This window comes from Mycolicibacterium sp. XJ1819, from assembly GCF_053483675.1.
The window spans coordinates 172,301-254,999 of the sequence record NZ_JBEFST010000004.1; the positions used below are offsets into that span (position 1 = coordinate 172,301).

General features: G+C 67.7%; 78 protein-coding genes. 45 read left to right on the plus strand and 33 right to left on the minus strand.

What is annotated here, in order from left to right:
* The first annotated feature begins 25 nt into the window (after positions 1-25).
* Positions 26-760: a transcriptional regulator gene (locus ABQE89_RS06045; protein WP_448415123.1), complete on the plus strand. Its 735-nt coding sequence runs from the start codon at positions 26-28 to the stop codon at positions 758-760.
* Between the two features lie 10 nt (positions 761-770).
* Here the strand turns inward: ABQE89_RS06045 and ABQE89_RS06050 are convergent, their stop codons facing one another.
* Complete coding sequence (locus ABQE89_RS06050) at positions 771-2,186, minus strand: MinD/ParA family ATP-binding protein (RefSeq protein ID WP_448415125.1); 1,416 nt, start codon at positions 2,184-2,186, stop codon at positions 771-773.
* Between the two features lie 538 nt (positions 2,187-2,724).
* On the opposite strand from ABQE89_RS06050, the gene ABQE89_RS06055 reads away from it, so the two are divergent.
* From ABQE89_RS06055 to eccD, 14 genes are all read left to right on the plus strand, one after another.
* Entirely contained in the window at positions 2,725-3,351 is a 627-nt protein-coding gene (locus ABQE89_RS06055) for an EspA/EspE family type VII secretion system effector (protein WP_448415127.1), read from the plus strand.
* Positions 3,338-3,658, plus strand: a complete 321-nt coding sequence (locus ABQE89_RS06060; protein ID WP_448415128.1) for a type VII secretion target — start codon at positions 3,338-3,340, stop codon at positions 3,656-3,658. The genes ABQE89_RS06055 and ABQE89_RS06060 overlap by 14 nt, the downstream gene beginning before the upstream one ends.
* 2 nt (positions 3,659-3,660) lie before the next feature.
* Positions 3,661-4,506 carry an ESX secretion-associated protein EspG gene (locus ABQE89_RS06065; RefSeq protein WP_448415130.1) on the plus strand — a complete coding sequence of 282 codons (846 nt, stop codon included), beginning with the start codon at positions 3,661-3,663 and terminating at the stop codon, positions 4,504-4,506.
* A 31-nt stretch (positions 4,507-4,537) separates the two neighbouring features.
* On the plus strand, positions 4,538-4,978 hold the full coding sequence (locus tag ABQE89_RS06070; protein ID WP_448415282.1) for a YbaB/EbfC family DNA-binding protein: 441 nt from the start codon (positions 4,538-4,540) through the stop codon (positions 4,976-4,978).
* Positions 4,971-6,692: a type VII secretion AAA-ATPase EccA gene (eccA, locus tag ABQE89_RS06075; RefSeq protein WP_448415132.1), complete on the plus strand. Its 1,722-nt coding sequence runs from the start codon at positions 4,971-4,973 to the stop codon at positions 6,690-6,692. Before ABQE89_RS06070 ends, eccA begins: the two co-directional genes overlap by 8 nt.
* Before the next feature lie 3 nt (positions 6,693-6,695).
* Entirely contained in the window at positions 6,696-8,168 is a 1,473-nt protein-coding gene (eccB, locus tag ABQE89_RS06080) for a type VII secretion protein EccB (protein ID WP_448415134.1), read from the plus strand.
* Positions 8,165-10,396: a type VII secretion protein EccCa gene (eccCa, locus tag ABQE89_RS06085; RefSeq protein WP_448415136.1), complete on the plus strand. Its 2,232-nt coding sequence runs from the start codon at positions 8,165-8,167 to the stop codon at positions 10,394-10,396. The genes eccB and eccCa overlap by 4 nt, the downstream gene beginning before the upstream one ends.
* Complete coding sequence (gene eccCb, locus ABQE89_RS06090) at positions 10,393-12,174, plus strand: type VII secretion protein EccCb (protein ID WP_448415138.1); 1,782 nt, start codon at positions 10,393-10,395, stop codon at positions 12,172-12,174. The genes eccCa and eccCb overlap by 4 nt, the downstream gene beginning before the upstream one ends.
* Before the next feature lie 145 nt (positions 12,175-12,319).
* The gene (locus ABQE89_RS06095; protein ID WP_448415140.1) at positions 12,320-12,613 is read left to right on the plus strand and encodes a PE domain-containing protein; all 294 of its coding nucleotides are present in this window, start codon (positions 12,320-12,322) and stop codon (positions 12,611-12,613) included.
* Positions 12,614-12,646: 33 nt separating this feature from the next.
* A complete protein-coding gene (locus ABQE89_RS06100) occupies positions 12,647-13,939 on the plus strand; it encodes a PPE family protein (RefSeq protein ID WP_448415141.1) in 1,293 nt (430 codons plus the stop codon).
* Between the two features lie 91 nt (positions 13,940-14,030).
* Positions 14,031-14,333, plus strand: a complete 303-nt coding sequence (locus ABQE89_RS06105) for a WXG100 family type VII secretion target (RefSeq protein WP_448415143.1) — start codon at positions 14,031-14,033, stop codon at positions 14,331-14,333.
* A gap of 31 nt (positions 14,334-14,364) precedes the next feature.
* Positions 14,365-14,652, plus strand: a complete 288-nt coding sequence (locus ABQE89_RS06110) for a WXG100 family type VII secretion target (protein ID WP_448415145.1) — start codon at positions 14,365-14,367, stop codon at positions 14,650-14,652.
* Positions 14,653-14,739: 87 nt separating this feature from the next.
* A complete protein-coding gene (locus ABQE89_RS06115) occupies positions 14,740-16,137 on the plus strand; it encodes a MinD/ParA family ATP-binding protein (protein ID WP_448415147.1) in 1,398 nt (465 codons plus the stop codon).
* Entirely contained in the window at positions 16,134-17,663 is a 1,530-nt protein-coding gene (gene eccD, locus ABQE89_RS06120; protein ID WP_448415149.1) for a type VII secretion integral membrane protein EccD, read from the plus strand. The genes ABQE89_RS06115 and eccD overlap by 4 nt, the downstream gene beginning before the upstream one ends.
* 12 nt (positions 17,664-17,675) lie before the next feature.
* On the opposite strand, the gene ABQE89_RS06125 is transcribed toward eccD, so the two are convergent.
* Complete coding sequence (locus tag ABQE89_RS06125; protein ID WP_448415151.1) at positions 17,676-18,653, minus strand: hypothetical protein; 978 nt, start codon at positions 18,651-18,653, stop codon at positions 17,676-17,678.
* A gap of 127 nt (positions 18,654-18,780) precedes the next feature.
* Positions 18,781-19,569 carry an EspK C-terminal domain-containing protein gene (locus ABQE89_RS06130; RefSeq protein WP_448415153.1) on the minus strand — a complete coding sequence of 263 codons (789 nt, stop codon included), beginning with the start codon at positions 19,567-19,569 and terminating at the stop codon, positions 18,781-18,783.
* 55 nt (positions 19,570-19,624) lie between these two features.
* Between ABQE89_RS06130 and ABQE89_RS06135 the strand changes: the two genes are divergently transcribed.
* Positions 19,625-19,885: a hypothetical protein gene (locus ABQE89_RS06135; RefSeq protein ID WP_448415155.1), complete on the plus strand. Its 261-nt coding sequence runs from the start codon at positions 19,625-19,627 to the stop codon at positions 19,883-19,885.
* A 1,093-nt stretch (positions 19,886-20,978) separates the two neighbouring features.
* On the opposite strand, the gene ABQE89_RS06140 is transcribed toward ABQE89_RS06135, so the two are convergent.
* On the minus strand, positions 20,979-22,076 hold the full coding sequence (locus ABQE89_RS06140) for an ESX-1 system-associated protein (protein WP_448415157.1): 1,098 nt from the start codon (positions 22,074-22,076) through the stop codon (positions 20,979-20,981).
* Complete coding sequence (locus ABQE89_RS06145) at positions 22,073-22,867, minus strand: hypothetical protein (protein WP_448415159.1); 795 nt, start codon at positions 22,865-22,867, stop codon at positions 22,073-22,075. Before ABQE89_RS06145 ends, ABQE89_RS06140 begins: the two co-directional genes overlap by 4 nt.
* Before the next feature lie 598 nt (positions 22,868-23,465).
* On the opposite strand from ABQE89_RS06145, the gene ABQE89_RS06150 reads away from it, so the two are divergent.
* Both ABQE89_RS06150 and ABQE89_RS06155 read left to right on the plus strand, forming a co-directional pair.
* Positions 23,466-23,915: a Fur family transcriptional regulator gene (locus ABQE89_RS06150; protein ID WP_448415161.1), complete on the plus strand. Its 450-nt coding sequence runs from the start codon at positions 23,466-23,468 to the stop codon at positions 23,913-23,915.
* The gene (locus ABQE89_RS06155; RefSeq protein WP_448415163.1) at positions 23,912-24,538 is read left to right on the plus strand and encodes a heme-binding beta-barrel domain-containing protein; all 627 of its coding nucleotides are present in this window, start codon (positions 23,912-23,914) and stop codon (positions 24,536-24,538) included. Before ABQE89_RS06150 ends, ABQE89_RS06155 begins: the two co-directional genes overlap by 4 nt.
* A gap of 11 nt (positions 24,539-24,549) precedes the next feature.
* Here ABQE89_RS06155 and ABQE89_RS06160 read toward each other — a convergent pair whose 3' ends face one another.
* Complete coding sequence (locus ABQE89_RS06160; RefSeq protein WP_448415165.1) at positions 24,550-26,214, minus strand: hypothetical protein; 1,665 nt, start codon at positions 26,212-26,214, stop codon at positions 24,550-24,552.
* Positions 26,215-26,433: 219 nt separating this feature from the next.
* Here ABQE89_RS06160 and ABQE89_RS06165 point away from each other — a divergent pair, with 219 nt between their 5' ends.
* The 4 genes from ABQE89_RS06165 (at position 26,434) to ABQE89_RS06180 (ending at position 29,959) form a co-directional block, all read left to right on the plus strand.
* Entirely contained in the window at positions 26,434-27,285 is an 852-nt protein-coding gene (locus tag ABQE89_RS06165) for an acyl-CoA thioesterase (RefSeq protein WP_448415167.1), read from the plus strand.
* A 239-nt stretch (positions 27,286-27,524) separates the two neighbouring features.
* A complete protein-coding gene (locus tag ABQE89_RS06170; RefSeq protein WP_448415169.1) occupies positions 27,525-28,916 on the plus strand; it encodes an alanine/glycine:cation symporter family protein in 1,392 nt (463 codons plus the stop codon).
* A 12-nt stretch (positions 28,917-28,928) separates the two neighbouring features.
* Complete coding sequence (locus tag ABQE89_RS06175; protein ID WP_448415171.1) at positions 28,929-29,588, plus strand: class I SAM-dependent methyltransferase; 660 nt, start codon at positions 28,929-28,931, stop codon at positions 29,586-29,588.
* 101 nt (positions 29,589-29,689) lie between these two features.
* Positions 29,690-29,959, plus strand: a complete 270-nt coding sequence (locus ABQE89_RS06180) for a DUF732 domain-containing protein (protein ID WP_448415173.1) — start codon at positions 29,690-29,692, stop codon at positions 29,957-29,959.
* A gap of 3 nt (positions 29,960-29,962) precedes the next feature.
* Here the strand turns inward: ABQE89_RS06180 and ABQE89_RS06185 are convergent, their stop codons facing one another.
* Positions 29,963-30,994, minus strand: a complete 1,032-nt coding sequence (locus tag ABQE89_RS06185) for a fused (3R)-hydroxyacyl-ACP dehydratase subunits HadA/HadB (protein ID WP_448415175.1) — start codon at positions 30,992-30,994, stop codon at positions 29,963-29,965.
* Between the two features lie 86 nt (positions 30,995-31,080).
* A complete protein-coding gene (locus tag ABQE89_RS06190; RefSeq protein ID WP_448415177.1) occupies positions 31,081-32,457 on the minus strand; it encodes an HNH endonuclease signature motif containing protein in 1,377 nt (458 codons plus the stop codon).
* A gap of 184 nt (positions 32,458-32,641) precedes the next feature.
* Here ABQE89_RS06190 and ABQE89_RS06195 point away from each other — a divergent pair, with 184 nt between their 5' ends.
* Positions 32,642-33,019, plus strand: coding sequence for a hypothetical protein (locus tag ABQE89_RS06195; protein WP_448415179.1), 378 nt, complete (start codon positions 32,642-32,644; stop codon positions 33,017-33,019).
* A 90-nt stretch (positions 33,020-33,109) separates the two neighbouring features.
* A complete protein-coding gene (locus ABQE89_RS06200) occupies positions 33,110-33,928 on the plus strand; it encodes a formate/nitrite transporter family protein (RefSeq protein WP_448415180.1) in 819 nt (272 codons plus the stop codon).
* A 3-nt stretch (positions 33,929-33,931) separates the two neighbouring features.
* Here ABQE89_RS06200 and ABQE89_RS06205 read toward each other — a convergent pair whose 3' ends face one another.
* Genes ABQE89_RS06205 through ABQE89_RS06220 form a run of 4 tightly spaced genes read right to left on the minus strand, consistent with a single transcriptional unit; the run spans position 33,932 to position 39,729 of the window.
* On the minus strand, positions 33,932-36,472 hold the full coding sequence (locus ABQE89_RS06205) for a DEAD/DEAH box helicase (protein ID WP_448415182.1): 2,541 nt from the start codon (positions 36,470-36,472) through the stop codon (positions 33,932-33,934).
* On the minus strand, positions 36,469-37,662 hold the full coding sequence (locus ABQE89_RS06210) for a DUF1214 domain-containing protein (protein ID WP_448415184.1): 1,194 nt from the start codon (positions 37,660-37,662) through the stop codon (positions 36,469-36,471). The genes ABQE89_RS06205 and ABQE89_RS06210 overlap by 4 nt, the downstream gene beginning before the upstream one ends.
* A gap of 4 nt (positions 37,663-37,666) precedes the next feature.
* A complete protein-coding gene (locus tag ABQE89_RS06215; RefSeq protein WP_448415186.1) occupies positions 37,667-38,806 on the minus strand; it encodes a sulfotransferase family protein in 1,140 nt (379 codons plus the stop codon).
* A gap of 5 nt (positions 38,807-38,811) precedes the next feature.
* Positions 38,812-39,729 carry an NAD-dependent epimerase/dehydratase family protein gene (locus tag ABQE89_RS06220; RefSeq protein ID WP_448415188.1) on the minus strand — a complete coding sequence of 306 codons (918 nt, stop codon included), beginning with the start codon at positions 39,727-39,729 and terminating at the stop codon, positions 38,812-38,814.
* 141 nt (positions 39,730-39,870) lie between these two features.
* On the opposite strand from ABQE89_RS06220, the gene ABQE89_RS06225 reads away from it, so the two are divergent.
* The 12 genes from ABQE89_RS06225 to glsA all read left to right on the plus strand — a co-directional run bounded on the left by ABQE89_RS06225 (position 39,871) and on the right by glsA (position 52,943).
* Complete coding sequence (locus tag ABQE89_RS06225) at positions 39,871-40,800, plus strand: acyl-CoA thioesterase (protein WP_448415190.1); 930 nt, start codon at positions 39,871-39,873, stop codon at positions 40,798-40,800.
* A 14-nt stretch (positions 40,801-40,814) separates the two neighbouring features.
* Complete coding sequence (locus ABQE89_RS06230; protein ID WP_448415192.1) at positions 40,815-41,426, plus strand: VOC family protein; 612 nt, start codon at positions 40,815-40,817, stop codon at positions 41,424-41,426.
* 37 nt (positions 41,427-41,463) lie between these two features.
* Positions 41,464-42,468 carry a glycoside hydrolase family 6 protein gene (locus tag ABQE89_RS06235; protein WP_448415194.1) on the plus strand — a complete coding sequence of 335 codons (1,005 nt, stop codon included), beginning with the start codon at positions 41,464-41,466 and terminating at the stop codon, positions 42,466-42,468.
* Positions 42,469-42,516: 48 nt separating this feature from the next.
* On the plus strand, positions 42,517-43,080 hold the full coding sequence (locus ABQE89_RS06240; RefSeq protein WP_448415196.1) for a COG4315 family predicted lipoprotein: 564 nt from the start codon (positions 42,517-42,519) through the stop codon (positions 43,078-43,080).
* 60 nt (positions 43,081-43,140) lie between these two features.
* Positions 43,141-43,971 carry an LLM class F420-dependent oxidoreductase gene (locus ABQE89_RS06245; protein WP_448415198.1) on the plus strand — a complete coding sequence of 277 codons (831 nt, stop codon included), beginning with the start codon at positions 43,141-43,143 and terminating at the stop codon, positions 43,969-43,971.
* A 67-nt stretch (positions 43,972-44,038) separates the two neighbouring features.
* The gene (locus ABQE89_RS06250) at positions 44,039-45,229 is read left to right on the plus strand and encodes an acyl-CoA dehydrogenase family protein (protein ID WP_448415200.1); all 1,191 of its coding nucleotides are present in this window, start codon (positions 44,039-44,041) and stop codon (positions 45,227-45,229) included.
* Positions 45,222-46,376 carry an acyl-CoA dehydrogenase family protein gene (locus ABQE89_RS06255; RefSeq protein ID WP_448415202.1) on the plus strand — a complete coding sequence of 385 codons (1,155 nt, stop codon included), beginning with the start codon at positions 45,222-45,224 and terminating at the stop codon, positions 46,374-46,376. Before ABQE89_RS06250 ends, ABQE89_RS06255 begins: the two co-directional genes overlap by 8 nt.
* A gap of 81 nt (positions 46,377-46,457) precedes the next feature.
* On the plus strand, positions 46,458-47,447 hold the full coding sequence (locus tag ABQE89_RS06260) for a LacI family DNA-binding transcriptional regulator (RefSeq protein WP_448415204.1): 990 nt from the start codon (positions 46,458-46,460) through the stop codon (positions 47,445-47,447).
* A gap of 178 nt (positions 47,448-47,625) precedes the next feature.
* Entirely contained in the window at positions 47,626-48,861 is a 1,236-nt protein-coding gene (locus tag ABQE89_RS06265) for a YlbE family protein (RefSeq protein WP_448415206.1), read from the plus strand.
* Between the two features lie 64 nt (positions 48,862-48,925).
* Positions 48,926-50,491 (plus strand): purine-cytosine permease family protein, encoded by a 1,566-nt coding sequence (locus tag ABQE89_RS06270; RefSeq protein ID WP_448415208.1) that lies wholly within the window; start codon positions 48,926-48,928, stop codon positions 50,489-50,491.
* Between the two features lie 60 nt (positions 50,492-50,551).
* Positions 50,552-51,922, plus strand: a complete 1,371-nt coding sequence (locus tag ABQE89_RS06275; RefSeq protein WP_448415210.1) for a glutamine synthetase family protein — start codon at positions 50,552-50,554, stop codon at positions 51,920-51,922.
* Positions 51,923-52,025: 103 nt separating this feature from the next.
* Positions 52,026-52,943, plus strand: coding sequence for a glutaminase A (gene glsA / locus ABQE89_RS06280; RefSeq protein ID WP_448415212.1), 918 nt, complete (start codon positions 52,026-52,028; stop codon positions 52,941-52,943).
* Here the strand turns inward: glsA and ABQE89_RS06285 are convergent.
* The 5 genes from ABQE89_RS06285 to ABQE89_RS06305 form a co-directional block, all read right to left on the minus strand.
* Positions 52,856-53,713: a TspO/MBR family protein gene (locus ABQE89_RS06285; protein ID WP_448415214.1), complete on the minus strand. Its 858-nt coding sequence runs from the start codon at positions 53,711-53,713 to the stop codon at positions 52,856-52,858. The genes glsA and ABQE89_RS06285 overlap by 88 nt on opposite strands.
* Positions 53,714-53,791: 78 nt before the next feature.
* Positions 53,792-56,095: a Tex family protein gene (locus ABQE89_RS06290; RefSeq protein ID WP_448415284.1), complete on the minus strand. Its 2,304-nt coding sequence runs from the start codon at positions 56,093-56,095 to the stop codon at positions 53,792-53,794.
* 48 nt (positions 56,096-56,143) lie between these two features.
* Entirely contained in the window at positions 56,144-57,373 is a 1,230-nt protein-coding gene (locus ABQE89_RS06295) for an oxygenase MpaB family protein (RefSeq protein WP_448415216.1), read from the minus strand.
* 40 nt (positions 57,374-57,413) lie between these two features.
* Positions 57,414-58,187, minus strand: a complete 774-nt coding sequence (locus ABQE89_RS06300) for a sulfite exporter TauE/SafE family protein (protein ID WP_448415218.1) — start codon at positions 58,185-58,187, stop codon at positions 57,414-57,416.
* A gap of 211 nt (positions 58,188-58,398) precedes the next feature.
* Positions 58,399-59,778, minus strand: a complete 1,380-nt coding sequence (locus ABQE89_RS06305; RefSeq protein WP_448415220.1) for an MBL fold metallo-hydrolase — start codon at positions 59,776-59,778, stop codon at positions 58,399-58,401.
* A gap of 132 nt (positions 59,779-59,910) precedes the next feature.
* On the opposite strand from ABQE89_RS06305, the gene ABQE89_RS06310 reads away from it, so the two are divergent.
* Positions 59,911-60,180: a metal-sensitive transcriptional regulator gene (locus ABQE89_RS06310; RefSeq protein WP_448415222.1), complete on the plus strand. Its 270-nt coding sequence runs from the start codon at positions 59,911-59,913 to the stop codon at positions 60,178-60,180.
* A gap of 2 nt (positions 60,181-60,182) precedes the next feature.
* On the opposite strand, the gene ABQE89_RS06315 is transcribed toward ABQE89_RS06310, so the two are convergent.
* Both ABQE89_RS06315 and ABQE89_RS06320 read right to left on the minus strand, forming a co-directional pair.
* Entirely contained in the window at positions 60,183-61,277 is a 1,095-nt protein-coding gene (locus tag ABQE89_RS06315) for an oxidoreductase (protein ID WP_448415224.1), read from the minus strand.
* 28 nt (positions 61,278-61,305) lie between these two features.
* A complete protein-coding gene (locus tag ABQE89_RS06320; protein WP_448415226.1) occupies positions 61,306-62,466 on the minus strand; it encodes a site-2 protease family protein in 1,161 nt (386 codons plus the stop codon).
* An 83-nt stretch (positions 62,467-62,549) separates the two neighbouring features.
* Between ABQE89_RS06320 and ABQE89_RS06325 the strand changes: the two genes are divergently transcribed.
* Positions 62,550-63,980 (plus strand): FadR/GntR family transcriptional regulator, encoded by a 1,431-nt coding sequence (locus ABQE89_RS06325; protein WP_448415228.1) that lies wholly within the window; start codon positions 62,550-62,552, stop codon positions 63,978-63,980.
* A 7-nt stretch (positions 63,981-63,987) separates the two neighbouring features.
* Here ABQE89_RS06325 and ABQE89_RS06330 read toward each other — a convergent pair whose 3' ends face one another.
* From ABQE89_RS06330 to ABQE89_RS06345, 4 genes are read right to left on the minus strand one after another with little or no spacing between them, the layout of a single operon-like run.
* Positions 63,988-65,220: a CaiB/BaiF CoA transferase family protein gene (locus ABQE89_RS06330; RefSeq protein ID WP_448415230.1), complete on the minus strand. Its 1,233-nt coding sequence runs from the start codon at positions 65,218-65,220 to the stop codon at positions 63,988-63,990.
* A 38-nt stretch (positions 65,221-65,258) separates the two neighbouring features.
* A complete protein-coding gene (locus ABQE89_RS06335; RefSeq protein WP_448415232.1) occupies positions 65,259-65,681 on the minus strand; it encodes an HAD family hydrolase in 423 nt (140 codons plus the stop codon).
* Positions 65,678-66,829 (minus strand): acyl-CoA dehydrogenase family protein, encoded by a 1,152-nt coding sequence (locus tag ABQE89_RS06340; protein WP_448415234.1) that lies wholly within the window; start codon positions 66,827-66,829, stop codon positions 65,678-65,680. The genes ABQE89_RS06335 and ABQE89_RS06340 overlap by 4 nt, the downstream gene beginning before the upstream one ends.
* A 23-nt stretch (positions 66,830-66,852) precedes the next feature.
* Positions 66,853-68,022, minus strand: coding sequence for an acyl-CoA dehydrogenase family protein (locus ABQE89_RS06345; RefSeq protein WP_448415236.1), 1,170 nt, complete (start codon positions 68,020-68,022; stop codon positions 66,853-66,855).
* Between the two features lie 89 nt (positions 68,023-68,111).
* Between ABQE89_RS06345 and ABQE89_RS06350 the strand changes: the two genes are divergently transcribed.
* The 5 genes from ABQE89_RS06350 (at position 68,112) to ABQE89_RS06370 (ending at position 72,976) form a co-directional block, all read left to right on the plus strand.
* On the plus strand, positions 68,112-69,689 hold the full coding sequence (locus ABQE89_RS06350) for an FMN-binding glutamate synthase family protein (protein ID WP_448415238.1): 1,578 nt from the start codon (positions 68,112-68,114) through the stop codon (positions 69,687-69,689).
* 42 nt (positions 69,690-69,731) lie between these two features.
* A complete protein-coding gene (locus ABQE89_RS06355; protein ID WP_448415240.1) occupies positions 69,732-70,913 on the plus strand; it encodes a phosphotransferase in 1,182 nt (393 codons plus the stop codon).
* A gap of 20 nt (positions 70,914-70,933) precedes the next feature.
* On the plus strand, positions 70,934-71,308 hold the full coding sequence (locus ABQE89_RS06360) for a hypothetical protein (RefSeq protein ID WP_448415242.1): 375 nt from the start codon (positions 70,934-70,936) through the stop codon (positions 71,306-71,308).
* Positions 71,309-71,396: 88 nt separating this feature from the next.
* Entirely contained in the window at positions 71,397-71,804 is a 408-nt protein-coding gene (locus tag ABQE89_RS06365) for a YciI family protein (protein WP_448415244.1), read from the plus strand.
* Entirely contained in the window at positions 71,804-72,976 is a 1,173-nt protein-coding gene (locus ABQE89_RS06370; RefSeq protein WP_448415246.1) for an RNA polymerase sigma factor, read from the plus strand. The genes ABQE89_RS06365 and ABQE89_RS06370 overlap by 1 nt, the downstream gene beginning before the upstream one ends.
* Positions 72,977-72,987: 11 nt before the next feature.
* On the opposite strand, the gene ABQE89_RS06375 is transcribed toward ABQE89_RS06370, so the two are convergent.
* The 3 genes from ABQE89_RS06375 to ABQE89_RS06385 form a co-directional block, all read right to left on the minus strand.
* Complete coding sequence (locus tag ABQE89_RS06375; RefSeq protein WP_448415248.1) at positions 72,988-74,457, minus strand: amidase; 1,470 nt, start codon at positions 74,455-74,457, stop codon at positions 72,988-72,990.
* Between the two features lie 10 nt (positions 74,458-74,467).
* Entirely contained in the window at positions 74,468-74,905 is a 438-nt protein-coding gene (locus tag ABQE89_RS06380) for a hypothetical protein (RefSeq protein ID WP_448415250.1), read from the minus strand.
* 130 nt (positions 74,906-75,035) lie between these two features.
* A complete protein-coding gene (locus tag ABQE89_RS06385) occupies positions 75,036-75,956 on the minus strand; it encodes a PaaI family thioesterase (RefSeq protein WP_448415286.1) in 921 nt (306 codons plus the stop codon).
* A gap of 76 nt (positions 75,957-76,032) precedes the next feature.
* Here ABQE89_RS06385 and ABQE89_RS06390 point away from each other — a divergent pair, with 76 nt between their 5' ends.
* Positions 76,033-77,400, plus strand: coding sequence for a WS/DGAT/MGAT family O-acyltransferase (locus ABQE89_RS06390; protein ID WP_448415252.1), 1,368 nt, complete (start codon positions 76,033-76,035; stop codon positions 77,398-77,400).
* Positions 77,401-77,415: 15 nt separating this feature from the next.
* On the opposite strand, the gene ABQE89_RS06395 is transcribed toward ABQE89_RS06390, so the two are convergent.
* The 7 genes from ABQE89_RS06395 to ABQE89_RS06425 all read right to left on the minus strand — a co-directional run bounded on the left by ABQE89_RS06395 (position 77,416) and on the right by ABQE89_RS06425 (position 81,880).
* Positions 77,416-77,748 carry a VOC family protein gene (locus ABQE89_RS06395; protein ID WP_448415288.1) on the minus strand — a complete coding sequence of 111 codons (333 nt, stop codon included), beginning with the start codon at positions 77,746-77,748 and terminating at the stop codon, positions 77,416-77,418.
* Positions 77,749-77,784: 36 nt separating this feature from the next.
* The gene (locus ABQE89_RS06400) at positions 77,785-78,621 is read right to left on the minus strand and encodes a class I SAM-dependent methyltransferase (protein ID WP_448415254.1); all 837 of its coding nucleotides are present in this window, start codon (positions 78,619-78,621) and stop codon (positions 77,785-77,787) included.
* A gap of 20 nt (positions 78,622-78,641) precedes the next feature.
* Positions 78,642-78,896, minus strand: coding sequence for a cytochrome C oxidase subunit IV family protein (locus ABQE89_RS06405; protein ID WP_448415290.1), 255 nt, complete (start codon positions 78,894-78,896; stop codon positions 78,642-78,644).
* Between the two features lie 53 nt (positions 78,897-78,949).
* On the minus strand, positions 78,950-79,537 hold the full coding sequence (locus ABQE89_RS06410; RefSeq protein WP_448415256.1) for a cytochrome c oxidase subunit 3: 588 nt from the start codon (positions 79,535-79,537) through the stop codon (positions 78,950-78,952).
* Positions 79,534-80,283: a hypothetical protein gene (locus ABQE89_RS06415; RefSeq protein WP_448415258.1), complete on the minus strand. Its 750-nt coding sequence runs from the start codon at positions 80,281-80,283 to the stop codon at positions 79,534-79,536. The genes ABQE89_RS06410 and ABQE89_RS06415 overlap by 4 nt, the downstream gene beginning before the upstream one ends.
* Positions 80,280-81,023, minus strand: coding sequence for a hypothetical protein (locus tag ABQE89_RS06420; RefSeq protein ID WP_448415260.1), 744 nt, complete (start codon positions 81,021-81,023; stop codon positions 80,280-80,282). The genes ABQE89_RS06415 and ABQE89_RS06420 overlap by 4 nt, the downstream gene beginning before the upstream one ends.
* Before the next feature lie 287 nt (positions 81,024-81,310).
* Positions 81,311-81,880 (minus strand): PaaI family thioesterase, encoded by a 570-nt coding sequence (locus tag ABQE89_RS06425; RefSeq protein ID WP_448415262.1) that lies wholly within the window; start codon positions 81,878-81,880, stop codon positions 81,311-81,313.
* 172 nt (positions 81,881-82,052) lie between these two features.
* Here ABQE89_RS06425 and ABQE89_RS06430 point away from each other — a divergent pair.
* Positions 82,053-82,699: PadR family transcriptional regulator (locus tag ABQE89_RS06430; RefSeq protein WP_448415292.1), on the plus strand; the 647-nt coding region annotated here is incomplete at its 3' end.

Below are 82,699 nucleotides of genomic sequence, written 5' to 3' on the forward strand. Positions count from 1 at the left end.
GTCGCGCAGCGAGGTCATCGTCGATATGTCCATCCCGGAACCTGCCGGTCGACAGCCCGAGGCGCCGGACCCGGGAATGGTGCGCGCGGGTGCCGCGGCCGCTGCCAGGCGCCGCGAACTCAACATCAGCCAGCGCAGCCTGGCCGCCGACGGCGTGATCAACGCGGGCGCGCTGATCTCATTCGAGAAGGGGCGTTCGTGGCCGCGCGAACGCACCCGGGCAAAGCTCGAGGAGGTGCTGCGCTGGCCGCCGGGCACGATCTCCCGGTTGCGGTACGGCGAACCGGTCGCCGACCAGAACCAGCACGCGACCCCGACGGCGGCGGGCAATGAGGCGAACCTGATCGCCCAGGCGGTGCTGACCGCGGTGAGCACCGTGGACCTGGCGATCGAGGCGCTGCCGCTCGACGCCGATCCCGACTTCGCCCCGCGCGCGATGAAGGTGCTCGCCGACCTACGTCAACTCGAGGGGGTGGCTGCGCAGGCGGCCCGGATCAGCAAGGTGTCCCCGCCGCTGATCAAGGCGTTGAGCGCCGTGCGCAGTCGCTACGACCAGGTCATGCGCCGCGCCGCCGGTACCCCACACGCCACGCTGGGCCAGCGGATCTACGCCGCGCGTCGCGGAGCCAACCTCACGATCTCCGAAACCGCCCAAGCCGCAGGCGTTTCCGATGACGACATCGTGCGCGCGGAGTCCGAGGAGCCGATACCGGCCGCGGCGGTCACGGCCCTGGAGTCGCTGATCGAGCAGTTGGCCTGAGCGCGAAACTTCAATAGCGTTCGCGGCCGCGGTCGTCCTGGGACGGGAAGTGTTCGGCAAGGGCGGCGGCGATCTCGACGAAGCGGCGCCGTGTCGCCGGTGACATTTCCGAGGTGCCGTCGATGACGCCGCCGGGCCGTAGGTGCCCGTCGAACGGCACCTCGACGACCGTCTGGCCCTGACTGGAGAACTGTTGGGCGAGAATGGATCGTGTGCGTTTGTCGGCGTGACCGTCGGAGTCGTTGAGCACGATGACTGTGCGTTGCAACAGGCTGGTCAGTCCGCGCGCGGCCAACCAGTCCATCGTCTGGCCCGCCGCCGCGGCGCCATCCACCCAGGGTGAGGACACCACGATCAGGGCGTCCAGATCGCGAAGCACCTCCTGGGTGACCGGGCTGTCCATGGTGGAACTGCAGTCGATGATCGAGATGGTGAAGTGCCGGTCCAACCGCGAGGTGGCTTCCCGGTAGATCGCCGGGTCCAACACCCGACGGCGGGCCGGGGTCGCCTCACCGGCGAGCACGAACAGTCCCGCGGAGTTATTGCCCACCCGGCTGCGGATGTCGGCGAAGGTTTCCAGGTGCTGGTCGGAGGCCAACTCCCAGTAGGAGCCCTGGGCCTTGGGGTCGACGCGGCTGCCCAGTTTGCCGAAGGCGGTGTCGGCATCGATCGCGACCACGCGGTCTTCCTGCCGAAGTTCGGCGAACACCGACCCGACGCTGGCCGACACGGTCGTCTTGCCGACGCCGCCCTTGCCCATCACGCCGATCTTGTAGTGCCCGCGCAGCACGGCCTTGATCTTCGCTTCCAGTTGAGCCTGGCGGATCTCATCAGGTCCCTGACCGAGATTGACCAGCCCGAAGGTGGCCCGGTACAGGGCGAAGCGCCAGCCGCGAGTGGGCGGCAGCTTGCGAGCCGGCACAAGGTCGTCGGCGCGAATCCGGTCCGCGTAGGACCCGCTCGGGGCGGGGGCCGTAACTCGGGGATCGGGGGCGTAGCCGGGGCCCCGCCACTGTTGACCGGGCGGCGGCGCCTGGGGCGGTCCCGCCGGGCGCGGCGGCACCGACGGCCTGCTGGGCTGCTGCGGACCCCAGGACGGTCCGTCGGAACGACCGACGCTGGGCAGCGGGCCGGTTTCGCGCGGAGTGCCCGGTGGCGGCCCGTAGCGCGGAGCCGGCGGGCGAAAGCCTGCGCGGTCGGGGTCGCGGAACTGAGGGGCCGGGCCGGGGTCGGGCGGCTGCGCCGGATCGTCGGCGGAATCCGGGGCGGGGTGGTCGGTGTGCGCGGGGTCGTCTCCGGCGGGCCGTGCCGACGCGGGCGGCGTCGGAGGCGAAGTGTCCTGGTCGGCGGCCGCCGGTTCGTAATCGGCGTCCTCGGGGCCCGTCCAGCCGAGTCTTCTCCGCAATGCGTCATCGCGGTCGGTCACAGCGCATCTCCCTTTAGAACATGTCGGGTCGCGGGTTTCGGCTTCACCCAAGTATCGACTACCCGTACAAGTCGTGCCGCCGCCCTCACCTGTCGCCACCCGTCAGCAAACTACATTTGGGCAAGCGCGTACCACGGAAGTTCCCCTGCGGGCTAGCGTCACCGGGGGTTTCAAACCAATGACGCCGAGTCGGTCCACCCGCAGCGCTAAGTCCCCACCGAAAGCGCTCCCGTCAATCCAATCACACGAACAACATTTGCCACAGATAGCTAAACAGATAAACAAACAGCCATTTCCCACTTTTCAGGGATTGCTCAGCTAAGGGTTGGCGCGGCGTCATCCCGTCCGGAAGTCCCCACAAATTCGTGTCATCAGCACGTGGTGGCCGCTGGTACTGTGTGATCCGGCAAAAGGTTCCCGCGACGGGTCCAGGCGCTGAATTCGGGGGCGTCGCGGCAAATCATCGGCAAGCGGGCAAACAGGAAACCGATCGGTGCGCTCACCGAGGTTTCTCGGGGCTAGCGGGATTGGACCGGAATTGGACGACGCGCGAACGGCCCGGCAGGCGCTCGACGGTACGGGTTCGGTGCTGTTGAACTGCGGGCAGGCGGTGATCGGTGCGATGAAGCGCACCACCGGCGACGGCGACCCGGATACCGGTGCGCTCTTCAGCCACGCGCACTCGCGATTCAACAGGGTCGGTCAGGCGCTGCGGACCGCCCGTCCCGATGACAGCTGGGTGGGCCGGGGAGCGAGTACCTATGCCGATCAGAACGCCAGGCAACAACTGCGCGCCGAGACCATGGCCCGGGCCGACCGCGAAGTGCACCGGGTGCTCTACCGGCAGGCCACCCAGATCGCGGAGCGCCGGCGCCTGCTCACCGATCAGTCGAACTGGTTGACCGACACCGGCCGGACCCTCGGTCCGCTGCAGCTCATGCCGCGCTACGGCGAGGCGGCGAGACTGGCCGTCGAGGTCAATGCGCTGCAACGCGCCCTCGGCGAAAGCACCGACCAGATGAGCCGGTTGTGGTCGGAGGTGCGCACCAATGCCGGCGAACTACGGCAAGCGGTGGGCCGATACGCCGGGGTGGCCGATGGTGCCGGCCCCGACCGCGCCGAATCCGCCGGAGGACAGGGCGGGGGCGCCGATGCCCGGCGATGACCTGCGCGTCACGACCGTCCACCTCGGTCAACTCGCCGCCCAGCACGCCAGCGCGGCCGCCGAGACCCGCGCGGCGACCCACGCCGTGGACGGTGTGGACGCGGCGTTGCGCATCACCCACGGTGCCATCGCGGCGGCGGCAACGGGTGCGGTCGAGGCGGTGCTCGCCGCGCGCCGCAGCGCGGGCACCAGGATGGCCGCGATCTCGGATGGCCTCAGCGAGAAGCTGACGGACGCCGCCACGCGCTATGACCGCATCGACGACGCGATGGGCGGTGCGCTCGACATTCAGATGAGGACGGAATAGCTATGGGTGGACCACAATCCGTACCTCGCGAGACGACACACATCGACGACGTCGTCGGTGTCGAGGTCACCATCGACGGGATGCTCGTCGTGGCCGACCGTCTTGGGCTGATGGAGTTTCCGCCAGCGCTCGGTATCCGGCTGAACATCCCGCAACCCGACCTGCGCGAGATCGTATGGGACCAAGTGGGTCGCGACCTGGCCGCTCAGGGCGTGCTCGACGTGTTCGGCGAACCGCATCCGGAAGTCGCAGCAATGGTCGACATCCTCAGCCGCGCGGACCGCACCCTGGAAGCCCGTTGGTGGCGTCGCGATGTGGGTGGCAAGATGATCCGCTTCGTGGTGTGCCGCAAGGGGGATCGTCATGTCATTGCCGCTCGTGACGGTGACATGCTGGTGCTGCAGCGGGTGGCGCCGCGGATCGGACTGGCGGCCATGGTGACGACGGTGCTCGGGTCCGAGCCGCCGGCCGATGTGGAGCCGCTGACCGGGATAGCGAGCAAACTGGCGCAATGCCGTAACGCAAACCAGCTGGCGCAGTACGGTATCGGGCCTGCGTCGGCGCGAACGTACGCCGAGATCATCGCCGACCCCGCCGGGTGGGTGGAGATCACGGCCATCGAGCGTCATCCCGGCGGCACCTTCACCCGGGCCGATGTGGCGGCCGGGGTGCTCGACTCGCCGCAGGGCCGGGTCGTGTCGATCCCTCGACGGGTCAGCGGCGAGTTGTACGGCAGCTTCCTTCCGGGCAGCACCGACAACCTGCAGCGCGCTCTCGAGGGATTGCTCGAGTTCCTGCCCGCCGGCAACTGGTTCGACCACAGCAGCGCCGAAACCAGCCGGGAGTGACGGGAATTGCGTGCAGTGGACAAGGCCAGACATCGTGGGTGATGCCTACCCGACGGGCTTCGAGGGCGAGCGCGACGACCTGGTCGCCGCGCTCGACTTCTCCGCTCCCGGTGTGGCCGCTGACGATGACGAACCGTCCGAACCGGTGTACACGGTGACCAACCCGCCGGGGACCGTTTCGGTGACGGCCTTCATGGACGGTCGCCTCAAGCAGATCGAACTGTCGCCGAAAGTGGCCGAGATGACTGAGCGCGATCTCGCCGACGAGATCGTGGTGATAGCCGCACTGGCCACTCAGGACGCCAAGTCCGCCCAGTACGCGTTCATGCTCGAGGGGATGCGGCAGCAGGGCCACGACGACGTCGCCACGCGCGACTTCCTCCGCCGCGATCTGGACCTCCCGACGCCGGAGGAGGCCCAGGCCGCGCGGGCGCACATTTTCGCAACCAGATATGAGAGTGACCATGACTGAGCACCTCGCCAGCCTCTTCGGCAGCGCGGTCGGGATGCTGGCCGGCTCGCAGGCCCGCGCCTACGAACTCTTCACCGACATCACTACGCACGACGAATCCGCTTGCGACGCTTGGGTAGGCCGGATCAGGTGCGGCGACACCGATCGAGTGACATTGTTCCGGGCCTGGTATTCGCGGGCCAACTTCGGCCTGCTCGCGGGTGCCGCGGAGATCTCGATGAACTCGTTGAACGCCAGGGTGCCGATCGGCGGGCAGTTCGGCGACATCACCTATCCGATCAACTCCCCGCTGGCCATCACGATGGGCTTTGCGGTGCACGAGGCCTCGATCGGTAACTACGCCGATGCGATGGAAGCGCTGGAGGACGTGCCGTCGACGGGTGCAGAGCACCTGGTCTCCTGGGTGAAGGCGGTGATCTACGGCGCCGCCGAGCGGTGGACCGACGTCATCGACGAGGTCAGGAGCGCGGCGGCCTGGCCCGACAAGTTCTTGGCCGGCGCCGCGGGCGTGGCGCACGGAGTGGCCGCGGCCAACCTGGGCCTGTTCACCGAGGCCGAACGGCGCCTCAGTGAATCGAACTCGTCGCCGGCCGGCGAGGCGTGTGCACCCGCCATCGCGTGGTTCTTGGCGATGACTCGGCGTGGTCAGGGCAACGAGGAGGCGGCGGTGGCCCTGCTGGAGTGGCTGCAGGCCACCCACCCGGCACCGAAAGTAGCTGAGGCACTGAAAGATCGGACCTATCGGCTGGTCACCACGACGCCGGAGGCGATCGCCGCGCGCAGGGATCCGTGGGATCCGGCCAGCGCAGAGGCCGACAACAGCGGTCGTGAGCTCCTGCTCGCCGAGGCGCAGGCCGAACTGGACCGCCAGATCGGGCTGACCCGGGTCAAGGAGCAGATCGAGGCCTACCGCGCCGCCACGCAGATGGCCAAAATCCGCGCAGCACGGGGCATGAAGGTGGCCCAGACCTCCAAGCACATGATCTTCGCGGGTCCGCCGGGCACCGGTAAGACGACGATCGCGCGGGTGGTCGCCAACATCCTCGCCGGCCTCGGCGTGATCACCGAACCCAAACTCGTCGAGTCCTCGCGCAAGGACTTCGTCGCCGAGTACGAGGGTCAGTCGGCGGTCAAGACCAGTCGCACCATCGACCGCGCTCTCGGCGGGGTGCTGTTCATCGACGAGGCCTACACCCTGGTGCAGGAACGCGACGGCCGGGCCGACCCGTTCGGCACCGAGGCCCTCGACACGCTGCTGGCCCGCATGGAAAACGACCGCGACCGCCTGGTGGTGATCATCGCGGGCTACAGCGCCGACATCGACCGGCTGCTCGAATCCAACGACGGGTTGCGGTCGCGGTTCGCCACCCGCATCGAATTCGACTCCTACACCCCCGACGAAATCCTCGACATCACGAAAGTGATTGCACAGGCGAATGATTCGGCTCTGGACGAGGACGCCGCCAAGAGAGTGCTGGAGGCCGCGATGCTTCTGAACGAACGGTCGCTGAACGGTAAGCCAGCTCTGGACATCGCGGGCAACGGTCGGTATGCGCGCCAACTCGTCGAGGCAGGTGAACAGAACCGCGATATGCGGCTGTCGCGCTCGCTGGACATCGACAGCCTCGGTGTCGAGCAGTTGAGTGAGATCAACGGTGATGACATGGCCGCGGCGATCACAGCGGTTCACGGCCGCTTGAACATCGCGGAGTAGCCGATGGCAAGTTTCCGGCTCACCACCAAGGTGCAGGTCAGCGGATGGCGCTTCCTGCTGCGTCGCGTCGAACACGCGGTCGTCCGCCGTGACACCCGGATGTTCGACGATCCGTTGCAGTTCTACAGCCGCTCGGTGTCCACCGGTGTCATCATCGCGGTGCTGATCTGCCTCGGCGCGGGGCTGATGGCCTATTTCAAACCACTCGGAAAGCGCGGTAGCGACACGCTTCTCGTCGACCGCAGCACCAACCAGCTCTACGTCATGCTGCCCGGCGACGGTCAACTGCGGCCGGTGTACAACCTGACCTCGGCTCGGCTGGTGCTGGGCAACGCGGGCAACCCCTCAGCGGTGAAGTCCGACGAGCTCAACCGGATGCCCAAGGGACAGCCCATCGGCATCCCGGGAGCGCCGTATGCGACCCCGGTCGGGGGCGCCAGTTCGACGTGGACGCTGTGCGACACCGTCACCAAACCCGAGAGCGTGACGCCGGCCGTCGAGACGTCGGTGCTCATCCGGCCGCTGCAGACCGACGCGTCGGTCGGTCCGATGCGGGCCGATCAGGGTGTGCTGGTGTCCCACGACCGCAACACCTGGTTGGTCACCGAGTCGGGTCGCCATGACATCGACCTGGCCGACCGCGCGGTCACCTCCGCGGTGGGAATCCCGGTCACCGCCAGGGCCACCCCGATTTCGGAGGGGCTGTTCAACGCGCTGCCCAACGCCGGACCGTGGCGGTTGCCGCTGGTGCCGCGCACCGGTGAACCCAATACGTTCGGCCTACCGCCCAACCTGGTGATCGGCGCGGTGTTCAAGGCGCTGACCGAGGACGGCGAACAGCATTTTGTGGTGCTTCCCGACGGGGTGGCGCGGGTCAACGACACCACCGCCGCGGCGTTACGGGCCACCAACTCCTTCGGGCTGATCTCCCCTCCGCTGGTGGAATCCAGTGTGGTGGCCCGCATTCCCGAACAGGTCTTCGTCTCCCCGCTACCGGACCGACCGCTGGAGATGCTGGCACGCGAGAACGCCCCGACGCTGTGCTGGGCCTGGCAACGTGAAGCCGGCGACCAGGCCCCCAAGACCACCGTGATCACCGGACGCCATCTGCCTATCACCGCGTCGGCGATGAACACCGGTGTCGATCAGATCGGCGGCGATGCAACGGTTTTCATCGACGGGGGCAAGTACATCCGGTTGCAGTCGCCGGATCCGCGCTACGGCGAGAGCCTGTACTACATCGATCCGCAGGGTGTGCGCTACGGGGTGGCCGACGAGGACACCGGCGGCACGCTGGGGTTGTCCGCACCTCAGACCGCGCCATGGCAGGTGGTGAGCCTGCTGGTGGACGGCCCGGTGCTGTCCAAGCAGGCCGCACTGATCGAACACGACACTCTGCCCGCCGACCCCAACCCCCGCAGGGTCGGCGATGATTCGACCCAGCCGGCCGCCGCCGGCACAGGAGGTGGCGGATGACCACCAAGAAATTCACCCCCGTCATCAAGCGTGGTCCACGTCTGACACCGGGCGAAATCAACGTCGCCCCACCGGATGACCTCGGCGTCGACATTCCGCCGTCGGGCATTCAGAAGGCGCTGCCGTGGGTGATGGGCGGCGGCATGATCGGGATGATCGTGATCATGATCTTCACCGGCATCCGGCAGTTGTCGCCGTACATGCTGATGATGCCGCTGATGATGGTGATGGCCACGGTCGGGTTCATGGCCGGCGGCGGTCCGGGCGGAAAGCGCGTTCCGGAGATCAACGCCGATCGCAAGGAGTACCTGCGGTATCTGGCGGGCCTGCGCACGCGGGTGACGTCCTCGGCGGCCGCGCAGGTCACATTCTTCAACTACCACGCCCCGCATCCCGAGGATCTGCTGTCGATCATCGGCACCAACCGGCAGTGGTCGCGCACCGTGACCGCTGACTTCTATGCGGCCACTCGAATCGGGATCGGTGCCGAACCCGCCGTCGACCGACTGCTCAAGCCCAGTGTGGGAGGCGAACTCGCAGGGCCGCAGGGTGCCCCACAGCCCCACCTCGAACCGGTCAGCCACATGTGGGTCACCAAGTTCCTGCGCACCCACGGGCTGATCCATGATTGCCCGAAGCTGGTGCAGCTGCGTACTTTTCCGACGATCGCGGTCGGTGGGGATCCGGCGGGTGCGGCCGGACTGCTGACGGCGATGATCTGTCACCTGGCGGTGTTTCACCCACCGGACCTGTTGCAGATCCGGGTGCTGACCGACAATCCGGAAGACCCGGACTGGGCGTGGCTCAAGTGGCTGCCGCATGTGCAGCATCAGAGCGACACCGATGCGGCGGGGCCGACGCGCATGCTGTTCACCCGACCCGACGGTCTGAGTGATCTGACCGCCCGCGGCCCGCACACCCCCGACGCCACGCCCAGCGGCCCTTACGTCGTCGTCGTCGACCTGTCCGGCGGCCGGGCGGGATTCCCGGTCGACGGTCGCGCCGGTGTCACCGTGATCACCCTCGGAAATCATCGGGGCTCGGCCTACCGGATCCGGGTGGATGCCGACGGCACAGCCGATGACCGGTTGCCCAATCAGACGTTCCGCCTGGTGACTTCGGCGGCCGATCGGATGACCCCGCAACAGGCCAACCGCGTCGCACGCAAGCTCGCCGGGTGGTCGATCACCGGTACGATCATCGACAAGAGCGTGCGCGTGCACAAGAAGGTCGCCACCGAATGGCACCAACTCGTCGGCGCGCAGACTATCGAAGAGGTCACCCCCAGCCGGTGGCGGATGTTCAGCGACACCGACCGTGACCGGTTGCGCATCCCGTTCGGCCATGAACTCAAGACCGGCGACATCATGTACCTCGATATCAAGGAGGGCGCGGAGTTCGGCGCAGGACCGCACGGGATGCTCATCGGCACAACCGGTTCCGGTAAGTCGGAGTTCCTACGCACGCTGATCCTGTCGCTGGCCGCCACCCACCACCCCGATCAGGTCAACCTGCTGCTCACCGACTTCAAGGGCGGCTCGACGTTCCTCGGTATGGAGAAGCTTCCGCACACCGCCGCGGTGGTGACGAACATGGAAGAGGAGGCCGAGCTGGTCAGCCGGATGGGCGAGGTACTCAGCGGCGAACTGGACCGCAGGCAGTCGATCCTGCGTCAGGCCGGTATGCAGGTCGGCGCGGCAGGCGCCCTCTCCGGCGTCGCCGAATACGAGAAGCACCGCGAGCGCGGCGCCGACCTGGCGCCGTTGCCAACCCTTTTCGTCGTCGTCGACGAGTTCGCCGAACTGCTGCAGAACCACCCGGACTTCATCGCTCTGTTCGACCGCATCTGCCGGGTGGGCCGGTCACTGCGGGTGCATCTGCTGCTGGCCACGCAGTCGCTGAACACCGGTGGGGTGCGCATCGACAAACTGGAACCCAACCTCACCTATCGCATCGCACTGCGTACCACCAGTTCGGCGGAGTCGAAGGCGGTGATCGGAACGCCTGAGGCGCAATACATCACGAATAAGGAAAGCGGTGTGGGCTTTCTTCGTGTCGGTATGGAGGATCCGGTCAAGTTCCACAGTGTCTACACCGGCGTCCCGTATGTGCCGCCGTCGCAGGAGCAGGACGACGGGGACGTCAAGCCGCGCACCCAGGCCCACAGCCCGCTACGGATCCGGCCGTTCACCGCGGCGCCCATCTTCGACACGGCGGCCAACTCATGAGCGTCGAAGCCGACCAGCGGGTGCTGCGCGAGGTGGTTCTCGACCAGTTGACCACCGGGGAGATCCGCGCGTACCGGATGTGGTTGCCGCCGTTGTCCGATCCGACACCGGTCGACAAGCTCATCGAACGCGACGAGCAGCGCAAGCCGCTGCGGTTCGGCCTGGGCATCATGGACGAACCGCGGCGGCACCGCCAGGAGGTCTGGGGGATCGACGTGTCGTCGGCCAGCGGCAACATCGCCGTCGGCGGCGCTCCGCAGACCGGTAAGTCGACGTTCCTGCAGACGCTGATCCTGTCGGCGGCGGCTTCACACACGCCGCGACAGGTGCAGTTCTACTGTGTCGACCTCGGCGGCGGTGGCCTGATGTACCTGGAGGACCTGCCGCACGTCGGCGGCGTCGCGACCCGCTCGGAGCCCGACCGGGTCAACCGGGTGGTCGCCGAGATGAAAGCTGTACTGCGGCAACGGGAAGCCATGTTCAAGCAGTACCGGGTCGGCTCGATGGCGGCGTATCGGCAGATGCGCGAGGACGCCAACCACGCCCTGGCGGCCGATCCGTTCGGCGACGTGTTCCTGGTGATCGACGGGTGGCCGGCGTTCGTCGCCGAATTCCCGGATCTGGAGCCGGTGGTCCAGGATCTCGCCGGCCAGGGGCTGCAATTCGGTGTGCACACGGTGATCTCGACGCCGCGCTGGACCGAGCTGAAGTCGCGGGTGCGCGACTATCTGGGCACCAAGATCGAGTTCCGGCTCGGCGACGTCAACGAGACGCAGATCGATCGAATCACCCGTGAGATTCCGGCCAACCGGCCGGGGCGCGCGGTGTCGATGGAAAAGCACCACCTGATGATGGGGGTGCCCCGCCTCGACGGAGTGCACAGCGCCGACGATCTGGTGGCGGCGATGTCGGCGGCGGTCAAGTCCATCGCCTCAGCGAGCACCGATCGCGCCCCCCAGGTGCGCGTCCTGCCGGAGCGGATCTACCTGCACGACCTCGACCCGAATCCGCCCGGGACCGACGCCGACTACCGCACACGGTGGACGGTCCCGATCGGCATCCGCGAGTCGGATCTATCGGTGGCCTACAACCACATGCACAGCACACCGCACCTGCTGATCTTCGGGGCGCCGAAGTCGGGTAAGACCCGCATCGCGCACGCGGTGGCGCAGGCCATCTGTTCGCGCAACAGCCCCGCGCAGGTGCGCTTCATGCTGGCCGACTATCGGTCGGGACTGCTCGACGCCGTACCGGACAGCCATCTGCTCGACGCTGGCGCGGTCAATCGCAACAACGCGACCCTCGAGGAGGCGATCAAGGCGTTGGCGATCAACCTCAAGAAGCGGTTGCCGCCGTCGGATCTCACCACGGCCCAGTTGCGGGCCCGGTCCTGGTGGAGCGGACCCGACGTGGTGCTGCTCGTCGACGACTGGCACATGATCGTGGCCGCCAGCGGGGTGGTGCCACCGATGGCGCCGCTGTTTCCCCTGCTGCCGGCCGCCGCCGACATCGGCCTGCACGTCATCGTGACCTGCCAGATGAGCCAGGCGCACCGCGCGACCATGGACAAGTTCGTCGGCGCCGCCTACGGGGCCGGGTCGCCCACGCTGTTCCTGTCCGGGGAGAAACAGGAATTTCCCTCCAGCGAGATCAAGCTCAAACGGCGCCCACCCGGCCAGGCATTTCTGGTCTCGCCGGATGGAAAGGAGGTCATTCAGGCGGCATATGTGGATCCCCCGGACGAAGAAGTGTCTTTAGCACCCCCGGGGGCCGGTTAAGATATATCAAGCATGCTCAGCAAACCTCGGAGCGGAATGTCAGCAAAGGGTCGGGGAGTAGATTCGGCGCGCCCGGGCAACCGTCGGCAGGTGTAGTGACAAATCAATAAGCTGCAAAATCAATCCAGGCAAGGAGATCTCGCAAATGCAGCCAATGGAGCACAACCCGGCAGCCGTCGGAATCGGAGCACAGGTGGTCGCAAACGGCGCGCGCGGACTGGCCGCCGGTAGCGCCGCCTCAGCCGCGGTGACGGCCCTGGTGCCCGCGGGCGCGGACGAAGTGTCGGCGCAGGCCGCCGTGGCGTTCGCCGCCGAGGGTGCCGAGACGCTCGCGATGAACGCATTTGCCCAGGAAGAGATGACTCGCACGGGGGCGTCCTACATGGAGATCGCTGGTATCTACGCCGCCGTCGACGGCGCGAACGCGGCCAACTTCTAACCGCCGCACGACCAGGCAAGGACACCACAGACGATGTTCTGGCATGGAATGCCGCCAGAGCTCAACACTGCGCGGCTGATGGCCGGTGCCGGTCCGGCGCCGATGCTGCAGGCTGCCGCGGGGTGGGAAACTCTGGCGATATTCCTGGAGACCCAGGCCGACGAATTGGCCGCAAGCCTGGCCTCTCTGATGTCCGCGTGGAACGGTTCAGCAAGCGAGCGTGCCGTTGCCGCAACTATGCCAATGGTCCTCTGGCTAAGAACTGTTTCGGCTCAAGCGCAGAAGCGGGCGTTGCAGGCGACCGCCCAGGCAAACTCATACAGCCTGGCAATGGCGACCACACCGCCGTTGCCGGAAATCGAGCAGAACCACATCACCCACGCCGTGTTGGAAGCCACCAATTTCCTTGGCGTCAACACGGTCCCGATCGGTGTCAACGAGTTCGACTATTTCGTCCGGATGTGGAATCAGGCCGCCGGCGCGATGGATCTGTATCAGGCCGAGACGGCGATGAATATCGTGTTCGAGCCGATCATGCCGATGAAGCCGATCGTCATCCCCGGCGTGGGGGAGAGCGCCGTCGGCGCGGCGCTCGGTCAGGCGGCAGCCATGGCCCCCGCCGCCGCGGCGCGCAACGTCGCGATCGCCCATGTCGGCGCGCAGGCCACCGTCGAGTCGGGGGCCCTGCTAACCGGCCGTGCGGTATCTCAGGCCAACCAGATGGCGGTGCACGCCGAAGGTCAGGCTGAGCGGACCCAGAACGCCCACCAACTCGGCCGTCAGGACCAGATGCAGCAAGGCATGCAGGTGGGCATGCAGATGGCCTCGCAGTTGGGTTCGACGCTTGGTCAGCTGCCGCAGCAGGCCGGCCAGATGGTGATGCAGCCGATGCAGCAATTGACCCAACCGCTGCAGCAGGTGACATCGATGTTCAGTCAGATGGGTGGACTGGGCGGCAGCGACAAGGCCCAGATGGGCCTGATGGGCGCCAGCCCGCTGTCCAACCACCCGTTGGCAGGCGGATCCGGCGCGGGAGCCGGCGCCGGCCTGGTGCGGGCCGCCTCGTTGCCGGGAGCCGGAGGCACTGCGCCACGAACACCGCTGATGGCCAACCTTATTGGTGATACCAAGCCGGTGGCGGCGGCTCCGGGGGCAGCTGCGGGCGCAGGCGCCGCGGGCCTGGCACCGGTGGGCGGCGCCGGGGGCGGTATGGGCCCCATGGGCGCGATGGGCCAACGCGGCACCAGCGGCGGATCCAGGCCGGGGTTGACGGCGCCCTCCGTCCTGCCTCAAGACCTTGGCGAAGACGAAGACGACGACTGGTAGTCGCAACAAACTTCCCGGTCACACGGCCGGAAAGACTCGCCATCGAAGAGATAAGTGGTGAGGACACAGGAAAAAAGAAAGAGAATCCAGCATGGCACAGATGAATACCGATGCCGCTGTCCTCGCCAAAGAGGCAGCGAACTTCGAACGGATCTCCGGTGAGCTCAAGGGCGTCATCTCGCACGTCGAGGGCACCGCGGGAACGCTGGCCGGTCAGATGGTCGGCCAGGCCGGCACCGCGGCGCAGGCGGCGCTGGCGCGCTTCCACGAGGCCGCGGCGCGGCAAATTCAAGAGCTGAACGACATTTCGGCCAACATCCACACCTCGGGTGTCCAGTACACCGCGACCGACGAAGACCAAGCCGGCATCGTCGCGTCCGCAATGGGCATCTGACCTCAATCACTGACCGAAACGGAGCACAGACATGACTGAACAGGTATGGAACTTCGCCGGTATCGAAGGCGGCGTGAGCGAGATCCAGGGTGCCGTGAGCACCACCGCGGGCCTACTCGACGAGGGAAAGGGATCGCTGGCCGCGCTCGCCTCGGTGTGGGGCGGTAGCGGTTCGGAGGCCTATCAGGCCGTGCAGATGCGCTGGGACAGCACCTCTGCCGAGCTCAATCAGGCGCTGCAGAACCTCGCGGCGACGATCGGCGAAGCCGGTGCCACGATGGCCCAAACCGAAGCCGGCGTAACCGGGATGTTCGCATAACACCGCGGTGCACGTGGGTGGGCGGGAACGCTCTCGGCGACTCGCCCCCCGCGTGCGTCTTGGCGTTATTGAGTTTGAGAGGTACCCATGTCGGCCGACTATGACCGGCTCTTCCACTCCGCGGGTGACGCGGTGCAGACAGCCGACGACGACGCGGCGCATCGCCACATCACCAAGGAGTCGGCTGCGCCGATGCCAACGAGCGGACCGGGCCGCAGCGAGGTGACGCCGCCGGCGATGCCCGTCACCCCAAGCCAGACACAGACGGCGCCGACCCCGCCGCCGCGGCAGACCGAGGTGACGACGCAGATGCCCGCGGCACGCTCGGCCCCTCCGCAGCCACAAGCCAACGGGATGATGCGGACACCGCAGTCCACCGGCCCCACCGGCGCTCGGTTCGAGCAGCCCCGGCCGGGGCCCGCCGCGCCGCCACGGCCCGCGCCGGCGCCCGCGCCGACGCAGCACTTCGCCGATACGCAGTCCGACAACGACACCTGGCGTGCCGGCCAATCCACGAGCCAACCGGCACCGACGTCGGCGGCCACCATCGGCAACCACCGCGCCATCGACGCGCTTTCGCACGTGGGAGTGAAGTCGGCGGTCAAGATGCCCTCGCAGCGCGGCTGGCGGCATCTGCTCTACGTGCTCACCCGGATCAACCTCGGGTTGTCGCCCGACGAGCTCTACGAGATGGAACTGCACACCCGTATCCGCCGAAATGCGAGGGATTCCTACCAGATCGGCATATTCGGGCTCAAGGGTGGCGTCGGTAAGACCGCAGTGACGGTGGCGCTGGGCTCGGCGTTGAGCAAGGTGCGCGGCGATCGGATCCTGGCCGTCGACGCCGATCCCGACGCGGGCAACCTCGCCGATCGCGCGGGCCGGCAGTCCGCCGCCACCGTCGCGGATCTGCTCGCCGACAAGGAATTGGCCCGGTACAACGACATTCGTGCTTACACGAGCATGAACAGCGCCAATCTCGAGGTGCTGTCATCGGAGGATTACAGCGGTGCGCGCCGCGAATTCAGTGACGAGGACTGGAAGCGCGCGACGGGCATCGTGTCGCGCTACTACAACCTCGTGCTGGCCGACTGCGGAGCGGGGCTGTTCCAGCCGGCCGCCCGCGGCGTGCTGTCGACGGTGTCGGGGTTGGTCATCGTGGCCAGCGCATCGATCGACGGGGCGCGGCAGGCCGCGGTGACCATGGACTGGTTGCGGCAGAACGGATATCAGGATCTGCTCGGCCGGTCATGCGTGGTGATCAACCACGTGGTGCCCGGTAAGCCGAACATCGATGTCGACGATCTGGTGCAGCAGTTCGAGCGGCACGTGCCTCCCGGCCGCGTCATCGTGCTGCCGTTCGACAAGCACATCGCTGCCGGCACGGAGATCGAACTGGATCTGCTGGGCCGAACCTTCCAGCGACGAATCGTCGAGTTGGCCGCGGCGCTGTCCGACGACTTCGACAGGCTCGAGCGGCGTTGACCTCCACCGCCACCGCCGCATCGACGTCCAGCGTGACGCCGGGACGACCGTCGACCACGCGGGTGACGATCCTCACCGGCCGGCGGATGACCGATCTGGTATTGCCGGCAGCGGCACCGATCGAGACCTACATCGACGAGACGGTGTCGGTGCTGGCCGAACTTCTCGAGGACACTCCGAAAGACGTGCTGGCCGGTTTCGACTTCGCCGCCCAAGGGGTTTGGGCGTTCGCCCGGCCCGGGGCGCCACCGCTGAAGTTCGACGAGTCGTTGGACGAGGCCGGGGTGGTCGACGGCTCGTTGCTGACGTTGGTGTCGGTGAGCCGCACGGAGCGGTACCGGCCGTTGGTCGAGGATGTCATCGACGCGATCGCGGTGCTAGACGAGTCGCCGGAGTTCGATCGCTCGGCATTGAATCGGTTTGTCGGACTGGCTGTTCCGGTGATCACGTCCGTCGTTACTCTGATGGCATTGGTCGCGTGGTCGCGTACCGGCCACGATTGGTGGTGGGTGCTGGCGCTCGGCGTGCTCGGCTTGGGACTGCTCGGTGGCAGCGCGGTGGCGACCAATCGATATCAGAACTTGGACCTCGCCGAAAGCCTGCTGGGAGCGTCGATTCCGGCGTTGGCCGGCGCTGCGGCGCTGGCGGTGCCGTTACCCAGGGGCTTCGACTCACTGGGTGCCCCGCAAGCAGCTGCAGCCGCCGCCGTGGTGCTGTTGTTGACCCTCGCCACGCGAGGCGGTCCACGCCGGCGCGCCGAGCTGGCGTCGTTCTTCGCGGTGACCTCGATAGCGGCGACCGCCGCCGCAGTGGCCTTCGGCTACGGCTGGCAATACTGGGTACCGGTGGGTGCCATCGCATTCGGTCTGATCGTGGTGACCAACGCGGCCAAACTCACGGTGGCGGTGGCCCGGATCGCGCTGCCGCCGATTCCCGCGCCCGGCGAGAGTGTGAGCAGCGAGGAACTTCTCGACCCCATCGCCACCTCTGACATGGCCGGCGAGGAATCACCCACCTGGCAGGCCATCATCGCCTCGGTACCGGACTCCGCGGCACGTCTGCATGAGCGCAGCGAACTGGCTAAGCGGTTGTTGATCGGATTCGTCAGCGCCGGAGCACTGGTTCTGACCGCGGGTGCGATCACCGTTGTGGTGCAAGGGCATTTCTTTGTGCACAGCATGATCGTGGCGGGATTGGTGACGATGATCTGCGGGTTCCGCTCGCGACTGTATGCCGAGCGGTGGTGTGCGTGGGCCCTACTGGCCGCCGCGGTGGCGGTGCCGACCGGGGTGATGGTGAAGCTGTCGCTGTGGTATCCCGAGGCGGCCTGGCTGGTGCTGGCCGTATACGCCGTCGCGGGGTTCGTGGCGCTGACGGTGGTTGGCGCGACACGCGAAGTGCGCAGGGTTTCGCCGGTCGTCAAGCGCATCCTGGAATTGCTCGACGGCGCGACGATCGCAGCGGTCATCCCGATGCTGCTGTGGATCGCCAGCGTGTACGACGTGCTGCGCAACCTGCGGTTCTAAGCCGGCGGCGGTTCAGGCGGTGGGCCTGTGGGGAGTCTCGCCCGAGCCAGTCCGGAAGGACTTCTCGAACTCCGACAGCGCTTCGCCGAAGCCTTTCTCGGTGAGATAGCTCGCCAGAGTGGAGTAGTACGCCTGCAACTCCTGGGACCCGAAATCGCGCTCAACGTCGTCAGGAGTCATCAGACGGCCGTTGCGGACGTACTGACTGACCGTTCCGGGGTTGGGGTCAGCGCGCACGAGCGCGGTCGCAATGCGGACCGTCAGGTCGTTGAGCGCATCGGCGAGGACGGGCGGGGAGATCCCGGTGGTGCGCGCCTGTTGCGCCGCGCCGGCGACGGCGCCCAACATCGAACCGGCCGCAGCGAGGTCGGACACGGAGTCCTGGCTGCCGGGCGGCGCCGTCGCCGCGGCATCTTCGAGACTGCCCGCCGCGCTGTTGGCGGACTCGACGATGGTGCCGGCTGCCTCGGTGCCGGCGACCAAGACAGTCAGCACGTTACGCAGTGCAGTCGGATTCGCAGTGACCCCGTCACGGAACGAGGCGAACTCCGGGTCCGTGCCGTCGACCATGCGGCTCAAGAATGGCCCGAGGGCCGCCGCGAAGCTCCGGAATAGCAGCGGATTCAGTTGTGCAGCTGGGACTTTCGTCAGACCCAGAAATCCGGCGCGCACCGACATCAGGTCGTTGTGCTCTGCGAGCAGGAAGTCGGTGAGAGCCGCCGCTGCCTGGCTGGCCCGTGACGCGGCGTCGCCGTCGGTGGACGCAGCGTCTCGTCCGATCCAGGTGAAGCGCGCGCCCGCGGCAGCACCGTCGTCTTCCCAGGGGTAGGTGGCGATCTGCGTCAGGAAGTCTGTCGCGGAATCACCCGTGAGCATCCGATGGACCTCCGTTGGGTTCTCGGCGGGCAGCGCCGGGGGCGGACTGCCGCAGCCCGGCGCGACGGACAGCGTCAACAAGAGGGCGCAGCACAGCGCGAGGAATCGGGTCACTACGGTGGGTCGCCCTTCGGGGCAGAGGCGTCGGTGTCGGTCATGGTGTCCGCAACTGTCATGGTCGGCAGGTTCGACGCTACCGAGTCGGCGGCAGGTGTGTCGCCGACGAGCGAAATGCGGCAGATCAGACGGTCGCTTCGGCGGAGATGGCGTCCCTGTTGAGCACGCTGAGGTGTTGCCAGTAGATCCAGTCGGCGATCGCGGCGCGCTGCTCGGCGGACTCGGCTGCGGTGTGGGCGCGGTGCAGGGCCAACTCTTGGGCGTGATCGGCGTAGGCGACGAAGGCCTGCAGTTGGACGGTGGCGCGGTCCGGCACGTTGCTCAACAGTGGACGAAAGACCTCGAACCACAGTTGTTGGCGGCGGTCCTCCGGTGGCGTCGCGTCGGCGGGTGGCGGGGGCAGCAGTTCGGACAGACCCGGCCCGCTCACGTCGCCCAGTTTCATCGCGGCGTCGGGGGCGATGACCTGCAGACGGTGCTTGCCCTCCATACGGCCGTCGTCGGGGATGTCGTCGGGCCGAAGGATGAGCTTGGGCGCGCCGGGGTCGAATCCCCGAAATTGCTCCTCGGTAGCGATGACCGCGCGCAACTCCACGTTGTGATGTTGTGCCCAACCATGAAGCGCGAGAATCGGATACGTCGCCCAGGTGCCGCGGACAGTGACGGGAATCGTCTCCTCGGCGGAGGCCATCTTCACGTGTTCGGGCAGGTTGACCCCCTCGGGGATGTACCCCAACCCATAGTTGTTGGCGACGACGATAGCGCCGTCCTTGGCCAGCCCGGTGATCCAGTAGAAACCGACGTCGGTGGTGCTGGCGTTGAGTGCGGCGGCAATTCGCTGAGCCAGGGTCGCGGGGTCGTTGCCGGCAGTGCGGCGACGGCGCAGCGCGCCGGCTGTGGAAGCGGCCGCCACGGCCTCACGTTCGGCGCGAGCAGCCGAAACAGGTACCGGCGCGGGAGCACCGACAGTGCTGGCGCCGGCGGCCGCGGTTGATGCCGGTGCCACACCGGGCCCGATGGGACCCGCGGCGGCCACCGGCGCAGCAGGCGGTGGAGTAGGTGGCGGACCCAACTGCACCGGCGGCGCGGACGGAGAAGGTGTGGCCGGGGGTGGCGGCGTGACGGGCGCGGCGCTGCCAGCGCCGGACGGACCGGCGGCCGACGGCGTGTGCGCCGGCGGAGGCGCCGCCGCAGGAGGGTCGGGCATGGCCGGCGGGGGGACGGGCTGAGGCGCCGGGGACGCCATCGGGACAGCGGGCTGTTGCGGCTGTACGGGGTTTTGGGCGGCGGCTTTGGTCGCTGCTTCCGCCATCGAGCGATGAAACTCGTTCAGCTGCGACTGGGCGTCCGACGTTGCCATGGGACTGGCAGAGCTCGAGGCGGCGGGCGCGGAGGTCGAGGGAACGGACGGACTCGACAGGGGGCTCGACGTGATACCGCCGTTACCGCCACCGACGCGTGGGGCCGATGGCGCAGCGGGAGTGCCCGGCACGCCCGGCGTCACGGGTATGCCCGGTCCTGCAGCCGGGGGCGGAGCGGAGGGTGGATTGGCGTCGGCGGCGGGCGGAGGACTCGGGGCCTCTGTCACAGCTCGGGCGGGTCCTTGACCGTCAGTGTTATTACCCGATACAAGGGGGTCGGTGTCCATGGGCGACTTAGGGGCGAGCGGCAATTCAGTTGAAGCCGGGGCTGCACCTGCGCCGTCAGTGTTGTTGCCGGGGACAACAACAGGATCTCCCGGTGCGGGCGGTACTTCGTCAATCACCGGCGCCTTCGGCATATCTCCCATTGGAGAAGTGAGCAGGTTGATGGTGCCGTCGGCTGAGCCGCCTATCGGAACGCCAGAGACCCCCGATGCTGCTGAGGCGACAACTTCAACGTTTTCGCCACGAGTAGCATCTATAACGGATTGAATGGCGGATTCTTTTTCGGAGTCGGAGCCGTCAGCACTATTAATGATGTCGATAAGCATGTGTGCTCTCTCGACGTTGGTGACGATCGTGTCTTTGGTACTAGCCACTGCGGCTGAGCAATCGGCGAACAATCTGACGGAAGCCGCGAGACCTTCCTCTAGCTTTTCGAGGTTCGCGATGCGAAGGCCGAGTGAATCCCGTGCAGCGCTAGCACCGCCTCCCCGCCAGATTGCAACGCCATTGAACATCTGAGTGCGTTCTTCTCTAGCTGCGTCGACTTGTGCGGACACTGCCCTGAGGACGTCGTTCAATACGCTGGCGCAGGCACGTAGCGTGTCTTCATCAGTGTCCGGCCACGCTGGGTGCGCAGTCATCCCGTAGGGATCTGGAGGCCTCGCGATGCCCATTGCTAGTTCCCAGCAGCCTTACAAGCTTCGTAGATAACAGAGGTGGTTCTTGCGGCGGTTCTAGCAAGAAATGAATCAGAAGGTCTGTAGGTTGGCAGAGCTTGCACATAGGCCCGACGATATTGCGCAGAAAAGATGGCAAAATCTTGCAAGGTTTGGTTCGCGCTGGCGAGACCGAGGTGTTCGAGGTTGGTCGCGAGTTGCGACATGACTGGTGCAACTCTTTCTGCGACTTCTTTCTGATCCTGTGTCCAATTACTGGCAGGGATATTCGCATCGACTCCTTGCCACGCCATTGTGTCGGTATCGAATTGACGTAACAGACGGAACAATTCTGGGCACGACGGATCACGGCCTAGCAGGAAACGCGATGGGTCACTCGGATTGGAAGGGGCTCGGAGCTCAGATGGTGGTGGCGGAGCCTTTACCAACGGCGCCCGGGCTTGCGCCGAACCCCATTCGATGGAAGCACAAACAAAAGCCAACGTGCTTGACGTCGACACGACAACCCCTGCCAAATGGTTGTCAATTGGCGAGTACACCGGGATGGCATCGCTGTACGCGCGTGCAAACGCGATAAATTGCTGATACAGCTCACGTAGTACGCGATGGGGAGTTATCTTTACCAACTCACCTACGCGGGTCGCGGTCTCGCGCATTGCGAGCCCGACCTCCTCATAATGGGACCGCTGCTCCCGTGTCCAATCTTCGGCTGGTATGGCAGGATCGCGCCTATCCCAACCTTTTCGCTGCACTTCAGCGAGCGTCTGATTGATGGGCCTCCACGCGGCACACGTCGGATCCTCGGTGATGATGTTCGCGGGGCCTTTATCGTCGGCGCTCGCTAAACCGTAGGTCTCGCCAGGGGGATTGCTGCCGTCTCCGTCGGTGTCGTCGTTCTTTGTCACCGAAACCGTCACCGCCGCAGTCACTCCGATGACGGCCACCAACGCGACCGCTCCCAACGCCCACTTCCAGCCGTTGCCGCGCTTCTTCGGCGGAAGAACGGGATTCCATTGCGGCTGTGGCGACCACGGCTGCTGCGGGTTGTTGGGCGGGGGCGGAGGATACGGCGAACCGCCGGGCGGCTGAAAGCTCACAGCACGATCTCCGACGTCGATTCAGCCGGCCTCGTCGGTGCCGGCTTCGGTGCGGGTGAGGGCTCCTGCACAGGCTCTTGGGACTGCGACTCGGGCACCCTCTCACCACCGGACGTCGCCGGACCTGCCTCATCCGCACGCGGCGCGGCCTCGTCCTCGGTCGGCGCCTCCTCCTCGAGTTGCTTGGTCTCCTCGGCCTTGCCGTCGAGCGCATCATCGCCCGCCATCTCCGACAACTGACCGGACTGCTGCACCGCGCTCTGGACGCCCTGCATCATCGCCTGCGGGATGGCCGCCGCCATGCCGGCCAGCTGCATCGGGATCTGCGCGGCCTGCTGCGCCAGTTGCATCGGCATCTGCATCATCTGGCCCAATTGCCCGGCCTCTTGTCCGACACCGGCCGCCGGTGCCATGCCCGGTTGCGTCGGCACCCCAGCCGCCGACCCGACGCCGGCCGCGCCGGGCCCACCGCCCTCGCCACCACGGGCGTCGTCGACCAGGCCGAAACGCCTGCGGATCTCTTCGGCGAGTTGCCGGTCGGTGACGTCATAGATGCCGGCGGCGTTCATCACGTTCTGGGCGTAGCGGATCAACTCTTCTTTGGTAATCGGCAGCTGCGCGATCACCGGGTCGACGATTTCTGCGATCTTGGTCGCGATGGCCGTCGACAATGGATCGGCTCCGGTCGGCGAGAACACCGTCGGCGGCGGCGGAATGGCACCCGCGATCGTCTGCAGTCGCCCCCCGGCTTCTCGGACGAGGCCGGCGTCAACCCGCAACGGTTCCATCATCCGCCTCTCCGCACCGCAATAGCCTCACGCGTCAAGAAAAAATGCTACCCGAACAGCCATGGCACCTATCGCACGAAATTCGGCACCCGCAGCGGTCATCAATCGAGCCTCCACCTGCGGAAATACCGGTGTTCTGAGCAGCTGTCTACACGTCACAGAGTTGCCCGACCGCGAGTAGTAAGCCGACAGACTGAACAGCCCGGCAGCCATTCAGCTCGCCACCAGTGACCTGGTCGGGGTGGGCCCTGCGCAGCGTCGAGGGCCCGGAGTCTCTCGCTGCCGCGGTTTCGGCTGCTGCCGGCGCTCGGCCGGTGGATCGGCTCGACGCGTCGGGTCACCTCCGACGTCCCGAGGCCGACAACCGAAGTGCCGTCATGCTGGCTCTCCCAGACGAAGGCCGTCGATTGGTCAAGAAGGTCGAAGCACACCGGCGCCGTGAGCTCGACACGCCTTGGCGCGCGTGGGACCAGCAGATCCACGGATCCCGCACTGACACAAAGCTGCTCGGATAAACGCTTGGTTTGCTAACCGCAAGACTTGTCTTGCGCAAGACAAATGGACGGGGTAATCTGGACGGGCTCCAGAATCGAGGAAATCCATGCAGAGCGTCGAGAACAAGCTCCGCGCCGCCGGCCTCCGGGTGACCCGCCCGCGCCTCGCCGTTCTTGCCGAACTCGAGCACCAACCCCACGCCGATGTCGAGACAATCGCCACCGGGGCGCGGGCCCGCTTGGGCACGGTGTCCACGCAGGCGATCTATGACGTCGTGCACGCGCTCACCAGGGTGGGGCTGTTGCGTCGCGTGGAACCGGCGGGTATGCGGACCCTCTTCGAACTCGAGACCGGCGACAATCACCACCATCTGGTCTGCCGGGGTTGCGCGGCGATCGTCGACATCCCCTGTGCGACGGGCAAAGCACCATGTCTGAAGGCCAGCGATGACCAGAACTTCCACATCGACGAGGCCGAGGTGACGTTTTGGGGCCTCTGCCCGGAATGCCGAGCTGTGTCAACGGAAACCACCAATCGAACGGAGCATCACCGATGACCAACGCACAAACTCTCGACCGCACCGCCCTCCGCGGCCCGCAGAAGCTCGGTCCGCTGACCCCGTTGATCGGCGAGTGGGAGGGCGACGGCGGTGTCGACCTGAGCTACCACAACAACGACGACGTGACGGGTGAGACGACCTACTTCGAAAAGGCCGTCTTCAAGCCGATCCCGCTCCAGGAGAACGGCCAACAGGTGCTCTGGGGACTCAACTACTCGATGACGGCCTGGCGGCACGGCGAAGAGGCGATGGATCCGTTCCACGACGAGATCGGCTTCCTGCTCTGGGACAAGGCACACGGTCAGGTGATTCGCAATGTCGTGTTCGGTCGGGGCATCGCGATCCTCGCCGGCAGTGACGCCGCCGTCGGCGCCCGCACCCTGCATTTCAATGCGACGCCCGGTGATCCCTGCTACGGAGTGCTACAGAACCGCTATCTGCTCGACCGCGCTGAGATCAAGGGGTTCACAAGCAGTTTCACCTTCAACGACGACGGCACATTCAGCTACAAATCCGATCTGCTGCTGCGGTTGACCGCGATCGGCGGGGAGATGCACCACACAGACGAGAACACCTTGCACCGCGTCAAGCGCTACCACCCGGGCGTCGAGTACGCCTGACGCGGCCGTGACTAGCGGTGCGGTAGCACGGTGACCGTGCGCTCGGCGGTGATGTCGGGTCGTCCGTCCTGGCGCACCGTGACGGTCACCGTGTAGGTACCGGGGCTCTTGATCTTCAAGTAGGTGCCCGGGTTGTACGAGTCGCATCCGGAGCTGTTCTTGGTTTCCGAAGCGCCCGGACCGGAGATCCGCACCGAAGAAGTGCAGCCCGACCGCACCTGATCGGCTCCGGCGAACGACTTCCAGAACACCTCGAGGTTCTTTCCGCCGGCGTTGTCGGCCACATACCTGTCGCCCTCTACCCGGTCGTAGGCCCACGTCGTCACCTCGACCCGGTCGATCATCGCGCTGGCTTCCCCGGCGGGCTCGGGCTCGGCCGGCCCCGGTGCGGGGGAGGTATCGGCAGTACTGCGGAGCCGGAAATCCTTTACCGAGTCCCGGGCGGCCTGCTGCAGTCCAGTGGCGATGAAATCCCACAGCTGCTGGGGCAGTTCGATCAGCAACGCGACCACGACGCTGAGCTGATGCAGCGCCGTCATGCGGGCCTGGTCCCCGCCCTGCGCCTTGGCCAAGGCGATTACGCACTGACTGATGTCGCCGATCATGCCGTTCAATTGCGCGGTGCTCACGTTGCCGTCGATACCGGGGGCGTTGACCGCGGTGGCGAAGCAATCCCAGGCCTGCGGGATGCCTTCGAACCGCTTCAGGTCGACGCCGAACATCGAGATGCCGGTCAGCAGGCTCTTGGCCAGAATGCCCTGGGGCTGCGGAGTCAACCGGACATCGCCCTGGGTGACGCCCCGGTTCAGGGTCAGCCGTCCGCTGGATCGCCCGGCCAGGACACCCTTGCTGCCGGGCGTCCACCCGGCCGCGATCGATCCCGCCGCGTCACCCATGTTCAGCGCCTGCCCGACCACCCAGTTGCCGCCGATGTCGTCGGGTGCCACCAGAATCGCGTAGAAGGCACCGGTGGCGTTGTCGAAATCGATTGCGACCGCGCCGTTGTCGTCGGCCAAGCATCCGGCGACCGCACCCGGGCTGACCGCTGTCAGCACGTAGTCAGTGCTGTCGAGGGTCAGCTCGCTGCGCTCGCGGCACGGCGACCGGGTGTTTCCGCGCAGTTCCTCAAAGGTCCGGCCGATGCCGTCCTCGATCGCCTTGAAGACGTTGAACAGACTCACCCAGAAGTTGCTCAGGTGAGTGACTTCCGTGGTGACCGTCTTCGTGGCCGGATCCCACGTCGTGGCGAACATGTCCCGTTCACCGGTTGTCGCCGACACCGATTCCACAACGGGCACGACGGTGTCCGTCATTTCGGCGACGACATCGGGTCGCTCGGACAGATCGAACTGCACCCGAATCGGAGCCGAGGGCTGGGCGCTGCCGCCGTCGAGTTCGATGCTGACCGGGCTCGCCGCGACCACCAGCGCGTCGGCTTGCGACGACTCGACGTCGGCCGGGGTGATCGTGAGGTCGCGTCCGTCGTCTTCAGGTGCGAGAGTCGCCTGGATCTTCACACCGTCGATCACGGCGTCGACCTGGTTGCCCGCCGAGGTCCGGTCCGACGTCGTGGTCGGCCCGGTGGCGACGTCGTCCTTGTTGCCGTCGGCGAAGCCACACGACGCAACCAGCAGCGCAGCAACCGAAAGGACTGCCACCAGCTCGCGGCGACCCATCGGCTTCCCTTCCCGCCCGGGCCCGGCCGAGCGGAATCGAGACTAGGGCACGACAGGTTCCTCGTCAGTCGAAACAGCGAACACCCGAGCCGTCCTCGACGGGCACGGTGAGCACGGGCAGCGGGGCGAAGATGACGACGGCCTCATCGGATGCATCGGCTGGGGTCTTCTTGTCGGCCACCGGAGAGGGATGCCCACCCGGGGCGGCATGATGCCACGGTGACCTTCCGATCGCCGACCTTGGCCGACATCATCGCCACCCTGGAGGTGGAGCGACGCGACGACCATCGATTCGTCGCGACGCAACTGGACAATCCCGCCCACCACATCATCGGCGGGCACATCGCCGGCCAGGCGTTGATGGCGGCCAGCCTGACCGCCCCCGGTCGCAGGCCGCACAGCCTGCACGTCTACTACGTGCGCGCCGGCGATGCGCGTTACCCCGTCGAACTACGCGTCGACCCCGCGCGAGACGGCGGCACCCTGTCGACGCGGCAGGTGACGGCCACCCAAGACGGCCAGATCCTGCTCGAAGCGCTGGTGTCGCTGAGCGAACCCTTCGACTCGCTGGACTACCAGGTGCCCATGCCCGAGGTGGCCGACCCGGATTCCCTGACACCCGTCCAGGAGCAATTGGCCGGTTACGCCGAGGAATTGGACGGCCACTGGGTGCGCCCGCAACCGTTCGACCTGCGCTACGTTGACGCGCCACCACGCGTCGCGCTCGACCTGCCCGAACCGTCTCCGCGGCTGCGCATGTGGTGGCGCCCCGCCCAGCCTGTGCCGGCCGACGAGGTATTGCACAGCTGTCTTCTGGCGTACCTGTCGGGCACCACGATGGTCGAGGCGGCGCTGGCCATGCGACGTGCCACCCCGATCGGCACCTTCAATGCGCTGATCGACCACGCCCTGTGGTTCCACCGGCCGGTGGACCTGTCGGATTGGGTGCTTTCCGACCAGTTCTCACCCAGCGGGATCGCCGGCCGGGGGCTCACCACGTCGACGATGTACAACCGGTCGGGGCAACTCGTCTGCCTCGCCACCCAGGAACTCTATTTCGGTCGCACCTAGCCCTGTGCGTCGTCCTCGGCGTCCGGCAGACCGTCCGGCGGAGGAGTCGAGTACGCGGGATTCGCGGCCGGCACGTCTATCTTTGCCGGATCCTGTTGTCCCGCAGTGTCGTTCGAATCGGGTGACGTCATGGAACCCCTTCGATGTCGGGTGTCGCTGCGCGAGGGGTACCCGCTGGCGCCGATGCGAACCATCTGTAGCTTTGACGCGTCCGATACTGATGCGATTGCGGCGGTGCGATGACGACTTTCGACAACTTCCTCGGCGATGCCAGCAGCTTCATCTGGGGCCCGTGGCTACTGATCCCGTTACTCCTGCTGACCGGCCTGTACCTGAGTGTGCTGCTGCGCGGAATCCAGGTGCGTCGGTTCCGGCTCGCGTTCTGGCTGGCCTTCGTCAAGCGACGGGACCTGGGCGCCGAAGGCGACATCTCGCATTACCAGGCGCTGTCGACAGCGCTGGCCGCGACCGTCGGCGTCGGCAACATCGCCGGCGTCGCCACCGCGATCGCCCTCGGCGGCCCGGGGGCGGTGTTCTGGATGTGGTTCACCGGCATGGTCGGGATGGCGACCAAGTACAGCGAGGCCTTCCTCGGCGTCCGGTTCCGCCGTACCGACGCCGCCGGTGAGCAATCGGGCGGTCCCATGCACTACCTGCGGGGCGGCATCAAAGGCCGGCTGGGCGTCTTCCTCGGCGGATTCTTCGCGGTCGCCGGCGCGCTGGCCGCCTTCGGCATCGGCAACATGACCCAGGCCAACACCGTCGCGGCCAACGTCAGCGAAGAGTGGGGCGTGTCGGCACCCATCACAGGGATGGTCATCGTGGTCCTGGCTGCGGCGGTCATCCTGGGCGGGATCAAGAGCATCGGTCGGGTCACCAGCTTGTTCGTCCCGGTGATGATCGTCATCTACATCGTGGGGGCGGCAGCCCTGCTTGCCTTCAACATCGGTGAGGTGCCCGGCGCCCTCGGCCTCATCTTCACCGACGCCTTCACGGGCACCTCGGCAACGGGAGGCTTCGCGGGAGCGGCCGTGGCGGCGGCGATCCGGTACGGCGTCGCGCGTGGCATCTTCTCCAACGAGTCGGGGCTGGGAACAGGCGGCATCGCCGCGGCCGCGGCGAAAACCACCCATCCGGTCCGGCAGGCGCTCGTCTCGATGACCCAGACATTCATCGACACCCTCGTGGTGGTGAGCTTCACCGCGCTGACCATCGTCGTCACCGGCGTGTGGAAGGAGGCGGGCCCCGACGAGGCCGCCAGCTTCACCGCGCGCGCATTCGCCGAGGGTCTGCCGGGGACGTGGGGCAGCGTCATCGTCACGCTCAGCGTGATCTTCTTCGCGTTCTCGACGCTGCTCGGTTGGTCCTACTACGGCGAGCGATGCGTCGAGTACCTTTTCGGACGAAAGGTCGTGGTCCCGTACCGGATCGTGTTCATCATCGTGATCTACGTCGGCGCCACCACGGCCCTTCAGACGGTGTGGACCTTCTCCGACGTCATGAACGGTCTGATGGCTCTGCCCAACCTGATCGGTCTGATCATCCTGTCGCCGTTGGTCTACCGCGAGACCCGCGCCTACTTCCGTGGCGGGCAGTACGCGGAGGACATGCAGGCGCGTAGCCGGGTGTGAGAAAGGGACGCAATGACTGAACCGCACATGGACTGGGACGACGCCTACCAGCAAGACACCCCGCCACCGTGGAGCATCGGCGCTCCGCAGCCCGAACTGGCGGCGGTGATCGAGCAGGGCAAGGTGCGAAGCGAGGTCCTCGACGCCGGTTGTGGGCATGCCGCGCTGTCGCTGGCGCTGGCCGCGCGCGGCTTTCGCGTCGTCGGTCTGGATGCCAGCCCGACCGCCGTCGCCGCCGCCACCGCGTCGGCGGAAAAGCGCGGCCTGGACTCGGCCACGTTCGCCCACGCGGACATCACCGACTTCGGTGGCTACGACGGCCGGTTCAACACCGTGATGGACAGCGGGTGCCTGCATTCCCTGCCCGTCGAGCGCAGGCAGGCCTATGTCGAGGCGGTGCATCGCGCGGCGGCACCCGGCGCCGCGCTGTTCATCTTGGCTTTCGCCGAACGCCCTTTCGGCGACGATCGGCCCGGCCCCAACGGCTTCACCGCCGACGACCTGCGCGACACCGTCGCCACCCGGTGGGCCGTCGACGGTGTGCGGCCGGCGACGTTGTACGGAAAGGACTTACAAGTCTCCGACGACACGGCTGCGCTGCCGGACGTGCAGCGCACCGCGGACGGTCTGCTGATCATGCCGGGATTTCTGCTCAGTGCCCATAAGGCCTGATCAAATTTGTTTGCTGAAATCGACTTCAGCGAACGCCGTCGGGCCTACCATCGAATTCCGGCGAACGGACCGGTCCGACGATGGCCCGAAGTTATCTGTGGATGAGTGTGGGGGCAGCGACAGCGGCCCTCACGGTAGGCCTTGCCGCCCCCGCCGCGGCGACAGACGACGAATACCTGCAGGAACTGCAGGATCGGTACACGTTCCTGACGGCCGATCAGTTGCTCTCGGAGGGCCATCGGGTGTGTGCGGCCACCAGCACCGGTGTGCTGGCCGCGGACGCCGTTGACATGGTTCGAGAGGACCTCGACGTGTCGATCGGCGTGGCGATGGACGTCGTCAGCGGTGCGATCCTCGACATGTGCGGTTGACGGTCAGCGGAAGCGGATGTTCATGGTCGCCAGACCGAAGATCTTCTTACCGGCGGACTTGGCCGCCACCACGACGACACCGGAGCGCGTCTCCGGATCCAGCGACTTGATCCGTCCGCTGAACTCGATGTCGGCGCCCTCCTTCGCCGACACGATCGCCGGCGCCGACAGTCGCACCGCGTAGCGGGTGACCGCGCCGGGGTCTCCCGACCAGGCCGAGACGAATCCAGCACCCAATCCCATGGTGAGCATGCCGTGGGCGATCACATCGGGCAGCCCCGCGAGCTTGGCGATGTCCTCGTCCCAGTGAATCGGGTTCGCGTCGCCGGCCACGCCGGCGTAGTTCACCAGGTCGCCGCGCGCGAGCCGGGTGTGGTGCACGGGAAGCTCGTCGCCGACCGCCACATCGTCGAAGGACGGCGTGCCCGGCGTGCGGGTCATGCCACCGTCGGCGATCCGGATCTCGCCCTCGGGGCGCAGCGTCTTCTGGTAGTCGGAGTCCAGCGTGCTCACGCCGGAGAAGTCGACGTCGTGCATCATCGCGTTCTGCACCGCCGTCTTGACTTCCGGGTTGAGATCCTCGGCGGTGACGCCGACGACGGTGGTGTGCAGGGTGTGCACCCGCTCCCCGGCGGAGTCGGTGAACGTGTTGGTCACGGTGATCATGTCCCGGCCGGCGATCCTGCGCACCGAGGTCAGTTCGACGTCGACGTGCAGTTCGTCGCCGGCCACGATCGGGCGGTGCTGCTCGAAGACCTCTTCGGTCTGCAGGTAGGTGTCGTATCCGACGACCACCTGCTCGAACATCTGGCGGTTGCAGGACATGCCCGGGGCCGACGTGAACGTCAGCGGCGCCACGACGTCGGAGTAGCCCAGTTCAGCGGCCGCGGCGACGTCCCAGTGGGCGGGGTGATAGTCCTGCACCGCGCGGGCGTACTCACGCAGCTTTTCGCGCCCGACCAGGTAGGTGCCGTCCATCTGGTAGTAGTGGCCGACCCGCGCTTCGAGCGCCGGCGATTCAGGTGCTGCGGTCATGAACTGCTCAACTCTTCTATCGGCTTGTTCGCTGAAGCCGACCAAAGCACCCTAACGCTGCTCCACATCCGCCATCCGGCGGACGGCTACCCGTCGGGCGGGTCGGGGTCGCCGCGGAGGAGTTCTTCGGGGTGGTGGATGTGGTTGACGGTGGGCGCGGTGGTGCCGTCGGTCCAGGCGAGTCGGCCGGTGGGGGTGACGATGGTTTGGTAGTGGCCGTCGGTGGCCAGGGTGTGGTCGGGGCCGCAGGCGAAGAACAGTTTGTCGGCGTCGGTGGCGCCGCCGGCGGCCCAGTCGGGGCTGTGGTGCACTTCGGCGTGATAGCCCGGTGCGGCACAGCCCGGGCGGGTGCAGCCGCCGTCGCGGGCGTAGCAGATGATGCGCTGATCGGCGGTGGCGACACGTTTCTGCCGGCCCAGATACAGCGGTCGGTCGCTGTGGTCGTCGAACACGGCCAGGTAGTGCATCGCGCCGGTGGCCATCCGGATCAGATCGCGCATCGGCAGCGCGGTGTGCCCGCCGGTGCGCGCCGGCGCCGGCATCGGCAGATCCGGGTTGGCCACGGCGTGGGCGGCTTGGTTGAGCTCGGCCAGCGTGGTGCGCACGATCACCGTGACCGCATGGCCCCGATGAGCTCCCAAGCCTCCGGAGGCGATGCCGGCTTTGAGCCCGAGTTTGAGCCCGTCGTGGCAGCGTTGGGCCGCCGAGCGTTCATCGCGTTGCTCGACCGGGGTGCCGTCGGGTCGGTGCCGGCCCGGGCGTACCGCGGCGGTGCACGCTTCGACGTAGCTGCGGGTTTCGGGGTCGATCCAGCCCGACAGCCGCGACATGCCGTCGCGGCCCTGCGGACCCAACCGCATCCCGCGCCGGCGCGCGCGGTCTTTCTCGTCGTAGTCGCCGTCGGGGTTGAAGATCTCGTCGACCTTGCGACCTGCGGCCCGCACGATGCCGGCGTCGCTCTTGCGTGCTTCGCGCACCAGGCTGGCTTCCACCTCGGCGCGCTCGACGGCCCCGACACACGACGGCAACCGGTCCATCGCCGCGGTGATCACCTGCAGATGATCCCGGCCCACCACCCCACGCTCGACCGCCTCGGCCAGCAACGGCAACTGCGCGGGCAGCGCCGGGCCCGACAGTTGGCGCCGGGGCAGGATCCGTGCGGCGGTCTTGGCCCGCGCCTTGACCTCATCGGGGGTCACCCGCAGCCGCGCGGCGACCCGCTGCACCCACCCCGGCCGCGCCCCGGCCTCATCGGGTGGATCGGCCAGTTGGCCGAACACCCGATACATCAACCCTCGATTGGTGCGTTCCTGAGTTTCCAGGCGCTCGGCCATCACCATCCGAAACTCGGTACCGACCTCGTCGCTGGACAGTTCACGCATCGCGGCCTGGGCGGCATCGACCTCGTCGAGCAACACCGCCAACCGCTCGCGTGCCGCCTCACCAGCAACGAAACCACCCATGAGCCCAAGCTATCGAACCCCTGTACCGAAAACCCCTGCCACAAGCGCGAATACAGCCAACCTGTGGATCAATTCGCGCTTGGGGACAACTCGTCCGAAATGTCAGACCGCCGTGCTACTGGCCTGTCAGAGACGCGCTGGCGATAACGTGGTGGATGACCGACGAACGAGAAGGGACATCGACTTGGCTGCCATCCGCACCCCGTTGATCGCAACATTCGCCGGGCTGGCCACCGCCGGTCTGCTGTTCGGCGCCGGCAGCGCCGCGGCGGGACCGCACGGGAAACTGCTCAACACCACCTGCAGCTTCGCCCAGTTCCAGGCGGCCGCCCAGCAGCATGCCCCGGACCTCGCCGCGAACCCGGAACGCATGGGCAAGTTCGAGAAGATCATCAACCTGTCTGTCGAGGAACGGCACGCAAAGTTCGCGCAGATGCGCGAGAACAAGCCGGAGATCAGCCCGGAGAAGCGCGCCAAGATCGACGAATGGAAGAACTCTCCTGAAGGACAGGCGAAGATCGCCGCCATGAGGACCGTGCTGGACACCTGCCACCAGTTCTGATCCGGGAAGGCTCGATGCTTGCGGCGGCGCCGCGGCGGGTACTCGCGAATGCCCAGCGAGGGCCATTGCCGACCGAGCCCGAGGATCCACGTGAGCAAGACCAGCCAGCGCGAGCTAGGGGAGTCGAACAGTCCCATCGAGGACGAACTGGAGGGCGCCTTCCAGAGGATGGTCGGGGAGGGTACTCAGCGCCTGCACCGCAGCTGGCGCGAAGTGCTGGTCACGGGCTTTTTCGGCGGTACCGAGGTGGCGGTCGGCGTGCTCGCCTACCTGTCGGTGCTGGCGGCCACCCACAACCACCTGATCGCCGGACTGGCCTTCTCGATCGGCTTCCTGGCGCTGCTGCTCGGCCGTAGCGAGCTGTTCACCGAGGGGTTTCTGGTACCGGTCACCACGGTGGCCGCCAAACGTGCCAGCGTGGGTCAGCTGCTCAAGCTGTGGAGCGGAACGCTGATCGCCAACCTCGCCGGAGGCTGGGTGATCATGTGGCTGATCATGACGGCCTACCCGAAGCTGCACGCGCAGACGATCGAGTCGGCCACACACTTCGCCACCGCGCCGCTGTCCGCCGAGACGGTGGCACGGGCGCTTCTCGGCGGGATGACCATCACGCTGATGACGCGCATGCAGCACGGCACCGATTCGACGTTCGGGAAGGTCGCCGCGGCCGTCGCCGGCGGGTTCCTGCTCGCCGGGCTGCAGATGTTCCATTCCATCCTCGATTCGCTGCTGATCTTCGGAGCCCTGATCACGGGGCAGGCACCGTTCGGCTACCTCGACTGGCTCGGCTGGTTCGGCTACACCGCGGTCGGCAACGTGGTCGGTGGTCTGGTGCTCGTGACGCTTCTGAGGGTGCTGCGCAGCAAGGACCGCATCCAGGAGGAACGGCAGGACGCGGAGGCGTCGTAGCCGCTAGTCGAGTCGGCCCGCCTCGGCCACGCGCAGCACCGCGACGCCCTCCTCGTCGGAGGCCGCGAGGTCCACCTCGACGGTGAAACCCCAATCGTGGTCGCCGGCGGGGTCGTCCAGGATCTGCCGCACCCGCCAGATGTCCTCTTCGCGCTCGATGATCAGCATGGCCGGACCGCGGGCGTCGGCGCCGGTGCCGACGTCGTCGTGCTCGTCGAAGTAGTCGTCGCCGACCTCAGCCCAGCGCTGGGCCGGCCAGCCCGAACCGCGATCGAGTTCCCCGAGTTCGTCCCAGCGTCGACGGGCGAACAACTCCACCCGCCGGAACAGCGCGTTGCGCACCATCGCGGTGAATGCGCGTTCGTTACCGGTCAGCGGTCGCGGCCGGGCGGGCACCGCGACGGGGGCATCGTGGGCCTGGTCGGGACTGGTCAGCTGTTCCCACTCGTCGAGCAGGCTCGAGTCCACTTGGCGGACAAGCTCTCCGAGCCACTCGACGATATCGGTGAGTTCCTCGGTCCTGGCCGCTGCGGGAACCCCGGAGCGCAGCGCCTTGTATGCGTCGGACAGATAGCGCAGCACCGCGCCCTCCGAGCGCGTCAGGCCGTACTCGCTGACGTACTCGCGAAACGTCATCGCGCGTTCCCACATCTCGCGCACCACGGATTTCGGCGACAGCCGGGCGTCGGCCGCCCACGGGTTGCTCTGCAAGTACACCTCGAAGGTGTGCTCGAGCAACTCGGCGAGCGGTTTGGGGTAGGTGACCTCGTCAAGCAGTTCGATGCGTTCGTCGTATTCGATGCCCTCGGCCTTCATCGCGGCCACCGCCTCGCCCCGGGCCTTCTTCAGCTGCGCCGCCAGGATCTGGCGGGGGTCCTCCAGCGTCGCCTCGATCACCGAGACCACGTCCAGCGCAAACGTCTGCGACTCCCGGTCGAGGACGTCGACGGCCGCCAGCGCGAATGTCGACAGCGGTTGATACAACGCGAAATCCGGTGGCAGATCGACCGTCAGCCGGTACCGGCGACCGTCGGCTTCGGGCTCGTCGAGGCGCTCCACCACTCCGGCCTGCAGCAGCGACCGCGCGATGCCGACGGCCTCGCGGATGAGTTGCAGTTGGCGTTTGCGCGGTTCGTGGTTGTCGGTGAGCAGTCGCCGCATCGCGTCGAACGGGTCCCCGGCACGGTCCACGACATCGAGGATCATCGCCGTCGACACCCGCATATTGCTGGCCAACGGCTCGGGAGATGCCTCGATCAGGCGGTTCATCGTCGACTCGCTCCACGGCACGATGCCCTCGGGAACCTTGCGGCGCACCAGCTTTCGGCGCTTCTTCGGGTCGTTGGCGACCTTGGCGAACTGTTTGAGGTTCTCCACCTCGTGGTCGGGTGCCTGCACGACGACGGTGCCCGCCGTGTCGTAGCCGGCACGTCCGGCCCGGCCCGCGATCTGGTGGAACTCGCGGGCATTGAGCAGGCGGGTGCGCACACCGTCGTACTTGGACAGCGCCGAGAACACCACCGTGCGGATCGGCACGTTGATGCCGACGCCTAGGGTGTCGGTACCGCAGATGACCTTGAGCAGACCGGCCTGCGCCAACTGCTCGACCAGCCGCCGGTACTTGGGCAGCATCCCGGCGTGGTGCACGCCGATCCCGTGTCGCACCAACCGCGACAATGTCGAACCGAAGGCCGTGGAGAACCGGAACGCGCCGATGTGCTCGGCGATCGTGGCCTTCTCCTCCTTGGTGCTGACGTTGACGCTCATCAGGGCCTGCGCGCGTTCCAGTGCCGAGGCCTGGGTGAAATGCACGACGTAGATCGGGGCCTGCCGGGTGTCGAGCAGGTCGCCGATCGTCTCGTGCATCGGTGTGGTCGCATACGAGTAGAACAGCGGCACCGGGCGCTGGGCCTCGGCCACCAGCGCGGTGGGTCGGCCGGTGCGACGGGTGAGGTCCGCACGCAGGAAGGTGACGTCGCCGAGCGTGGCCGACATCAGCAGGAACTGGGCGTGCGGCAGTTCCAGCAGCGGCACCTGCCACGCCCAGCCGCGGTCTGGGTCGCCGTAGAAGTGGAACTCGTCGGCCACCACCAAGCCGATGTCGGCCGAAGCGCCCTGCCGCAGTGCGATGTTGGCCAGCACCTCTGCGGTGCAGGTGATGATCGGCGCGTCGGCGTTGACCGCGGCGTCGCCGGTGAGCATGCCGACGTTGTCGGCGCCGAACACGTCGCAGAGCGCGAAGAACTTCTCGCTGACCAGCGCCTTGATCGGCGCCGTGTAGTAGCTGCGCCGGCCATCGGCGGACGCCAGCGCCGCGTAGACCGCCCCGGTGGCCACCAGGGACTTCCCGGAACCGGTCGGCGTCGCCAAGATGACGTTGGCGCCGCTGACCAACCCGATCAGCGCCTCCTCCTGCGCGGGGTACAGGGTGGTGCCGTTGGCTTCGGCCCAGGCCGCGAAGGACGCGAACAGCTCGTCAGGGTCGGAGCCCTTGGCCCGCAACGACAACAGGTCGTCCGGGCCGTCGAGCAGGGGCGCTGTCACCAGATGCGCCGCAACTGCGCGCCCGTCCGTCGATGCCGCAACTGCTCTGCGCGCTGGTCGGCGGTGAGCACCGGGGTTCCGGTGGGCAGGTGCCGCAGCACCTCGCCGACCGGCACCTTGGTCACCGTGGCCTCGGGGAACTGGTCGGCGCGGTAGAACCGGGCCTGCAGGATGCCCCACGGCCAGTGCGCCTTGTCGAGCCAATTGTGCACTCCCGGATCGCGTCTGGACACCACACCGCGAAACCATCCGTCGGGGTCGACGCGGGCCTGCACGTCGTTGAGGCTCGATTGCCGGTTCACCCAGTCCACGGTCGCGAACCGGTCATCGGCCACCAGGATCTGCCAGTAATGGCAGTCGGCGGGCACGGGGAACTCGACGATCAGCGCCTCGTCGTCGGCGATCTCGTAGATGCCGTCGTAGTAGGCCTGCTTGGTGGCCAGCCCGCCGCCCTGCTGAATCCACTGCGACCGCAGCAGAACATTGATTCCGTGGTGTTCCCGGTAGTACCGGACGAGTTCCATGTCGAAGTCGATCATGCCCTTGATCCAGTCGCCCATCTCGGAGAAGCGTCGGGCGATCTCGGCGGGTGTCATGTCTTCACCGGCGTCGTCGAGTCGGTTGATGGCGACCTGCGCGTCGAGTTCGGTGTTCCAGTCGCAGGCGCACTTTCGCATCAGCAGCTTGCCGACGGCGGGGTTCAGCTGCCACCAGTCGCCGTCGTATCCCGCGGGCCGTTCGGCGCTGAGGATCACCCGGAACGAACCGTCCGCACCGAGGGTCAGGTCGTCGAGGTCGCGGGTGATCGCGTCGAACCTCATCAGGTTCTCGACGCTCTTGAGGCTGGTCATCATCCCCGGCGCCTGCTGGGTGATCTCGACGAACCGCACCGTGCCGCGCCTGCCGACGAGTTCGTACACCCCGGCGCCGTCGATCTCGGCGCTCAGGTAGACGTAGTCGGGGTTCGGCCCGCCCTGGTTGCAGGCGAAATTCCACAGCGGCATGAAGACCGGCCGGCGGGTGTCGGTGTAGACGTGACACAGATATCCGCACGCCAGGATCGACAGCGCGAGCTTGTTCATGTCCTGCACCTCGGCCTCGGATGCACCGTCGGGGCGCCAGGTGGCCAGCAGGTGGTCGGCGACGCCCTTGAGCGCCTCCATCTGATCGTCCCAGGTGGGTAGGGTCATGCGGCTATCCCTCCAGCGCCACGTCGAAGCGGCTGATGTAGAAGTCATAGTCGGAACGGATCTGTGCTGCGGTCAGACCGAACTGCTCGGGGGTGTAGCGGTGGATTCCCTTGGCGCCCACGGCGTTGTCGGCCTGCCAGTCGAGGATGGTCTGTTCGACCCCGGGGATCAGGTCCAGGCCGAGCCAGTCGTAGACCCGCCGGATGACGCCCTTCGGGTCGGCGACCAGGTCGCGGTGCGCGACGTCGAGGAACCGGTCCTCGCCGATGCGGGCGCGTTGCGCGATCGCCTGCTCCATGCCTTCGCGCAGGTGCTCGCTGACCTCTTGACCCAGCGCCTGCAGGTCACGTTGGCCCGCGGTGGGCGGGAAGATCGTGGACACCAGGCTGGTGTAGGACGGCACCACCTTGGCCGGGTCACGGTGGGTCATCACGAACCGCGCCTCGGGATACGCCTGTGACAGCGCCTCCAGATGAAACTTGTGGTGCGGGGCCTTGAACAACCACAACTGCGGGGGCCGTTGCGAGCCGAGCAGTTTGACCACCCGCCGGTGGTATCGGTAGGCCTCGGTCAAATTCGCCTGGCGCCACCACTTTCGGTAACCGGCCACGGGCAGCGTCATCTGCTGGCCGTGAAAGGCCATGCCGAGGACTTCGGTGTCCTCCATCGTCGCGTCGATCTCGAAGATGTGCATGACGGCCTGCGCGACGGGGCGGTGCTCGTGCTGACGCAGGAAGGCCCGGCGCCGCGGATCGTCCGCCTCGCGGCCGGCGACCGGCGGTGGCACAGGTTGCTGCTGCTCCCATCCGCGCAGACAACGGAATTGCGGATCCAGCGACAGCAAGTCGGCCAGCGCGGTCGTGCCGGTGCGGGGCAGGCCGTTGATGTCGACAGGGCCCTCGATGGCGACGTCCTCGACCTCGGGATGCCGCGCGTACCAAGCTTCCACCTGCAGGCGATTGACCAGTCGGCGCCGCAGGTCTCCGACGACGGCGGCGTCGGTGTCCGGGTGCAGATCGCCGTCGGTCTCGAGGCTGTGCAGCAGAACCTGCAGGCCGTCACGGAAGTCTCCCGGACCGAAATCGGCGTGACCGCATTGCGTTACGGCTTCCTGCAGCAGTTGGTCAGCCGAGGGGTAGCGCACCGAACTCACCGCTCCTGTACTCGATCGGGGTAGTGATGGGCGGCCATGGCGCGAAATCCGGTGCGCCAGTCCACTCGGCACGGGCCGGTGAGCGAGATGCGTCTGGCGGGATCGCCGACGGACCCGATCGACGCGCCGGGCACGGTCTGGACGCGCAGGTCGGCTGGCACGCCGAGCAACTCGGCGAAGTAGGCCGACCACTGCTGAACCGTCACCGCGACATCACCCGCGAAATTCACGATCGTCGCGGGTGTCGCCGCCGCGTTCAGCAGCGCCTCGATCTGGAGGTTGATGTCGTCGTAGTGGATCGGGCTGTAGGGCAGAGGATCCCATCGGGCGACGACGGGCTGTCCTTCGGCGATGGCCCGCAGGTGCCAGAACGGAAGGCCGCCGCGGTTCCCGTAGGCACTGCCCATCCGCGCGATCGTGACCGGCAGGCCGAATTCGCGTGAGCAGTAGCGCGCCACCGCCTCTTCGGCGATCTTCACGATGGAATACGGCCGCGGGGTGGGCAGTCCGGCGTCTCCGATCGGGTCGTCTTCGCAAAACGGGTGCCACGGGTCGGGGTGCGGGCGGTAGACGGTGATGGTCGACATCACCAGCGCGGCTTTGGCGGTGCGGCAGTGCGACAGCAGCAGGCCGGTGCCTTCGGCGTTGACCCGCAATGCCTGTTCGTAGTCCTCGCTGAAGTCGGCCGCGATGTGCAGCAGGTAGGTGAAATCGGTGGGCAGGCCGCCGAAGTCGGGGTCGCCGAGGTCGACGACGCGGGTGGTGACGCCCAACGCCTCGACTTCGTCGCGGGTGCCCGGATCGGAGAACCGGGCGATACCCCACACGTCGTTGTGTGGTACGAGCGTCTCGGCGATGCCGCAGGCGATGCGCCCGGCAGGCCCGGTGATGAGGATCTTCTCACCACTGAGCATGAACCGACTCCCTTCACCGCTGCGAGACCAGAGTGCCCCATGCTCACACCGATCCGCCGCCGGGTGGCTGTTTCGGTGTCTAAAGTCGCCTGAGCGGGGGTCTACGCGCCGAGGAAGGCCGCGCCGGGTGATGCTGTGAGGATGTCCTCTGCCGACGCCACCACCCACGAGAGCTTCACCGGGCCGTTCCGCGACTCCGGAACGACGCTGGAAATCGCCACACTCGGCGCACTCGACCGCCTGCAGGCCGCGCTGGACCTCGAACCGGCGGGCGTCGACCGATTCCGGGCGGGCAACGAGGCCGACCGGTTCGGCCGGATCTTCGGGGGCCAGTTGCTCGCCCAGGCGATGACGGCGGCGGCCGCGACCGTCGCCGACCACATCCCGCATTCCATCCACGCGTCCTTTGTGCGCGCCGGCGCCTCCGATGTCGCGGTGGACATCGCCGTCGACCGCATCCGTGACGGACGGTCGATGTCCACCCGGCAGGTCACGGTGGGACAGGGTGGGCGCACGATCCTGACCGCGACGGTGTCGTTCGAGGACAGTCCGGAGGGGCCGGCCGACGCCGAGCCGACGCCCGACCCGGAGTCGCTTCCGCTGTTGCAGCACTGGGCTGGGCAGGCCCCGCCGCAGCTGGCCCACGCCGCACGCACCTGGATCGACACCCCGCCGCCGCTGGAGATGCGCATCGCCGAAGCGCCCACCTTCTTCGGCGGCGCCCAGGCGCCGGGTGAACGCAGCCACTGGATGCGGCTGCCACGCGATGTCGGCGACGAGCCGGGCATGCACCGGTCGCTGCTGACCTACGCCAGTGACTACCTGCTGCTGGACATGGCCCTGCGCAGTCACCCCGACCCGGTCAGCTACGGCACGCACATGGGCATGACCCTCGACCACGCCGTCTGGCTGCATCGGCCCGTGCGGTTCGACGGCTGGCATCGCTACACCCAGCGGACCGTGGCCACCGGCGGTCACCGCGCGCTGGTGCTCGGGAGCATCGCCGATGCGGCCGGACGCGTGGTGGCCAGCACGGCCCAGGATGTGCTGGTTCGCCCGATGACCACCTGACCCCGGAGAACCTCGTGAGACAGCCCACCCATCCACTCTTCGAACATCGTTGGCCCGAAGGGGAATTCCGGCTCTTCCAACTGGGGTTCGTCGTCTCCGATCTGATGAGCGCCGCAGCGCGCTGGGTGCAGGTGTTCGGCGTGGGGCCGTTTCACGTCATGCCCCGTTCACAGAGCACCTGCCGCTACCGGGGCGTCGACGCCGTCATCGACATCCACATCGCGGTCGCCCAGGCCGGACCGGTGCAGATCGAGCTCATCCAGGACTACACGCCGGGTGACTCGGTGTTCGGTGAGATGGCGAAGCGGCAGCGCGGCAACGCATTCGGGCTGCACCAGGTATCGACGCTCACGCAGAGCTACGACGCCAAGGTGGCGCAGTATCTCGACAGGAACTACCAGTTGGCCTGCGAGATGACGACTCCCGGCCAGCGGGTGGCCTTCATCGACACGTTCGACGAGTTCGGCTTCTTCACCGAGATCGTCGAGGAGAAACCCAGCTTTCAGACCAACCTCGCGAAGATCGCGCAGACCTGCGAACGCTGGGACGGCACCGACCCCATCCGCATCCTGCGCCGCGACGGCTACCGCGTCCCCGAGGACCAGCACGGTGAAGCCGACCGGTGAGTGGCGCCAACCGCGGCGACCCGCTAATTTTCCCGGAGTGAAATACTCCGCTGCGCGCGCAGCCTTCCGCTGGATCACACCCAGGCTGACCGTGGCGGTGGTCGCCGTCGCCGGTCTGGTCGCCGGCCCCGTCACCGCGGTCCCCGATCTCCAGGTGCGGCTGGCCAGCGAGGCGAACCCGCTGGCAGGCGCGCCGTTCTACGTCAATCCCGCGTCGGTGGCGATGCGCGCCGCGCAGAAGGCCGATCCGCCCAGTCCGGAATTGAGCCTCGTCGCCAACACGCCACAGGCGTACTGGATCACCCCCGGCCCCTCGGCAGCCACGGTGGCGAAGTACACCGGCGACGCGGCGGCGGCGGGCGCCATCCCGGTTCTCTCCATCTACGGCATCCCGCACCGCGACTGCGGCCACTTCGCCGCGGGAGGGATGGGTTCGGGCGCGCAGTATCGCGAGTGGATCGACGGAATCGCCGCCGGCGTGGGCGGTGCGCGAGCGGCGATCATCGTCGAACCCGACGCGCTGGCGATGGCCGACTGTCTTTCGGCCGATCAGCGTCAGGAACGCTTCGAGCTGATCCGCTACGCCGTCGACGCGCTGACCAGCAATCCGGCCGCGGCCGTCTATGTCGACGCCGGGCACCTGCGCTGGCACAGCCCCGAAGAGATGGCCTCCCGGCTCAACCAGGCCGGTGTGGACCGCGCACGTGGGTTCGCCGTCAACACCGCGAACTTCTTCACCACCGAGGACGAAATCGGCTATGGCGAAGCCATTGCGGGGCTCACCAACGGTTCGCACTACGTGATCGACACGTCGCGCAACGGCAACGGCCCGGCGCCCGAATCGCGCCTGGACTGGTGCAACCCGCCGGGTCGGGCGCTTGGGGTTGCGCCTACCACGGCCACCGCCGGCCCGCACGCCGACGCCTACCTGTGGATCAAACGTCCCGGCGAATCCGACGGCACCTGCGACAAGGGCGACCCGCCCGCGGGCACCTTCGTCAATCAGTACGCCATCGATCTGGCGCGCAACGCGGGGCGCTAGAAAGGCCTCACCGAGTGCGGTGGTGGCCGCTGTGGAAAAATTTTGACCATGCCCCTATCACGACTGGTGTCCGCATGTGTACTCGTCGCGGTCAGCGGCGTCGTGCTGACCGGTTGTTCGGCGTTGTCGAACAAGAAGGCGCACAGTGCCGAGGCGTCGAGCTCACCGACCACGGTGACCACACTTCGAACCGAGGCACGCAGCCCGGCGCCCAACCCGCCGCCGTCGACCACCGAGGTACCGCCCACCCGCGAGGTGTCGCTGGCCATCGATGACCGTTTCGAACTCGGTGAGATCATCATCGACAGCACCGGACGCACCCTGTATGCGTTTTCCCAGGACTCCGTCAACGAGCCCACCTGCTATGACGCCTGCGCCGACACCTGGCTGCCGGTGCTCGCGAAGGGCGATCCGGCGGGCACCATCGGCATCGACGTGGCATCGGTGGACGCTGTCCCGCGCCGCGACGGTGGTGATCAGGTGACGTACAAGGGAATTCCGCTCTATCGATACGCCGGTGACCACACCGACCGGGACGCCAACGGGCAGGGCCTGGACATGTTCGGCGGGGTGTGGCACGTGCTGACCAAGGACGGCCAGCCGCTGGCCTGAAGGGAATAGCCTGGACCACACGGGCGTTGTCGCGCCTGAGGACGGCAGTGAGGTGCGGGCATGGAATTCGGTATTTCGACCTTCGTCAACGACGACACCATCGACACGGTCTCCCTGGCACGCGCGATCGAAGAGCGCGGCTTCACCGCACTGGCGGTCGCCGAGCACACCCACATCCCCGCGAGCAGACAGTCGCCCTACCCGATGGGCGGTGACCTGCCCAGCATCTACTACCGCACGCTGGACCCGTTCGTCACGCTGGCCGCCGCGGCGGCCGTCACCTCCCGCGTCGAGCTGATCACCGGCATCGCCCTGCTGATCCAGCGCGATCCGATCATCACCGCCAAAGAGGCCGCCAGCATCGACCTGATCTCGGGCGGGCGGTTCACGTTCGGCGTCGGCGCGGGTTGGAACCTCGAGGAGATGCGCCACCACGGCACCGACCCGAAGACGCGCGGCGCACTGCTCGACGAGCGCATCGAAGCCGTCAAGGCGCTGTGGACCACCGAACCCGCCGAGTACCACGGCCGCTTCGTCGATTTCGATGCGTCCTATCTGCGGCCCAAGCCGGTGCAGAAACCGCACCCGCCCATCCTGATCGGCGGGGATTCCGACGCCACCGTCAAGCGCGTGATCCGTCACCGGGCCGGCTGGATCTCCAACCCCCTGCCGGTGAAGCGGCTGACCAAGCGCATCGAGCAGATGCGTGGCGGCGCAGACCACGACGTGCCGCTGACCACGTTCGGCACCCCGATCGATGCGGACTACTGGCAGGCCATGGAACAGCTGGGGTACCGGCAGGCGAACCTGCTGCTGCCGACGAAACCGCGTGACGAATCGCTACGCCTGCTCGACGAGTACGCCGAGGCGGTCGCCAAGTACCGCGGCTGAGCGTGCGCTCGGGTCGGTTAGAGGTCCCGCTGTTTCTCGACAGGTGTCGACTTTCTATCGTGGCTGAATGAGCAATGACGCTGATGCCGAGCGGGTCGGTGAACTGGCGCGCGGAGTCGTCGCCGACCACGACCCCAAGAGCGTGCCCGTCGAGGAATTCCTGGGCGCCTGCTACGACGCCGGCTTGTCGTGGGTGCACTTCCCGGAAGGCCTCGGTGGCCTGGGAGTCTCTCGCGGTCTGCAGGCCGTCGCCGACCGCATCCTGCAGGGCGCGGGCGGCCCGGTGCCGCTGGGACTCAATCCGATGGGCTACGGCATGGCCGCGCCCACGATCCGCGAGCACGCCCTGACCGACGACGTCAAGCGGCAGTGGCTGCGGCCGCTGGCCACCACCGAGGATCTGTGGTGTCAGTTGTTCTCCGAACCGGGCGCCGGGTCCGACCTGGCCGGTCTGGCCACCTCTGCGGTGCGCGACGGGCACGACTGGGTGATCAACGGCCAGAAGGTGTGGACCAGCCTGGCGCACCGGGCGCGGTGGGGGCTGCTGCTCGCCCGCACCGACCCGGATGTGCCCAAACACAAGGGGCTGACGTACTTCGTCATCGACATGCACGGCGCAGGAGTCGAGACCCGGCCGCTGCGCCAGATGACCGGCCAGGCCGAGTTCAACGAGGTGTACTTCGTCGACGCCCGCATCCCGGACAAGCACCGCCTCGGTGATGTCGGCAACGGCTGGAGCGTGGCGATGACCACGCTGATGAACGAACGCACCGCCCTGGGCGGCAGCGGCAGTCGACGCGGGGCGGGCACCATCGCCGACGCCACCGGGCTGTGGGCGTCGCGGCCGCAGCGTCAGACCGCGGTGCTGCGGGACCGGTTGACGCAGTTGTGGTTGCGTTCGGAGGCGCAGCGGCTGACGGCCGAACGGTCCCGCGCCACCGCCACGGTCGGTGGTCCCGGGCCGGAGGGATCGATCGGCAAGCTCGTCGGCGCGGAACTCAACCAGGACATCTATCAGTGGTGCATGGATTTCCTTGGGCCCGAGGGACTTCTGTACCACGGATACGAGCTGGGCGCCGCGGGCGAGCGGGACCGGCAGGGCGTCATCCAGCAGCGGTTCCTGCGCAGCCGCGCCAACACCATCGAAGGCGGCACCTCCGAGGTGATGCGCAACATCCTCGGCGAACGCATCCTCGGGCTGCCGGGCGATTTGCGGGCCGACGCGGGCATGCCGTGGAAGGAGGTTCCCCGTGGCTGAGTACAGGTTCACCGACGAACAGAACCAATTGCGGGACGCGGTGCGGAACTTCAGCGCCGAGCACTTCTCCGAAGACAAAGTCCGCGCGTCGATGGAGTCCGACCCGCCGTTCGATCCGAAGGTCTGGGCGCGGCTGGGTGCCGAACTGGGCGTGCTGGGGTTGTCGGTGCCCGAGGCCGACGGCGGCGTCGGCGGCACCCTGGTCGATCAGGCCGTCGCGATCGAGGAACTCGGCGCGCGGCTGGCGTGCGGACCGCTGTTCGGCACCGTGTACCTGGCGATTCCGGCGCTGGTCGCCGCCTCCTCCGGTGCCGTGCGCGACGAGTTGCTCGGCGACCTCGTCGACGGTCGGCGCAGTGCGGCGGTGGCGGTGGTGGACCGGGCGGGCGTCTTCGACGCGGATGCGACGACGGTGACCGCATCGGGTGGCGCGTTGTCCGGCACGGTCACCGCGGTGGTCGACGGCGGCGCTGCCGACGTCCTGCTGGTCGCTGCGCGCGGATCCGACGGTGTGGCCCTGTACGCGGTCGACGCCACGGCCGCCGGGGTGCAGCGCACACCGCTGGCCACGCTCGACCTCACCCGCCCGGCGGCGAACGTCACGTTCTCCGAGGCGCCCGCGCGCCGGATCGCAGGCCCGGACGGCTCCGCGCGAATCCTCGACCACGCACTGCAGGTCGGCGCGGCATTGCTGGCCGTCGAACAGGTCGGCGCCGCACAGCATCTGCTCGACCTGTCGGTGGAGTACGCCAAATCGCGGCTGCAGTTCGGCAGGCCGATCGGATCGTTTCAGGCGGTCAAGCACCGCCTGGCGAATCTGCTGGTCGACGTCGAACATGCGAGATCCACGGCCTATCACGCGATTTGGGCGTTGACCGACGGCTCCGACGATCCGGCGTTGGCGACCAGCATCGCGCAGGCGGTGTGCTCGGCGGCCCTGACCCACGTCGCCAACGACACCATCCAGGTGCACGGCGGCATCGGGTTCACCTGGGAGCACCAGGCCCACCTGTACTACAAGCGCGCCGCCACGGACGCCGCACTGCTCGGCAGCGCCGAGGAGCACCGCGACCGGGTCGCGGCCATGGTGCTCGACGGCGCCGAGGCCGACGCCGTGCCGCGGGTGGCCGACGGCCTGCAGGGCTGACCCGACGCGGCCCGGCCGCGATCCCTGCTGTCGCCCACCGGCGTTCGTTATCGTGGACGTTCCGAGGTGGTGAGGTGGTCGGTGGTAAGCATCAGGGACGTGGCCGCGGCCGCGGGGGTGTCACCGACCACGGTCTCGCACGCCCTGAACAACCGCGGCCGCATCGCCGAGGAAACCCGCCTGAAGGTCCTCGAAGTGGCCGGCCAGCTGGGCTATCAGGCCAATGCCCACGCCCAACAGCTGGTCACCCGGCGCAGCCGGATCATCGCGATCCAGATGCCCGAGGTCGGCGAGACACCCGGCCCCGCGCTGCCGCTGTCCGCCTACTTCCTCGAACTGATCAACGGCGCCGCGGCGGCCTCCGACAGTGCCGGCTATGCGCTGGTGGTGACGCCGTCGGGAGCTAAGGCCGGCATCCTGAGCAGCTTTTCCATCGACGGCGCGATCGTGGTCGACCCGCAGGGCGACGAAGCGGTGTTCAGCACCGGCGCCCCGGTCGTCACCGTAGGTGTCGCCCTGAGCAGCACCCATCACACCCTGGCCGTCGACAACGATCACGCCGACGCGGCCCGTGTCGTGCTGGACCACTATCGGAGCCTCGGCTTTCGCCGCCCAGCCCTGGTCGCTGACGACAGCCACCGCTCCTACGTGCACGACGTCGTTGCCGGCTACCGGGGCTGGGTCGCCGAACACGGGGTCGCCGAGACGATCGTCACGTTGAGCTCGGTCGAGAGAACTGCCGTCGACGGCGTCATCACACAACTGGTCAGCGCCCGGATCGACGCGGTATACGCCAGTTCCGACGATCTGGCCCTTGCGCTGCTCGACGCCGCGTCACGGGCCGGCCTGCGCATCCCGGAGGAGTTGGCCATCGCATCGGCGGTGGACAGTCGATCGCTCACCCTCACCTCACCGCAGGTCTCGGCGACGAATCTGTTCCCGTACCAGACCGGCGCGACGGCCGCCGAACTGCTGATCGAGCGACTCGAGGACGGCTCGCAGGTCACCGGCACCCGGATGATCCCGACCCGGTTGATGGTGCGGGCCTCCACCGCGGGCGCCAAGGTCTGATTCGCGCGCATCTTGTGTGATGTGCTTGACAGCCATGTCGAATCGTGACTACGGTCACTCGGCATTGGTGCCAAAACCATTTGGCACATAACCGCAATACGAAGAACCGAGCGCCCGGGTCAAGCCGGGACGAGAGACTCACGACGAAGTGCCAAAACGTTTTTGCAAGGAGGATCTTGTGCCAGACGTTCGGGAGCGAGAGCGAGCCAATCGCGCAGCGGTCGACGCACTTCTGGCCGCCGACCCCGTGCTGGTGGGTGTCGAGAGCGCGGCCACGGCGATGGCGCTGCCCCGCACGACGATCCTGACGTCGGGGCCGACGATGCCGTTCGGTTCCTACACCGGAGGCCAGCGGGCGGCGATCATCGGCGGCGCGCTGTACGAAGGGCTGGCATCCGACGAAGCAGCCGTGGTCGCCGCCTTCGAACGCGGCGACATCGCGGTGCGGGGCTGTCAGGAGTTCGGCTGTGTCGGGTCCCTGGCCGGGGTCACCACCGCGTCGATGCCGGTCGTGGTGGTGGCCGACGCGGGCAGCGGCGAACGCGCCTACTGCACCCTCTACGAGGGCGACAGCGCCGACCGGCTGAACTACGGCACCTACACCGATGCCACCCGCCGGAATCTGGAGGATCTGCGGCTGCGGGTCGCGCCCGCCCTGGACGTGCTGGTGAAGGCGCAGGCCGAGCCGTTGCGGCTCAAGCCGATCATGTCGCGAGCCCTGACGATGGGCGACGAGCTGCACAGCCGCAACGCCGCCGCCACACTGCTGTTCTTGCGGAGGCTTCTGGTCGGCGCGAAGGAGCTGGGGTCCGGCTTCGACGCCGCGCTGGAATCGCTGTGCGACGACTACTTCTTCTTGCGGCTTTCGATGGCGGCCAGCAAGGTGATGGCCAACGCCATGCGGGGTTTCGAGGGTTCCAGTGTGGTGACGGCGATGGCCTTCTCGTGCGCGCAGTTCGGCATCCAGACCTCCGGCACCGGAGACACCTGGTTCACCGGTCCGCTGCCCACCTTCGACGCGTATCGGATCGAATCCGGCTACGGCGTCGAGGACATCGAGTTCATGGGCGGCGAGAGCATCATCACCGAGGTGATCGGTCTGGGCGGGCTTGCGCAGGCGGCCGGCCTGCCGCTGTTCCGCTCCAGCGGGCGAGACGTCTCCGCGATGATCGCGCGGACCACCGCGATGTACGAGATCACCGTGGCGGAGAGCCCTGACTTCTTGATCCCGGTGCTGAATTACCGGGGCGCACCTTTGGGCCTCGATGTCGAGAAGATCGTCAACCGACCGGACGTGAGGCCGTTCCTCGACATCGGAATCGCCGGACGCTCCGGTCGCCAGATCGGCGGGGGTGTCGCCAGGGCGCCCATCGAACCGTTCACCGACGCGTGGGAGGTACTGGCCGCGACGTGAGTGGACCAACGGACCGGAAGTCGGCGTTTCCCTTGTAATTTTGGTAAACCGAAGGAACCACACCATGGAAAAACTGGCAGACGACACAGCCGGGGGACCGGTGGCGACGAAAGTCGACGCCGTCGGCAAGGTCGAAAGTTACGGGATCGAGTACATCCCCGACGAGGACAGGCATTCCCGCCCGCGAAATCTGCTGTTCATTCTGTTCGGCGGAAGCATGACATTCGGGATCATCGTGATCGGCTGGGTGCCGGTCTCGCTGGGCCTGGGCTGGTGGGCGTCTGCCAGCGCGATCGTCGTCGGTTCGGCGATCGGCGCCACGCTGATGGCGCCGATGGCGCTGCTCGGTCTGCGAAGCGGCAGCAACAATCCGGTCGCCAGTGGCGCGCACTTCGGCGCGCTGGGACGAATGATCGGTTCGACGCTGGGCATCACCGCCGACATCGTGTTCGCCGCGCTGTGTATCTGGGCGGCCGGAGAGGTTCTGGCGCGCAGCGTCGTCCGCATCTTCGGTATCGAAAGTCAGACCACCACGGTGGCGCTGCTGATCATGGCCTACACCATCGTGGCGATCGTGATGACCGTGATCGCCGTGATGGGTCACGCCAACATGGTGACATTCACCAAATGGATGATCCCCACCGCGGGCACCATCATGATCACCTACCTGTTCGTCGCGGCGCCCAACTTCAACCCCAACTACGCGGGCGGCGATTACGCGCTCGGCAGTTTCTGGCCGACCTGGATCCTGGGCATGCTGGCCTGTGCCGGAACCGTCAACTCGTATGGACCCTATGTGGGCGACTGGACCCGGCACATCTCCACCAAGAAGTTCAATCCCCGTCGCTCCGTCGCCGCGGCCTGGGTCGGTGGATTCTTCGGGATGGGCGGCGCGTTCATGTTCGGCGCGTACACCGCGGTCACCTTCAAGGACCCCCTCAACGCCTACGCGACCGAGTTCGCCAACAACGTTCCGTTCTGGTTCCTGTTCTTCGCGCTGTACCTGGCGTTCATCCCCGGCACCGCGCAGGCGGTGATCAACATCTACAACATGGGTTTGGACTTCTCCTCGATCGTTCCCGGTCTGAGCCGCGTGCGGGCCACGATCTACCTGTCGATCGTGTCGACCGTGCTGGTGTTCATCGGCGCGTTCTATCAACAGCTTTCGGCGATCGTCAGCTCGTATCTGGCGATCCTGATCGTGCTGGGCGCCCCCTGGAGCATCATCAACCTGATCGGCTACTTCAACAACCGCGGCTACTACGACCCCGATTCGCTGCAGGTCTACAACCGCGGCCAGATGGGTGGCCGGTACTGGTCCTCGGCCGGGCTGAACCACCGCGCCGTGATCGCCTGGCTGGCCGCCGTCGGCACCGGACTGCTGTTCATCAACACCGGCTGGTACGCCGGTCCGGGGACGAAGTTCTTCGAAGGGGCCGACATCGGGTTCGTGGTGGCGATCCTCGTCGGCGTCACCGTCTATCTGGCCTTCCTGAGATGGAACCCCGAGCCCGCCTACACCTTCGGGCCGGGCGGCGCGCGGATCGCCAGCGCCCCGCCGGAGCGTTACGGCGATTTCATGCCCATTCAGGAAATGGACATGAGCAAGGTGCGCTTTCGCCTCGGGTGACCCCGACAAACAGCGCAATGGCAACTGTACGAACGTCATAGAAGAGAAGGTACGAAAAGCATGGATACACTGAGGCCGCTCGATCCCGCGCACAACGAAACCGCAAAGCAGTTGGCCGCCAAAGGGGTCCGCTATGTCACCGCAGCGTGGGTGGACATCCTTGGCAGGTCGCGCGCCAAGAGTCATCCCGTGGACCTGTTGCCCGAACTGCTGGCGGGATTCGCCCGCTACACCCCGCGGGGCATCAACGGCATCGGGGTGATGGATCCGGTCGAGGAGGAGGTCACGGCGCTGCCCGACCTCGACACGCTGACGGTGCTGCCGTGGGACACCCGGTTCGCCTGGATGGCTTCGGACATGTGGTCAGACCGTGGCGAGTCGTTTCCGTTGTGCCCCAGGTCGATTCTGAAGCACCAGATCGAGCGTGCCGCAAATGAGGGCTACCGGTGCACGTTGGGCATCGAGCCCGAGTTCTACGTCTACCGGCCCGAGGATCTCACGTCGGCGGGTTTCGGTGAACTGACCGCCACCGGCGCCATCGAACCCAGCCCGGCTTACGACGTCGAGACGATGTATGACGTGTCGGAGTTTCTCGACGACGTGGTCGTGACGATGAAGCAGATCGGCCTGGAGGCGTTCGCCATGGGCGCCGAGGGCGGTGTCGGCCAGTTCGAGATCGACTTCTACTACAAGGATCTGCTCGAAATGGCCGACCGGGTCACGCTGTTTCGGCTGCTGGTGCATCAGGTCGCCAAGAAGCACGGGCTGGCCGTCAGCTTTATGCCAAAACCTTTTGCCAACCTGTGGGGTTCGGGCGCACACTTCAACCTCGGGCTCTACGACGTGAACAATCCGGGAGAAAGCGTGCTGCGGCTGGGCGGGTCCAGCGTGTGCGGCGAGGACGAGTGGTCCAAGGAGTCGAAGTACTTCGTGGGCGGGCTGCTCAAGCACGCGCGTGCGCTCACGGCGATCACCAACCCCCTGGTGAACTCGTACAAGCGGCTGACCCCGCGCCTCGTCGACGGTTCGGTGTCGTGGGCGCCGATCAAGATCGCATACGGGCCGAACAACCGCTCGTGCATGATCCGGCTGCCCGAGAACCGCCCGGCCATCGAGGTCCGCAATCCCGACGCCTCGGCCAACGTCTACCTCGCCGGCGCGTTCCTGTTGGCCGCGGGCCTGGACGGGATCGCCAACGAGATCGATCCCGGGCCCGAGATGACCGACCTCGCCTCGGAGCACTCCGATATCGAACGGCTGCCCCGCACCCTGCTCGAGGCCGTCGAGGCCTTCGAGGACGACGAGTTGAGCCACGAGGTGTTCAGCGAGGACTTCATCAAGGACTACGCCGAGACCAAGCGTGCGGAGTGGGAGAAGGACCACCTGCCGGTCGGCGACGCCGAAAGGGCAGATCACTTGGTGTACTTCTAGCCCCATACGTCTGGCCGGGCTCGCGTAACTGTGATCCCCCCAACATGTGGCGGGCCCGGTCAGACCTTCTCTGTGGTGACGAAGCTGTAGGGAACGGTGAACGATGACGGTGATTGCAGAAGACTGGTTGGAAGGACTGGTGGACGAGGTCCGGCCGTGCCTGGACCGCGGCGCGGTTTCGGGATATCTGCCTGAGCTTCGCACCGCGCGCGCCGACGAGCTCGCCGTCGCCATCGACCTTGGCGCCCAACAGTTTCTGACCGCCGGCGCGCACGACGCCACATTCTCGATGCAAAGCGTCGTGAAGGTCTTCACGCTTGTGCTGGCGTTACACCATCGAGGCGAGCGGTACGTCTTCGAGCGCGTGGGCTGCGATCAGGGCATCGGCTCGTACAACTCGCTGGAGACTTTCGTCGAGGGCTCCGGGGTGCCGGTCAACCCGTTCGTCAACGCCGGCGCTCTGGTGATCGTGGACATGCTGCCCGGCGACGACCCGGACACCCGGGCCAAGTACGTCGTCGACTTCGTCCGCGCGTTGGCGCGAAACCCCACGATCGAGGTGAACACCCGGATGGCGCGGTCCGAATTCGAACTCGCGGACCGCAACCGGGCGCTGGGATACTTCCTGCGCAGTCAGGGCCTCGTCTCGACCGGGGTGGAAGAACTGCTGTGGGCGTACTGCCAGATGTGCGCCATCGAGGTCGACGTCGTCGACCTGGCGCGGGCCGGCCGGGTGCTGGCCGACACCTGCGACGTCGAGGTCGACGGCCGACGGCTGCGGGCTTCGCACCTGAGACTGGTTCGTCGGCTCATGCTGTTCGCCGGCATGTACGAGGCGTCCGGTCAATACGCGTGCGATGTCGGAATACCGGCGAAATGCGGGGTGTCCGGCGCGATGATCGGTGTCGTGCGCAACCGGATGGGCATCGGAATCTACGGTCCCGCACTCGATCCGTCCGCCAACAGCATCGGTGGGCTGCGCTTGATGCGGTTCCTCTCGGAGAAACTCGACATCGACTGACGGCCCGCGAAGGCCGCCGCGACCGCCAGGACCGCGGCGCCGGCCAACGCGGTGACCAGAATCGAAGTGGTGTCGGCAAGCCGTACCGCGATTCCGATCAGCGCCCAGATGAGCACCAGCGCATAGGCGATATCCCTGTGGCGCAGGGTCATCAGCAACCCGAGCACGGCCGCCGCCGCCACCATGATCACGCCCCAGGTCGGCTCGGAGAGCCCGAAGCCCGACCATCCCGCGTTGTCCAGGGTGATCGTCGCGTTGGCGATGGTGGCCACCGAGATCCAACCCAGATACACCCGGAACGGAATGTGCACCGTCCACCGCTCCAGCGTCGAGGTGGGTGGGCGCTCGGCCTGCAGGCGGTAGATGACGATCAGTGCGCCCAACAACACGGTCATCAGCAGCATGCTGAGCGCGAACCGGTTGTGGTGCCAGGCGAACAACCAGCAGCAGTTCGCCGCGGCGGTCAGCAGATACCAGGGTGCGACGGCCCTGGCGGCACCGCTGTCGGAACGGCCCTTCGCCACCGTCAGGCACAGGTAGACGCTGTAGCCGAGCAACCCGAGGTAGATCACGCTCCAGATGGAGAACACGTATCCGGCCGGTACGAAGTAGACCTCGAAGCGCCGGGTGACGTCGCCGGTGGTCTGCCCGTTGATGGGCAGGCCGTTGGCCAGATAGTTGACGACCAGTGTGGCCGCGGTCGCCAGACCGACAAGGATGGGCCACAACCACGTCGATATGGTCGGACGATCGGCGGTCGGGCTGACCATGGGGCGCTCCTCGGGTTCGGGGCTCAACGCGGATTACATGCCCGTTCCCGACGAATTCGAACCACTATCGCCCGCGGGTCAGTTGCCGAAGCCGGCCTTGCGCAACGCCTCTGCCATCGACCCTCCGGAAGCATCGGCCGCCGGCCGTCGAGAGTTCTGGCCGCCACCCTTGCGGCGGGGAGTTCCGCGGTCGGGCCGCTTGCCCTTCTCGGTCGGGCTGTCGTTGAGCCGCAGGCTCAATCCGATACGTTGGCGCTCCACATCGACGTCGACCACCTTCACCCGCACCACCTGACCGGAGCGCACCACCTCGTGGGGGTCGGACACAAACCGATCCGCCATCGCCGAGACATGCACGAGACCGTCCTGGTGCACACCGATGTCGACGAACGCGCCGAACGCCGCGACGTTGGTGACCACACCTTCCAACACCATCCCGACCTTCAGATCGGTCACCTTCTCCACCCCCGCGGCGAACGTCGCGGTGGTGAACGCCGGCCGTGGGTCCCGGCCGGGCTTTTCCAACTCGGCGAGGATGTCGGTGACGGTGGGAAGGCCGAACCGGTCGTCGGCGAAGTCGGCGGGCCGCAGCGACCGCAACGCCCGCTCGTTGCCGATCAACTCGGTCAGCGTGACACCCGAACGGTCGAGGATGCGGCGGACCACCGGGTACGCCTCGGGATGGACACCGGATGCGTCGATGGGGTCGTCGCCGTCGCGGATCCGCAGGAAGCCCGCGCACTGTTCGAATGTCTTGGCGCCCAACCGGGGTACCTCCAGCAGGGCTTTTCGGTTGCGGAACGGGCCGGTCTGGTCGCGGTGGGTGACGATCGCCTCGGCCAACGACTCCGACACCCCCGACACCCGCGCCAGCAGCGGTACCGACGCGGTGTTGAGGTCGACGCCGACTGCATTGACGGCGTCCTCGACGACCGTGTCCAGACTGCGAGCCAACGTGCCCGGCGCCACGTCGTGCTGGTACTGCCCGACGCCGATCGATTTCGGGTCGATCTTGACCAGTTCGGCCAGCGGATCCTGCAGCCGTCGCGCGATCGACACCGCCCCGCGCAGCGTCACGTCGAGGTCGGGTAGTTCGTGCGCCGCATAGGCGGAGGCCGAATACACCGAGGCCCCGGCCTCGCTCACCAACGCCTTCGCCGGGGCGGCGCCGCCGGCGGCCAGGATGTCGGCGATGAGTTCGGCGGCCAGCGCGTCGGTCTCGCGTGACGCGGTGCCGTTGCCGACGGCGATCAGTTCGACGCCGTGGCGGGCGACCAGCGCCGCCAGTACTGCCTTGGCCGAATCCCATTGCCGCTGTGGTTGATGCGGATAGATGGTGGCGGTGTCGACCACTTTGCCGGTGCCGTCGACGACGGCCACCTTGACGCCGGTGCGGTAGCCGGGGTCGAGACCGAGAGTGGCGCGGTTGCCCGCGGGCGCGGCCAGCAGCAGGTCCTTCAGGTTCTTGGCGAACACCGCGACGGCGTCCTCCTCGGCGCGCCTGCGCAGCCGGATGCGCGCGTCGACCTTTGCCGCGATCATGAGCTTGATACGCCACGCCCACTCGACGGTGCCGGCCAGCCACGGCGTCGCGGGCGCGGTCGCGGTCATGTCGACGTCGAGGGTCTGCGCGATCATCGCGTGGTAGCCGGCGTCGTCGCCACCGTCGAAATTCAGCGCGAGGATCTCCTCCTTCTCGCCTCGCAGCACGGCGAGCACACGGTGCGACGGCATGCTCTCCAGCGATTCGCCGAACTCGAAGTAGTCGCGGTACTTCTGTGCCGCTGCGCTTTTCGCCACCTCCAGCGTCCAGGGCTCGGTGCGCAGCGAGCCGGCTTTCCAGAACTTCTCCCGGATCGCGCCCACCAGTTCGGCGTCCTCGGACGCCCGCTCGGCGAGGATGTGCCGCGCGCCGTCGAGTGCGGCGTCGGCGTCGGCGACGTCACCGGAGACGAACTCCGCGGCCGCCTGCGCCGGAACGAGGGAAGGATCGGCGAGCAACCGGTCGGCCAGCGGCTCGAGTCCGGCCTCGCGGGCGATCTGCGCCTTGGTCCGCCGCTTCGGCTTGTACGGCAGGTAGATGTCCTCGACCCGGGATTTGGTGTCGGCGGCCAGCAGCGCGGCCTTCAACTCGTCGGTGAGCTTGCCCTGCTCCTCGATCGAGGCCAGCACCGCGGCGCGGCGGGCGTCGAGCTCACGCAGATATTGCAGACGTTCCTCGAGAGCCCGCAACTGGCCGTCGTCGAGGCTACCGGTCACCTCTTTGCGGTACCGGGCGATGAACGGCACGGTCGCGCCGTCGTCGAGCAACCGAACGGCCGCGGCGACCTGCGTTTCGGCGACCGCCAATTCCTCAGCAAGACGGGCGTTTACAGACTTCACGAGGTGGTTCTGTGACACGCGCAGACTCTACAACCCGGCCCCGACGGGTCAGCGCCGCAGGGGTGCGGCGGCCTCGAACGCCGCGGCCTTGCCGTCCGACTGCCACCGCAGCCAGTTCTCCCACCGCCTCAGGTTGGCCCGCTGCCACCAGTGGTCCACCCGCACCGAGGCGCGCCGCGCCAGCTCCAACGCGAGGATGACCGGCGACCGCAACAACAGCAACGCGATCCCAGCCGCCGCCGACGGCAGCCGATAGCGGCGGCGGTTCCACGGCAGCATGTAGAGCCCGAGGTAACCGGCCTGCACACGGTAGTGATACTCGGCGCGCAGCCGCGCCAGGCCGCGATGTGTCGGCGCGGGCGCGAAGGCGGGCACGAACGACTCGACGAGCTCGCGGCCGGTGTCACCGCTGTCGTAGCTGCGCGCGGCGTCGGCCATCAGCAGGATCCGCCAGGCGTCGGTGACGGTTTCGGGAAAGTAGCCGTGGCACCGTACCCCGACGAGGTGGCCGCAGTAGCGGTTGAAGTGCAGCACCGCGCGCATCTCGTGCGGCGAGGTCAGATGCCCGAGCAGGTAGAGGCCGAACGCGGGGGCGACGCTCCCGCCGAGCAGTGTCAGCAGCATGGCCGACTGGCTGATCGGCAGCCCCCACCGCTGGGCATCCCACTCGGGGTGCGACTTGACCCGCTCGCGCACGCTGACGTGCATGACCCGCACGTGCAGCGAGATGTTGCGGGCCGGTGTGCCCGGGGTGAGGATCGCGCCAGGTCGGCAGACCTCGATCCACCACCGCGAGGTCTCCAGGTAGCGGTGCAGGGCCCGTTGCCCCGCGTAACCACCCGACAGGGAGAGCGGCACGGCCAACCAGCCCTCGGTGTAGGTGTCGTTGGTGCCGGCGTTGCCCAACGCTCCGAGCGCGTAGGCCCAGCGCCGCCATACCGCGGCGCCTTGCTCGACCAGGTCCGCGTCGACCCATTCGGGCAACTGCTCGAACTCTTCGAACAACGCCCGCATCGATTCGGGCGCCTCGGGGACGTTGTCGATGCCGTCGCGCTGGGCCCGCTCGACGAGTTCGCGGGCCTTCTTGGCGCCGAGTGCCCCGTGGTAGGTATCGGCGACGAACCGTTCCGCCACCGGATCGCCCTCGTCGAGGCCGGCGATGAACGCTCGGGCGACGGCATCGGTGGGGAACAGGTCGACACCGGTGAACCGCTCGACGAGGTTGCGCAGCGCGGCCCGCCGCCCGTTCACGTCCGGGTAGCGGAAGGCGGTCGGCATGCCTCAGTTGTACCCCCTGCGCCGACGCGCCGGGGCGCGGTCAGGCCAACAAGAGTGTGTCGACGAGCACGTAGGCGGCGACGACGAGGACGAGGTAGGCGAACAAGCGCTGCAGGCGGTCGGTGTCGACCTTGGTGCCGAAGTATCCGGCCACCAGCGAGGCGAGCATCGCGGCGACGACGAACGCCGCGGTGACCGACCAGTCCAGGCTGACACCGTGCAGATGCGAGAAGAATCCCGCCACCGAGTTGGCGACGATGATCAGTAGCGATGTGCCGATGGCGGTGGACATTTCGACACCGAGCACCACCACGAGCACCGGGATGATGAGGAACCCGCCGCCGACGCCGAACAGTCCGGTCAGCAAGCCGACCACCAGCCCTGCGCCGAGAGACCGTGGCGCGCAACGGCGCCAGTTGACCTGGCCGGCCCTGACTTCGCATGCGGTTCCGGTGTTGTGCTGGTCGGCCAGCATGCGGACGCCGGCGAGCACCATCACCGCGGTGAACCCGATCAGCACCGCCGCCTCCGGCAGCCCTCTGCTGATCGCGCTGCCCGCAACGCTGGCCGGTATCCCCGCCGCGGCGAAGATGCCTGCCATCCGCCAACGAACCTGTCCCGCCCGGATCTTCGGTAGCACGCCGACAGCCGAGGCCGTGGCGACAACGACCAACGACACCGGAATCGCCTCTTGCACCCCGAGGTTGAGACCGTAGATCAGCACCGGAACGGCCAGGATCGAGCCGCCACCGCCCAGCAACCCCAGCAGCACGCCGATCAGTGCGCCGAGCCCAAGGCCTATCGCCGTCGTCATGGGTCGTCTTCGGTTTGAGCTACCGGCGCCAGAATCTGCGTGCGTGAGGTCGCGGCGGCTCGGCGACCCGTTCGCACCGGCACCGCTGCGCGGCAGGCACCGACCGCATCACCTCGTCGACGTGTTGGCCGCAGCCGTCCCACCCGGTCTTACCGCAGGACGGACATCGAACCGCATAACACATTTGCGCACCTTTCTTCCTTCGGTGAACTCACACCGAGATGCGGGCGCTCGCCCACTCGTCGTAACCGCCCAGCAGGTCGGCCACCTGCTCGAAGCCGTTGGCGCGCAACAATGAAGCCGCGACGCTGGACCGCCAGCCGCCGGCACAATGCACGACGACCGGTTTGCCGGTCGGCACGTCGCCCATCCGGAGCCGCAGCTGCGCCAGCGGGATGTGCAGGGAGCCGGGGATGGCGCCGGCTTCGCGCTCACCGGGATTACGAATGTCGATCACCGCCACCGCATCCCGGGCCAACAGTTCGGCGAGTTCGGCGGCCGTCGTTCGGGGTGCCGACCGCACGAGGTCAGCCAGATCGGTGGGGAACTGCCCGTCGCCGCCGACGTTGAAGTAGCCGACGGTGTTGTCCGAGCCGATTCGGGCCAGCCGAAGTCCGGCCTGCTGCTCCTCGCCGGGATAGGTGATCAGGGCGATCTGTTCGCCGACGTCGGCCACCATTCCGCCGGTCTCGGCGAACCGGCCGTCGAACCCGACGTTGACCGACCCGTGCAGATGGGCCGCGGCGAAATCCTCGACGGTGCGGGCATCGAGCACGCGCATGCCGGTTTCCAGCGCAGTCCGAATCTGCGCCGGTGTCATCTCGGGCACCTTGCGGTCCGGACGCAGCAGCGGATGCACCCGCTTGTTCATCGCGGCGTCGGACGCGAAGTACGCCGGCGCGGCAGGCTGACCGTGGGTGATCAGCTCGACGAACGCCTCTTCGCTCATCGGTTGTACCGACGGGTTGCTCGCCCGCTCTTCACCGATGGTCGAGGTCAGCTCGGTGGACAAGTTTTTGCCGCACGACGAACCGGCACCGTGGGCGGGCAGCACTTTCACGTGATCGGGCAGCGTCATCAGCTTGTGGTGGATCGTGTGATACATCGCCCGGGCCAGGTCAGTCGTGGAGCTCTCGCCGATGTTGACCAGATCCGGTCGGCCGACGTCGCCGATGAACAGCGAGTCACCGGTCAGCACCGCCACGGGCTGCGCGCCGGCACGCTCGCGGACGAGCACGCTGATCGATTCCCAGGTGTGTCCGGGGGTGGCGATGATCTCCAGCTCGACATCGCCGAGTGACAGGCGTTCGCCGTCGGCGAGCCTGCGGATCGGATAGTCGGTCCCGGCGGCCTCGCCGAAGCCGATCCAGGCGCCGGTGGCGTCGACCAACTCCAGGTGCCCAGAGACGAAGTCGGCGTGAAAGTGGGTGTTGATGACGCCTTCGATCGTGAGATCGAACCGGCTCGCGTCGACAAGGTACTCGGTGATGTCGCGGCGCGGATCGACGACGACTGCGCGGCCGGTCGACTCGTCGCCGATCAGATACGACGCATGCGACAGACACTCGATGTAGTACTGCTCGAGGATCATCCTCGGACTCCCTTCCCAGTCGTGGGGGCCTCGCTGCGATACCCCGCCCGGTATGGACGACAATACCCCAGGGGGTATCGAGTCGGCAAATACCCCCCGGGGTACACTGGGGCCCGGAGTGGGAAGGAAGCCATGGTTGGAGACCAGCAAGCGATCGACGGCGTGCTCAACCGACTGCGTCGGGCCCAAGGCCAACTCGCCGGTGTGATCGCGATGATCGAACAGGGCCGCGATTGCAAGGACGTGGTGACTCAGCTCGCGGCGGTGTCGAAAGCGTTGGACCGAGCCGGATTCAAGATCGTCGCGACCGGATTACGAGAGTGCATGACCGGTGCGCAAGACGGTAACGAGACACCACTGACCGAGGCGCAACTCGAGAAGCTCTTTCTGGCGCTGGCCTGAGATCAGGCAAGCGAGGCCAGCGCGGTCTGCGGGTCGTAACCGGAGAACCGGTGGAGTTCGTTGGCGTGCAATCGATTCACCCATGCCGGGTCGGCCAGCAAGGCGCGCCCGAGCGCGACGATGTCGAACTCGCCGGCATCGAACTGCTCGACCAGCCGGTCGACGGGTGCGGGCTCGATGACCTGTCCGCGCTTCTCGCTGCGGAACTGTGTCTGCAACCCGACCGAACCGACCGTGATCACCGGTAGCCCGGTGAGCTTCTTGGTCCACCCGGCAAGGCTCAACGCGCTGCCGTGGTCGGGAAATCCCGCAACGTAGTGCCGCCGCGTGGAGGGGTGCAGCGCGTCGACGCCGGCCTCGACCAATGGGGTGAGAATCTCCTGCAGCTGGGTCGGATCGTCGGCGATGGTCGCCGCGTAGTCGGTGCCCTTCCATTGCGAGAAGCGGAAGATGATCGGGTAGTCCGGGCCGACAGCGGCGCGCACCGCGGCTACCACCTCGGCCGGGAACCGAGTGCGCGCGGCCAGGTTTCCGCCGTAGCCGTCGGCACGGAGATTGGTGCGCTCCCAGAGGAATTCGTCGAGCAGGTAGCCATGCGCGCCGTGCAGCTCGACGGCGTCGAAGCCGACCTCGCGGGCGATGGCCGCGCTGTGCGCGTACAACTCGGCGAGCGCTGCCAGTTCGTCGGCGGCCAGCGCGCGACCCTTGGGCCTGCCCAGGCCGTCGACCCCGGACGGGCTGACCGGCACCACCCCGTCAGCGTCGTCGCGTTCCGCGCCCTGATGCCACAGTTGTGCGGCGATGGTGGCGCCCTCGGCATGCACCCCGGCGATGACGCGCCGCCAGCCGTCGAGCACGTCGTCGCCGGCCAGCGTGGGAATGCCGGACGGATAGCCGGCGGCCGGGTCGGGCAGCCGGATTCCCTCGGTGATGATCAGGCCGACTCTGCCGGCGGCGCGCCGACGGTAGTACGCGGCGACGTCGGGGCCGGGGACGCCGTCGGGTGACGCCTGCCGGGTCATCGGCGCCATTGCGAATCGGTTGGGCACGGTCATCGAGCCGACGGCGAGCGGTCGGAACAGATCGTCTAGGGCCATGCCTGGGTGAACGCGGCACCCGGGCCGCTCATTCCGGGGAGCCGGTGGTGATGTCCGCACCGCCGCTGCCGCCCCACAGTCCCATGCCGTGCAGCGCCGCGGCCCTGCTGATGTCGGTTGGCGAGACGATCCCGACCAGCCGCCCGCCGTCGAACACCAGCGCGCGGCCGTCCGCGCAGCCACTGAGCCGGGGCAACAGATCGGTCAGCGGTTCGTCCGGTGTGGCCGAAGGGATCTCTTGCGGCGGGCACGCGATGTCGCGCAGCCGAACCGACCCGTGCTGCGGCGGGGGGACCGCGCGCAGCCGGTTGAGCGTGACCAACCCCTCGACCCGGCCGGACCCGTCGATCAACGGGAACGCCGAGTGCCGTCGGACCAGCATCACGTCGCGCAGAAACTGCGCGATGGTCAGGTCACCGGGCACCGTCTCGGGTCGCGCGGTCATCACGTCGCGCACCCGCACGCCCGCGAGCATCGTGGTGGTGCGGGCCTGGTGTTCCTCGGCGCTGGCCATCGTCACGATGAACAGCCCCAACAGAATCCACCACAATCCGCCGAACCCGCCGATGGCTTGCAGCAGCCCCAGGCCGATCAGCAGGAAGCCGAACAACCGGCCGGCGCGGGCGGCCCAGACCGTGGCGGTGAACCGGTCGCCGCGCCACGCCCACAGCGCGGCACGCAGGATGCGCCCCCCATCCAGCGGCGCGGCCGGCACCAGGTTGAAAACGGCCAGCACCACGTTGATCATCGCCAGGTAGGTCAGCACGGCCACGGACAGCGAACTGAAACCGGCATCGTCGGCCAACCTGGCCGCAATGCCGAACACGCCCCCGGCCAGGACGCTGGTGAGCGGGCCGACCGCGGCGATGCGAAACGCCGCACCCGGGGTCAGCGCGTCGCCGTGCAACCGCGCGACACCGCCGAGCAGCCACAGCGTGATCCCCTCGACACCCACGCCGTTGCGCCGGGCGACGATCGCGTGGGCCATCTCGTGAACCAGCAGCGACAACACGAACAGCGTCGCCGTGACGACCGCGGCCAGCACGTACTCGTATGTCGCGTAGCCCTCGGCGAGCGTGCGGAATTGCACGGTCAGGCCGATGACCAGCAGTGCCACGATGCCCAGCACGCTCCAGTGCACGCCCACCGACACACCGGCGAGCCGACCCAACCGCACCGTGGGTTTCATGACAGCTCCCTCCGCATCCGTCGGCGAATCCAGGCCTGGATTTCATAAAGTACCCTCTAACGGCCGAGATCAGGAGGAGCCGGATGACGCTGCGGGACCTCAACAGCCGGGGTCGACCGCACGAGATCAAGCTGGCGCGCCGGACCGCGCAGCGCATCGAGGACGACATCCTCGCGGCCGGACACTCGCCCGGCACCCTCTTCGCCTCGGAGTCCGAACTGCGAGAACGCTACGGAGTCAGTCGTGCCGTGTTGCGCGAGGCGATCCGGCTGGTCGAACACCACGGGCTGGCGGTGATGCGGCGAGGTCCCTACGGGGGCCTGATACTTCGCGCACCCGACTCCAGGGCCATGACCCAGGCGGTGCTCGTCTACCTGGAGTACGTCGGGACCTCGGTGCAGGACCTGCTCGCGGTGCGGCTGCTGCTGGAGCCGCTGGCCGCCCGGCTGGCCGCGCAGAACATGACCGAAGAACACCTCGCCACCATCCGCTCGGCGCTGGCGCAGGAGCGCGCAGGCGAACTCGCGTCGGGTGGCCGCGAGCTGTTCCACATCCTGCTGGGCAACATGGGCGGCAACCGGGTGCTGGGGCTGTTCGTCGAAGTGCTCGCCCGCCTCACCGGCCGCTACGCCACCATTCCCGGTCCGCCCGGTGCTACGGAGACCACGGGCCTGAGGGCTGAGTCCGATACGGCCCAGGCCCGCATCGCCGAGGCCGTCATCGCCGGCGACGCGACGCTCGCCGAGCACCGCTGCGTCATCCACCTCGAGGCGATGCGCGACTGGTTGTTGTCGGTGCGCCAGCGTCCGATCCGTCGCCGGCCGCGGCGCGCGGATCCGGGTGTGCTCGAACCGACCGGGCGGGAGAAGCTCGCCGAGGCGGTGGCGCGCAGGCTGATGGCCGACATCGCCGCCAGCGGAGTGCCGGTCGGCGAGATCTATGGGTCGGAGACCGAACTCGTCAACCGGCTCGACGTCAGCAGGGCCGCGTTTCGCGAGGGTGTGCGGCTTCTGGAGTATCACCGGGTGGCCCGGATGCGCCGCGGACCGCACGGCGGCCTGGTGGTCACCAGCCCCGATCCGTCCGCCGGCGTCGACGCGATGGCCGTCTACCTCGAGTATCAGCGCGTCGAGGCCGGGGAGTTGCGGGTGGTTCGGCAGGCGATCGAACTCGGCGCCCTCGGACTCCTGACCGAACACCACGACGACCCCGCGCTGCTCACCGAACTGCGTGACGCCCAGCGCGTGGACAGCGAGACGCCCCACGAGTTCCACCTGCGGCTCGCGGAACTGACCGGAAATCCCGTACTTTCGCTGTTCTTACGCATCCTGCTCGCCGTGTGGGACAGGCATTTCTCCGGGTCCGGTGGTGAGCCGTCCGACGACGCCGCGCTGGCCGCCGCGGCCACCGAGGTTCACGACCGCATACTCGAGGCGATCGCCGAGGGGGATCTGTCGCTGGCCCGGCTGCGCATGCACCGCCACCTCGCGGCGCTGGATCACTGGTGGCAGTAGCGCCGGCTCAGGTGACCGAACCCTCGATCTTGAGCTCGATCAACTCGTCGTCGGTGAGGCCGAGTTCGCGCAGGATCTCGTCGGTGTGCTCGGCGAACTGCGGGGCGCGCGTGATCGACACCGGCGTCTCGTCGAACTGCACCGGGTTGGCCACCAGTTCACGTTGGACCCCCTCGGCGTCGGTGACGCCTGCGATCATCCCGGTGGCCCGCAGCGCCGGATCGTGACCGACTTCCCAGGCGTTCTGCACCACCGACCACTGACCCTGCCCCCGGTCGAGCAGTTCGGTGCAGTCGGCCAGGGTGCGCGACCCGATGATCTCGGCGACCAACTCGGCAGCGTCGGCGGCGTTGGTCATCAGCTTCTCTGCGGTGTCGAACCGGTCGTCGGCGGCCAACTCGGGCCTACCGGAGTTCGTCACGAACTCGGCCCAGTACCGGCCGGGTTGCAACATGCACAGCTCGAGCCAACGACCGTCGCTGGTCTGGTATGCGCCGACCAGTGGATTGGCCGCCGAGCCGTGCTTGGGGGGTTCGACCACCGGCAGCGGCCCACCGCCGAGCAACGCGAGGTTGATCGAGAACTGGGTGGCCCATGCGCCGACACCGAGCAGCGACACGTCGAGTACCGAGGGCTCACCGCTGACCTGCCGGGCGTAGAGCGCGGCGGCGATCCCGCCCGCGATCGTCATGCCGCCGATCGAGTCACCGTAGGCGCCCGCCGGCATCCGCGGCACCCGTTGGTCGGTCGGGCCGAGCAGTCCCTCGGCGCTGCCCGCGCGTGACCAGAAAGCGGTCTGGTCGTATCCGCCCTTGTCGGAATCGGGTCCGCGACCGCCGAATCCGCTGCCCCGCACGTAGATGATGTCGGGGTTGATCGCCCTGATGTCGGCCACGTCGATGCCGAGCTTTGCCCGTGCCGACGGCAGGAAGTTGGTGAGGAACACATCACTGGCACGCACGAGCTCTTCGAGGACTCGGCGCGCCCCCGGGCTCTCCAGCGCCAGCCCGATGCTGCGCTTGCCCCGGTTGGGCCCCTCCATGATGGGAAAGAAGGAACTGCCCTCGCTGGCCACGTCGAGGCCGAGGAGTTTGATCAGGCCGCGCTGGGCGTCACCGTGCTCGGCGTGCTCGACCTTGATGACGTCGGCGCCCCAATCGGCGAGCACGGCACCGGCAGCCGGGACGAAGGTGAACTGAGCGACCTCGAGAATCCGGACGCCTTCCATCGGACGGTGCATCGGCGGTGCCTCCCCGGCATTGAGTGTGCGGAATCAGTTCACCATACGTCGTGCTCACAAACCCCCACCCGACGCAGCAGGGCGGCCAGTCCCCTGTCATGCGGGTTGGGTCCCAGGTAGCGGCGCACCGCGACCACTTCGCCGACCGCGGGCACATCGGCGGGCATGTCGTCGACCAGCACGGCCGGTGGCCGGTCGACGAGGTCGCCGGGCACCTCCCACGGCAGCGACGGTTCCGCGCGCACCTTGTCGTAGGCGCCGACGACGAGATCGTCGATTCCGTTGTCCCGGGCCCGCCGCCACGCGTAGTCCGCACCGCCCGCGCTCCACAGCAGCACGTCCACCCCGCGCCCGCGCAGGGCGGTCAGCAACTCGCGCGCCCCCGGCCGCAGGGAGCGGCCCGTGATGCCGTCGATGAGCGTCCCGTCGACGTCGAACAGCCAGCCGACCGCTTCGGTCATCGCGGCATCGCCGGGTCGCGGGGCAGTCCGAGAACCTGCTCGGCGATGGTATTCCGTTGGATCTCTGCGGTTCCCGCCCCGATGGTCGACGCGCGGGTGCGCAGGAAGCCCCACACCCACCGACCCTTCTGCACGGCGTCAGGGTCCGCGGCACCGAGCACCCCGGCGTCGCCGAGCAGCTCGACCGCGAACTCGTGCAACTGTTGCTCGAAGGTGCTGTTGAACAACCGCGACGTCGACGAGGACGGGCCCGGTTCACCGCGGGCGATGATGTCGGAGATGGTCCGCATCCCGGTGTAGCGCATGATCCGCACCTGAATTTCAAACTGCGCCAAACGATCCCGGACAAGCGGGTCTACGGTGGCGCCCAGCTCGGTGGCCAGCGCGGTCAGTTCGTCGAGCACCCGTCGGTACTGCGAGGCCTGGTTCATGGCGCCGGCCGCGCGCTCGTGTCCGAGGCTGGTGCGGGCCAGCGGCCAACCGCCGTTCTCGTCGCCGATGCGATCGCCGACGGGCACGCGGACGTCGTCGAAGTAGATCTCGGCGAAATCGAAGCCACCGGTCAGGTCGCGAAGCGGTCGGATCGTGACGCCTGGCGCATGCGCGTCGATGATCAGGTAGGAGATGCCCCGCTGGCGGGAGTCGGGGTCACCGGTGCGCACCAGGGCGAACAAGGTGTCGGCGATCTGCGCCTGGGTGCTCCACACCTTCTGTCCGTTGACGACGTACGCGTCGCCCTCGCACCGGGCGGTGGTCCGAAGCGCAGGCAGATCGGAGCCGGCCTCCGGTTCGGAGTACGCCTGGGCCCACACCGTGTCGCTGCGCAGCAACGGGCGCAGCCACCGCGCCTTCTGTTCCGGTGAGGCGTACCTGATCACCGTCGGTCCGGCGATGACGACCCCGGTACCGAGCGGGCCCGGTACCCGGGCGCGCGCGTACTCCTCCTGGTAGACGACCTGCTCTTGGAAGCTCAACTCCATGCCGCCGTATTCACGCGGCCATGCCGGCCCGGCGAAACCGGCGTCGAAAAGCTCGGCGAGCCAGCGTTTCTGCCAGGCCAGCCGCTCCGCGGGGTCCTTCGGCCTGCGGCCAGGATGACGCTCGCTCAGAAACGCCCGCAGCCGGGCGCGAAACTTGTGGGTGCTCAACGGTGTTCTCCTTCGCGGTCAGGTCAGAAGCCGACCAGGTCGGCGAGCCTGGCCCGGTGTTGCACCGGAGAGCCGAGCAACCGTTCGCCGGTCTTGGCCCGCTTGAGATGCAGGTGCGCGTCGTGCTCCCAGGTGAAGCCGATACCACCGTGAATCTGGATGTTGTTCTTGGCCGCATGGGTATAGGTTGTCGCGCAATAGGATCCGGCGACGGCCGCAGCAAACTCCAGTTCCTCGGGGTCGTCGGCGGCCGCCGAGGCGGCGTGCAGGGCCGCCGACCGAGCAGCTTCGAGTTCGAGCAGCGTATCGGCGCACTTGTGCTTGATCGCCTGGAACGACCCGATGGGCCTGCCGAACTGCACCCGGGTGTTTGCGTAGCCGACCGCGGCGTCCAGGCAGGCAGAGGCGCCGCCGACCTGCTCGGCGGCCAGACCCGCCGTCGCCATGGCCACGATACGGCGCAGGAACTGCTCACCCGGAGGGCCGACCCGCACGGCGGGCGTTTCGGCGAGTTCGACGGCTGCCAGTCGCCGAGTCGGGTCGAGTGCGTCGAGTCGGCGACGACGCAGGCCGGGTGCGTCGGCCTCCACGGCGTACAGGGCCGGACCGTCCGGGCCCTCAGCGGCTACCAACAGCAGATCGGCCGAATCCCCGTCGACCACAAGTGTTTTACGACCGGTCAGCACGGTGGCGTGCGCGTTGCGGCTCGCCGTGGTCGACGGGTCGGCGACCGCGGGTCCCCGGCCTTCGCTGAGGGCCACCGTGGCGGTGAGCGTGCCGTCGGCTATCCGGGGCAGCCAGCGTCGCATGGCCGCCGCGTCGTCACTGGCGAGCAGCGCCTGACCCGCCAGCACGACGGTGGCGAAAAACGGCCCGGGCAGCAGCGCCCGGCCGAACTGTTCCTGCACGATGCCGAGTTCGACCGGGCCGCAACCGGACCCGCCGTACTCCTCCGGAATGGCCAGGCCGGCCAGGCCGAGTTGCTCAGACATCTGCCGCCATACGGCGCTGTCGAAGCCGTCGGCGGATTCCGACCAAAGCCGCACCATCTCGCCGGGCGCCTTGTCGGTGACGAACCGCCGAACCAACTCGGCGAGTTCTCGCTGGTCGTCGGAGAGCGTGAGTGCCACGGTGTGCGGCCCTTTCGTAGGCACCTTCGGAAAGCGACGGACGACTCCGGAGGCCGGAGCCATAACGGATACTCTATGACGATCTTCGGCGGGGCAAGGCCGCGCCCCGCAAACGTCGTTTCACTTCGCGGTCACAGGGCAACCCTGTGCACATGAGCAGATCCATGCGTGCGCTCGCTGCCGCTGCCGCGTCGGCGGTGGGCGCGATCGCCGTACGAGATGTCCTGCAGCGTAAGCACTCAGTGCTACGGAACTTCCCCGTCATCGGGCACGGCCGCTACCTCATCGAGGCCATCGGGCCCGAACTGCGCCAGTACGTCGTCGCCGCCAATGACGAGGAGCGGCCGTTCACCCGTGACCAGCGCCGCTGGGTGTACGCGTCGGCGAAGACCGAGAACAACTACTTCGGGTTCGGTACCGACAACGACGTCGAGCACACCGCCGGCTACCCGATCATCAAGCACCGGACCTTCGGCCGGGCCGTGCCGTCGTCGACTCCGGCCGCCCCCCACGACGTCGCGCTGCCGTGCGCAAAGGTGATCGGCGCCGCGCGCGGCCGACCGAAGGCGTTCCGGCCGAAGTCGGTGGTCAACATCTCCGCGATGAGCTTCGGGTCGCTGTCCGGCAATGCCGTCGAGGCGCTGAACCGGGGCGCCGACATGGCCGGTTGCCTGCACAACACCGGCGAGGGGGGCATCTCGCGGCATCACCGCAACGGTGGCGAACTGATCTTCCAGATCGGCACCGCCTACTTCGGTTGCCGCGACGCCGAGGGCCGGTTCAGCCTGGACAAACTCAAGGAGGTGGTGGCCGGTGCGCCGGTGCGCGCCCTGGAGATCAAGCTCAGCCAGGGCGCCAAACCCAGCCTCGGCGGGCTGTTGCCCGCGGCCAAGGTGTCCGCCGAGATCGCCGCCGCGCGCGGAATCCCGGAAGGTCGTGACTGTGTCAGCCCGTCCCGGCACGCCGAATTCACCGACACCGACGGGTTGCTGGACTGGGTGGAACTGCTCGCCGCGGAGACCGGGCTGCCGGTGGGGATCAAGTCGGCCGTCGGCGACCTCGGGTTCTGGCAGGAACTCGCCGACCAGATGCGTCGCACGGGTCGCGGCGTGGACTTCGTCACCATCGACGGCGGTGAGGGCGGCACGGGAGCGGCTCCGCTGCTGTTCACCGACACCGTGTCGCTGCCTTTCCAGCTGGGCTTCGCCCGCGTGTATCGCATCTTCGCCGAACAGGGTCTGCACGAGCAGGTCGCGTTCATCGGCGGCGGCAAGCTGGGGCTGCCGGACAATGCGGTGGTCGGCTTCGCACTGGGATGCGACATGGTCAACGTAGCGAGGGAGGCGATGCTGGCCGTCGGATGCATCCAGGCGCAGAAGTGCCACACCGACACCTGCCCCACCGGCGTGGCCACCCAGAACGCCTGGTTGGCCCGCGGGCTGGTGCCGGCCGAGAAGTCGGTGCGCGTGGCGAACTATGTCAAGGCCCTGCGCCGCGATCTGGTCAAGGTGGCCGAGGCGTGCGGTGTCGAGCACCCCGGCCTCATCGGTACCGACTCCGTCGAAATCCTCGACGGGCGAACCTGCTCCACGCCGTTGCACGAGGTCTACGGATACACCGCGGGGATGGGCCTGCCCTCGCGGTCTGACCGGGAGGAGATCGTCCGCTTGATGGCGGCCGGTCAACCACGGGGCCGTTCGGCCCCGCCCTCGGCTTCGGCGGTCGGCTGACCCCGACACCGCGGGACAATTTAGTGAAGTAAGGTTCACCGTATGGCTGTGAACCTCGCCTCGCGGCTCAGCGGTGCGACGCGAACCGGCCGCGCGTTGGGCGAGGCCGCCGCGGCGGTGCTGCCCATGCGGTGGGTGCCGGCCGGGTTTCCGCTGACCGCGGCGGACGTCGACCCGGATTTTCTCAACCACGCACTGCGCGGCATCGCGTCACCTGCCCGGGTGACCGGGGCCAGGCGCGTCGGCGCCACCACCGGCACCACCGACCGGGTGCGGCTGGAATTGTCCTGGGACCGTGCCGATGTCGACGGTCTGCCCAAGCACGTGTTCATCAAGAGCACGCCGTCGAGCGCGAAGAACCGCACGATGGTGGCCGCGTTGGCGTTGGCCCGCAGCGAGGCGCTGTTCTACCAGCGGGCCCGGTCGGCGCTGAGCGCCCGCATCGCGCCCGCCTGCTACGCCGCGCACGCCGGGATGGGCGCGCGTCATCTGCTGGTGCTCGAGGACGTCACCGACCGCGGCGGCGATCCCAAGGCGTTGTGTGACGACATCGACGCCGACTACGCGGGCGCGATGATGGTGACGCTCGGCGAACTGCACGCCGCCTTCTGGGAGTCGCCGCGGCTGTCGGGAGATCTGAGCTTTGCCCGGCCGGAGAGTCAGCGGCCGGGATTTCCGTTGCTGCTGCGCCAGTTTCGCCAGGTGCGCTCGAAGCTGCTGAAATCCGACGAGTATGCGCTTCCCCGCGAGGTGCGGGAGATGGCCGAGTTCGTCAACGCCCACGACTGGGCGCTGCACGCCAACTGGGAACGCGGACCGCAGACCGTCATCCACGGCGACACCCACCTGGGCAACACCTTCGGGCTGGGCGACGACGGCGTGGGTCTGCTGGACTGGCAGGTGCTCTACCGGGCGCCGGGTATGCGCGACGTCGCCTACTTCCTGGTCACCTCGGTGCCCGCCGAGGTGCGCCGTGCGCACACCGACGAGTTCCTGCAGACCTACCTCGACGCGCTCGCCGCCAACGGTGTCGCCGACGTGCCGTCACTGGAACAGGCGCGGGATGCGCTGCGCCTGTTCGCCTTCGACGCCTGGGACTCGGCGGCGATCACCCTGGTGTGGCCGGGCCTGCAGGCGCCCGAGAACGTGGCGAAAAGCGTGCAGCGGGCCAATGCGGCGATCGTGGACCTCGACGTCATGCCGGTGCTTCGACGAAGCATCTGACAAGAACAGGGAGATAACTGGTGAGTGCACCCGGGGCGAAGGCCCGTCGAGTAATTGGTTGGAGCCGCATCGGACTGGGCGCCGTGCTGTTCCTCTCGCCGCGGACCGCAGCACGGTCGTGGTTGGGGTCCGACGGCGACAACGCCGGGGTAGGGCTGTTGTTCCGCAGCATCGGGGCGCGCGACGTGGCCATGGGCGCGGGCCTGTTGACGGCGAAACCGGGCGATACGGCGTGGTCGCGTGCCGGTGTGGTTGCCGACGTGGGCGACGTGGTCGGCTCGCTCGCCGCGCTGGGCCCGGTGCCGGTCCGGCGGCTGCTGCCGGGCACGCTGCTGGCGGCCGCGTTCGTCGCCGCCGGTGTCTGGCTGGAAGCATCGGAGAAAGCCGACCGCTGATCACGGGTCCGGTGTCGAAAACGCCGTGACGGCTCCGTCCCAGGGGTGCGCGACCAACTAGGGTCGCCACTTGCGAAGGGAGACCGTCATGGCCAAGTACCTACTGCTCAAGCACTACCGTGGTGCGCCGGCGGCCGTCAACGACGTGCCGATGGATCAGTGGACACCCGATGAGGTCGCGGCCCACATCACGTACATGAGCGACTTCGCGGACAAGCTGAAAGGCACCGGGGAGTTCGTCGACGAGAACGCGCTGGCGCCGGAGGGCGCCTGGGTCCGCTACGACGGCGAGGGCAAGCCGCCGGTGACCGACGGCCCGTTCGCCGAGACCAAGGACCTGATCGCCGGCTGGATGATCATCGACGTCGACTCCTACGAACGCGCGGTCGAACTGGCGGGTGAACTGTCGGCAGCGCCAGGCGCCGGCGGCCTGCCGATCCACGAATGGCTCGAGCTGCGGCCATTTCTCACCGCCCTGCCGACCATCACCGAGTAATGACGTTCGACCGGGCCGACGAGGCGCGGCTGCGGGAGCTGATTCCCGGGGTGCTGGCCGCCCTCATCCGCCGCGGGGCGGACTTCGCGACCGCCGAGGACGCCGTGCAGGAGGCACTGGTGCGTGCCCTGGAAACCTGGGCCACCTCGCCGGATCAGCGTCCCGACGACCCCAAGGGCTGGCTGATCACCACGGCCTGGCGTCGGTTCGTCGACGCCACCCGGTCCGAGACGGCCCGCCGGCGCCGCGAGGCACTGGTGTCCGCCCAGCCGGGACCCGGTCCGGCGGCCGCCACCGATGACACCCTGCAGCTCTATTTCCTGTGCGCCCACCCGAGCCTGACCCCGGCGGCGGCGGTCGCCCTGACCCTGCGGGCCGTCGGCGGACTCACCACGCGCCAGATCGCTCAGGCGTATCTGGTGCCCGAATCGACGATGGCCCAACGGATCAGCCGCGCCAAGCGCACGGTGGCCCAGGTTCGGCTGGATCGGCCCGGCGACCCGCGCACCGTGCTGCGGGTGCTGTATCTGGTGTTCAACGAGGGCTACACCGGCGATGTCGATCTCGCCGCCGAGGCGATCCGGCTGACCCGGCAACTCGCCGCGTCCACCGACGACCCCGAGGTGGCCGGTCTGCTCGCGCTGTTCCTGCTGCATCACGCCAGGCGGCCGGCGCGGACCCGCGCCGACGGCAGCCTGGTGCCGCTGGCCGACCAGGACCGCGGCCGGTGGCGACGCGACCTGATCGCCGAGGGGGTGGCCGTCCTGCAGGCGGCGCTGGCCCGTGACCGGCTCGGCGAGTATCAGGCGCAGGCCGCGATCGCCGCACTGCACGCCGACGCGCAGACCGCCGACGAGACCGACTGGGCGCAGATCGTCTCGTGGTACGACGAGCTCGTCGCGCTGACCGACAGCCCGGTGGTGCGGCTCAACCGCGCCGTCGCCGTCGGGGAGGCCGACGGCCCACGGGCCGGGCTGGCCGCCCTCGCAGAACTCGACGCCACCCTGCCGCGCCACACCGCGGCCGTGGCCTACCTCCACGAGCGGGCGGGTGAGTTATCCGTGGCGGCAACGCTTTATGCGCAGGCCGCCGCCAAAGCGCAAACGATCGCCGAGCGCAATCACCTCACGCTGCGCGCGGCGACCCTGCGTCAGGCGGCCGGGTCGGGGTAGTGGCGCCGCCCCTAGACCGGTGCCACCCGGTGGGCCCACGGCCGCGCCTGCTCGAGTTGGGCGGCCAACTTGATCAGCAGCGATTCTCCGGCGAGCGGCGCGACGAACTGCACACCCAGCGGCAGGCCATCGGCGGTCCAGTGCAACGGCAGTGAGATCGCCGGGCGCCCAGTCAGATTCGCCAGCTGGGTGTAGGGCACCCAGTTGAGGTTCTTGTCGATCATGTCGTCGACGATCTTGGTGAAGCGCAGCAGCCGGGCGGTCCGCGTCTTCACCAGCACGTCGGCGGCGCGCTGCAGCGCGACCGGCAGCTCGAACTCGGCGATCGTCGGGGGCGGGGTAGCCAGCGTCGGCGTCAACAACAGGTCGTACGTCTCGAAGAACGTGGTCAGTCTGCGGGTGTGCTCGTGGCGGCGCTCGACGGCGTCCACGTAGTCGACGCTGCCCGTCGCGCGGCCGAGCGCCGCCAGGATCCGGGTGTCGCGCTCGAAGGAGTCGTCCCCGGCACCCGAAATACGTTTGGCCTCATCGAGTTCCCACGCCGTGTAGACGAACCACGTGAGCAAGAAGTCGCGGGCCAGGGCGGCGTCGTCGAAGGGCGCCTGCGGCAGCTCGTCGACGTGGTGGCCCAGGTCGGTCAGCGCCTGCACGGTCGCCTCGACCGCGGCGAACGCCTCGCGGTGCGGTGTCGGGTTGATCGCCGAGGGCACCCGCACGCCGATGCGCAGCCGGCCCGGCTCGGCCCCGACACACGACACGAACGAGGCATCCGGCATCGCCGGCACGTACGGCCCGCCGGCCTCCCCGCCGCTGATGGCGTCGAGCATCGCGGCCGTGTCGCGCACCGTCCGGGAGACCACCCCCTGCACCGCCGCGCCGTGCATGGACTCGCCGGTGGCCGGCCCCGACGGGGTCAGGCCCCGGCCCGGCTTCAGGCCGACCAGCCCGCAGCACGCCGCCGGTATGCGGATCGAGCCGCCGCCGTCGTTGGCCCCGGCGCACGGCACGATGCCCGCCGCGACCGCGGCCGCCGACCCGCCCGAGGACCCGCCCGGTGTCCGGCTCGGATCCCATGGGTTGCGCGCCGGGCCCCAGGCGTCCGGTTCGGTGATGCCCTTGGCGCCGAACTCCGGGGTGTTGGTCTTGCCGAACACCACCAGGCCGGCGTCCAGCCAGCGTTGGACCACCGTCGAGTGTTCGGCGACCGGCGTGGACATCAGAGCCCGCGATCCCCGAGACGTGGGCAGCCCGGCGTAATCCTGGGCGAGGTCCTTGATCAGGAACGGGACACCGGCGAACGGGCCGGCGCCGTGCTCGTCAGGGGATACCGGGATGTTGCGGACGATCGCGTTGATCCGCGGATTCACCTCGGCGGCCCGCTCTTTGGCGACCTGCAGCAGTTCGGCCGCGGTGACCTGCTTGTCGGCGACCAGCTTCGCCAGCCCGGTGGCGTCGTGCGCGCGGTATTCCTCGAAGTCCATGGGGTCGAACCTACGTGCCCTCGTGCCCCTGCCCGACGAGGCTGTCCAGCCCACGCTGCCAGCGGGCGCAGCGGATCCGGTTGCACACCGACCGGGTGATCAGCATCAGAACCGTCGCGACGCCGGCGGCGACCCCCCAGATCGAGACACTCGCCGTCACGGCTTCGACGGCGGCGCGCGTAGGTTCCTGCGCGGCGTAGAGATCGCTGCGAAGGTCATGGACGGCGGTGCCGACGGCCAGCGCGACAGGCACGGTGATCAGCGCCACCACGATGGCCAGCACCGTCGTCAGGGCCTCGATCCGGTCGGTGGTGCGCACCAACGGATTGCGTCCCCACAGCCGGATCAGAAGCGGCCAGCGGGGCAGCCGAACGCTGAAGGTCGTCGTCGCACCGTCATCGGCCCACCCGTCGACGGTGCGTTGGTCCTTGGCGCCGTGGGACTGCACGCGAAGCTCCTTTCACTGGTCACCGTCCATGGTGACCGCGGCGTCCGGCGCCGGGCTTGCAACGATCAGACAACCTCCGCGCCGCGCTTTGTGAGCACTCGACAACGCTGACGTGAGACGCCCGACGGGCTCACTCGCCGGACCGCTGGTAGGAGATGTCGGCCACCGCGCGGGCGTACGCGGTGCCCGTGTGATCGGTCATCGTGGTCGACACGGTCGCCAGCCGTCGGCCCACCCGTTCGGTGGCGGTGGTCAACGTCAGCGCTCCCGCGTCGGCGGCCGGGGACCGGAAGAAGTACACCGACATGTCGGCCAGCGTGTACCGGTCGTCCGGTCCGGTGTGGGCCTGACCGGCCAGCGAGCAGGCGTGCGCCACCATCGACGCGATGACACCGCCCTGGATGGCGCCGAGCGGATTGGCCATCCACGGCTGCGGGATGAGCCCGAGAACGGGTCCGGCTTCGGTGAGGGTCAACGTCGTCGAGAACAGCTCGGCCATCGGGCCGGCGGCGACCTCACCGCGGGCGATCGCCCACAGGACCCGGCCGCCGTCCCACTCCGGATCGAGCGGCGCCGGGCCGGTGCCGCCGACCGCCGTCGGCGGGGGCAGCGGATAGGTTCCGGTGAGATCGCCCTTGTCGAGGGCGCGCAGCGCATCGGTGTTGCGCCCGACCCGTACGGCACGCGCCACGCCGGTGCAGACCGTGGCCCCCGCGGTGTTGGTGACGGTCAGCGTCGAGGTGCCGTGGGACTCGTCGCGGTAGGACAACTCGGAGGCGGCGCGCAGTCGGTCGCCGACTCGTGCGGGCGTGCCCGCGGTCATCGCCAGCCACGCCTGCACCGTGGCCACCTGTTCGGTGAACGAGTGCCAGTACACTGCGCTCGTCGTCGATTCGGCCATCACCGCGTATGCCGACATCTCCACCTGGCCACGGTGATCGACGAGCGCTTCGCTGACGTGTTGCTCGAGCACCAGCGCCGCTGCCTCGGTCCGCATGTTGCCGACACCGAATTTGGCCAAGGGGCCGTCTGCTCTGCTCACGGGTGACATCATCCCTGCAAGGTTTCCGGTCTTGCGTCCCGGGGGATTACAGCCAGGGTTGACCGCACCCCGGAATGGAGGCTTGATGCAGCCGATCGCACCGACCGACTCGCTGTTTCTGATCGGTGAATCGCGAGAGCACCCAATGCATGTCGGCGGGTTGCAGCTGTTCGAGCCGCCGCAGGGCGGCGGCCCGGACTTCCTGCGCGACGTCTACGACGCGCTGCTGGCCCAGACCGACGTGGCGCCCACGTTCCGCAAGCGGCCCGCGTTCTTCGGCGGGATCACCAACGTGACGTGGTCGGTCGACAAGGACGTCGAGCTCGACTACCACCTGCGCCGGTCCGCGCTGCCGGCGCCCGGCCGGGTGCGTGACCTGTTGGAGCTGGTCTCGCGGTTGCACGGCACGCTGCTCGACCGGCACCGCCCGCTGTGGGAGACGCACCTCGTCGAGGGCCTCGACGACGGCCGGTTCGCCGTCTACACGAAATTCCACCACTCGCTGATCGACGGGGTGTCCGCGATGAGGCTGATGCAGCGGGCGCTGTCGCCCGATGCCGACGACACCGAGGTGCGGGCGCCGTGGAGCCTGGTGTCGGGCAGGCGTGGGCCGAAAGCCCCGGGGTCCTCGCTGCTCCAGGCGGTGGACCAGGTCCGCCAGGTCGCCAACTCCGTCGCCGGCGTCGCGCCGACGGCGGTGACGCTGGCGCGGTCGGCGCTGCTGGAGCAGGAGCTCACGCTGCCGTTCAGGGCGCCGAAGACGATGCTGAACGTCCGTATCGGCGGTGCCCGGCGGGTGGCCGCACAATCCTGGGAGCTCGACCGCCTCAAGCGGGTCAAGGCCGCGGCGGGTGTGACGCTCAACGACGTGGTGCTGGCGATGTGTGCCGGTGCGTTGCGGCAGTATCTGACCGACAAGAGCGCGCTGCCGGACACCCCGCTGGTGGCGATGATCCCGGTCAACCTGCGCACCGAGGGTGACGCCGACGGGGGCGGCAACCTGGTCGGCGCGATTCTGTGCAACCTCGCCACCGACGTCGAGGACCCGGCGCAGCGACTGACCGCGATCGCCGAATCGATGCGGGACAACAAAAAGGTCTACTCGCAGTTGCCGCGGGTCCAACAGCTCGCGGTGTCGGCGTTTCTGATCAGCGGCCTGGCGTTCGGGCTGCTACCGGGTTTCGTGCGGACCGCGCCGCCGCCGTTCAACCTGGTGATCTCCAACGTGCCGGGCGCCCGGGCGCCGTTGTACCTCAACGGTGCCCGGCTGGACGGCAACTATCCGTTGTCGATCCCGCTGGACGGTCAGGCACTCAACATCACCGTGGCCAACAACGCCGACGACCTCGACTTCGGGCTCGTCGGATGCCGCCGCAGCGTGCCTCACCTGCAGCGACTGCTCGGCCACCTCGAAACGTCGCTGAAGGACCTCGAGCACGCCGTCGGCGCGTGACCGCGGCTCAGGGGCTCAGCGGCTCAGCGGCTTGTAGAACACCATCCCGTTGCCCTTGTTGTCATAGACCACCGCGCGGCGCTCGTGGGCGTCGTCGTAGGGGCCCTTGACGATGCCGCCACCGCTGGCCTCCACCGCCTTGGCCGCGCCGTCGACATCGTCGGTCTTGATCCCGACGACCACCTGGCCGGGGATGGGGTGGTCGACCGCGGTGGCCAGCGCCAGCGTCACCGACCCACCGTCGAGGGCGGCGAAATGCGCTCCGTCGCGAAACTTCAGCGGCATACCCAGAGTCTCGCTGTAGAACCGGATCGACTCGTCGAGATCGTCGGTCGACAGCACGATCATCCGAACGTCATGTGAACTCACCCTTGCCTCCTGACCTCAGCCGAACTCGAGCAAAGTGTAGGCCCCGCGGAAATTCTTGATCGGCCCCAATCGCCAGAGCGCCGGAAACACCTTCTCGAAGAAGAACCCCCGGCCGGCCGGCATCGGAAGGTCCTGCACGGCACGCACACCCGGAACCGTGTGGACCAGATCGGCCAGCTGTGAAGCCGACAGGGAAAACGGCATCGGCGGTACCCGGTAGCGCCGCGAGGACCGCATACCCTTCGGCGCGAACTTCTTCACCAGCACCGGCGGCAGATCGAAGATCATCTGGCCGCCCGGGAAACGTCTGGCGCACTGGGTGATCAGGTCCATCGCTTCGTCGGGTTGCAGGTACATCAGCAATCCCTCGGCGGTGACCAACACACCGTCGGCGGTGGGTACCGCGTCCATCCACGAATAGTCGAGCGCCGACTGCGCGACGGTGGTGATGCGGGCCGCCGAAGGCAGCAGGCGTTCCCTCAGCTCGATCACTGGTTCGAGGTCGACTGTGAACCACTGGAATTCGGCGTCGGGCAGCGCGCTGCGCAACCGCCAGAAGCTGGTCTGCAGGCCCTCGGCCAGCGCCACGACGGTGGCGGCCGGATGGGCGGTCAGGTACCGGGTCGTCGCGCGGTCGAAGGCCAGCGAGCGCAACGCCATCTCCTGGCCCTTGCGGCCGAACTTGGCGAAGTCGAAGTCGATGGCGTCGACCAACCGGATCGCCATCGGATCGTCGATGATGGCGTTCGGGTGGCGGGCCTGATGTGCCCGCCCGTACAAGGTCAGCAGCGCGGTCTCGGAGACTCCGGTCAGGGCGCCGGCGTCGATCTTCGAGCGGTCTGGTTGCTCCACACCGCTGAATCTAGGCGACGTCAGAACAGGTAGATGACGAACACCAGCGCGAACAGCACCGCCAGCCAGGCCTCGCAGGACCGCTTGAGCCAGCGCGGCGCGGTGCGCACCTCCATGAAGTACCGGATGATCAACCGCGACTTGACGAAGGTCAGCGCCAGTACGAGCGCGGTGATGAGCACGCTGGCCTGTGCGGTGTTCTTGAGGTGGGCGGGCGCCAACAGCCAGGAGCCGATGGTGACCGCGGTGAGCACCGCCCACACCCACGTCATCATCCGGTCGGTGGCGGGCCGCACCGGCCGGGACGGATTCGCTGTCTGAGACACATTCACCTCATCACGTAGAGCAGGCCGAAGATGATGACCCAGAGCAGGTCCACCATGTGCCAGTAGATCGCGCCCTGTTCGACGATCGAGGCCCTGCGCCGCCAGGGTGTGCGCAGTTCGCGCACGAGCGCCCCGAGGGCGATCAACCCGATCAGCACGTGCACCAGATGCACACCGGTGACCACGTAGTAGAAGGAGTAGAACATCTCCGAGACGGTGTGGCCGACCTCGATCTTGCTGTACCACTCATAGGTCTTGAATACGATGAACAGCACACCGCCGCACCCGCCCGCGTAGATCATCCTGATCGCCTGCCGGTGGTTGCCGGCGCGGGTGGCCAGCACCGCGCGCGCCACGAACCACGAACTGGTCAGCAGGATCACGGTGTTGAGCACACCGATGTTGACGTTGAGGTGCTGCTGGGCGCGCAAGAACTCCTCGGGGTGCATGGCCCGGTAGACCATGAAGATCACGAAGTACCCGGAGAAGATGATCAGGTCGCCGAGCACCATCACCCACATGTGGATGTCGCCGGGCAGGTGATCGTCGGCTTTCCGCGCGGCGACGGCTGTCGAATCAAGGTGTGTCATCGTGGATTACCTTCATCGGCCGTCTGGCGCACGGCCGCCCGTCGCAAAAGTTCGATCAGCGCACCGAGCCACACGGTGAACACGACCACCGACCACCAGAACGCGAACGAGCCGTTCCAGGCGAACGGGCCCGAGTAGTGGACGAACATCTGGGTGGCGATCACCTCGGTGACGATCTGCCAGATGCTCACGTAGGCGAACCATTTCGGGAAGATCTCGTTGCGGTCGTAGAGGATGGCGATCGCGAAAGCGAGGTAGGCCGCCGAGAAGCAGCCCAGCGAGGCGTTGTAGGACAACATCCCGACGTCGTAGAGAAAGCTGACGATCTCCGGGTCGCGGTCGGGACGGAACGCCGCGGTCAAGAAGCACACCGCCACCAGCAGGAAGCCGGGTAGCGCCCCGACACCCATCCCGCCGATGTAGCCGTAGGCCCAAACCGAGCCGACCGACATCCGCGACATATGGTATGCGACAAGGCCGTTGGTGACCGCCGCACCGCCAAGCAGCACCAGCAGCGCCACGAACCCGAGTTGGATGGTGAACCCGTTGGTGGCGAAGAACGACACCTTGTCGGCGGCCGTCACGTCCGGGCGCGGTGGCGGGGTGACCCGCGCCAGCACGCAGATGATCACGCCGAAGGCGGCGTACCACACCGGGAAGAACCAGGTGACCCACCTCACGTCCTTGAGTCCGGTGGGCGTGCCGTCCGCGGTTCGGACGTAACGGTCGGGCGTCAGCAGGTTCACCGGATGACGCCCTCGTCCCTGGCCTGCCGCAGCAGCGTGTTGCGCAGCACGAAGAACATCACGATGACGAACACCGCGAACGCGCCGTTGCGCAGCCAGAACGTCAGGATGCCGTCCCAGGCCAACGGGCCGGTGTGGAAGACCGCCGCCCCGGCGGAGGGAATCATCGCCAGGCCTGTGGCCAGCGAGTAGGGGCCCACCCAGCGCGGGAACACCGGATCGGGCCCGTCGTCGAAGTGCACGGCGAGGGCGAGCAGCACGAACTGCGCAAGCACCATGCCGACCGGGGCGATGAACACGATCCACGCGAGATCGTTGAGCACCATCACCAACTCGGGGTTGCGGTCGGGGCGGAACGCCGCCACGAGGAAGAAGATGTTGGACAGCGCGAAGATCGTGGCCCCGCTGACGACGGCGGTCAGGTAGCAGTAGGCGAAGACACCGCTCTGGGTCTTCATCCGTTTCATCTGCATCACGATCACCATGAAGAACGGCAGAACGAAGATGCCGCACAGGTTGAAGGTGACCTGGCTGAACCGGATCCACGAGGTGTTGTCGGCGTAGAACGCCGCGACCTGCTCGGCGGGCAGGGTCGGCGACAGCGGCGGCCAGAACCCTGGGAAGGCCAGCAGCGCGACCAGTAGCACCGCCCCGACCACGGGTCCGGTCCACAGGCTCACCCACTGGGCCTTGATGTTCCCCGCCTTCGGCAGGTCTTCCACGTGTTCGAGGATCTGCACTGATACCTCCTGACTCAAGTCAAATCCGTGACCAGGTGTTAACCCCTGAAATGAGGTTAAACAGACGTCAATTACGCTGCAATTTCGCGGTGGTGCTTGCAGGACGGTATCTGTTCAGCCGGAGAAAAGGTAGATATTTCTGATTCAAGTCAGTTTGTCGGGGGTGCCGCGTCGGCTGACCGTCGCGCACGCCACGTTCTTCGGTGGCAATGCGGGTGAAGTGGCCCGGTATCGGATACGTCGACGGCGGACACCAGGTGTCCGCAGATGTCGCGGCCCCTGGGATGTCAGCGGGCCTTGGGCCGGATGAAGATGCCGGACGCTTCCACGGTGGCGCCGTCGCTGTCGGCGATATGGCCCACGACGTAGGTCTTCGGCCCGTCGATGCGATCGACCCATGCCTCGGCGCGCAGCCGTCCCAACCGCGTCGGACGTAGATACCGCACGGTCAGCGTGCCGGTGACTGCGGGCTTACCCGGCTGGTGGGCGGGCGCGGCGAGGACGTGGTCGAGGATCATCGCGCAGACTCCGCCGTGAACGTGGCCGGCGGGACCTTCGTAAGCGGCGCCGAGCTCGAACTCGGTGTGCACGTATCCCTCGGGTGCGTGGTGGATCACCAGCGGGGGAGCAACAGGGTTGCGGACACCGATCAGCACGTTGCCCAGGACGGTCGAGCGACCATCGGCGGCCGTGTGCATCCCGTAGGAGCCGGGCATCAGATCGGTGGACAGCAGTTCCACGGCTTTGTCGATGTGCGCCTTGGCTTCTGCGGCGGTGACGTCGCCCACCTCGCTGCGGATCGTGACGTCGATGAGGCGGCGAACCGACTGCGTGAGCGGACCGAAGTCGTCGGTCATGGGTGCGGCCCTCGCACCGTCCGAAGCCACATCCACCTCCAGCATTTGTCGATGATGAAACACAGTGTTGCATCGTCGTCAGTGCGGGCAACCGCGTATCCCGGTGAGCGGCAGGCGACCGTGCCGACAGCACCGCCGTTGATAGCCTTGATCGGTGGAGCCGAGTTCAGCGATGCCGAACCTGACAGCGACCGCGTGGGCGCTGCTGGGCATGCTGTCGTACGACACGGAGCTGTCCGGTTACGACATTCGCAAATGGATCAGCTGGAGTATGCGGTTCTTCTACGGCAGCCCGGCTTACAGCCAGATCTACTCGGAGCTGAAGAAGCTCGAAGAGCATGGATTGGTCACGTCACGCGTGGAGAGCAGCGCGGGTGCCCGCAACCGTCGGCTGTACAAGATCACCGAAGCGGGCATGACGGCCGTCACGCGGTGGGCGAACGAGGCCCCGTTGGACCCGCCGGTGCTCAAGCACAGCGCAATCTTGCGGGTCACGTTGGGGCATCTGACCGATCCGGCCAGGCTCAAAGAGCTCTTGGGGGAGCACCTGGCCTGGGTGGATCAGATGCACGGCGAGGCGGCCAAGGATGCGCGCTGGGCCGACGTGGAGCCGGCGTGGGCGTTCGCCCGTGTCGGGTTGCAGTGGGCTGAGCGACATTACGCTGCGGAGCGTGAACTGACCCTGCAGATGATCAAGGATCTCGACGAGGCGCAGGCGGTCTTTGCCCAGGCCAGCAGTGGGACAGAGGCAGGCATTCCGTGGCCTAAGCCGGAGTACTGGTACGAGATCGAGAAAAAAGCCGAGGCTGAAGGGTCGGT

Excerpts from the sequence above, each read along its gene's own strand:
- ABQE89_RS06045 (WP_448415123.1), top strand. The coding sequence starts at position 26 with ATGTCCATCCCGGAACCTGCCGGTCGACAGCCCGAGGCGCCGGACCCG.
- ABQE89_RS06060 (WP_448415128.1), top strand. The coding sequence starts at position 3,338 with ATGCCCGGCGATGACCTGCGCGTCACGACCGTCCACCTCGGTCAACTC.
- ABQE89_RS06065 (WP_448415130.1), top strand. The coding sequence starts at position 3,661 with ATGGGTGGACCACAATCCGTACCTCGCGAGACGACACACATCGACGAC.
- eccA (WP_448415132.1), top strand. The coding sequence starts at position 4,971 with ATGACTGAGCACCTCGCCAGCCTCTTCGGCAGCGCGGTCGGGATGCTG.
- eccB (WP_448415134.1), top strand. The coding sequence starts at position 6,696 with ATGGCAAGTTTCCGGCTCACCACCAAGGTGCAGGTCAGCGGATGGCGC.
- eccCa (WP_448415136.1), top strand. The coding sequence starts at position 8,165 with ATGACCACCAAGAAATTCACCCCCGTCATCAAGCGTGGTCCACGTCTG.
- eccCb (WP_448415138.1), top strand. The coding sequence starts at position 10,393 with ATGAGCGTCGAAGCCGACCAGCGGGTGCTGCGCGAGGTGGTTCTCGAC.
- ABQE89_RS06095 (WP_448415140.1), top strand. The coding sequence starts at position 12,320 with ATGCAGCCAATGGAGCACAACCCGGCAGCCGTCGGAATCGGAGCACAG.
- ABQE89_RS06100 (WP_448415141.1), top strand. The coding sequence starts at position 12,647 with ATGTTCTGGCATGGAATGCCGCCAGAGCTCAACACTGCGCGGCTGATG.
- ABQE89_RS06105 (WP_448415143.1), top strand. The coding sequence starts at position 14,031 with ATGGCACAGATGAATACCGATGCCGCTGTCCTCGCCAAAGAGGCAGCG.
- ABQE89_RS06110 (WP_448415145.1), top strand. The coding sequence starts at position 14,365 with ATGACTGAACAGGTATGGAACTTCGCCGGTATCGAAGGCGGCGTGAGC.
- ABQE89_RS06115 (WP_448415147.1), top strand. The coding sequence starts at position 14,740 with ATGTCGGCCGACTATGACCGGCTCTTCCACTCCGCGGGTGACGCGGTG.
- ABQE89_RS06145 (WP_448415159.1), bottom strand. The coding sequence starts at position 22,867 with ATGATGGAACCGTTGCGGGTTGACGCCGGCCTCGTCCGAGAAGCCGGG.
- ABQE89_RS06150 (WP_448415161.1), top strand. The coding sequence starts at position 23,466 with ATGCAGAGCGTCGAGAACAAGCTCCGCGCCGCCGGCCTCCGGGTGACC.
- ABQE89_RS06155 (WP_448415163.1), top strand. The coding sequence starts at position 23,912 with ATGACCAACGCACAAACTCTCGACCGCACCGCCCTCCGCGGCCCGCAG.
- ABQE89_RS06160 (WP_448415165.1), bottom strand. The coding sequence starts at position 26,214 with ATGGGTCGCCGCGAGCTGGTGGCAGTCCTTTCGGTTGCTGCGCTGCTG.
- ABQE89_RS06170 (WP_448415169.1), top strand. The coding sequence starts at position 27,525 with ATGACGACTTTCGACAACTTCCTCGGCGATGCCAGCAGCTTCATCTGG.
- ABQE89_RS06175 (WP_448415171.1), top strand. The coding sequence starts at position 28,929 with ATGACTGAACCGCACATGGACTGGGACGACGCCTACCAGCAAGACACC.
- ABQE89_RS06180 (WP_448415173.1), top strand. The coding sequence starts at position 29,690 with ATGAGTGTGGGGGCAGCGACAGCGGCCCTCACGGTAGGCCTTGCCGCC.
- ABQE89_RS06185 (WP_448415175.1), bottom strand. The coding sequence starts at position 30,994 with ATGACCGCAGCACCTGAATCGCCGGCGCTCGAAGCGCGGGTCGGCCAC.
- ABQE89_RS06190 (WP_448415177.1), bottom strand. The coding sequence starts at position 32,457 with ATGGGTGGTTTCGTTGCTGGTGAGGCGGCACGCGAGCGGTTGGCGGTG.
- ABQE89_RS06210 (WP_448415184.1), bottom strand. The coding sequence starts at position 37,662 with ATGACCCTACCCACCTGGGACGATCAGATGGAGGCGCTCAAGGGCGTC.
- ABQE89_RS06220 (WP_448415188.1), bottom strand. The coding sequence starts at position 39,729 with ATGCTCAGTGGTGAGAAGATCCTCATCACCGGGCCTGCCGGGCGCATC.
- ABQE89_RS06225 (WP_448415190.1), top strand. The coding sequence starts at position 39,871 with ATGTCCTCTGCCGACGCCACCACCCACGAGAGCTTCACCGGGCCGTTC.
- ABQE89_RS06240 (WP_448415196.1), top strand. The coding sequence starts at position 42,517 with ATGCCCCTATCACGACTGGTGTCCGCATGTGTACTCGTCGCGGTCAGC.
- ABQE89_RS06245 (WP_448415198.1), top strand. The coding sequence starts at position 43,141 with ATGGAATTCGGTATTTCGACCTTCGTCAACGACGACACCATCGACACG.
- ABQE89_RS06250 (WP_448415200.1), top strand. The coding sequence starts at position 44,039 with ATGAGCAATGACGCTGATGCCGAGCGGGTCGGTGAACTGGCGCGCGGA.
- ABQE89_RS06270 (WP_448415208.1), top strand. The coding sequence starts at position 48,926 with ATGGAAAAACTGGCAGACGACACAGCCGGGGGACCGGTGGCGACGAAA.
- ABQE89_RS06275 (WP_448415210.1), top strand. The coding sequence starts at position 50,552 with ATGGATACACTGAGGCCGCTCGATCCCGCGCACAACGAAACCGCAAAG.
- glsA (WP_448415212.1), top strand. The coding sequence starts at position 52,026 with ATGACGGTGATTGCAGAAGACTGGTTGGAAGGACTGGTGGACGAGGTC.
- ABQE89_RS06285 (WP_448415214.1), bottom strand. The coding sequence starts at position 53,713 with ATGGTCAGCCCGACCGCCGATCGTCCGACCATATCGACGTGGTTGTGG.
- ABQE89_RS06295 (WP_448415216.1), bottom strand. The coding sequence starts at position 57,373 with ATGCCGACCGCCTTCCGCTACCCGGACGTGAACGGGCGGCGGGCCGCG.
- ABQE89_RS06300 (WP_448415218.1), bottom strand. The coding sequence starts at position 58,187 with ATGACGACGGCGATAGGCCTTGGGCTCGGCGCACTGATCGGCGTGCTG.
- ABQE89_RS06305 (WP_448415220.1), bottom strand. The coding sequence starts at position 59,778 with ATGATCCTCGAGCAGTACTACATCGAGTGTCTGTCGCATGCGTCGTAT.
- ABQE89_RS06310 (WP_448415222.1), top strand. The coding sequence starts at position 59,911 with ATGGTTGGAGACCAGCAAGCGATCGACGGCGTGCTCAACCGACTGCGT.
- ABQE89_RS06315 (WP_448415224.1), bottom strand. The coding sequence starts at position 61,277 with ATGGCCCTAGACGATCTGTTCCGACCGCTCGCCGTCGGCTCGATGACC.
- ABQE89_RS06320 (WP_448415226.1), bottom strand. The coding sequence starts at position 62,466 with ATGAAACCCACGGTGCGGTTGGGTCGGCTCGCCGGTGTGTCGGTGGGC.
- ABQE89_RS06325 (WP_448415228.1), top strand. The coding sequence starts at position 62,550 with ATGACGCTGCGGGACCTCAACAGCCGGGGTCGACCGCACGAGATCAAG.
- ABQE89_RS06330 (WP_448415230.1), bottom strand. The coding sequence starts at position 65,220 with ATGCACCGTCCGATGGAAGGCGTCCGGATTCTCGAGGTCGCTCAGTTC.
- ABQE89_RS06335 (WP_448415232.1), bottom strand. The coding sequence starts at position 65,681 with ATGACCGAAGCGGTCGGCTGGCTGTTCGACGTCGACGGGACGCTCATC.
- ABQE89_RS06345 (WP_448415236.1), bottom strand. The coding sequence starts at position 68,022 with ATGGCTCCGGCCTCCGGAGTCGTCCGTCGCTTTCCGAAGGTGCCTACG.
- ABQE89_RS06350 (WP_448415238.1), top strand. The coding sequence starts at position 68,112 with ATGAGCAGATCCATGCGTGCGCTCGCTGCCGCTGCCGCGTCGGCGGTG.
- ABQE89_RS06355 (WP_448415240.1), top strand. The coding sequence starts at position 69,732 with ATGGCTGTGAACCTCGCCTCGCGGCTCAGCGGTGCGACGCGAACCGGC.
- ABQE89_RS06365 (WP_448415244.1), top strand. The coding sequence starts at position 71,397 with ATGGCCAAGTACCTACTGCTCAAGCACTACCGTGGTGCGCCGGCGGCC.
- ABQE89_RS06370 (WP_448415246.1), top strand. The coding sequence starts at position 71,804 with ATGACGTTCGACCGGGCCGACGAGGCGCGGCTGCGGGAGCTGATTCCC.
- ABQE89_RS06375 (WP_448415248.1), bottom strand. The coding sequence starts at position 74,457 with ATGGACTTCGAGGAATACCGCGCGCACGACGCCACCGGGCTGGCGAAG.
- ABQE89_RS06385 (WP_448415286.1), bottom strand. The coding sequence starts at position 75,956 with ATGTCACCCGTGAGCAGAGCAGACGGCCCCTTGGCCAAATTCGGTGTC.
- ABQE89_RS06390 (WP_448415252.1), top strand. The coding sequence starts at position 76,033 with ATGCAGCCGATCGCACCGACCGACTCGCTGTTTCTGATCGGTGAATCG.
- ABQE89_RS06395 (WP_448415288.1), bottom strand. The coding sequence starts at position 77,748 with ATGATCGTGCTGTCGACCGACGATCTCGACGAGTCGATCCGGTTCTAC.
- ABQE89_RS06405 (WP_448415290.1), bottom strand. The coding sequence starts at position 78,896 with ATGATGACGTGGGTGTGGGCGGTGCTCACCGCGGTCACCATCGGCTCC.
- ABQE89_RS06410 (WP_448415256.1), bottom strand. The coding sequence starts at position 79,537 with ATGACACACCTTGATTCGACAGCCGTCGCCGCGCGGAAAGCCGACGAT.
- ABQE89_RS06425 (WP_448415262.1), bottom strand. The coding sequence starts at position 81,880 with ATGACCGACGACTTCGGTCCGCTCACGCAGTCGGTTCGCCGCCTCATC.